102 protein-coding genes and 2 pseudogenes (2 of these 104 only partly in view) are annotated in these 114,335 nt (G+C 64.4%); 52 read left to right on the top strand and 52 right to left on the bottom strand.

Features of this window, described 5'->3' with window-relative positions:
• The 4 genes from QFZ91_RS18805 to QFZ91_RS18790 form a co-directional block, all read right to left on the bottom strand.
• Nucleotides 1–748, bottom strand: the 5' portion of a protein-coding gene (locus tag QFZ91_RS18805; RefSeq protein ID WP_429568053.1) for an ankyrin repeat domain-containing protein. Its footprint begins 68 nt before the window's first position; 748 of the gene's 816 nt are visible here — the first part of the coding sequence; the start codon lies at nt 746–748; its stop codon lies beyond the left edge, outside the window.
• Nucleotides 749–762: 14 nt separating this feature from the next.
• The gene (locus tag QFZ91_RS18800; protein ID WP_429568052.1) at nt 763–2,079 is read right to left on the bottom strand and encodes a hypothetical protein; all 1,317 of its coding nucleotides are present in this window, start codon (nt 2,077–2,079) and stop codon (nt 763–765) included.
• Between the two features lie 259 nt (nt 2,080–2,338).
• Complete coding sequence (locus QFZ91_RS18795) at nt 2,339–3,604, bottom strand: glycosyltransferase family 87 protein (RefSeq protein WP_429568051.1); 1,266 nt, start codon at nt 3,602–3,604, stop codon at nt 2,339–2,341.
• A 121-nt stretch (nt 3,605–3,725) separates the two neighbouring features.
• Nucleotides 3,726–5,108 (bottom strand): amino acid permease, encoded by a 1,383-nt coding sequence (locus QFZ91_RS18790; RefSeq protein ID WP_429568050.1) that lies wholly within the window; start codon nt 5,106–5,108, stop codon nt 3,726–3,728.
• A 262-nt stretch (nt 5,109–5,370) separates the two neighbouring features.
• Between QFZ91_RS18790 and QFZ91_RS18785 the strand changes: the two genes are divergently transcribed.
• The gene (locus QFZ91_RS18785) at nt 5,371–6,204 is read left to right on the top strand and encodes an alpha/beta fold hydrolase (protein WP_429568049.1); all 834 of its coding nucleotides are present in this window, start codon (nt 5,371–5,373) and stop codon (nt 6,202–6,204) included.
• A gap of 40 nt (nt 6,205–6,244) precedes the next feature.
• On the opposite strand, the gene QFZ91_RS18780 is transcribed toward QFZ91_RS18785, so the two are convergent.
• From QFZ91_RS18780 to QFZ91_RS18740, 9 genes are all read right to left on the bottom strand, one after another.
• On the bottom strand, nt 6,245–7,078 hold the full coding sequence (locus QFZ91_RS18780; RefSeq protein WP_176381189.1) for a M55 family metallopeptidase: 834 nt from the start codon (nt 7,076–7,078) through the stop codon (nt 6,245–6,247).
• Entirely contained in the window at nt 7,075–8,190 is a 1,116-nt protein-coding gene (locus QFZ91_RS18775; protein ID WP_429568048.1) for a P1 family peptidase, read from the bottom strand. The genes QFZ91_RS18780 and QFZ91_RS18775 overlap by 4 nt, the downstream gene beginning before the upstream one ends.
• Nucleotides 8,187–9,092: a glutathione ABC transporter permease GsiD gene (gsiD, locus tag QFZ91_RS18770; protein WP_176381187.1), complete on the bottom strand. Its 906-nt coding sequence runs from the start codon at nt 9,090–9,092 to the stop codon at nt 8,187–8,189. Before gsiD ends, QFZ91_RS18775 begins: the two co-directional genes overlap by 4 nt.
• 7 nt (nt 9,093–9,099) lie before the next feature.
• Nucleotides 9,100–10,020 carry a glutathione ABC transporter permease GsiC gene (gene gsiC / locus QFZ91_RS18765; RefSeq protein ID WP_368596531.1) on the bottom strand — a complete coding sequence of 307 codons (921 nt, stop codon included), beginning with the start codon at nt 10,018–10,020 and terminating at the stop codon, nt 9,100–9,102.
• 81 nt (nt 10,021–10,101) lie between these two features.
• On the bottom strand, nt 10,102–11,664 hold the full coding sequence (gsiB, locus tag QFZ91_RS18760; RefSeq protein WP_429568047.1) for a glutathione ABC transporter substrate-binding protein GsiB: 1,563 nt from the start codon (nt 11,662–11,664) through the stop codon (nt 10,102–10,104).
• Nucleotides 11,665–11,802: 138 nt separating this feature from the next.
• On the bottom strand, nt 11,803–13,725 hold the full coding sequence (locus tag QFZ91_RS18755) for a dipeptide ABC transporter ATP-binding protein (RefSeq protein ID WP_429568046.1): 1,923 nt from the start codon (nt 13,723–13,725) through the stop codon (nt 11,803–11,805).
• A gap of 31 nt (nt 13,726–13,756) precedes the next feature.
• On the bottom strand, nt 13,757–14,746 hold the full coding sequence (locus tag QFZ91_RS18750; protein ID WP_368613241.1) for an isoaspartyl peptidase/L-asparaginase family protein: 990 nt from the start codon (nt 14,744–14,746) through the stop codon (nt 13,757–13,759).
• Complete coding sequence (locus QFZ91_RS18745; protein WP_429568045.1) at nt 14,743–15,801, bottom strand: MurR/RpiR family transcriptional regulator; 1,059 nt, start codon at nt 15,799–15,801, stop codon at nt 14,743–14,745. The genes QFZ91_RS18750 and QFZ91_RS18745 overlap by 4 nt, the downstream gene beginning before the upstream one ends.
• A gap of 215 nt (nt 15,802–16,016) precedes the next feature.
• A complete protein-coding gene (locus QFZ91_RS18740; RefSeq protein WP_429568044.1) occupies nt 16,017–17,282 on the bottom strand; it encodes an MFS transporter in 1,266 nt (421 codons plus the stop codon).
• 94 nt (nt 17,283–17,376) lie between these two features.
• Here QFZ91_RS18740 and QFZ91_RS18735 point away from each other — a divergent pair, with 94 nt between their 5' ends.
• Nucleotides 17,377–18,087 carry a pseudouridine synthase gene (locus QFZ91_RS18735; RefSeq protein ID WP_429568043.1) on the top strand — a complete coding sequence of 237 codons (711 nt, stop codon included), beginning with the start codon at nt 17,377–17,379 and terminating at the stop codon, nt 18,085–18,087.
• A gap of 167 nt (nt 18,088–18,254) precedes the next feature.
• Nucleotides 18,255–18,443, top strand: a complete 189-nt coding sequence (locus QFZ91_RS18730; protein ID WP_429568042.1) for a hypothetical protein — start codon at nt 18,255–18,257, stop codon at nt 18,441–18,443.
• Between the two features lie 114 nt (nt 18,444–18,557).
• Here QFZ91_RS18730 and QFZ91_RS18725 read toward each other — a convergent pair whose 3' ends face one another.
• Entirely contained in the window at nt 18,558–19,589 is a 1,032-nt protein-coding gene (locus QFZ91_RS18725; protein ID WP_429568041.1) for an NAD-dependent epimerase/dehydratase family protein, read from the bottom strand.
• 94 nt (nt 19,590–19,683) lie between these two features.
• Here QFZ91_RS18725 and QFZ91_RS18720 point away from each other — a divergent pair, with 94 nt between their 5' ends.
• From QFZ91_RS18720 to QFZ91_RS18705, 4 genes are all read left to right on the top strand, one after another.
• Nucleotides 19,684–20,715, top strand: coding sequence for a CDP-6-deoxy-delta-3,4-glucoseen reductase (locus QFZ91_RS18720; protein WP_429568040.1), 1,032 nt, complete (start codon nt 19,684–19,686; stop codon nt 20,713–20,715).
• A 313-nt stretch (nt 20,716–21,028) separates the two neighbouring features.
• Nucleotides 21,029–22,213 carry an acetylornithine transaminase gene (locus QFZ91_RS18715; protein ID WP_429568039.1) on the top strand — a complete coding sequence of 395 codons (1,185 nt, stop codon included), beginning with the start codon at nt 21,029–21,031 and terminating at the stop codon, nt 22,211–22,213.
• Between the two features lie 19 nt (nt 22,214–22,232).
• Entirely contained in the window at nt 22,233–22,706 is a 474-nt protein-coding gene (locus QFZ91_RS18710; RefSeq protein WP_429568038.1) for a GNAT family acetyltransferase, read from the top strand.
• A 256-nt stretch (nt 22,707–22,962) separates the two neighbouring features.
• Entirely contained in the window at nt 22,963–23,256 is a 294-nt protein-coding gene (locus QFZ91_RS18705) for a GYD domain-containing protein (RefSeq protein ID WP_429568037.1), read from the top strand.
• Nucleotides 23,257–23,364: 108 nt separating this feature from the next.
• Here QFZ91_RS18705 and QFZ91_RS18700 read toward each other — a convergent pair whose 3' ends face one another.
• The 7 genes from QFZ91_RS18700 to QFZ91_RS18670 all read right to left on the bottom strand — a co-directional run bounded on the left by QFZ91_RS18700 (nt 23,365) and on the right by QFZ91_RS18670 (nt 30,439).
• Nucleotides 23,365–24,069 (bottom strand): ABC transporter ATP-binding protein, encoded by a 705-nt coding sequence (locus tag QFZ91_RS18700; protein ID WP_375792148.1) that lies wholly within the window; start codon nt 24,067–24,069, stop codon nt 23,365–23,367.
• A gap of 17 nt (nt 24,070–24,086) precedes the next feature.
• A complete protein-coding gene (locus QFZ91_RS18695) occupies nt 24,087–24,878 on the bottom strand; it encodes an ABC transporter ATP-binding protein (RefSeq protein WP_027198609.1) in 792 nt (263 codons plus the stop codon).
• A gap of 20 nt (nt 24,879–24,898) precedes the next feature.
• Nucleotides 24,899–26,068, bottom strand: a complete 1,170-nt coding sequence (locus QFZ91_RS18690) for an ABC transporter permease subunit (RefSeq protein WP_013094583.1) — start codon at nt 26,066–26,068, stop codon at nt 24,899–24,901.
• A 26-nt stretch (nt 26,069–26,094) separates the two neighbouring features.
• Entirely contained in the window at nt 26,095–27,045 is a 951-nt protein-coding gene (locus tag QFZ91_RS18685) for a branched-chain amino acid ABC transporter permease (RefSeq protein WP_429568036.1), read from the bottom strand.
• 228 nt (nt 27,046–27,273) lie between these two features.
• Nucleotides 27,274–28,476, bottom strand: coding sequence for a branched-chain amino acid ABC transporter substrate-binding protein (locus QFZ91_RS18680; protein WP_429568035.1), 1,203 nt, complete (start codon nt 28,474–28,476; stop codon nt 27,274–27,276).
• Between the two features lie 545 nt (nt 28,477–29,021).
• Complete coding sequence (ispH, locus tag QFZ91_RS18675; RefSeq protein ID WP_176385394.1) at nt 29,022–29,981, bottom strand: 4-hydroxy-3-methylbut-2-enyl diphosphate reductase; 960 nt, start codon at nt 29,979–29,981, stop codon at nt 29,022–29,024.
• 2 nt (nt 29,982–29,983) lie between these two features.
• Nucleotides 29,984–30,439, bottom strand: coding sequence for an FKBP-type peptidyl-prolyl cis-trans isomerase (locus tag QFZ91_RS18670; RefSeq protein WP_429568034.1), 456 nt, complete (start codon nt 30,437–30,439; stop codon nt 29,984–29,986).
• Nucleotides 30,440–30,650: 211 nt separating this feature from the next.
• On the opposite strand from QFZ91_RS18670, the gene radC reads away from it, so the two are divergent.
• The 4 genes from radC to nadB all read left to right on the top strand — a co-directional run bounded on the left by radC (nt 30,651) and on the right by nadB (nt 34,009).
• Nucleotides 30,651–31,562 (top strand): RadC family protein, encoded by a 912-nt coding sequence (gene radC / locus QFZ91_RS18665; protein ID WP_429568033.1) that lies wholly within the window; start codon nt 30,651–30,653, stop codon nt 31,560–31,562.
• A 210-nt stretch (nt 31,563–31,772) separates the two neighbouring features.
• Entirely contained in the window at nt 31,773–32,006 is a 234-nt protein-coding gene (rpmB, locus tag QFZ91_RS18660) for a 50S ribosomal protein L28 (protein WP_006050117.1), read from the top strand.
• Nucleotides 32,007–32,016: 10 nt separating this feature from the next.
• Nucleotides 32,017–32,184 carry a 50S ribosomal protein L33 gene (rpmG, locus tag QFZ91_RS18655; RefSeq protein ID WP_008919555.1) on the top strand — a complete coding sequence of 56 codons (168 nt, stop codon included), beginning with the start codon at nt 32,017–32,019 and terminating at the stop codon, nt 32,182–32,184.
• Nucleotides 32,185–32,410: 226 nt separating this feature from the next.
• Nucleotides 32,411–34,009, top strand: coding sequence for an L-aspartate oxidase (gene nadB, locus QFZ91_RS18650; RefSeq protein ID WP_429568032.1), 1,599 nt, complete (start codon nt 32,411–32,413; stop codon nt 34,007–34,009).
• Nucleotides 34,010–34,133: 124 nt separating this feature from the next.
• On the opposite strand, the gene nadC is transcribed toward nadB, so the two are convergent.
• The 6 genes from nadC to purN form a co-directional block, all read right to left on the bottom strand.
• A complete protein-coding gene (gene nadC / locus QFZ91_RS18645) occupies nt 34,134–35,057 on the bottom strand; it encodes a carboxylating nicotinate-nucleotide diphosphorylase (RefSeq protein ID WP_429568031.1) in 924 nt (307 codons plus the stop codon).
• Nucleotides 35,057–36,196 (bottom strand): quinolinate synthase NadA, encoded by a 1,140-nt coding sequence (nadA, locus tag QFZ91_RS18640; RefSeq protein WP_176110268.1) that lies wholly within the window; start codon nt 36,194–36,196, stop codon nt 35,057–35,059. The genes nadC and nadA overlap by 1 nt, the downstream gene beginning before the upstream one ends.
• A gap of 131 nt (nt 36,197–36,327) precedes the next feature.
• The gene (locus QFZ91_RS18635) at nt 36,328–37,524 is read right to left on the bottom strand and encodes a DesA family fatty acid desaturase (protein ID WP_176385386.1); all 1,197 of its coding nucleotides are present in this window, start codon (nt 37,522–37,524) and stop codon (nt 36,328–36,330) included.
• A gap of 200 nt (nt 37,525–37,724) precedes the next feature.
• Entirely contained in the window at nt 37,725–39,113 is a 1,389-nt protein-coding gene (locus QFZ91_RS18630; RefSeq protein WP_429568030.1) for a mechanosensitive ion channel family protein, read from the bottom strand.
• Nucleotides 39,114–39,184: 71 nt separating this feature from the next.
• Nucleotides 39,185–40,444, bottom strand: coding sequence for an RsmB/NOP family class I SAM-dependent RNA methyltransferase (locus QFZ91_RS18625; RefSeq protein WP_176105246.1), 1,260 nt, complete (start codon nt 40,442–40,444; stop codon nt 39,185–39,187).
• Nucleotides 40,441–41,094, bottom strand: a complete 654-nt coding sequence (gene purN, locus QFZ91_RS18620) for a phosphoribosylglycinamide formyltransferase (RefSeq protein WP_176121674.1) — start codon at nt 41,092–41,094, stop codon at nt 40,441–40,443. Before purN ends, QFZ91_RS18625 begins: the two co-directional genes overlap by 4 nt.
• Nucleotides 41,095–41,232: 138 nt before the next feature.
• Here purN and QFZ91_RS18615 point away from each other — a divergent pair, with 138 nt between their 5' ends.
• The 6 genes and pseudogenes from QFZ91_RS18615 (at nt 41,233) to dut (ending at nt 48,692) form a co-directional block, all read left to right on the top strand.
• Entirely contained in the window at nt 41,233–42,228 is a 996-nt protein-coding gene (locus tag QFZ91_RS18615) for a bifunctional riboflavin kinase/FAD synthetase (protein ID WP_429568029.1), read from the top strand.
• A gap of 164 nt (nt 42,229–42,392) precedes the next feature.
• The gene (ileS, locus tag QFZ91_RS18610) at nt 42,393–45,230 is read left to right on the top strand and encodes an isoleucine--tRNA ligase (protein WP_429568028.1); all 2,838 of its coding nucleotides are present in this window, start codon (nt 42,393–42,395) and stop codon (nt 45,228–45,230) included.
• Nucleotides 45,230–45,736 carry a signal peptidase II gene (gene lspA / locus QFZ91_RS18605; RefSeq protein ID WP_013090301.1) on the top strand — a complete coding sequence of 169 codons (507 nt, stop codon included), beginning with the start codon at nt 45,230–45,232 and terminating at the stop codon, nt 45,734–45,736. Before ileS ends, lspA begins: the two co-directional genes overlap by 1 nt.
• A gap of 127 nt (nt 45,737–45,863) precedes the next feature.
• A pseudogene (gene coaBC, locus QFZ91_RS18600) lies at nt 45,864–47,082 on the top strand (bifunctional phosphopantothenoylcysteine decarboxylase/phosphopantothenate--cysteine ligase CoaBC).
• Between the two features lie 81 nt (nt 47,083–47,163).
• The gene (locus QFZ91_RS18595; protein ID WP_429568027.1) at nt 47,164–48,180 is read left to right on the top strand and encodes an LLM class flavin-dependent oxidoreductase; all 1,017 of its coding nucleotides are present in this window, start codon (nt 47,164–47,166) and stop codon (nt 48,178–48,180) included.
• 65 nt (nt 48,181–48,245) lie between these two features.
• Nucleotides 48,246–48,692: a dUTP diphosphatase gene (dut, locus tag QFZ91_RS18590; RefSeq protein WP_429568026.1), complete on the top strand. Its 447-nt coding sequence runs from the start codon at nt 48,246–48,248 to the stop codon at nt 48,690–48,692.
• Nucleotides 48,693–48,839: 147 nt separating this feature from the next.
• Here dut and clpA read toward each other — a convergent pair whose 3' ends face one another.
• Nucleotides 48,840–51,137, bottom strand: a complete 2,298-nt coding sequence (gene clpA, locus QFZ91_RS18585; protein ID WP_176105239.1) for an ATP-dependent Clp protease ATP-binding subunit ClpA — start codon at nt 51,135–51,137, stop codon at nt 48,840–48,842.
• Nucleotides 51,134–51,448 (bottom strand): ATP-dependent Clp protease adapter ClpS, encoded by a 315-nt coding sequence (gene clpS / locus QFZ91_RS18580; RefSeq protein ID WP_008919570.1) that lies wholly within the window; start codon nt 51,446–51,448, stop codon nt 51,134–51,136. The genes clpA and clpS overlap by 4 nt, the downstream gene beginning before the upstream one ends.
• Before the next feature lie 557 nt (nt 51,449–52,005).
• Here clpS and cspD point away from each other — a divergent pair.
• Nucleotides 52,006–52,212 carry a cold shock domain-containing protein CspD gene (gene cspD, locus QFZ91_RS18575; protein WP_176105238.1) on the top strand — a complete coding sequence of 69 codons (207 nt, stop codon included), beginning with the start codon at nt 52,006–52,008 and terminating at the stop codon, nt 52,210–52,212.
• Nucleotides 52,213–52,404: 192 nt separating this feature from the next.
• Here cspD and icd read toward each other — a convergent pair whose 3' ends face one another.
• Nucleotides 52,405–53,661 carry an NADP-dependent isocitrate dehydrogenase gene (icd, locus tag QFZ91_RS18570; RefSeq protein ID WP_429568025.1) on the bottom strand — a complete coding sequence of 419 codons (1,257 nt, stop codon included), beginning with the start codon at nt 53,659–53,661 and terminating at the stop codon, nt 52,405–52,407.
• 261 nt (nt 53,662–53,922) lie between these two features.
• On the opposite strand from icd, the gene QFZ91_RS18565 reads away from it, so the two are divergent.
• From QFZ91_RS18565 to QFZ91_RS18515, 11 genes and pseudogenes are all read left to right on the top strand, one after another.
• On the top strand, nt 53,923–54,492 hold the full coding sequence (locus QFZ91_RS18565; RefSeq protein WP_176385372.1) for a pseudouridine synthase: 570 nt from the start codon (nt 53,923–53,925) through the stop codon (nt 54,490–54,492).
• A gap of 441 nt (nt 54,493–54,933) precedes the next feature.
• Complete coding sequence (locus QFZ91_RS18560) at nt 54,934–55,125, top strand: hypothetical protein (RefSeq protein ID WP_082194658.1); 192 nt, start codon at nt 54,934–54,936, stop codon at nt 55,123–55,125.
• A gap of 144 nt (nt 55,126–55,269) precedes the next feature.
• Complete coding sequence (locus QFZ91_RS18555; protein ID WP_176105234.1) at nt 55,270–55,785, top strand: DUF192 domain-containing protein; 516 nt, start codon at nt 55,270–55,272, stop codon at nt 55,783–55,785.
• Between the two features lie 334 nt (nt 55,786–56,119).
• Nucleotides 56,120–58,228, top strand: a complete 2,109-nt coding sequence (fusA, locus tag QFZ91_RS18550; RefSeq protein WP_429568024.1) for an elongation factor G — start codon at nt 56,120–56,122, stop codon at nt 58,226–58,228.
• Between the two features lie 159 nt (nt 58,229–58,387).
• A complete protein-coding gene (locus QFZ91_RS18545; RefSeq protein ID WP_429568023.1) occupies nt 58,388–58,915 on the top strand; it encodes a cupin domain-containing protein in 528 nt (175 codons plus the stop codon).
• A gap of 50 nt (nt 58,916–58,965) precedes the next feature.
• The gene (locus QFZ91_RS18540; RefSeq protein ID WP_429568022.1) at nt 58,966–60,009 is read left to right on the top strand and encodes a HoxN/HupN/NixA family nickel/cobalt transporter; all 1,044 of its coding nucleotides are present in this window, start codon (nt 58,966–58,968) and stop codon (nt 60,007–60,009) included.
• 288 nt (nt 60,010–60,297) lie between these two features.
• Entirely contained in the window at nt 60,298–61,971 is a 1,674-nt protein-coding gene (locus QFZ91_RS18535; RefSeq protein WP_429568021.1) for an ABC transporter substrate-binding protein, read from the top strand.
• A gap of 41 nt (nt 61,972–62,012) precedes the next feature.
• Nucleotides 62,013–63,041: an ABC transporter permease gene (locus QFZ91_RS18530; protein WP_429568020.1), complete on the top strand. Its 1,029-nt coding sequence runs from the start codon at nt 62,013–62,015 to the stop codon at nt 63,039–63,041.
• Nucleotides 63,038–63,952, top strand: coding sequence for an ABC transporter permease (locus QFZ91_RS18525; protein WP_429568019.1), 915 nt, complete (start codon nt 63,038–63,040; stop codon nt 63,950–63,952). The genes QFZ91_RS18530 and QFZ91_RS18525 overlap by 4 nt, the downstream gene beginning before the upstream one ends.
• Nucleotides 63,949–66,138, top strand: a complete 2,190-nt coding sequence (locus tag QFZ91_RS18520; RefSeq protein WP_429568018.1) for an ABC transporter ATP-binding protein — start codon at nt 63,949–63,951, stop codon at nt 66,136–66,138. Before QFZ91_RS18525 ends, QFZ91_RS18520 begins: the two co-directional genes overlap by 4 nt.
• Before the next feature lie 1,001 nt (nt 66,139–67,139).
• Nucleotides 67,140–67,602: pseudogene (locus QFZ91_RS18515) on the top strand (Rap1a/Tai family immunity protein).
• Between the two features lie 93 nt (nt 67,603–67,695).
• On the opposite strand, the gene QFZ91_RS18510 reads toward QFZ91_RS18515, so the two are convergent.
• Nucleotides 67,696–68,541: an aldo/keto reductase gene (locus QFZ91_RS18510; protein WP_429568017.1), complete on the bottom strand. Its 846-nt coding sequence runs from the start codon at nt 68,539–68,541 to the stop codon at nt 67,696–67,698.
• A gap of 196 nt (nt 68,542–68,737) precedes the next feature.
• Here QFZ91_RS18510 and QFZ91_RS18505 point away from each other — a divergent pair, with 196 nt between their 5' ends.
• Nucleotides 68,738–69,484, top strand: a complete 747-nt coding sequence (locus tag QFZ91_RS18505; protein WP_013090333.1) for a GntR family transcriptional regulator — start codon at nt 68,738–68,740, stop codon at nt 69,482–69,484.
• A 73-nt stretch (nt 69,485–69,557) separates the two neighbouring features.
• Here QFZ91_RS18505 and QFZ91_RS18500 read toward each other — a convergent pair whose 3' ends face one another.
• Nucleotides 69,558–70,967 (bottom strand): CoA transferase, encoded by a 1,410-nt coding sequence (locus QFZ91_RS18500; protein WP_429568016.1) that lies wholly within the window; start codon nt 70,965–70,967, stop codon nt 69,558–69,560.
• Between the two features lie 126 nt (nt 70,968–71,093).
• On the opposite strand from QFZ91_RS18500, the gene QFZ91_RS18495 reads away from it, so the two are divergent.
• Entirely contained in the window at nt 71,094–72,335 is a 1,242-nt protein-coding gene (locus QFZ91_RS18495; RefSeq protein WP_429568015.1) for a citrate/2-methylcitrate synthase, read from the top strand.
• Nucleotides 72,336–72,424: 89 nt separating this feature from the next.
• Here the strand turns inward: QFZ91_RS18495 and QFZ91_RS18490 are convergent, their stop codons facing one another.
• A complete protein-coding gene (locus QFZ91_RS18490) occupies nt 72,425–72,730 on the bottom strand; it encodes a DUF2917 domain-containing protein (RefSeq protein ID WP_429568014.1) in 306 nt (101 codons plus the stop codon).
• Nucleotides 72,731–72,913: 183 nt separating this feature from the next.
• Between QFZ91_RS18490 and QFZ91_RS18485 the strand changes: the two genes are divergently transcribed.
• From QFZ91_RS18485 to QFZ91_RS18475, 3 genes are all read left to right on the top strand, one after another.
• Nucleotides 72,914–74,332, top strand: a complete 1,419-nt coding sequence (locus QFZ91_RS18485) for a PLP-dependent aminotransferase family protein (RefSeq protein ID WP_176121691.1) — start codon at nt 72,914–72,916, stop codon at nt 74,330–74,332.
• 129 nt (nt 74,333–74,461) lie between these two features.
• Nucleotides 74,462–75,922, top strand: a complete 1,461-nt coding sequence (mdtD, locus tag QFZ91_RS18480) for a multidrug transporter subunit MdtD (protein ID WP_429568013.1) — start codon at nt 74,462–74,464, stop codon at nt 75,920–75,922.
• A gap of 320 nt (nt 75,923–76,242) precedes the next feature.
• A complete protein-coding gene (locus QFZ91_RS18475; protein ID WP_368715737.1) occupies nt 76,243–77,517 on the top strand; it encodes an EAL domain-containing protein in 1,275 nt (424 codons plus the stop codon).
• Here QFZ91_RS18475 and QFZ91_RS18470 read toward each other — a convergent pair.
• The gene (locus QFZ91_RS18470) at nt 77,473–78,528 is read right to left on the bottom strand and encodes a sigma-70 family RNA polymerase sigma factor (protein ID WP_429568012.1); all 1,056 of its coding nucleotides are present in this window, start codon (nt 78,526–78,528) and stop codon (nt 77,473–77,475) included. The two genes, QFZ91_RS18475 and QFZ91_RS18470, sit on opposite strands and share 45 nt — an antisense overlap.
• Nucleotides 78,529–78,802: 274 nt before the next feature.
• Between QFZ91_RS18470 and clpP the strand changes: the two genes are divergently transcribed.
• The gene (gene clpP / locus QFZ91_RS18465; RefSeq protein ID WP_429568660.1) at nt 78,803–79,450 is read left to right on the top strand and encodes an ATP-dependent Clp endopeptidase proteolytic subunit ClpP; all 648 of its coding nucleotides are present in this window, start codon (nt 78,803–78,805) and stop codon (nt 79,448–79,450) included.
• A gap of 164 nt (nt 79,451–79,614) precedes the next feature.
• A complete protein-coding gene (locus QFZ91_RS18460; protein ID WP_429568659.1) occupies nt 79,615–81,162 on the top strand; it encodes an NYN domain-containing protein in 1,548 nt (515 codons plus the stop codon).
• A gap of 119 nt (nt 81,163–81,281) precedes the next feature.
• Here QFZ91_RS18460 and QFZ91_RS18455 read toward each other — a convergent pair whose 3' ends face one another.
• From QFZ91_RS18455 to xseA, 3 genes are all read right to left on the bottom strand, one after another.
• Entirely contained in the window at nt 81,282–81,836 is a 555-nt protein-coding gene (locus QFZ91_RS18455) for a glycine zipper family protein (protein WP_429568011.1), read from the bottom strand.
• A 534-nt stretch (nt 81,837–82,370) separates the two neighbouring features.
• A complete protein-coding gene (gene sodB, locus QFZ91_RS18450; RefSeq protein WP_013090345.1) occupies nt 82,371–82,949 on the bottom strand; it encodes a superoxide dismutase [Fe] in 579 nt (192 codons plus the stop codon).
• A gap of 225 nt (nt 82,950–83,174) precedes the next feature.
• Nucleotides 83,175–84,554, bottom strand: a complete 1,380-nt coding sequence (xseA, locus tag QFZ91_RS18445; protein ID WP_429568010.1) for an exodeoxyribonuclease VII large subunit — start codon at nt 84,552–84,554, stop codon at nt 83,175–83,177.
• Nucleotides 84,555–85,101: 547 nt separating this feature from the next.
• Between xseA and lpxK the strand changes: the two genes are divergently transcribed.
• From lpxK to QFZ91_RS18420, 5 genes are all read left to right on the top strand, one after another.
• Nucleotides 85,102–86,118, top strand: coding sequence for a tetraacyldisaccharide 4'-kinase (lpxK, locus tag QFZ91_RS18440; RefSeq protein WP_176121697.1), 1,017 nt, complete (start codon nt 85,102–85,104; stop codon nt 86,116–86,118).
• On the top strand, nt 86,099–86,302 hold the full coding sequence (locus QFZ91_RS18435) for a Trm112 family protein (RefSeq protein WP_007180583.1): 204 nt from the start codon (nt 86,099–86,101) through the stop codon (nt 86,300–86,302). Before lpxK ends, QFZ91_RS18435 begins: the two co-directional genes overlap by 20 nt.
• A 208-nt stretch (nt 86,303–86,510) precedes the next feature.
• The gene (kdsB, locus tag QFZ91_RS18430; protein WP_429568009.1) at nt 86,511–87,305 is read left to right on the top strand and encodes a 3-deoxy-manno-octulosonate cytidylyltransferase; all 795 of its coding nucleotides are present in this window, start codon (nt 86,511–86,513) and stop codon (nt 87,303–87,305) included.
• A 210-nt stretch (nt 87,306–87,515) separates the two neighbouring features.
• A complete protein-coding gene (adk, locus tag QFZ91_RS18425) occupies nt 87,516–88,181 on the top strand; it encodes an adenylate kinase (protein WP_176121699.1) in 666 nt (221 codons plus the stop codon).
• Nucleotides 88,182–88,442: 261 nt separating this feature from the next.
• Nucleotides 88,443–89,201, top strand: coding sequence for a 3-hydroxyacyl-CoA dehydrogenase (locus QFZ91_RS18420; protein WP_429568008.1), 759 nt, complete (start codon nt 88,443–88,445; stop codon nt 89,199–89,201).
• Nucleotides 89,202–89,284: 83 nt separating this feature from the next.
• Here QFZ91_RS18420 and QFZ91_RS18415 read toward each other — a convergent pair whose 3' ends face one another.
• Complete coding sequence (locus tag QFZ91_RS18415) at nt 89,285–90,127, bottom strand: SirB1 family protein (protein WP_176110260.1); 843 nt, start codon at nt 90,125–90,127, stop codon at nt 89,285–89,287.
• A 5-nt stretch (nt 90,128–90,132) separates the two neighbouring features.
• Nucleotides 90,133–91,683 (bottom strand): murein biosynthesis integral membrane protein MurJ, encoded by a 1,551-nt coding sequence (gene murJ / locus QFZ91_RS18410; RefSeq protein WP_429568007.1) that lies wholly within the window; start codon nt 91,681–91,683, stop codon nt 90,133–90,135.
• 474 nt (nt 91,684–92,157) lie between these two features.
• Here murJ and rpsT point away from each other — a divergent pair, with 474 nt between their 5' ends.
• Nucleotides 92,158–92,436: a 30S ribosomal protein S20 gene (gene rpsT, locus QFZ91_RS18405; RefSeq protein WP_013090353.1), complete on the top strand. Its 279-nt coding sequence runs from the start codon at nt 92,158–92,160 to the stop codon at nt 92,434–92,436.
• Between the two features lie 157 nt (nt 92,437–92,593).
• Here the strand turns inward: rpsT and QFZ91_RS18400 are convergent, their stop codons facing one another.
• A complete protein-coding gene (locus QFZ91_RS18400; protein ID WP_013090354.1) occupies nt 92,594–92,941 on the bottom strand; it encodes a DUF3579 domain-containing protein in 348 nt (115 codons plus the stop codon).
• 517 nt (nt 92,942–93,458) lie between these two features.
• Between QFZ91_RS18400 and argF the strand changes: the two genes are divergently transcribed.
• Entirely contained in the window at nt 93,459–94,388 is a 930-nt protein-coding gene (gene argF / locus QFZ91_RS18395; RefSeq protein ID WP_176105207.1) for an ornithine carbamoyltransferase, read from the top strand.
• Between the two features lie 135 nt (nt 94,389–94,523).
• On the opposite strand, the gene murB is transcribed toward argF, so the two are convergent.
• Nucleotides 94,524–95,606, bottom strand: coding sequence for a UDP-N-acetylmuramate dehydrogenase (murB, locus tag QFZ91_RS18390; protein WP_429568006.1), 1,083 nt, complete (start codon nt 95,604–95,606; stop codon nt 94,524–94,526).
• A 209-nt stretch (nt 95,607–95,815) separates the two neighbouring features.
• On the opposite strand from murB, the gene QFZ91_RS18385 reads away from it, so the two are divergent.
• Nucleotides 95,816–96,301, top strand: a complete 486-nt coding sequence (locus QFZ91_RS18385; protein ID WP_018421633.1) for a YajQ family cyclic di-GMP-binding protein — start codon at nt 95,816–95,818, stop codon at nt 96,299–96,301.
• A 98-nt stretch (nt 96,302–96,399) separates the two neighbouring features.
• Here QFZ91_RS18385 and plsY read toward each other — a convergent pair whose 3' ends face one another.
• Together plsY and ybaK are read right to left on the bottom strand one after the other, a co-directional pair.
• The gene (gene plsY, locus QFZ91_RS18380) at nt 96,400–97,035 is read right to left on the bottom strand and encodes a glycerol-3-phosphate 1-O-acyltransferase PlsY (RefSeq protein ID WP_176121703.1); all 636 of its coding nucleotides are present in this window, start codon (nt 97,033–97,035) and stop codon (nt 96,400–96,402) included.
• Nucleotides 97,036–97,177: 142 nt separating this feature from the next.
• Entirely contained in the window at nt 97,178–97,669 is a 492-nt protein-coding gene (ybaK, locus tag QFZ91_RS18375) for a Cys-tRNA(Pro) deacylase (protein WP_184226397.1), read from the bottom strand.
• A gap of 137 nt (nt 97,670–97,806) precedes the next feature.
• On the opposite strand from ybaK, the gene QFZ91_RS18370 reads away from it, so the two are divergent.
• Nucleotides 97,807–99,369, top strand: a complete 1,563-nt coding sequence (locus tag QFZ91_RS18370) for a class I adenylate-forming enzyme family protein (protein WP_429568005.1) — start codon at nt 97,807–97,809, stop codon at nt 99,367–99,369.
• A gap of 33 nt (nt 99,370–99,402) precedes the next feature.
• Here the strand turns inward: QFZ91_RS18370 and xerD are convergent, their stop codons facing one another.
• From xerD to queG, 3 genes are read right to left on the bottom strand one after another with little or no spacing between them, the layout of a single operon-like run.
• Entirely contained in the window at nt 99,403–100,353 is a 951-nt protein-coding gene (xerD, locus tag QFZ91_RS18365) for a site-specific tyrosine recombinase XerD (protein ID WP_429568004.1), read from the bottom strand.
• The gene (locus tag QFZ91_RS18360) at nt 100,350–100,820 is read right to left on the bottom strand and encodes a methylated-DNA--[protein]-cysteine S-methyltransferase (protein WP_176105201.1); all 471 of its coding nucleotides are present in this window, start codon (nt 100,818–100,820) and stop codon (nt 100,350–100,352) included. Before QFZ91_RS18360 ends, xerD begins: the two co-directional genes overlap by 4 nt.
• A 52-nt stretch (nt 100,821–100,872) precedes the next feature.
• The gene (queG, locus tag QFZ91_RS18355) at nt 100,873–102,171 is read right to left on the bottom strand and encodes a tRNA epoxyqueuosine(34) reductase QueG (RefSeq protein ID WP_429568003.1); all 1,299 of its coding nucleotides are present in this window, start codon (nt 102,169–102,171) and stop codon (nt 100,873–100,875) included.
• A gap of 17 nt (nt 102,172–102,188) precedes the next feature.
• Here queG and tsaE point away from each other — a divergent pair, with 17 nt between their 5' ends.
• Both tsaE and QFZ91_RS18345 read left to right on the top strand, forming a co-directional pair.
• A complete protein-coding gene (gene tsaE, locus QFZ91_RS18350) occupies nt 102,189–102,785 on the top strand; it encodes a tRNA (adenosine(37)-N6)-threonylcarbamoyltransferase complex ATPase subunit type 1 TsaE (protein ID WP_429568002.1) in 597 nt (198 codons plus the stop codon).
• Nucleotides 102,767–104,386 (top strand): N-acetylmuramoyl-L-alanine amidase, encoded by a 1,620-nt coding sequence (locus QFZ91_RS18345; protein ID WP_429568001.1) that lies wholly within the window; start codon nt 102,767–102,769, stop codon nt 104,384–104,386. The genes tsaE and QFZ91_RS18345 overlap by 19 nt, the downstream gene beginning before the upstream one ends.
• Before the next feature lie 30 nt (nt 104,387–104,416).
• On the opposite strand, the gene QFZ91_RS18340 is transcribed toward QFZ91_RS18345, so the two are convergent.
• The 4 genes from QFZ91_RS18340 to QFZ91_RS18325 form a co-directional block, all read right to left on the bottom strand.
• The gene (locus tag QFZ91_RS18340; protein ID WP_429568000.1) at nt 104,417–105,145 is read right to left on the bottom strand and encodes an immunity 52 family protein; all 729 of its coding nucleotides are present in this window, start codon (nt 105,143–105,145) and stop codon (nt 104,417–104,419) included.
• Between the two features lie 7 nt (nt 105,146–105,152).
• The gene (locus tag QFZ91_RS18335) at nt 105,153–105,803 is read right to left on the bottom strand and encodes a Tox-REase-5 domain-containing protein (protein WP_429567999.1); all 651 of its coding nucleotides are present in this window, start codon (nt 105,801–105,803) and stop codon (nt 105,153–105,155) included.
• On the bottom strand, nt 105,803–106,090 hold the full coding sequence (locus tag QFZ91_RS18330) for a hypothetical protein (protein ID WP_429567998.1): 288 nt from the start codon (nt 106,088–106,090) through the stop codon (nt 105,803–105,805). Before QFZ91_RS18330 ends, QFZ91_RS18335 begins: the two co-directional genes overlap by 1 nt.
• Nucleotides 106,091–106,659: 569 nt before the next feature.
• Nucleotides 106,660–107,541 (bottom strand): EamA family transporter, encoded by an 882-nt coding sequence (locus QFZ91_RS18325; protein ID WP_429567997.1) that lies wholly within the window; start codon nt 107,539–107,541, stop codon nt 106,660–106,662.
• A 168-nt stretch (nt 107,542–107,709) separates the two neighbouring features.
• Here QFZ91_RS18325 and QFZ91_RS18320 point away from each other — a divergent pair, with 168 nt between their 5' ends.
• Both QFZ91_RS18320 and trxA read left to right on the top strand, forming a co-directional pair.
• A complete protein-coding gene (locus tag QFZ91_RS18320) occupies nt 107,710–108,585 on the top strand; it encodes a pirin family protein (RefSeq protein WP_429567996.1) in 876 nt (291 codons plus the stop codon).
• Nucleotides 108,586–108,674: 89 nt separating this feature from the next.
• On the top strand, nt 108,675–109,523 hold the full coding sequence (trxA, locus tag QFZ91_RS18315; RefSeq protein ID WP_429567995.1) for a thioredoxin: 849 nt from the start codon (nt 108,675–108,677) through the stop codon (nt 109,521–109,523).
• A 74-nt stretch (nt 109,524–109,597) separates the two neighbouring features.
• Here the strand turns inward: trxA and tcdA are convergent, their stop codons facing one another.
• Nucleotides 109,598–110,455, bottom strand: a complete 858-nt coding sequence (gene tcdA, locus QFZ91_RS18310; protein ID WP_176385073.1) for a tRNA cyclic N6-threonylcarbamoyladenosine(37) synthase TcdA — start codon at nt 110,453–110,455, stop codon at nt 109,598–109,600.
• 246 nt (nt 110,456–110,701) lie between these two features.
• On the opposite strand from tcdA, the gene pdxH reads away from it, so the two are divergent.
• The 3 genes from pdxH to QFZ91_RS18295 all read left to right on the top strand — a co-directional run bounded on the left by pdxH (nt 110,702) and on the right by QFZ91_RS18295 (nt 114,133).
• Complete coding sequence (gene pdxH / locus QFZ91_RS18305) at nt 110,702–111,343, top strand: pyridoxamine 5'-phosphate oxidase (RefSeq protein ID WP_429567994.1); 642 nt, start codon at nt 110,702–110,704, stop codon at nt 111,341–111,343.
• Between the two features lie 149 nt (nt 111,344–111,492).
• A complete protein-coding gene (locus tag QFZ91_RS18300; protein WP_429567993.1) occupies nt 111,493–112,707 on the top strand; it encodes a class I SAM-dependent methyltransferase in 1,215 nt (404 codons plus the stop codon).
• 82 nt (nt 112,708–112,789) lie between these two features.
• Nucleotides 112,790–114,133: a DUF72 domain-containing protein gene (locus QFZ91_RS18295; protein WP_429567992.1), complete on the top strand. Its 1,344-nt coding sequence runs from the start codon at nt 112,790–112,792 to the stop codon at nt 114,131–114,133.
• Between the two features lie 63 nt (nt 114,134–114,196).
• Here the strand turns inward: QFZ91_RS18295 and msrA are convergent, their stop codons facing one another.
• Nucleotides 114,197–114,335: the 3' end of a peptide-methionine (S)-S-oxide reductase MsrA gene (gene msrA, locus QFZ91_RS18290; RefSeq protein ID WP_176384452.1), read on the bottom strand. 401 nt of this gene lie beyond the right edge of the window; 139 of the gene's 540 nt are visible here — the last part of the coding sequence; its start codon lies off the right edge, out of view; its stop codon occupies nt 114,197–114,199.

The raw sequence follows: 114,335 nt of genomic DNA, 5'->3' as shown, positions 1-114,335 counted from the left end.
GTTCCGGAGTCTCGGGAGGCCATTTCACGCCCATCCTGATGATGCGGTCCCGGATTTGGACCAGCTTCCTGTAGGCCGGTGAATCAGGCGCGAAGGTATTAATGTCGTCCCATATCCCTAGTGGGAATGACTCGCCGTTAATGTTGTAGGTGTTGGGGTTTGCCCCATGGTCCAGCAGGTAGTCAATCTGATCTAGTGCGCGATTTGCCAGCGCTTCATACAGCACTGAATTGCGCAACGAATCGCGTCGGTTCACATCCGCGCCACGCTCCACCAGCAGCTTGAGTGAGCCAGATGTCGACTCTTTTGCAACAAAGAAAATTAATGGATCTCCCTTGTAGACCAAATTAGGATCAACGCCCCCGTCCAGCATCGCGCGCAGGAATTCCGGGTGGGATCTGTTGAGCAGGGCCCCGAGGGGGCTGCCAAAATCCGGTACGGCCTGCAAGGGATCAGCCCCGGACCTCACCACCTGCGACGCAACCGCGAGCCGATGCGGGTCGCGCTGCAATGCTTCTTGGAACGCAAAAAACAGCATCGTCATGTTCTTGCGTCCCGGCGTGTTCAGATCGGTCTTTGGTGCCAGCCGCCTGACCTGCTCCATGTCGCCTCGCTCGATGGCCTGCGCCAGTTCGAGTTGCGGGCCGCTAAAGAAATCAGTGGCGGGAAATTTTTTCATTGCATGAACCACGGGGGATAGCGCCAGTAACAGCACCGGCACGATAAGGATTCGGCTGAGTGTTTTCATCGCTTTCAGCCTCGCTATGACAGTGTTTCAAGTACGGTGATGTCCTCCGCCTTCTGCTGCTCGATGCCATCAATTGCCTGCGTGATGAAGTGCCGCGACACGGGCGAGCCGCTGCCATGCAGGGGATAGGGAGTACCGGCTGCACCTGGCAGGGGCGTCCACGTCTGTACCACGGTCAGAATGTCGCCGTTCACATGGTAGGCATTGATGTTCGATCGCGTGACCTGGCCGCCGTAGTGTTCGACCGTCTTCGGGTGCAGGCCGGCGGCGTTGAAGCTCCAGCAGTCCTTGCCGCTGGCCAAAGAAGCGGCAGAACACAGACCGCCACCTAGCGAGTGTCCGGCAATATCAATTGGTGCCTGTGTGCGGCGCATCTTCCATCCAATATCTACGGCTCGCCTGTAGTAAGGCGATGTCATATCCGCGCTCTGGTTTAAGTTGTTCGACCAGTCGCTCAGGCACGTCATTTCGGTTCCCTTGAAGGCGAGTGTCGGATTCATATCGGCACCGAAGACCGCCGCATCCGGTTCGTATAGCTGCGCCCTGAAGTTCGCGCCTTCGATTTCCAGGTCTATTGGCTTCAGGCCGTACTGCCGTAGAAATCCCCTATCCCCGCTGCGGTTCACCCACCCTTCGGGCACCGGACTGGACGGCTCGTAGACATGATCGGAGAGTCTGGCCTTCTCCACCGCGACATTGTTGCGTGCGAGCCGTTCAGCCGCCGCCCGCACGCGCCCGGACATGGCCGCATTGCCCGTCGCAATCAGCGCCTTGCGCGTCTGCCACCGCTGCGCCTTGGTCAGTGCCTGTGGTATCTCGATGTGTGGCGGTGTCGCCCTGGCTTCGCGCGCAGCGGCTAACTGGGCTTGCCAGGTGGCCGGATCATACTGGACGGACAGAATGGGTTCGCCGTCCGGATGACTGCCGGTCCTCGCTACGGGATTTCTTAACGGCGTGCTGCTGTAGGGTGACGGAAACAGGCTATTACGCGGACCTCGAATGGCAAGCAGTTTGCCCCGGCGAACCTCTTCGAGAAGAGCACCGATGACCCACCAGCCATCGGTGTCAGGGTTACGGTCCCGCACGTTATGAAAAAACAGCCAGTGACTGTCAAGGAGATTCCTGACAAGCTTTCGGTCCTCCTCCCACTTGCTGTGATTTAGTTCGGCAATCTCAAGAAATTCCCGGGTCTCCGCCCTGGCCTTCGGAAGGTCTGCAGCCTTGCCAAGGCACGCTTTATAGTGCCACTCGTCACAGATGACGTAACAGGCACCCAGTGGCCGCTGGCAGAACAGCTCCACGGAGTGCATCTCAAATACGGACAGGGACATAGGTGTGTCGTTGGCCTATCTGAAGTCGCTGCCGGGGTTGGCAGCATTCAGATAATTACCGTGCGACAGGCAGTCCGTACATGGGCGACCGCCCAAAATCTCCGCCTTCCGAAGAAATAGAAAAGCCCCCGCAAGAACATGGAGGCTCTCCGCGCCCGCAGGCTCACGAACTTTGCGTCCTGCTCCGCGAGCAGTTCTCTGATTCCCATTGCACCTTCATGCAAAGCCCTTATGAGGAGCCGCGCCACACCAGGATCGTTCATCCAGGCCAGTAAGCCCGCTCTCGCCATCCCACTTCTGGCGGTGGAAAGTACCTTGCAACGCAGAGTCCGTAAATGACGAGCGCCGCGACCGTGTACGACACAAACCGCGCCGCAAAGAACAGCAAGACCACGACGACCGCGGCCAGCAGCATCTCCAGTCTCGGACCGAGCGCCGACAACTGCACGTCGCGCACTTCGAATGCGGTGCCCAGCAGAATCAGCAACGGGATCAACGCGAGCATCATGTGGATCGGCTCGAGGATCGGATAAGCCACGAGCATCGTCATCGAGGCGAGCGCGTAGTCGATGCGGCTGTCCCGATGGCGGCGAAACACCAGATACGCGGACAGCAGGCAAGCAGCCAGCACCAGCGCATGCGAGACAATCGACAGCAACGTACCGGACATCGGCATGCCGAGCGTCGCCGATAGCGTCTGCAACGCGCCCCGCGCGGTGTTGTTCATCGGCGCGCCGCCACCGCTCATCGCCAGTGCCATGCCGTTCAGTCGCGGCATGTCCGACACGCAGTAGTGCCACAGAACGTCGAAGCCGAGCCGCGCTCCGGTAATCAGCGTCAAGGCAATCGCAACGACGCTCGCCATCACGAACGTCCGCCATTCGCGGCGCAGCAACAGCAGACCGGCGACGGCGAGAGGCGTGAGCTTGATCGCGATCGCGAAGCCGAGAAAGAGTCCAGCGGCGTAGTCTTTGCCACGCTCGATCAGCGCGAAGGTCGCAACCAGCAGGAAAAACAGCAGTTCGTTGGACTGGCCGTCGTAGGTATCTTCGACGAGCGGAAAGCTCAGCAGCGCGACCGCCACCAGCAGCAGGCTAACGCTGCGCTCCGCGCCGCGGTACGCCATCGTGACGACGAGATACAAAGCCAGCGCGAACAACACGATCGACGCACTCACCCAGACGATTTTCGCGACGAGCGGCGTCAGCAGCGCGAGCGGCGCAAACACCAGCGCGAACTGCGGCGGGTAGGCGTAGAAGATGTCGTCGCCCGTCGAGCGCGCGCCGATGCCCTGCAAGAACGCGATCAGCGCGTCGTGATCGTACAGGCGCGCCGGGTCGTGCAGCACGACGTTGAACGCGTACAGGTAGAAATTGAAATCGCCGAAGGCGTCGGGGACGTCGCCACGAAACTTCGCGACGACGTGCAGGATGCGCAGCGCGAGGCAGGCTACCGCAATCAGCAGAAGGAGCGCGGCACCCGCGCCGAAGTTCGACCTGGTCCGTACCGCGCCTGCGTTGAACATGGTGTCTCTCCGCGCCGGCTTCGTGCCGGACGACCGGACAGAGATTACCGGTTCGCAAAAATCGATCTGTGCGCTCGCCCACACGGGAGCGACCTATGTGGGGAACTTCGCCGCGTGGAGATCAGCTCGTAATCCCCACGCTAGCGGGAGTCGCCTCACGGCGCCGCTTGATCACGTAGCCGCCCCACATCAGCACGAGCCATGCCGGCACCAGCCAGACCGAGACCGACAAGCCCGGCGTCAGCGCCAGAATCACGAGGATCAGCGCCATGAACGCGAGGCAGATCCAGTTGCTGAGCGGAAACCAGAACGAGCGGAACACCAGCGTCTCGCCCGCGGCCACCATCGCCTTGCGCGACTTCAGATGCGTGAGGCTGATCAGCGCCCAGTTCAGCACCAGCGCCGCGACCACCAGCGACATCAGCAGACCGAGCGCTTCGGCCGGAATCACGTAGTTGATGATCACGCATGCGAACGTCGCGAGCGCGGACAGACCGATCGCCAGATACGGCACGCCGCGCCGGTCGACCTTCAGCAGCGCGCGCGGCGCGTTGCCCTGTTCGGCGAGACCGTACAGCATGCGGCTGTTCGCGTAGACGCCGCTGTTGTACACCGACAGCGCCGCGGTCAACACGACCACGTTCAGCACGTTGGCGGTCAGTGACGAGCCCATCTGCGAAAAGATCATCACGAACGGGCTGCCGCCCGCCGCCACCTGGTTCCACGGATACAGCGACAGCAGCACCGCGAGCGAGCAGATATAGAAAATCAGGATCCGCAGGATCACCTGATTCACGGCCTTCGGAATGCTCTTCTGCGGCTCCGCCGCCTCGGCCGCCGTAATGCCGATCAGTTCCAGGCCGCCGAACGAGAACATGATCACCGCGAGCATCATGAACAGGCCGTGAAAGCCGTGCGGGAAAAAGCCGCCGTGACTCCACAGGTTCGCGACCGTCGCCTGAGGGCCGCCGTGACCGCTGATCAGCAGATAGCCGCCGAACACGATCATGCCGATCACCGCCGCGACCTTGATGATCGCGAACCAGAACTCGGTTTCGCCGTAGGCCTTCACGTTGGCGAGATTGATCGCGTTGATGATCGCGAAGCACACCAGCGCCGACAGCCATGTCGGCACGCCCGGCCACCAGTAATGCACGTAGGTGCCGACCGCGGTCAGCTCGGCCATGCTGACGAGCACATAGAGCACCCAGTAGTTCCAGCCCGACAGGAAGCCCGGGAAATCGCCCCAGTACTTGTGTGCGAAGTGGCTGAACGAGCCGGCGACCGGCTCCTGCGCGACCATCTCGCCGAGCTGGCGCATGATCATGAACGCGATGACGCCGCCGATCGCGTAGCCGAGGATCATCGACGGACCCGCGGCCTGCAGCACGCTGGCGGAGCCGAGAAAGAGGCCGGTGCCGATCGCGCCACCCAGCGCGATCAACTGGATGTGACGATTCTTGAGCCCGCGCTTCAGGCCCTCTTGCTGCTTTGCACTATTCATTACGCCCTGCTGTGTGGGGATCGCTGCGTGTGGCCGCTGCGTGTAGAACGCTGTCGAAGGCAGCGCTGTGGCCGATTGCACGGCGGGACAGCACGCGCCCGGTCCGGCAAAACCGATAATTTTACCCGACCGATATTCCTCTGGCGTCCGTAGCCGCCCGCCTTCGTTGTGCGCCGCACTTAAGCGCGCGGATTGTGATTGTCACGGGGATGGCACGCGAGTATGTTGCCGGAGTCCACTTTTCAAGCTGGGGAGCTTCAACATGTTGCCCAAACGTCTGCTTTGCGCCGCTGTGTTGTGCTTCTGTTTCGCGGGCGTCGGTACGCCCGCGCTTGCGCAAACGGCGGCCGCCCCCGCTACCGCCAGCGCGCCGCCTGCCGCCGCGCTCGGCGGCCCGGTGCGCAACATCGTGCTCGTGCATGGCGCGTTCGTCGACGGATCGAGCTGGAACGGCGTGGTCGCGAAGCTGCAGCAAAAGGGCTATCACGTGAGCTCGGTGCAGAACCCGCTGACGTCGCTCGCCGACGACGTTGCCGCGACCCGCCGTGTGCTCGATCGCGAGAACGGCCCGGTGCTGCTGGTCGGGCATTCGTGGGGCGGCGTCGTGATCACCGAGGTCGCCGCGAATGCGCCGAACGTCGCCGGGCTCGTGTATGTCGCCGCGCTTGCGCCGCAACTGCACGAATCGGCGATGGACGTGATGAAGGCCGGCGGGCCGATGCCGGCCGGCCAGAGCATCAGCAAGGACGCGAACGGTTTTTTGTGGCTCGACCGCGCGCGCTATCACGCCGACCTCGCCGCCGACGTGCCCGAGACCGTCACCCGCGTGCTCGCCGCCGCGCAGGTACCGATCGCCGCGAGCGCATTCGACGAACCGGTCGATCAGGTCGGCTGGAAAGACAAACCATCGTGGTACGTGCTGACGACGAAAGACCGCGCGGTGTCGCCCGATATGCAGAAAATGATCGCCGGGCGCATCGGCGCGAAGGTGGTGCCGGTCGCGTCGAGCCATCTGGCGCCGGTGTCGCACGCCGGCGCGGTGGCCGAGGCAATCGATCACGCGGCGCGCGAGTTGAGCCGGCAGCAGCAGCAGTAGGCCACCGCAATAAGCTGTCAGCGGCTCGGCGTGCCGCGGCTCAGCGCAACATGAACGACATCGCCGACAGACAGTTCAGCATCCGCACCGCATGCTCGGCCGACGCCGCGCTGAAACGCAACGTCACGCCATCGACACGCGTGAGCGTCGGCCATTGGCAGAACAGATCGGCAAGCCCGCTCGTTTGCACGCGCAGTTCGCAGTCGACTGCTCGCGGCTCCCCACGCGTCGCGGCAGGCGCGCGGCCCGCTTCGATATGCTGACGGACCACGTCGCGCGCGGCAGCCCGCAGCGCCTCGCGCACGCTCGCGGGCGACTGCGTGACGCCGCTTGCCTGACCGGTCGCGGTCTTCGTGACGACGAAACGCGCGCTGGGAAAACGCGGCGCGGTTTCCTCGGCGAACACGTCGTCACCCGATAAAAGCGCGACATGGGCGCCATATTCTTCAGCGAGCGCGCCGTACAGCCCCGCTTCGCCTAGCTCCACGCCATTGAACGCGACGCGCGCGAACGCGAAGCTGTTGATCGTATGCGCGAGAATGCCGCGCGTTTGCGCCTTCGCGTGATAGCCGATCATGAAGACGAGTGCCGCGCCGTATTCGAGCCCGGCCATCATGCCGAGCGTGCGCGGCTTGCCGAGCACGACCTGCGCGCGCGGATCGAGCAGATCGGGCAGCAGGTTGCGAAAGCCGCCGTGCGAATCGTTGACCCACACGTCGGTCGCGCCGCCCGCGAACGCGCCTTCGATGGCGGCGTTGGCTTCGAGCGTCATCCAGCGTCGCGCGGCTTCGTATTCGCCGTTGCCCGCGCGCGTCTGCTCGGCATGAAACACGCCGGCGATGCCTTCGATGTCGGTGGAGATCAGGACTTTCATCGCGCGGAATTCCTCAGCATTTGGGCAAGATCGGGCACGCTGTCGCGCAGCGACAGCCGCCGATGGCCGTTGCGACCGATGACGGATTCGGCGCTCCACAACGCATCGACGATCGCCTGTTCGACGCTGTCGGCGCACGCGCGAAACAGCGGGTCCATACAATGATCGGCGACGAGCGGCGGCAGCGCGACGAAGTCCGCGCCGTGCGGCACCGTATATGCGGTCGAAAACGCCAGCGCGATATCGCCGCTGCCGTGACCGTACACCGAGCCGGTGCGCGCGAGACCGGCCGCCGCGCGCAACGACAGGCGTTTCAATTGGCGCGTGTCGAGCGGTGCATCGGTCGCGACGATCATGATGATCGAGCCTTGCTCGGGTTTGTCGGAGGTTGCGCTGGCAGCAGCATTGGCAGCATTTGCCGCCTCAGCCGCAGCCGCGCGTTCGGCCAGCACGCGGCCGAGCGGCGTGCCGTCGATCGTCAGCATCGGCAGACGGCCGAAGTTGGCCAGCACGAGCGTACCGACGGTGTAGTCACGGCCCGCCGCACTGACCACCCTTGACGCAGTGCCGATGCCGCCCTTCAGATCGAAGCACGACATGCCGCGCCCCGCGCCGACCGCACCGCTCGCGACATCGGTACTCGCGGCATCGAACGCTTCGTTGAAATGCTGTTCGGTCACGGCGAGCGCCTGAATATCGTTCAGGTAGCCGTCGTTGCATTCGAACACGAGCGGATTGACGGTCGACCATTCGCGGCCGATGCGCGGATTCGCGCGAATCGCCGCGCGGTTCTGCGCCTGCGCGACCGTGCCGACGCCGAACGTGTTGGTCAGCGCGATCGGCGTCTCCAGCGTGCCGAGCTCGTCGAGCTGCACGAGCCCGACGCTCTTGCCGAAGCCATTGATCACCGACGCGGCGGCCGGCACCTTGTCGACGAACGGATCGCCACGGTGCGGTCGGATCACGGTGACGCCGGTTTGAAACGCGCCTTCGGCAAGCGTGCAATGACCGACGCTGACGCCGTCCACGTCGGCGATCGTGCCGAGCGCTCCGGCCTGCAACGTGCCGATATGCGGCGCACGCTCAGCCGAGTGATGGTTACTCGTGCTCATGGCCGATCCAGCTTCGGATCGAGCGCATCGCGCAGACCGTCGCCGAGCAGGTTGAACGCGAGCACGGTCAGAAAAATAGCGAGGCTCGGAAACAGCGCGATATGCGGCGCGGTCACCATATCGGCTCGCGCTTCGTTGAGCATCGCGCCCCACTCGGGCGTCGGCGGCTGCGCGCCCAGGCCGAGGAACGACAGGCTCGCCGCCGTGATGATCGACGTGCCGATGCGCATCGTCAGATACACGACGACCGATGAAATCGTGCCCGGCAGAATATGCCGCACGATGATGGTCCAGTCCGACGCGCCGATGCTGCGCGCCGCTTCGATATAGGTGAGCTGTTTGAGCATCAGCGTATTGCCGCGCACGAGCCGCGCGAACGCCGGGATGCTGAAGATCGCCACCGCGCTAATCACGTTGATCATGCCGTTGCCGAGAATCGCGACCACGCCGATCGCGAGCAGAATGCCGGGAAACGCGAACAGCACATCGGCCACGCGCATCGTGATGCGATCCCACCAGCCCTCGTAGTACCCGGCAAGCAGACCGAAGAACGTGCCGATCACCGCGCCGATCGCAACGGACAGAAAGCCCGCTTCGAGCGAAATGCGCGAACCGACGAGGATGCGGCTGAAAATATCGCGGCCCAGCGAATCGACGCCGAACCAGTGCGCGGCCGACGGGCCCGCGTTCAGCGCGTCGTAGTCGAAGAAATTCTCGGGGTCGTACGGCACGATATGCGGCGCGATGATCGCGATCACGATCAAGAGCAGCACGAACACGCCGGCGGCCAGCGCGACATGCTGCTTGCGGAACTTGCGCCAGAACTCGCTCCACGGCGTGCGGATCGCGCGTTCGGCGAGCGCGGGATTGGCCGCGTTCGGCCCGGTGGCAGTGGTGCTCATGCGGGCCTCACTTGAAACGGATGGTCGGGTTGATCACCGCGTACATCACGTCGACGATCAGGTTGATGATGATGAATTCGAGCGAGAACAACAGCACCTCGGCCTGGATGATCGGATAGTCGCGCATCGACACCGCATCGATCAGCAGGCGCCCGAGGCCCGGCCAATTGAACACCACTTCGACGACGATCGAGCCGCCCAGCAGAAAGCCGAACTGCAGGCCCATCATCGTGACGACGGGAATCAGCGCGTTGCGCAGGCAGTGCTTGATGATCACGAGCCGCTCGGGTACGCCCTTCGCGCGCGCGGTGCGCACGAAGTCCTCGTGCAGCACCTCGACGAACGAGGCCCGCGTGAAGCGCGCCATCACGGCCGCGACCGCCGCGCCGAGCGTCAGCGACGGCAGCACGTAGCTGCGCCACGAACCGTCGCCGACGATCGGCAGCCAGCCGAGTTGCACCGAGAAAATTTCCATCAGCAGCATGCCGAGCGCGAACGCCGGAAACGAAATGCCCGATACCGCGAGCGTCATGCCCAGCCGATCCGGCCAGCGGTTGCGCCACACCGCCGAGGCGATGCCGATCGCCATGCCGATCACGACCGCCCACACCATGCTCGCGATCGTCAGCCACAGCGTCGGGAAGAAGCGTTCCGCGATCTCCTGGCTCACCGGCCGCTTACTGCGCGTCGAAGTACCGAAGTCGCCGTGCGCCATCCGCCAGAAGAAGCGGACGAACTGCTGCGGCATCGGCTTGTCGAGGCCGAGGTCGGCGCGCACCAGCGCGACGGTCGCTTCGTCCGCTTCGGGACCGGCGGCGAGCCGCGCCGGATCGCCCGGCAGCAGATGCACGAACAGGAACACCAGCACGGCGACGATGAAGAGCGTCGGCAGCAGGCCTAGCAGACGTTTGACGAGGAAGTTCAGCATGAAACCAGTCCGGCAAATGAGCGGCGAATGAGCGGCATACGAGGCGGGCCACGACGAAACGTGTGCCGCCTCGTCCGCTCATCACTTGATCGCGATCTCGTCGAAGTTGAACGAGCCGTCCGGCGCGACGTAAGCGCCCGACAGACGCTTGCTGCGCGCATACACGACCTTCTCCTTGACGAGGAAGATCCACGGCGCGTCGGCCCAGATGCGCTTCTGCGCGTCGGCGTACAGCGCGGCCTTCTGCGTGCGGTCGGTGGTTTCGAGCGCCTGCTTCAGATCGTTGTCCACCGCGTCGTTCTTGTAGTACGACGTGTTGACCATCTTCGGCGGCATCGAGTAGCCCGCGAGCAGCGGGCTGATCGCCCAGTCCGCCTCGCCGGTCGACGACGACCAGCCCGCGTAGTACATGCGCACCGGCGCGGTTGCCGGGTCCTGAGCGCTTTCGACCTTGGCGACGCGCTGACCCGCTTCGAGCGCCTCGACGCTCGCCTTGATGCCGACCTGCGCGAGTTGCTGCTGCACGAACTGGATCACCTTCTGCGCGGTCGAGTAGTTATACGCGGACCACAGCGTGGTTTCGAAACCGTTCGGATAGCCCGCTTCCTTCAGCAGTGCGCGCGCCTTCGCCGGATCGTATGGCCAGGGTCCGAGCTTGACCGCATAGTCGACGCCCTCCGGCACCACGCCGTCGGCCGGCGTCGCGTAACCGGCGAACGCGACCTTCGTCAGCGCTTCCTTGTTGACCGCGTAGTTCAGCGCTTCACGCACCTTCGGGTTGTCGAACGGCTTCTGGTTCATGTTCATGCTGATGTAGCGCTCGATGATCGACGGCGCCGCGATCAGATCGACCTTCGGGCTCGACTGCAGTTGCGCGGCCTGCTCGAACGGCACCTGGAACGCGAAGTCCGCTTCGCCGGTGCGCGTCAGCGCGGCGCGCGTGTTGTTGTCGACGACCGGCTTCCAGTCGATCGCGTCGATCTTCGGATAGCCCTTCTTCCAGTAGCCGCCGAACTTCTTCACGGTCAGGTCGCCGGCCGGGTCCCACTTCACGAGTTCGAACGGACCCGTGCCCACCGGATGAAACGCGATGTCCTTGCCGTACTTCTTCAGCGCGTCAGGCGAGATCATCACCGCCGACGGATGCGCGAGCACGTTGACGAATGCCGAGAACGGCGCCTTCAGCGTGACGCGCACCGTGTACGGATCGACCACTTCCGTCTTCTCGATGCGGCTGAACATGTTGTAGCGCTTCAGTTTGTTGGCCGGATCGGTCACGCGATCGAAGTTCGCTTTCACGGCGGCCGCATTGAAGTCGGTGCCGTCCTGGAACTTCACGCCATGGCGCAGCTTGATCGTATAGACGCGCGCGTCGGGGCTCGCCTCATAGCTGTCGGCCAGCACGTTGACGAGCTTCATGTCCTTGTCGAAGCCGAACAGCCCCTGGTAGAACGACTTCGCGACCGCCTGCGACAGCGTGTCGTTCGCGTCGTACGGATCGAGCGTCGTGAAGGTCGACGCGACGGCCATCACGGCCGTGGTTTCGGCGTGCGCCAGATTGCCCGCAAGCATCGCGAACACCACCGCGCCGCCGCTGACGAGCGCGCGCAAACGAAACGGAGAGGACGGGAACAGCAGGTTCATGAGATTGCTCCAGGCTGCGAGTTAACGGTGTGACAGGGTCTTTGTGGTTGGCTTTTGCTTCAGTTGGTTTGTGCTGCGGTTGCTGGTGCTGCAGTTTTGCTTCAGGTCTTTCCGCTTCAACGCGATGCGGCGCTTCGCTCAATACGCGCCGCCGACGCGATGCTGTGCGACGAAGTGATCCGGTCCCACCGCGACGAGCGGCGCGACCACCGGCTCGTCGTGCAGCGCGCGGATCGGGCTCGGAATATCGTCGGCGGCAAGCAGGCGTTTCGCGTGACGGCGCGCGGGATCGGCGACCGGCACCGCGCTCATCAGCTTCTTCGTGTACGGATGCTGCGGCGCCTCGAACACCGCGCGGCGCGGACCGATCTCGACGATCTGGCCGAGATACATCACCGCGACGCGATGACTGACGCGCTCGACCACGGCCATGTCGTGCGAAATGAACAGATATGCGACGCCGAGTTCGCGCTGCAGATCGAGCATCAGATTGACGATCTGCGCCTGCACCGAGACGTCGAGCGCGGACACCGATTCGTCGGCGATCACGACTTTCGGATTCAACGCGAGCGCGCGGGCAATCGCGATACGCTGACGCTGCCCGCCCGAAAACTCATGCGGATACCGACGCGCGGCCTCGGCCGGCAAGCCGACTTTCTCGAGCAGCCACGCGACGCGCGCCTGCGCTTCGGCACCCTGCGCGACGCCGTGCACGAGCAGCGGCTCCATGATCGAGAAGCCGACGGTCAAGCGCGGATTCAACGACGCGAACGGGTCCTGGAAAATAAACTGGATATCGCGGCGCAGCGCCTGCAACGCGGGCCCGCTCAGCGAGCTGATTTCCTTGCCAGCGAATTCGATCGAGCCGCTCTGACTTTCGACGAGCCGCAGCAGCGAGCGGCCCGTGGTCGACTTGCCGCAGCCCGACTCGCCGACCAGCGCGAGCGTCTCGCCGGGCCGCAAATCGAAGCTGACTTTTTCGACCGCATGCACGCGGCCTGTCATGCGGCCGAACAGGCCGCTGCGAACCGGAAAGCGCGTGACCAGATCGCGCACGCGCAGAATCGGCGGCGTGTCCTCGCGCACCGGCGGCTGCGCTTCTTCGGCGACGGCGGCGGCTGGCTGCACCGCGGCATCGGCGCCGTTCGCGCCGGCCTGCTCGACGGTCAGGATCGGGAAGCGCGCGGGCCGATCGGTGCCGTGCATCGAGCCGAGCCGAGGCACCGCCGCGAGCAGCGCCTTCGTGTACGGATGCGACGGCGCGGCGAACAGCGCGTCCGATGCGCCCTCCTCGACCTTCTCGCCGCGATACATCACGAGGACCCGGTCGGCCACTTCGGCGACCACGCCCATGTCGTGCGTGATGAAGATCACGCCCATGTTCATCTCGTCCTGCAAGCCGCGGATCAGTTGCAGGATTTGCGCCTGGATCGTCACGTCGAGCGCGGTGGTCGGCTCGTCGGCGATCAAGAGCGCGGGCTTGCACGACAATGCCATCGCGATCATCACGCGCTGGCGCATGCCGCCCGACAGCTGATGCGGGTAGCGCGCGGCGACGCGCCTCGCCTCCGGAATCCGCACGAGTTCGAGCAGACGCAAGGTTTCGGCGCGCGCGGCCTCGCGGCTCTTGCCCTGGTGCAGCGCGATCGCCTCGCTGATCTGGTCGCCGACCGTGAAGACCGGATTGAGCGAGGTCATCGGCTCCTGGAAGATCATCGCGATGTCGGCGCCGCGCACCGTGCGCATCGTGCCGGAAGACGTCTTCGCGAGATCGAGCACGCTGCCGTCGCGCCGCCGGAACGCGATGCTGCCGCCGGCAAGTCGCCCGCCGCCGTGCTCGATCAGCCGCATCAGCGCCAGCGACGTGACCGACTTACCCGAGCCCGATTCGCCGACGATCGCGAGCGTCTCGCCGCGCTCGACCGTAAAGGACAGATTGCACACCGCGTTGAAGGTCGAGCCGCCGCGGCGGAACGCGACCGTCAGATCCTCGACCGCGAGCACGCGCTGCGGCGGCAGGGTTTCGATGAGCGGGCTGGCGGTGTGCGAGGAAGTCGGCACGGTGATTCCTTTGCTTTGAATTCGAACGCGGTTAGCGATAGATCGCCGTCACCGGCGCTTCGCCCAACCGTGCGAAACCGCGGTACATGCCTTCGGTGTTGAACGGCAGCGTGACGTTGCCATGCACGTCGACGGCGACGAGTCCGCCGCGTCCGTCGATCTTCGGCAAGCGGTTCATCACGACGTCGTGCGCGGCCTGTTCGAGCGACACCTGGCGATAGGCCATCTGCGCGGCGACGTCGTAGGCGGCGACCATGCGCATGAACATTTCGCCGGAGCCGGTGGTCGATACCGCGCAGGTCGCGTCGTCGGCGTAGCAGCCGGCGCCGATCAGCGGCGTGTCGCCGACACGGCCCACCTGCTTGTTGGTCACGCCGCCCGTCGAGGTCGCGGCGGCGAGATGCCCGTGACGGTCGAGCGCGACCGCGCCGACGGTGCCGAACTTGCGGTTCGGATCGATCGGCTCGTGCGGCATCGGGTCGCCGTTGCCTGAAGCCGCGGACGCGAGCGTCGCGGCGTCGTGATCGAGCATCGGACGCTGCTGCTCGCGTGCGAGTTGCCATTGCCGATAGCGCGCGTCGGTATTGAAATAGCTGTTATCGACGAACTCGAGCCCCTGCGCGGCCGCGAACGCTTCCGCGCCTTCGCCGGTGAACAGCACGTGGTCGCTGCGCTCGAGCACGCGGCGCGCGGCGAGAACCGGATTGCGCACGCGCTTCACGCAGCAGATCGCGCCCGCGTCGAGCGTGCGGCCGTCCATGATCGCGGCGTCGAGCTCGTGCGTGCCGGCCGCCGTATAGACCGCCCCGTGACCCGCGTTGAAGAGCGCGCAGTCTTCAAGCAGCCGCACCGCTTCACTGACCGCGTCGAGCGCGCTTCCGCCGTCGGCGAGCACGCGCTGGCCGGCGCTCAGCACCGCGTTGAGCGCCGCGTGATATTCGGTTTCGGCGCTGGCCGACATCGACGTGCGCAGGATCGTCCCTGCCCCGCCGTGAATGGCAATGACTGCGTTGGAGTTCATCGTTTGGATCGTGGAGTGCGGTTGGTTCGGGGAGCGCGGACTGCCGGGATGGCTTTTGCTTCGGTATCCGTTGCTTTGATGCGTTTGGCCTGGCCGCCGTCGGCCTTTGCGCGAGCGGCTTTGCTCGCGGCGCGCGCCGGTTCCTGCACGGCGCCGGCCGCGCCGGACTGCGGATCGAACAGCCACGGCAGCACGAACTCGCTGACCTCGGCGGCCGCCTTGACCGAGCGTTGCGCGCGATACGCGACCGCGTCGCACAACGCCTCGATGACCGCGAGCACGGCCGAATCGGCATTCGACGCGAGACGCCGGTCGGTGCGGACATACAGCGCCAAGTCCGCGAACCGCACGAGCGGCGAGCGCGGACCGTCGGTGAGCGCAAGCACGCGCGCACCGCGTTCGGACGCCCGGCGCGCAAGCTCGATCGTGTCTTCGACATAGCGCGGAAACGCGATGCCGATCACGAGATCGCCCGCACCGGAACGCACGAGGTGCCGCGCCGCATGCGACGGCCCGCCGCTCAACGCAAGCGAATGCACGTTGTCGTGATACGGCAGCAGGCCGTGCTCCATCAGGCCCGCGAGAAACGCGCTGGCGCCGAAGCCGATCACGAATACGCGGCGCGCGGCGATGATCGCATCGACAGCGGCATCGGCGGTCGCGCGATCGATCGAGGTACGCGTTGCGTGCAGATTGTTGGCGGCCTGCTCGAGCGACGCGTCGATCAGGTCGTCACCGGCCGCGAGCGTTTCCTGCGCGCTGCGCAACCGCTCGACCGGCGCGAGCGTCGCCTCGAAGCCACGCACGAGCGCCTCGCGAAACTGCGGATAACCGTCGAAGCCAAGCGCGCGCGCAAAACGATTCGCGCTCGCCACCGACGCGCCGACCACGCTCGCGAGTTCGTCGATACGCATCGTCGCCGCGCGGAACAGATTGGCGAGCACGTACTCGCCCATGCGCTGGTGGATCGGCGTGAGCGTCGGGATCGCGGCGCTGATGCGCGCGGCAATGGCTTGCTCGGCGGGGTTCGACACAGCGGACGGGTGATGGATCATGCGTGCGGACAGGCGCGGTTGGGCTAGGTGGACTCGATGAAAACATATTTACATGAAACCCGCGACGAAAAAAATTCATTTTCATACTTTGAGGGTTTTCACCGACCAAAGCCCTTCGGACAAGGGTATCCAGCATCCCCGATATGCTGCGCCCCGATGAAAATGAATTTTCATCGGGGCGCCTGGAAGGCTTCAGCGCGCGCTTGGCGCCGCGCTCAGCACGCCGCCGCGCTCTGCTCGGGAATGTCCGTCAGCCGCGCCACCGGCGACATCACGATGATCAACGCCTGCACGAGAAACGCAAACGCCGCCGCAACCAGACACACGTCGATGCTCCAGCGCGCGCTGAGCGCAGCGCCCAGCAGCGCGCCCACCGGCCGCGCGCCATAGGTCGCCGTGCTGATCAGCGCGGACACGCGGCCGATCATTCGTTCGGGCGTGATCGCCTGACGCAGCGTGGTCGAGGCGACGACCCACAGAATCGGTCCCACGCCGAGCAGGAAGAAACTCGCGAGAGCGAGCCAGAAGGATGGCGCGACGAGCGTCGCGACCATCGCGAGCGACGCGAGCAGCCCGCACGACGGCCCGATGATCAGCAGACGGCCGAACGCCACACGCCGCGCGACCGCGGGCGCTGCGAGCGCACCGCACACCATGCCGACGCCGTAGGCGCCGAGCGTCACGCCGACCGCCGATGCATCGAGCCCGAGCCGATGCACCGCGTACGGCACATAGACCGCTTGCAGGATGAAGAAGCCGAGGTTGAAGAACACGGCGGTCAGCAGGATCGGCAGCAGCAGCGGATCACGCAGCACGAAGCGGGTGCCGTCGCGCAGCTCCAGCATGAAGTGCCGCCGCGGCGCGGCCGCGCGCGGCGGCTCGCACAATCCCGCCAGCAACGCGACCGCGAGCGCCGACAATCCCGCCGCGGCGCCATACGCCCAGCCCGCGCCGATCCAGCCGACCAGCACGCCGCCGAGTGCCGGCCCCGCCGAATACGCGACGCTGCGCGCGAGTTCGAGCCGGCCGTTCGCGCTCGCATAGGCTTCGCGCGGCACGATCGACGGCACCAGCGAAGGCGCCGCGACGTTGTAGGCAACCGTGCCCGTCGCCGCGACGAAGCCGAGCGCGGCGAGGAGCGGCAGGTTCAGCGCATGCGTGAGCACCAGCAGCAGCACGCACAGCATCGCGCAGACCCGCACGCTCTCGGCGAGCGTCATCAGCACGCGGCGCGAGCGGCGATCGGCCCAGACGCCGAGCGGCATCGACAGCAAAAGGAACGGCAGCGTCTGCGCGGTTTGCAGCAGACCGGTATCGCGCGCGTTCGCGCCGAGCGCGAACACCGCGACGAGCGGCGCGGCGGCGAGGCCGATCTGTTCGGCCGATTGCGCGCACAGGTTCGACCAGGCGAGGCGCTGGAAGGCGCGGGGCAGCCGTTGCGCGTTGGACGGCGAAGACGACGAAGACGTGGTGGCGGACATCGATGCACTCCCGAGATGTGACGTGAGGCATTCATCGTCGGCGCTTGGGGCCTGCGGGGCGCTCCGGTTCTTGCGGTGTTATTCTTCGCTCGCCATGAATCTCGAAAGCATCCTCTTTACTCAAGGTTTCGGTTCGCGCCGCCAGTGCCGCGCGCTGATCGGCGACGGCCGCGTCGGCATCGACGGCGCAATCTGCACCGATGCCGACGCCGATTTCGCCGTTGATAGCGGCGCGTTGCGCTTTAGCGTCGACGGCGTCGAGTGGCCGTATCGCGAGCACGCGTATCTGCTGCTGAACAAGCCGGTCGGCTACGAATGCTCGCGCGATCCGCAGCATCATCTGAGCGTGTTCAGCCTGCTGCCGCCGCAGTTCGCGGAGCGCGGCGTGCAGTGCGTCGGCCGCCTCGATCAGGACACCACGGGCCTCCTGCTGCTCTCCGACGACGGCAAGTTCGTGCATCAGTTCACGTCGCCGAAACGCAAGGTGCCGAAGCTCTACGTCGCGATCACGCGCCATCCGCTCGATGACGCGCAGCTCGCCGCGCTGCGCGACGGCGTACTGCTGCACGGCGAGACCAAACCGAGCGCCGCGCTCGACGCACAGGCGCGCGACACCCACACGCTCGCGCTCACCGTGCTGGAAGGCAAATACCACCAGGTCAAGCGGATGATCGCGGCCTCGGGCAACCGCTGCGAGGCGCTGCATCGCGAGCGGATCGGCGGCCTCGCGTTGCCCGCGACGCTCGCGCCAGGTGCATGGCAATGGCTCGACGAAGCGGGCCTCGCCGCGCTGCGGGCCGGGTAAACGACTAGCGCGCGGTGAGCGCCACCTAAGCCCTTGATGCGCCGAAGAAAGCCCGCGCGCATTGCGGTGCACCGCACATAGACCGCTGCGTTGCAGCATGCCGTTGCTTACATGTCGCCCTATACTCGTCTAAACAAACGACTACAAAGATTTCAAGGAGGGGCGCCATGCATATCGACGGCACGATGGCGTTTTCGCGCGCGATCATCGCGTTTATCTGTTTCGCGCTGCTGCTGGTCGGTGGATTGCTGGTCATCATGCGGCGGCGGCACCAGTACCATCCGAACCTGATCGGCGCGTTGATCGGCGGCATGCTGTGCTTCCTGTTGCTGGAAGTGCTGCCGACGCTGACCTGATGCCGGTTGGACCGCGGCTCGTTTTGCGCGGTGCATTGATGCGGTGCGGCGCAGGTGCTATTTCTGCGGGGCCAAGTGGCCTCGCGAGGCGGCATTTTGCTTCCTGTTGTTTATCTAGCCGCCGTTCCCCTTCGCTTCGCGCAAGAAATCGTCGACGCTCGGATAGCGCAGACGTACCCGTAGTTCCTCCTTCAGACGCCGATTCACAAGGCGGCGCGACTCGCGCATGAACGACAGCAGCATCGGATCGATCTGCCACTCCGCCTGCTCGCGCGTGATGCGCGGCGCTCGCGCGAGCCCGAACGCATCGGCGACCGCGTCGAAATACTCGCCCATCTTCAGCGACGAATCGTCGGACGCGTGCAGCGCACGCGCGGGGCGGCCATGCGTGGCGAGACGCACCAGGATCGCGGCGAGGTCGTCGGCGTGGATGTGATTCGTGTAGACGTCGTCGGCATCGACGAGCGCCGGGGTGCCTCTTTCGAGCCGCGCGAGCGGCAGGCGGTTGGCCGCATAGATGCCCGGAATCCGCGCGATGCTCGCGGCGACGCTGCCGTGCGCGGTCGCGCGCCGCAACTGCCGCTCGGCCGACACGCGACGTTTGGCGCGCGCATTCGCGGGCCGCATCGCGCGTGTTTCGTCGATCCACGCGCCGCCGCAATCTCCGTAGACGCCCGTCGTGCTTGCGTAAACGACCCGCACCGGTGCCCGCGAAGCGCCGGTCTGGCACACCCCGTCGGGTACAATAGCGGGTGTTTCAGCGTCCAGACTTGAAGCGCGCGCGCGGCGCAGCCGCGCGATCGGCGCGACCGACGGCCTCGCCGCGCTAGCGTTCAAGCGGCCCGCTGCACCTAGCGTCGCAAGCAGCGCGCGAGTGCGCCGGTCGTCGTCGCCGGACTTCTGCGGTGGCGCGAGATGCAGCACCGTCGGCGCGAGGCGCGCGAGCCGTTTGAGGCTGCGGCGCGCGTCGAGATCGCCGACGAGCGGCGTCACGCCCGCGGCGCGCAACTCGTCGCAGCGCGCGGCGTGGCTGGTCAATGCGAAGACATGCGCGCGCGGCCGCAACAGAGGCACGCAGCGCATGCCGACGTCGCCGCATCCTACGATCAGCACGCGCGGCCGGCGGAAATTTCGTGTCGCTTTCATGGTGGGCGCATTGTAGCGGTCACACGCAACAGGTACCGCGCGGTTGATCCGGCGGGTCCGATTTCGATTCCGTTTTTTCGATTCCGAACACTTTATGGCATTTAACGTCACGCTCCGGCAAAGCGGCCGGCAGTTTCAGGTAGAACAGGACGAACCGGTGCTCTCCGCAGCCCTGCGCCAAGGCATCGGCCTGCCGTACGGCTGCAAGAACGGCGCGTGCGGTTCGTGCAAGGGCACGGTCGTGAGCGGCGAGGTCGAACAGCGCGCGCACTCGTCGTCGGCGCTGTCGAACGACGAAAAGACCCGCGGCATGGCGCTCCTGTGCTGCGCGACCGCGTGCTCCGATCTCGAAGTCGACATCCGCGAAGTGGCCGGCGTCGGCGACGTGCAAGTCAAGAAGCTGCCGTGTCGCGTAAACGCGATCGAGCGCAAGGCCGACGATGTGATCGTCGTGAAGCTGCAACTGCCCGCGAACGAGCGCCTGCAATATCTGGCCGGCCAGTACCTCGAATTCATCCTGAAGGACGGCAAGCGCCGCAGCTATTCGATGGCGAATGCGCCGCACGTCGAAGGCCCGATCGAGCTGCACATCCGCCATATGCCCGGCGGTGCGTTCACCGATCACGTGTTCAGCACGATGAAGGAGCGCGACATCCTGCGCTTCGAAGCGCCGCTCGGCACGTTCTTCCTGCGCGAAGATTCGGACAAGCCGATCGTGCTGCTCGCATCGGGCACCGGCTTCGCGCCTCTGAAGGCGATCGTCGAGCATGCGGTGTTCAAGAACATCACGCGCCCCATGACGCTCTACTGGGGCGCGCGCCGCAAGAAAGACCTCTATCTGCTCGAACTCGCCGAGCAATGGGCGCGCGAGATTCCGAACTTCAAGTTCGTGCCGGTGCTCTCCGAGCCCGATGCGGGCGACGCATGGACGGGCCGCACGGGCTTCGTGCATCGCGCGGTGATCGAGGATCTGCCCGATCTGTCGGCCTACCAGGTGTACGCATGCGGCGCGCCGGTGATGGTCGAATCGGCGCTGCGCGACTTCACGCAGCATCACAAGCTGCCGGAAGACGAGTTCTACGCGGACTCGTTCACGAGCGCGGCCGATCTCGCGAACGCGGTCTGATTGCACGCCGGCAATTTCGCCCCGATGCAGCACCAGTGCAAATTCATGGTTTACACCGGTGCTTTTCTTATCGTATTCTTTCGCGCATGAACCGCATCCAGTCCGAACTCCGACGTCGCCGCTCGCCGCTCCCCTAGGGACGCCGCTGGCTTCGTCACGGACTCGCGCCACACTCAAACCTGGGCGCAAGCTGTTCGAATCATGAAAGCCACGGCATGCCGTGGCTTTTCTGTTTTCCGGCCGCCGTTTTTATTGGCCAAACCGTCACCGTTTCTTCACCCTGCTCTTACCCTTTTGCCTGGAGCCTGCCGTCATGAATTTCAATGAGTATCCAATCGATTCGCTGATGTACATCACGAACCGGCCCGAAATCGTTTTTACGCACGGTAAAGGCTCGTGGATTTACGACAACAACGGCAAGCGCTACCTGGATTTCATTCAGGGCTGGGCGGTCAACAGCCTCGGCCACTGCAACGACGGCATGATCGAAGCGCTGAACAGCCAGGCCAAGCTGCTGATCAACCCGTCGCCGGCGTTCTACAACGAGCCGATGGCGAAGCTCGCGGACCTGCTCACGCAGCACAGCTGCTTCGACAAGGTGTTCTTCGCGAACAGCGGCGCCGAGGCGAACGAAGGCGCGATCAAGCTCGCGCGCAAGTGGGGCAAGAAGTTCAAGGACGGCGCGTTCGAGATCATCACGTTCGACCACAGCTTCCACGGCCGCACGCTCGCGACGATGTCGGCCAGCGGCAAGCCGGGCTGGGACACGATCTACGCACCGCAGGTGCCGGGCTTCCCGAAGGCGGACCTGAACGACATCGCGTCGGTGGAAAAGCTGATCAACGCGAAGACCGTCGCGGTGATGCTCGAGCCGATCCAGGGCGAAGGCGGCGTGATTCCCGCAACCCGCGAATTCATGCAGCAACTGCGCGAGCTGACGAAAAAGCACAACATTCTGCTGATCGTCGATGAAGTGCAAAGCGGCTGCGGTCGCGCCGGCACGCTGTTCGCGTATCAGCTGTCGGGCATCGAGCCGGACATCATGACGCTCGGCAAGGGCATCGGCGGCGGCGTGCCGCTCGCGGCGCTGCTGTCGAAGGCGGAAATCGCCGTGTTCGAAGCGGGCGACCAGGGCGGCACCTACAACGGCAATCCGCTGATGACCGCGGTCGGCTACTCGGTGATCTCGCAGCTGACGGCGCCGGGCTTCCTCGAAGGCGTCCGCTCGCGCGGCGAATATCTGCGCACGAAGCTGCTCGAGCTGTCCGAGGAACGCGGCTTCAAGGGCGAGCGCGGCGAGGGTCTGCTGCGCGCGCTGCTGCTCGGCAAGGACATCGGCAACCAGATCGTCGAGAAGGCACGCGAAATGCAGCCCGACGGCGTGCTGCTGAACGCCGCGCGTCCGAACCTGCTGCGTTTCATGCCGGCGCTGAACGTGACGACCGAAGAGATCGACCAGATGCTGGCGATGCTGCGCTCAGTTCTCGACTCGCTGTAATCAGCCCCGGAGCGCACCGATGACGACGAACGCGACGCTGTCGATCCGCCGCTTCGACGCGAGCGATACCGAAGCGGTGATCGCGCTATGGCAGCAGGTGTTTCCCGAATATCGCGACGTGACGCGACCGCAGCGCAATCCGCGTCTGTCGATCGCGAACAAGCTCGCGACGCAACCGGAGCTGTTCTTCGTCGCGGTGCTCGACGGCCGCATCGTCGGCACCGTGATGGGCGGCTATGACGGACACCGCGGCTGGCTGTATTCGCTTGCGGTCGACGCATCGCTGCGACGTCATGGCATCGGCACGCGGCTCGTCGCGCACGTCGAGAGCGAGCTGACGAAGCTTGGTTGTCCGAAGCTGAACTTGCAGGTATTGACGTCGGCGTCGGCTGAAGTGCGCGCGTTCTACGATGCGCTCGGCTATCGCGCCGATGCGGTGATCAGCCTCGGCAAGCGCCTCGGCCAATACGCGGATGCAGCCCCGGCGGGTTGATTCGCGTCGTACACCTGATTAAAGACGGCCGCATGCGCTGGTTGGCGCATGCGGCCTTTTTCATGGTTCTCTCACGTGCGGCGCACATATCGGCGAATTCGGACAAATAGCAGATGGCGGGCAGACGGATTGCCTAGAATCGTTTACGCAAGAGACGACGCCGGGCTGGATGAGACGTTCGCGGCGGTTCGCGACGCTCCCCGCGGCGGCTCATGCATCCGAGTCCCAACGCGTTTGAATCCTAAGGGGAATCTTCATGGCGACTTATGTGGTGCTCCTGCAATTCACGGATCAGGGGATCCGCGCGATCAAGAACACAGCGCAGCGAGCCGGGCAGACGGCGGAGATGGCGAAAACTTTTGGCTGCGAGATGAAGCAGATCTACTGGACCTTGGGGGAATACGACATTGTCTCGGTCATCGAAGCGGCAGACGAGCAGAGCTTCCTCGCCTTCGGCTTCGCGCTCGGCTCGGCCGGCAATGTCCGCTCGCAAACACTGCGTGCGTTTACCAAAGACGAAATCAGTGCGGTTATCGGGAAACTCCCATAATTCACGCACGGGTCAGCAAGAAAAAACGCGCCGCACGATGTTGCATCGTGCGGCGCGTTGCAAGAAGGAGGTGTGCGAAAAATGGCACACGTCCAACTCTTCAGCTACTCATTCACCCAGGTAAGCGGCCCGCACCTTCGGATCGTCGAGCATCTGCTTCGCGTCGCCCGACATCGTGATAAGACCGGAGTCCATCACGTAGCCGCGATTGGCCGCCTGCAGCGCGAGCCGCGCGTTCTGCTCGACGAGCAGCACCGTCATACCTTCAGCGGAAATCGAGCGCACCACTTCGAAGATCTTCTCGACCATGATCGGCGACAGACCCATCGACGGTTCGTCGAGCAGCAGCAGTTTCGGGCGCGAGATGATCGCGCGCGCCATGGCGAGCATCTGCTGCTCGCCGCCCGACAACGTGCCCGCGTATTGCGAGGCGCGCTCCTTCAGACGCGGGAAGAAGCCGAACATGCGCTCGACGTCCGACTTGATACCGTCGGCATCGTTGCGCAGATACGCGCCCATCTGCATGTTCTCGACGATCGACATACGCGCGAAGATGCCGCGACCTTCCGGCACCATCGCGAGACCGCGCTTGAGCAGCTCGTGCGCGGGCAGGCCTTTGATCGACTGGCCCATGTACTCGATGTCGCCGGCCGCGTACGCCTTCAGGCCGGTGATCGCCTTCATCGTCGTGGTCTTGCCCGCGCCGTTCGCGCCGATCAGCGTAACGAGTTCGCCCTGCCCGACCTCGAGGTCGACACCCTTGACCGCCTGGATGCCGCCGTAGTTGACCTGCAGGCCCTTGATTTTCAACATTGCTTGCGTCGTGGACATCAGTGGACCCCCGCACCCAGATAAGCTTCGATCACCTTCGCATCCTTCTGCACGTCCTGCGGCAGACCCTGTGCGATCACCTTGCCATAGTCGAGCACCGTCATCTGGTTGCACAGGCCCATCACGAGCTTTACGTCGTGTTCGATCAGCAGAATCGTCTTGCCGTCCGCGCGGATCTTGTCGAGCAGCTTGGTCAGCTCGACCTTTTCGGTGGCGTTCATGCCGGCCGCCGGTTCGTCGAGCGCGAGCAGCTTCGGATCGGTCGCCAGCGCACGCGCGATCTCCAGACGACGCTGGTGGCCATACGACAGGTTGCGCGACGTGTAGTCCGCGTACTGCGTGATGCCGACGTAGTCGAGCAGTTCGAGCGCGCGCTCCTTGATCTCGCGCTCTTCCTGGCGTTCGGCCGGGGTCTGGAATACCGCGCCGAGCAGACCGTGTTTGGTGCGCACATGACGGCCGACCATCACGTTTTCGAGCGCGGTCATGCCGCCGAAAAGGCGAATGTTCTGGAACGTGCGCGCAATGCCCGCCTTCGCGACCTGATAGACCGCGGTCGGCGTGTAGTTCTCGCCGTCGAGCTTGAACTCGCCCGAATCCGGCGTGTACAGACCCGTGATCACGTTGAAGAAGGTCGTCTTGCCGGCGCCGTTCGGGCCGATCAGACCGTAGATTTCGCCCGCGCGGATCTGCAGGCCGACCTCGGAAAGCGCCTGCAAACCGCCGAAGCGCTTGTTGACGCCCTTCACCGACAGACGGATCGCCGCGTTGTTGCTTACGTTATCGCTCATGTCTTCTTCTCCACCGGACCTTATGCGCGCACCGGCTTCTTGCCGCTACGCTTCGCCAGTTTCGCAATCTTGTCTTCGTGCTTCGGCGCGGGCCACAGGCCTTCCGAGCGATACAGCATGATCACGACCATCGCCAGACCGTACAGCAGCTGACGGATCACTTCGGTATCGACGATTTCATGGCCGAAGATCATGTTCTGCAGCGGACCCATCGTGGAGCGCAGGAACTCGGGGAACACAGCGAGCAGCACCGCGCCGAGAATCACGCCGGGAATGTGGCCCATGCCGCCGAGCACCACACAGGCGAGCACAACGACCGATTCCCAGAACGTGAACGACTCCGGCGACACGAAGCCCTGGAACGCACCGAACATCGCGCCCGACAAGCCGCCGAACGACGCGCCCATCGCGAACGCGAGCAGCTTCACGTTGCGGGTGTTGATGCCCATCGCCTTGGCGGCAATTTCATCTTCGCGGATCGCGGCCCACGCGCGGCCGATACGCGAATGCTGCAGACGCGTACACGTCCAGATCACGAACAGCGCGCACAGCACGAACAGGTAGTAGTACAGGTACACCGCCGGGAACTGCATGCCGAACAGCGAGTGCGACTGCGCGAAGCTGAAGCCGCCGATCTGCACCGGCGCGATCCCGGTGATCCCCTTCGGACCATTGGTGATGTTCACCGGACGGTCAAGGTTGTTCATGAAAATCCGCACGATTTCCCCGAAGCCGAGGGTCACGATCGCCAGGTAGTCGCCGCGCAGACGCAGCGTCGGCGCGCCGAGCAGAATCCCGAACATCGCGGCCAGCGCCATCGCGATCGGCACGATGATCCAGATCGGCACGTTCAAACCGTGCGGCGCGAGCGCCGCGATCCACTCGAATTGCGTCGACAGGTGCGGCGAGCTCAGCAGCGCGGCCGTGTAGGCACCGATCGCGTAGAACGCGATGTAGCCCAAGTCCAGCAGGCCGGCAAAGCCCACCACCACGTTCAGGCCCAGCGCGAGCATCACGTACAGCATCGCGAAGTCGAGCACGCGGACCCAGTAGTTGCCGCCCGCCGCGCCGATGATCATCGGCGCGGCGATCACGAAGATCGTCGTAAGGATGCCGATGGTCAGCGTCTTCGTGCGGTTCTTTTCGGGGATGAGCGTTGTGGACGGCTCGATCGGTTGAATTGAGGTCATGATTGTTGACTCCTTGTGGCCCGGGATCAGGCGCGATCCGCGACACGTTCGCCGAGCAGACCCGACGGACGGAACACGAGCACGACGATCAGCACGATGAACGCGAACACGTCCTGGTAGTTACTACCGAACACGCCGCCCGTGAGGTTGCCGATATAGCCGGCGCCCAACTGCTCGATCAGGCCGAGCAGCACGCCGCCGACCATCGCGCCGCCGAGATTGCCGATACCGCCGAGCACCGCCGCGGTAAAGGCCTTCAGGCCAGGGATGAAGCCCATGTAGAAGTGCGCGTTGCCGTATTCGGACGCGATCATCACGCCGGCGAGCGCCGCGAGCGCCGAGCCGATCATGAAGGTCGCCGAAATCACGAAGTTCGGGCTCACACCCATCAGGCTCGCGACGTTCGGATTCTCGGCGATTGCGCGCATCGCGCGGCCGAGCCTGGTCTTATGCACGAGCAGCAGCAGGCCGCCCATCACGATGAACGCCACCACGATGATCACGATTTCGGTCATCGAGATCACGGCGCCGGGCGTCGTGTCGGTGGCCTTGATCACGTTGATCGGGTCAGTGGGCAACAGCTGCGGGAACGGCAGCGGATTGCGCGACCAGATCATCATCGCGAGCGTCTGCAGCAGAATCGACACACCGATCGCGGTGATCAGCGGCGCGAGACGCGGTGCGCGGCGCAACGGCCGGTAGGCCACGCGTTCGATCGTGTAGCCGACCACCGAGCAGACCGCCGCCGCGATGAGCAACGCGATGACCAGCGTCAGCACGTTGCCGAGGCCGGGGAAGTGGTTCTGCAGCACACCTATGGCGGAGAGCGCAACCATCGCGCCCACCATCAACACATCGCCGTGAGCGAAGTTGATGATGCCCAGAATGCCGTAAACCATCGTATAGCCCAGTGCGATGATGGCGTAGACACTGCCAAGCACCAGTCCATTCAGGATCTGCTGGATGAAGATATCCATTTATTGCTCCTTAGCCCGTGCGACTGGATTCGCGTTTTTCATCTGCCGGTGGGCGGTGATGCACTACGAATCTCAACGGCACTGCGGGTACTGATGTAAAAGACCGGTAAGGGTTATCCGCTGCCGGCTTGCCTTGACGACCGTGATGCGGTCGCGAGCTCCCCTTGGGCGGATGCAAAAACGGCACCGTTGGATGGTGTCGGTGCCGTCAGGCCGAACTTCCCGTCATCACATCTTTACGACGTCGAGCACTGCTTTCTTGCCGTCCTTGAAGTCGTAAAGTGTAATGGCGCCCTCTTTCAAATCACCCTTGTCGTCGAACGCGATGTGGCCGATTACCCCGTTGTAATCGGTCGAAGGCATCGCAGCCAGCACCTTGGGCGCCTCGATCGAATTAGCGCGCTTCATTGCATCGACGATCACGTACACAGCGTCATACGTGAACGGCGCGTAAATCTGCACCGGCGTGTGGAAGCGGTCCTCGTACTTCTTTTCGAAGTCCGCTCCATTGGTCATTTTCGAAAGCGCGAGTCCTGCTTCCGAACAGACCAGGTTTTGCACGGCGGTACCCGCCAGCTCACCTACCTTGTCGGTACACACACCGTCGCCGCCAAGGATTTTTGCCCTGATACCGAGCGCCGCCGCCTGCTTCGTAAACGGCCCGCCCGTCGCGTCCATGCCGCCGAACATAATCGCGTCCGGCTGAACACTCTTGATCTTCGTGAGAATGGCCCGGAAATCCGTGGCCTTGTCGTTCGTCGCCTCCCGCGCGACGATCTTCGCGCCGCTCGCCTCGGCGGTCTTCGCGAATTCGTCCGCGAGACCTTTGCCGTAGGCGGTCGCATCGTCCACGATCGCGATGCGTTTGGCGCCCAGCGCCTTCGTCGCGTAATTGGCGAGCGCCGGACCCTGCTGCGCGTCGGTCGCGACCACTCTATAAGTCGTCTTGAACCCCTGCTGCGTGTAGGCCGGATTTGTCGACGACGGCGAGATTTGCACGATGCTCGCGTCGCTATAGAGCTTCGACGCCGGAATCGAGACCCCGGAGTTCAGGTGCCCGATCACCGCGACGACGTGATCGTCCACCAGCTTCTGCGCGACGGCGGTGCCCGCTTTCGGGTCCGCCGCATCGTCCTGCGCGTCGAGTTGCAGCTGGATCTTGCGACCGTCGATCGTCAGACCCTGCGCATTGATTTCCTCGACCGCGAGGCGCGCCCCATTTTCGTTGTCCTTGCCCAGGTGCGCGATGCCGCCCGTCAACGGGGCCGCGTGACCAATCTTTACGATAGTCGCTTCGCTCGCGGCGGCGAGCGCAGCGGACGAAGCCGCCGATGCGCCCGCTGCCGCTTCGCCATCCTGTTTCTTGCCGCACGCGGTCAGCATCGCAACCGCGGCCGCGATGGACACGGCGTAAGCAAATTTGACTCGCATCAAGTAAGGTCTCCTGCGCCTTGCAAAATCCACTGTCCAGGACCTCAAGGCCTTGAGAACGCGCGCATTGTAACTCCAATTATGCGGGTGGCAATATTGTTGAACCGGTGGGGTTTTCCTGCATTGCAACCTGATATTGAAAGCAAAATCCGCGGAAAAGAGCAACCCGGTTGCGATCCGTTTGCGTGCATCAGTTGCACCGTCTCCGAACCCGATGGCACCAAGTGTTGCGGTCCCTCGGCGTGAATGCCGGCTAGGCCGGGGCTTGCGTCGGATACGTCCTTTTATCCCACGCGCGGCAAGAGCACCAATTCAGTGCATGATTAATTCGTCCTAAGCTTTTTGCCTAGGCTAAAACGGGGGCGTATCGCTCGAAAATCAATAAAACACCCGATCACAATTCCAAAACAGTTTGTGCGCGAGAGCACTGAAACGTGCGAATTCATTCGATCCGCACCTGATTTTCTCAGTGCCTCCACAGACTCGCGCCATAAAAAAAGCGCGCCCGAAGGGCGCGCTTTCCTTTCAGCGATGCTAACGGATTGTCAGGCTGGCAGACCGAGCCCGCGCGGCAGCGGAAACGCGATGTTTTCCTCGATGCCTTCTAGCGCACGCACGTTGCGCACACCCAGTTCACGCAGACGCGCGATCACTGCCTGGGCGAGCACCTCGGGCGCCGACGCACCGGCGGTCACACCGATGCGGCGCTTGCCCTCCACCCAGACCGGATCGATCTGATCGGGCGAATCGACCATGTAGGCCGGTACGCCGAGCTTCTCGGCGAGCTCGCGCAAGCGGTTCGAATTCGAGCTATTCGGACTGCCGACGACGATCACGACGTCGCACTTCGGCGCCATGAACTTCACGGCGTCCTGGCGATTCTGCGTGGCATAGCAGATGTCCTGCTTCTTCGGCTCACGGATGGACGGATACTTGGCCTTCAGCGCGCCGATGATTTCGGCGGCGTCGTCGACCGACAGCGTGGTTTGGGTGACGAACGCGATCCGCTCGGGATCGGCGAGCTGCAGCGCCTGCACGTCTTCGATGTCCTCGACCAGATGCATGCCCTCGGCCGCTTGACCCATCGTGCCTTCCACTTCCGGGTGGCCCTTGTGGCCGATCATCACGATGTCGAAACCGTCCTGGCGCATCTTGGCAACTTCGATATGCACCTTGGTCACGAGCGGACAGGTCGCGTCGTACACCCGCAGCCCGCGTGACTCCGCCTCCGAACGCACGGCTTTCGACACGCCATGCGCGCTGAAGATCACCGTGTTGCCAGCCGGCACTTCCTCCAGGTTCTCGATGAAGATCGCACCCTTCTTGCGCAGGTCTTCGACCACATAGGCGTTATGGACGATTTCGTGACGCACGTAGATCGGTGAGCCATACAGCTTGATGGCTCGCTCGACGATCTCGATCGCCCGGTCGACGCCGGCGCAGAAACCGCGTGGCTGGGCCAGCAGGATCTCCGCTTCGGCAAGAGTCGTATCCGTGATGCTCATGTTTACAAAATCCCGATGATTTTCACTTCAAACGCCAGCGCCTGGCCGGCAAGCGGGTGATTGAAATCGAACAGGGCGGACGTTTCGCCGACTTCCTTCAGCACGCCGGCGTAGCGCCCGCCGCCCGGCGCGTTGAATTCGACCAGGTCACCCGGGGAAAAATCCTCGCCGATCATGCTGTTCTCCCGCAGCGTGGCGAGGGACACGCGCTGGATCAGATCCGGATTGCGTGGGCCGAACGCCTGACCCGGCGCTAGCTGAAAGGTCGAATGGTGGCCCACCTTCAAACCCAGCAAAATATCTTCCAGCGGCGGCGCCAGTTGACCTGCACCGAGCAGCAACGTGCCCGGCTTGTCGTTGAACGTGTTGATCACTTCGGCGCCATCGGCAAGGGAAAGCCGGTAATGCAGCGTGACGTGTGAACCGGGTTTCACCTCGGAAATATCGATGATGCTCATGCAATGCTCGCTCAGTCGAAGCGCGCTGCACGCGTGCGCCGCGGGCGCAGTCGACGCGTGTGGCAAACCGTCGGGGTGCCGTGCGCAAAGCGTCTATTGTAAGCCACCTAGCGGGCGCCGGCTTGAGTCCGTCGCGCGTGAGGGTGGCACGGCAGTCCGGCGCGTTGCGCCGCGTGTGCGCCGTCAACCTTACGCGGAGGACTCTATATATATGGCTGATTTCGCCAGCACAATCGACGAAACACCTGCGGCAAAACTGCGACCGAAGGCGCGCCCACGCGCCACGGGCGGCGCGAAAGCCGCCTCCAATCGCTCCGCCAGGACCCCCTCAGATCCCGCCGACTCGGCGGTCCGCAGCCGGCGGCAACTGTTCCGGGGCAAATGGCTCCGGCGCGACATGCCGCGCGAGCGACTGATCGACCAGGGCCCCGACGTGCTGTCGGACACCGAAATGATCGCGCTCGTGCTCGGCTCCGGCCTGCCCGGTCACGACGTGTTCAGCGTCGCGCGGACGCTGCTCGATCGTTTCGGCTCACTGCGCGCGATGCTCGACGCGACTTATCAGGATTTCGATGGCATTCGCGGCATTGGCCCTGCAAAAAAGGCGCAGTTGCTCGCGATCATGGAAATGGCGCGCCGCTCCCTCGTGGACAAGATGCGCAAGCGCCCGCTGATGAATTCGCCTGAAGCGGTCGAAAGTTATCTGCGCCTTCTGATCGGCGGACAGCCGCAGGAGGTGTTCGTGTCGCTGTTTCTCGACGCGCGGCATCGGCTGATCCGCTGCGAGGAAAGCGCGCGCGGCTCGCTCACGCGGATGGCGGTGTATCCACGGGAGATCGTGCGGCGGGCGCTCGCCGCGAACGCGGCCAGCCTGATCGTTGCGCACAATCATCCGTCCGGCGCCGTCGAGCCGAGCGCGAGCGACTGCCGCCTCACGCAGACACTGCGCGACGCGCTCGCGCTCGTCGATGTGCAGCTGATCGATCATCTGGTGATCGGCGCGGACAGCGTATACTCGTTCGCCCGCGCCGGCTGGCCGGAGCTCGCACGCAAGCCTGCTGGAGCGCGGGAAGCGGAAGGGCCACCGCACGACGCCGTGCCCGGCGTCGCAAATAAGGTTTGATTTTGCGGCTTTTTTTCTGCTAGAATTCCGGTTTGCCTATTTCCAACCCCCTGTTCCGAAGCCATCAAGGCGTTCCGCAAAGGTCAGGCGGCTGTGGTAGCGAAGTGCCTCGATGCAAATTCGACGCAAGTTCGCACACTCTCAGCGCGGCTCTTTTCGGGAAACTTTCACGGCGTTCGAACTCAGAATTAGCGTATTAGGAGTGCTCTCATGGCACGCGTATGCCAAGTAACTGGGAAAGCGCCGATGAGCGGCAACAACGTTTCCCACGCGAACAACAAGACCAAGCGCCGGTTCCTGCCGAACCTGCAAAGCCGCCGTATCTGGGTGGAAAGCGAAAACCGTTGGGTGCGTCTGCGTATTTCGAACGCCGGCCTGCGCCTGATCGACAAGAACGGTATCGACGCTGTGCTCGCAGACCTGCGCGCACGCGGTGAAGCCTAAGGAGTAAATCATGGCGAAAGGCGCACGCGACAAGATCAAGCTGGAATCGACCGCAGGCACGGGTCACTTCTACACGACCACGAAGAACAAACGCAACATGCCGGAAAAGATGCTGATCAAGAAGTTTGATCCGGTCATCCGCAAGCACGTTGACTACAAGGAAACCAAGATCAAGTAATCTTGGCTCTCCAGCCTGACGAAGGCAAAAACATGAAAAGCCTCGCATCCGTGCGAGGCTTTTTTGTTTTTGGGCGGGCTTCGCGATAGCGCAGCAATGCCCGCGCAAATCGCCCTATTCCGTTCGGCCTGCTTTCGCTAGTGCGTCGTGGCGCGTATCCTTTGTCGTTTTCGCGGCGTGCGGTTCGCACGCCGTCATCGCAAAATGAAAGACGGAGATGTGGGTAATGGAATTCGATGTGGCGATTGTCGGTAGCGGTCTGGCTGGTTTGAGCGTCGCGCTCAACCTCGCGCAGACACGGCGCGTTGCTGTGATCGCCAAGCGATCGCTGACCGAGGGCGCGAGCGACTGGGCGCAAGGCGGTATCGCCGCGGTGCTGGATTCCGCGGACAGCGTCGAAAATCACGTGCGCGACACGCTGATCGCGGGTGGCGGTCTGTGCGACGAGGCTGCGACGCGCTTTATCGTCGAGCATGGGCGCGATGCGATCGAATGGCTGATCGAACAGGGCGTGCCATTCACGAAAGACGACGCCGCCGAGCTGGGCTTTCATCTGACGCGCGAAGGCGGCCATAGCCATCGCCGGATCATTCATGCGGCCGACGCGACCGGCCATGCGGTCGTCGCCACGCTCAGCGAGCAGGTGCGCCATCATCCGAACATCACGCTGTTCGAAGATCATCACGCGATCGACCTGATTACGTCCGAACGCCTCGGCCTACCCGGCCGCCGCTGCCATGGTCTGTATGCGCTCGATCTGCAAAGCGGCCGCACCGTTACGATCGAAGCGCCGCATACGGTGCTCGCGACCGGCGGCGCGGGCAAGGTGTACCTGTACACGACCAACCCCGACACCGCGACCGGCGACGGCATCGCGATGGCATGGCGCGCCGGCTGTCGCGTGGCGAACATGGAATTCATCCAGTTCCACCCGACGTGCCTGTTTCACCCGTACGCGAAGTCGTTCCTGATTTCGGAAGCAGTGCGCGGCGAAGGCGGCATTCTGAAGCTGCCCGACGGCACACGCTTCATGCCCAATCACGACGAGCGCGCGGAGCTTGCGCCGCGCGATATCGTCGCGCGGGCGATCGACTTTGAGATCAAGAAACGCGGTATCGACTGCGTGTACCTCGACATCAGCCACCAGTCGGCCGCGTTCCTGCACGAGCATTTCCCGACGATCCTCGCCCGCTGCCTCGAGTTCGGCATCGACATCACGAAAGAGCCGATTCCGGTGGTGCCGGCCGCGCATTACACGTGCGGCGGCGTCGTCACCGATCTGGCGGGGCGCACTGACCTCGCGGGTCTCTACGCGGTCGGCGAAACGTCCTGCACCGGCCTGCACGGCGCGAACCGGCTGGCCAGCAATTCGCTGCTCGAATGCCTCGTGATCGGCCGCGCCGCTGCCGAGGCGATCGAAGCGGAAGGCTTCGCCGCCGCCGTGCATGCGCCGCTGCCGGCTTGGGACGAAAGCCGCGTGTCCGATCCGGACGAGGAAGTGGTGGTCGCGCACAACTGGGACGAACTGCGCCGGCTGATGTGGAACTACGTCGGCATCGTGCGCACCGACAAACGGCTCGAGCGCGCGAAGCACCGGCTCGCGCTGTTGCGCGACGAAATCCACGAGTACTACGCGAACTTCAAGGTAAGCCGCGATCTGCTGGAGCTGCGCAATCTGGTCGACGTGGCGTCCCTGATCGTGGACGGCGCGCGCTCGCGGCGCGAAAGCCGCGGCCTGCATTTCAGTCGCGACTGGCCGGCCACATTGCCCAAGGCGCTGCCGACGGTGCTCACGCCAAAGTATGTCCGCAGGCCGAATGCCTGATGGCATCGCGCCGGAGCGTACGCTGAAACGGCGCCGCAAATAACAAGGCCATTGCCGGCAAACTCCGGCAATGGCCTTGTTCAATCGTCGTGGGCGTCGATCGATGCGCTAAGACGCGCGACGCTCAAATGATCCGCATCGAGTAGTCAGTTGCACGCACGTCCTTGGTCAGCGCACCAATCGACACGCGATCCACGCCCGTCTCCGCGATCGTGCGCACGGTCTCAAAATTGACGCCGCCGGACACCTCGAGCACCGCGCGCCCGGCCGTGACGCGAACCGCCTCGCGCATCATGGCGAACGAGAAGTTGTCGAGCAGAATCGACTCCGCCCGATGCGCGAGCGCGGTTTCCAGTTGTTCGAGCGTTTCGACTTCGATCTGGATGGGCACGCCCGCATTCAACGCGAGAGCCGCGTCCATCGCCGCACCCACTCCGCCGGCCGCCGCAATGTGGTTCTCCTTGATCAGAATGCCGTCGTACAACGCGAGTCGCTGATTGGCACCGCCGCCGACGCGCACCGCGTACTTCTGCGCGAGCCGCAAACCCGGCAGTGTCTTGCGCGTATCGAGAACGCGGGTGCTCGTGTGGGCAATCGCGTCGACATAGCGGCGGGTTGCGCTTGCCACGCCCGACAGCAGTTGCAGGAAATTCATCGCGTTACGCTCGGCGGTCAGCAGCGCCCGTACCGGCCCGCGCAGATCGCAGACCGTCGTATCGGCGCTCATGCGGTCGCCCTCGCGGTAACGCCATTGAACTTCGATGCGCGGATCGACCGCACGCATCACCGCGTCGAACCAAGGCACGCCGCATAGCACCGCTTCCTCGCGCACGATGATGCGCGCGTTGCGAACGTCATCGGCAGGCACGAGGCGGCCGGTCTGATCGCCGCTACCGATATCTTCGGCGAGCGCATCGGCGACGTTGCGCGCGAGCGCAGCGTCGAACGCCTCGCCGTACTGCGCGTAAATCTCGGCGAAAAGCGGCGATGTTGCGTTGGCCCCATCGCGCGCCACTGCCTGCTCGGGCGCCTTCTGCACCACCGTCATTACGCTGCTCCCACGTTCGAATAGAGTTGCGCGTCGCGCGCGAGATCGCCGCTCGCCTGCACGCGCTTCTTGTGACGTGCCGCGAAATCGAGCATACGGTCGATCGGCAGACGCGCCCGCTCACCGATCGCGCGATCGACGAAGATCTCGTTATGGCCGCGCTCCAGCACATCGGCCAGATTCGCGAGGCCGTTCATCGCCATCCACGGGCAATGCGCGCAGCTCTTGCAGGTCGCGCTGTTGCCGGCCGTCGGCGCGGCAATCAGTGTCTTGCCGGGCGCGGCGAGTTGCATCTTGTGCAGGATGCCGAGGTCGGTCGCGACGATGAAGTGCGTCGCGTCGAGCTTCTGCGCAGCGTCGATCAACTGCGTGGTCGAGCCGACGACGTCCGCCAGCGCGACCACGTTGGCCGGCGACTCCGGATGCACGAGCACCTTCGCGTGCGGATATTCGGCGCGCAGCAGATCGAGCTCGATGCCCTTGAATTCGTCGTGCACGAGGCATGAGCCCTGCCACATCAGCATGTCCGCGCCGGTCTTGCCCTGGATGTAGCTACCGAGATGACGGTCCGGTGCCCAGATGATCTTCTCGCCGCGCGCATGCAGATCGGCGACGATCTCCAAACCGATCGACGACGTTACCATCCAGTCCGCGCGCGCCTTCACGGCTGCGCTCGTGTTCGCGTACACGACCACCGTGCGGTCCGGGTGTGCGTCGCAGAATGCCGAGAACTCGTCGGCCGGACAGCCGAGGTCGAGCGAACAGGTCGCGTCCAGATCCGGCATGAGAATGCGCTTGTCCGGACTGAGAATTTTTGCGGTCTCACCCATGAAGCGCACGCCCGCGACCACCAGCGTCTGCGCTTCGTGATCGCGCCCGAAGCGCGCCATTTCCAGCGAATCGGCCACGCAGCCGCCGGTTTCGTCTGCGAGCTCCTGCAATTCAGCGTCGACATAATAATGCGCGACCAGCACCGCTTTCTCGCGCTTGAGCAATTCGCGGATGCGCGCCTTCAGCGCCCGCTTCTCTTCCGCGGACGGCGTCTCGGGCACCTTCGCCCACGCCTGCCCGATCCCGCAGGTCGTGCCCTGCGCCTGAGGCCGATCGAATTCGACGGTCCTGATCGCCTGCTGCTCCATCATCTCCTCTCACCTCACCTGGCCGCCGCGGCTTGCCACTCGCGCAACACGCGCGATGCGTTTCCACGGCCCAAAAACGCAAAAACCCCGCCAACGCGGGGTTTTGTGACGTCCTGAAATTTTAATAGATTTCAGGCATATCGACGCAGTCGCATCGCGAAGTCTTGCAGCGCCTTGATGCCGCTCTGCTCGGCGCGATGGCACCAGTCCTGCAATTGCGCCAGCAATTGCTCGCGCGACGCGTTGGAGCGCTCCCACATCGCCGCCAGTTCGTTGCGCATATCGATGTAGGTCTTCAGCTTCTGGCTGCTCGCGAAAATCTGCGGCAGCTGGAGCTTCTGCGGCTCATTAAGGCCCGCCTCTTCCTTGTGGAACCAGCTACGCGCACCGCGCATCACCTGATACTTCTCGCGCGCGCCGACTTCCTTCAGATGCGCGAGCTCCTGACGGTACGCGCGCTTGATCGCCTTCGCGTAACGCTCCATCACTTCGTAGCGGTTCGCGAGCACGGCCTGCAGCGTGTCCTGATCGAGCACGAGCTTGCCGGTGGTCAGGCGCGGCGTCGGCGCGATCTTCTTCACCTTGGCCAGACGAAACGCCTGCATGATGCGGATGTACATCCAGCCGATGTCGAACTCGTACCACTTGTTCGACAGCTTCGCGGACGTCGCATACGTGTGGTGATTGTTATGCAGTTCCTCGCCACCGATGATGATGCCCCACGGGAAAATGTTGGTGCTCGCATCCGACGAATTGAAGTTGCGATAGCCCCAGAAGTGCGCAAGACCGTTGACCACGCCCGCGGCCCAGAAAGGAATCCACACCATCTGCACGGCCCAGATGGTCAGACCGACGACGCCGAACAGCGCGACGTTGATCACCATCATCAGGCTCACGCCGAGGATCGGGTATTTCGTGTAGACGTTGCGCTCGAGCCAGTCATTCGGCGTACCGTGACTGAACTTGCGCATCGTTTCTTCGTTTTTTGCTTCGGTGCGATAGAGTTCGGCGCCTTCGAGCAACACCTTCCAGATGCCGCGCGTCTGCGGGCTGTGCGGATCCTCTTCGGTTTCGCACTTCGCGTGATGCTTGCGGTGAATCGCCGCCCACTGGCCGGTCAGCATGCCGGTGGTCATCCACAGCCAGAAACGGAAAAAATGGCTCGCAATCGGGTGCAGATCCAGCGCGCGGTGCGCCTGGCAGCGATGCAGATAGACGGTCACGCCGATGATCGTGATGTGCGTCACGATCAGCGTGTACACGATGAGTTGCCACCACGAGAAATGCAGCAGTCCGTGGGCAAGGAAATCAAGCAAAGAATTCAACAAGGTAAGTTACCTGCAGAACGAGAGATACGAAGCACACGCGGCGCGCGTGTCATGAAAGTGAAAGCATACAGCGGGATAGGACGATATTCTACTGGAAGCGTTCCAAGTGTTTGTAACAAATAGGGATTTTTTGTGCGCTATCAAGCCGATAGCGATTGCCTCGGCACTGGCGCATCACTTGCGACGGCCAAAAGCTCGCTCTAACGATCGCCGTTGGCGGCCCCGTCGGCGGGCCCGAGCGCTGAACCGGTCGCGGTGTCGGGCACCGCATCGGTCATTGCTGCCGGGTGCGGCATTGCGCCGCCGGCCTGACCGACGATGCGCACCTCACGTTGCGCAAGCGGAATCCTGATGCCGTGCTCGGAAAAGAGACGCCAGATGTTGCGGTTGACCGCCGAGAGCACGCCACGTGTGCCGCTCGCCGCGTCTTCGATCCAGAAGCCCAACTCGAGATTGATGCCGTCCGGGCCGAAACCGACCAGAAATGGCGTCGGCGCCGGCTCGCTCAGCACCCGCGGCACGTCGGCCGCGGCCAGGGCGAGCAGCGTCATCGCCTGCTCGACGTCGGATGTGTAGGCGATCTGCACGGGCACCCTCGCGTGGCCACGAGTCAGAAACGACGACTGGTTCTGTACGACGTCGGTGATCAATTTCTCGTTCGGAATCAGCGTTTCGATACCGTCGAGTCCGCGCACGACGGTATAGCGCGTGCGGATCTGCGTGACGCGGCCCTGCAGGCCGCCCACGTTGATCGCGTCGCCGATCCGCAACGAGCGGTCGAGCAGGATGATGAAGCCCGACACGTAGTTGCTCGCGATCTTCTGCATGCCGAAGCCGAGCCCGACGCCGAGCGCGCCCCCGAACACACCGAGCACCGTGATGTCGATGCCGACGATCGACAGGCTGATCAGGATCGCCGCGAGCACGAAGGCCGCGCGGCCGACGCGCGCGACCACCACCTTCAGATTCGCGTCGAGCGTCTTCGAGCGCATCAGGCGGTCTTCGAACGACGAGCCGAGCCACATCGCGACGATCATCGTGACCGCGACCCACAGCAGCCCAGTGATCAGCGACAGCAGCGTCATATGCGCATTGCCGACGCGGAAGCTCACGCTGTCCATCCATGCGATCACGGCGTTCTGAATGCCCAACAGCGTGAGCACCATGCCGACCCAAACGACCACCGACACGATTTTCTCGACCAGAAACAGCCACGGATGCTCGCCCCCTTCGCGGTTGAACACCCGTCGCGCGAAGAAGAACACGATGTAGATCAGCCCGATGCCGACGAGCGGCACCAGCGCCAGATCGAGCAGCGCGGTGTCCATGAACTGGCCGGCGATCGCCCGCGCGAGCCACACGAGCGCCGCGCCGATCAGCGGAAAAGCCGCTCGATCCAGACTTTCCATGCCGAAGCGCAGGCTCTCGTAGCGCGGCGCTTGCGACCGCTTGATCCGGCGGCGCAGCGTCCGCGCGAGCAGCCACGCGACGAGCAGAGTCCCGAGCAGGATCGCGACCTGCCACAGCATCACGGGCTGACCGAAGTCGCGCGCGATATCGCTGAACATGTGGGGAAAAGTCGTGTGCATGATGTCGCCGAAATCGCCGGCACGTGCGGATTCATCAGCCAATCCGCGCGCGCCGGCCTGCAGCGGGTTGCCTAGCTCTGGCGCTCCAGCACGGCGGCGAAGAAGCCGTCGGTCGCGTGGCGGTGCGGCCACAGCGACAGGTAGTCGCCCATCTCCAACTCGATGCGCTGCTCGGCGAGCACGTCGCGCACGGGCACCAGCGCGAAATCAGTGTGATCGGCGAGAAACTGCTGCACGACCGCCTCGTTTTCCGCGTCGAGAATCGAGCACGTGGCATAGACGAGCCGCCCGCCCTTCTTCACGAGGCGCGCCGCGCTCGCGAGAATCGACGCCTGCTTCGGCGCCAGCTCGGCGATCGACTCCGGCGACTGGCGCCACTTCAGATCCGGATTGCGGCGCAGCGTGCCGAGGCCGCTGCACGGCGCATCGACGAGCACGCGGTCGATCTTGCCAGCCAGACGCTTGATCTTCGCGTCGTGTTCGCTGTCGATCAGTACCGGATTCACGTTCGACAGGCCGCTCCTCGCGAGCCGTGGCTTCAGCTTCGCGAGGCGACGCTCGGAGATGTCGAACGCGTAGAGTCGGCCGGTCGAGCGCATCGCCGCGCCGAGCGCCAGCGTCTTGCCGCCCGCGCCCGCGCAGAAATCGACGATCATCTCGCCGCGCCGCGGCGCGACCAGCGAGCACAGCAGCTGGCTGCCCTCGTCCTGCACTTCGAGCCAGCCCTGCTGGAACGCGTCGAGCTTCGTCAATGCCGGCTTGCCGACCACGCGCACGCCGAGCGGCGCAAACGGCGTCGCGCCCGCCTCGATGCCGGCCTTCGACAGCGCGCCCAGCACGTCGTCGCGGCTCGCCTTGATCGGATTCGCGCGCAGATCCAGCGGCGCCGGGTAGTTCAGCGCGGCGGCCAGCTGCGCGAGTTCGGGACCCTCGAACCGCGTGCTCAAAGCCTGGCAGATCCAGTCGGGCAGATTCAGGCGAATCCGCAGCGGCAGGCTTTCCGGATCGATCTTCGACACGTGTTCGAGCCACGTCGCCTCGGCCTCGCTGACGAACGGCTTCAACGCCGAGCGTCCGACCGTTTGCATCAGGCCCAGCAGGGCCATGCGGCGCGCCGGGCTGCCGGTGCCGCTTTCGGCCAGATGCGCGAACTCCATCCGGCGGCGCAGCACGGCGAACACCGCCTCGGCGATCACACCGCGCTCGGCGTGGCCGAGCTTCGGATGCGCGCGGAAGAAGCGGCTCGTGGTGGCGTCCGCGGGGCCGTTCAGCCGCAGTACTTCGGCCAGCAGCGTTTCAGTTTGTCCAATCAGGAAACCATGCAATCTCATGCGCCCTCTCCGGCGGTGTAACCGGCAAAGAGCCATTGCGGCTCCGACGGCGTAAGCGTGACGCGCGAGCCGTCCAGAGCGAGACGCCCTTCGACGAACCAGCGCACCGCGCGTGGATAAATGATGTGCTCGGTGGCGAGCACGCGTGCGGCGAGCGTCTGTGCGGTATCGCCCGCCTCGACGGGCACGGCCGACTGCACGACGATCGGCCCGTGATCCAGCTTTGATGTGACAAAATGCACCGACGCGCCGTGGAACCGCACGCCGGCGTCGAGCGCCTGCTGGTGAGTCTTCAGGCCCGGAAAGCTCGGCAGCAGCGACGGGTGCACATTCAGCATGCGCCCGGCGTAATGGTCGACGAAGCGCTCGGTCAGCACCCGCATGAAGCCCGCGAGCACGACGAGGTCCGGCGCGATAGCGTCGATCTGCTCGGCCAGCGCCGCGTCGAAGCTGTCGCGATCCGGGAACTGGCGGTGGTCGACCACCGCCGTGGCGATGCCGTGCGACGCCGCGAACGCGAGCCCCGCGGCATCGGGACGGTTGGCAATCACGGCGGCGACCCGCGCCGGCCAGCCTTCGCTCGCGCAAGCGCGCACGATGGCTTCCATGTTGCTACCCCGCCCGGAAATCAGGATGACGAGTTTTTTCATGCGCGGATTTTATCATTCGGCAATCGCCCGACCGCGACCGCGCAGCCGTCTATTGCGCCAAGCGTTTATAATCGATTGTTTTGCGGCACCCTTCCCGCGTCCCTATTGCAATCGCAGCAACCGCTGCAACCCGCTATCGTGAGAGTCTTCCGCGGTCTTCCCAATGCCGAGAGCCGCGCGCCGTGCGCGCTGACCATCGGCAACTTCGACGGTGTCCACCGCGGCCACCAGGCTCTGCTCGCGCACGTGCGCGCGGCCGCCAACGCGCGCGGCCTGCCCGTCTGCGTGATGACCTTCGAGCCGCACCCGCGCGAGTTCTTCAACCCGGCCGGCGCGCCGCCGCGCATCGCGATGCTGCGCGACAAGCTCGAGGCGCTGCGCACCAACGGAGTCGACCGGGTCGTCGTCGAGCACTTCAATCACACGTTCGCGAGCCAGTCGCCAGATGCGTTCGTCGAGCGGATCATCGTCAACGGCTTGCACGCGCGCTGGATCATGATCGGCGACGACTTCCGCTACGGCGCGAAGCGGGCCGGCGATTTCGCGTCGCTGCGCGAAGCCGGCAAGCATTACGGCTTCGAGGTCGAACAGATGGCGACGGTCGCCGATCCGTCGGGCGCGCGCATCTCGAGCTCGGGCGTGCGCGCGGCGCTGGTCGCGGGCGACCTCGACTCGGCGCGCGCCGCGCTCGGCCGCGACTATCTGATCAGCGGCCACGTTACGCATGGCATGAAGCTCGGCCGCGATCTCGGCTTTCCGACGCTTAATCTGCCGATCACGCACAAGCGTCCGGCTCTGGCCGGCATCTTCGTCGTGCAGGTGCACGGCATCGCCGAGCACCCGCTGCCGGGCGTCGCGAGCCTCGGCCTGCGCCCCACCGTCGACGATTCCGGCCGCGTGCTGCTGGAAGTGCACCTGCTCGATTGGCACGGCGACGCGTATGGCAAACTCGTGCGCGTCGAATTTCTGAAGAAGCTGCGCGACGAGGAGAAGTTCATCGACCTCGAAACGCTGACCGCCGCGATCGCGCGCGACGTCGCCAATGCGCGCGCATGGTTCGCCGCGGTCGGTGCCGGCACGCCGGGCAGCCGTTCCACCGGTTTCGCCACCTCGGCCACCGACCGAATTAGATAACCGCCGCGGTTCGGGCCGGCGCGCCGCGCCGCACGAACCGTCGCCGCGCATCGAAGGGCATCCGGGCTTCACGCGGAGCCGCCTGCCGGGCGCGCCCCGCTCCTCGCGCAGCGCGCAATCCGCGCGCCGCTACGCATAGAAACGAATTCACCGCCACCCACATCATGAGCAACAAGAAAGCCGATTCGAAACCGCAGTCCCGCTACCCGGTCAACCTGCTCGACACGCCGTTTCCGATGCGCGGCGACTTGCCCAAGCGCGAGCCGCAATGGGTCAAGGACTGGCAGGAACGCAAGGTGTACGACAAGATCCGCGCCGCCTCCAAGGGCCGCACGAAGTTCATCCTGCACGACGGGCCGCCGTATGCGAACGGCGACATCCACCTCGGCCACGCGGTGAACAAGATCCTGAAAGACATGATCGTCAAGGCGCGCAATCTCGCGGGCTTCGACGCGGTCTACGTGCCGGGCTGGGACTGCCACGGCATGCCGATCGAAATCCAGATCGAAAAGCAGTTCGGCAAGTCGCTGCCGGCGGCCGAAGTGATGCAGAAGGCGCGCGCCTACGCGACCGAGCAGATCGAGAAGCAGAAGGCCGGCTTCCGCCGCCTCGGCGTGCTCGGCGACTGGGACAATCCGTACAAGACGATGAACTTCGCGAACGAAGCCGGCGAAATCCGCGCGCTCGCGAAAATCATGGAAAAGGGCTACGTGTTCCGCGGCCTGAAGCCGGTCAACTGGTGTTTCGACTGCGGCTCGGCGCTCGCTGAAGCGGAAGTCGAGTACAAGGACAAGACCGATCCGACCATCGACGTGCTATTCAGCTTCGCCGAACCGGAGAAGACCGCGCAGGCGTTCGGCCTTGCCGCGCTGCCGCGCAACGAAGGCGGCATCGTGATCTGGACCACCACGCCGTGGACCATTCCCGCCAACCAGGCGCTGAACCTGCACCCGGAAATCGTCTACGCGCTCGTCGACACGCCGCGCGGCCTGCTGATCCTCGCCGAGGAACGCGTCGAGGCCTGCCTGAAGCTGTACGGCCTCGAAGGCACGGTCGTCGCGACGACGCCGGGCGAAAAGCTCGTGAACCTGCGCTTCAACCATCCGCTCGCGTCCGCGCATCCGGGCTACAAGCGCACCGCGCCGGTCTATCTCGGCGACTACGTGACGACCGAAACCGGCACCGGCATCGTGCACTCGTCGCCCGCGTACGGCGTGGAAGACTTCGTGTCGTGCAAGTCGCACGGCATGGCCGACTCGGACATCATCAACCCGGTGATGGGCGACGGCCGCTACATCGAATCGCTCGCACTGTTCGGCGGCCTGTCGATCTGGGCGGCGAATCCGCAGATCGTCGAGGCGCTGCAAGGCGCCGGCGCGCTGCTGCGCACCGAAAAGTACACGCACAGCTACATGCACTGCTGGCGCCACAAGACGCCGATCATCTACCGCGCCACTTCGCAGTGGTTCGCCGGCATGGACGTGAAGCCGAACGACGGCGACAAGACGCTGCGCGAGACCGCGCTCGAAGGCATCGAGAACACGGCGTTCTATCCGTCGTGGGGCAAGCAGCGCCTCTTCAGCATGATCGCGAACCGCCCGGACTGGACGCTGTCGCGCCAGCGCCAGTGGGGCGTGCCGATGGCGTTCTTCGTGCACAAGGAAACCGGCGAGCTGCATCCGCGCACGCTGGAGTTGCTCGAACAGGTCGCGCAGCGTGTCGAGAGGGAAGGCATCGAGGCATGGCAGACGCTCGATCCGCGTGAGCTGATCGGCGACGACGCCAACCTGTACGAAAAGAACCGCGACACGCTCGACGTGTGGTTCGACTCGGGCACCACGCACTGGCACGTGCTGCGCGGCTCGCACAAGGACGAGCTGCAGTTCCCGGCCGACCTGTACCTCGAAGGCTCGGACCAGCATCGCGGCTGGTTCCATTCGTCGCTGTTGACCGCCTCGATGCTCGATGGCCGCCCGCCCTACAACGCGCTGCTCACCCACGGCTTCACCGTCGACGGCGAAGGCCGCAAGATGAGCAAGTCGCTCGGCAACGGCATCGATCCGCATGAAGTCGCGAACCGCCTCGGCGCGGAAATCATCCGCCTGTGGATCGCGTCGACCGACTACTCGGGCGAACTCGCGATCTCCGAGGAAATCCTGAAGCGCGTCACGGAAGGCTATCGCCGTATCCGCAATACGCTGCGCTTCCTGCTCGCGAACCTGTCGGACTTCGACTTCGCGCAGCATGCGCGTCCGGTCGAAGACTGGCTCGAGATCGACCGTTACGCGGTGGCGCTGTCGGCGAACCTGCAGAACGACATCCTCTCGCACTACGAGAAGTACGACTTCCACCCGGTCGTCGCCAAGCTGCAGACGTTCTGCTCGGAAGACCTGGGCGGCTTCTACCTCGACGTGCTGAAGGACCGCCTGTACACGACCGCGGCGGATTCGGTCGCGCGCCGCTCGGCGCAGACCGCGCTCTATCACATCGCACACGGCCTGCTGCGCGTGATGGCGCCGTTCCTGTCGTTTACCGCGGAAGAAGCGTGGAAGGTGTTCCAGCCGGACAGCGAAACGATCTTCACCGAGACTTACCACGCGTACCCGGCCGTGCCGGACGCGGGCGCGCTGCTCGACAAGTGGACCCTGCTGCGCGCGGTCCGCGGCGACGTGACCAAGGCGCTCGAAGAGGCGCGGGTCGCGAACCTGATCGGCTCGTCGCTCCAGGCGGAAGTCGAAATCCGCGCGAGCGGCGCGCGTTACGACGCGCTCGCGAGCCTCGGCGACGACCTGAAGTTCGTACTGATCACGTCGGCGGCAACCGTCGTCAAGGTCGATAGCGAAGCGGACGAAGGTGTCGAAGTGATCGCCTCGAAGTACCTGAAGTGCGAACGCTGCTGGCACTATCGCGCGGACGTCGGCGCGAATGCCGAGCATCCGTCGCTGTGCGGCCGCTGCTTCAGCAATCTGTTCGGCAGTGGCGAAACGAGGAGCGCGGCATAATGGCGAGAACCATGTCGAAAACGTCCACCGCGAGCGGCTCGCTCGCACCCTGGCTCGGCATCGCGCTGATCGTCATCCTGTTCGACCAGCTGACGAAAATCGCGGTGCGCAAAGTGTTCGCCTACGGTGTGCCGCACGAAGTTACGCCGTTCTTCAACCTGATTCTCGTGTTCAACCGCGGCGCCGCGTTCAGCTTCCTGGCGATGGCGGGCGGCTGGCAGCGCTGGGCGTTCACCGCGCTCGGCGTGGTCGCGGCGCTCGTGATCTGCTACCTGCTCAAGCGGCATAGCGGGCAGAAAATGTTCTGCACGGCGCTCGCGCTGATTCTCGGCGGCGCGCTCGGCAATGTGATCGACCGGCTCGCGTACGGCCACGTGATCGACTTCCTCGACTTCCACGTGGGCGGCTGGCACTGGCCGGCGTTCAATCTCGCCGACAGCGCGATCACGATCGGTGCGATCCTGCTCGTGATCGACGAGTTGCGGCGGGTACGCGGCACACGCTAACGTCGCCGACGTGAGGCACGGCCGCGGTTGCGAGAGCCGCGCCTCACGTCCGGTTTGAAACGCGCGGCGACGGCGACGGGCAACGCCCTCGCGCCGCCTCGCGATCACGCTTTGTCGGAGGCTTTCGTTGGCAACCGCTGAACTCGCAGGCAAACACCTCGTCCTCGGCATGACGGGCGGCATCGCCTGCTACAAGATCGCCGAACTCACGCGTCTGCTGACCAAGGCAGGCGCGACCGTGCAGGTCGTCATGACCGATGCGGCCACGCAGTTCATCACCCCCATCACGATGCAGGCGCTGTCGGGCCGGCCGGTCTACACGAGCCAGTGGGACGCTCGCGTGCCGAACAACATGGCGCACATTGATCTGTCGCGCGAAGCCGATGCGATCGTGATCGCGCCGGCGTCGACCGACTTCCTCGCCAAGCTCGCGCACGGCATGGCCGACGATCTGCTGTCGACTCTGTGCATCGCGCGCGACTGCCCGCTGCTCGTCGTGCCGGCGATGAACCGGCAGATGTGGCAAAACCCGGCCACGCAACGCAACGTCGCGCAATTGCGCGCGGACGGCGTCGAAGTGCTCGGCCCCGATTCGGGCCCGCAGGCCTGCGGGGAGATCGGCGATGGCCGCATGCTCGAAGCGGCCGCGACCTACGAGGCGATCGCGTCGTTCTTCGCGCCGAAGATCCTGTCCGGCCGCCGTGTGCTCTTGACCGCCGGGCCGACCTTCGAACCGCTCGACCCGGTGCGGCGGCATCACCAATCGCTCGAGCGGCAAGATGGGCTTCGCGCTCGCGCGCGCCGCGCAGCAGGCCGGCGCCGACGTGCATCTGGTGGCTGGTCCGGTCGCGCTGGAAACGCCGTGGGGCGTATTGCGCGAGGACGTGCAGACCGCGCAGCAGATGCACGACGCGGTGATGCGCGCGGTCGCCCAAGCGGACATCTTTATCGGCGTCGCGGCGGTGGCCGACTGGCGCGTCGACCACGTCAGCGATCAGAAGATCAAGAAGACCGCCGAGCGCACGCTGCCGAGCTTTTCATTCGTCGAAAATCCGGACATCCTCGCGGCGGTCGCCCGGCTGCCGAAGCCGCCTTTCGCGGTCGGCTTCGCCGCCGAAAGCGACAATCTCGAAGTCCACGGCGAGGAAAAGCGCGCGCGCAAGAACGTGCCGCTGCTGATCGGCAATCTGGGGCCGCAAACGTTCGGGCTCGACGACAATGAAGTGGTTCTGTTCGAAGCAGGCCGCGCGACGAAGCTGCCACGCGCCGACAAGCAGACGCTGGCGCGCGCGCTGATCGCGGAAATCGCGAAGCGTGTGCCGGCTGGCATCAGTCCGGTTGGCTGAACGAGCGAGCGGCGGTGGGCCCCTGTGGCTCTCCCGCCTTTGCCCGGCTAGCCGACCGGAACCATCTGGAGCACTACTGCCATGACGCTACTCTCCGTGCTCGATCAAACACCGGTGATCGCCGGCCATTCGGTTGCGGACGCGATCGCCGCGACCATCGAACTCGCGCAGCTCGCCGACGACCTCGGCTACACGCGCTATTGGTGCGCCGAGCACCACGGCCTGCGGGGCGTGTCGAACCCATGCCCTGAAGTGATGCTGGCGCGCCTCGGCAGCGTGACCAAACGCATTCGCATCGGCTCGGGCGGCATCATGCTGCCGTACTACAGCCCGTTCAAAGTCGCCGAGCAGTTCATGATGCTCGAGGCGCTATTTCCGAACCGCGTCGATCTCGGCGTCGGACGCGCGCCGGGCGGCGACATGCGCACCGCGCAGGCGGTCGCGGCCGGCGCTTACAATCGCGGCGAGATTTTTCCGCAGCAGGTCGCCGAGCTGCTCGGCCTCATGCACGGCGCGCTGCCCGACGATCATCTCGCGCAGGGTGTGCTGCTGCAGCCGCAAGTCGATACGCGCCCGCAACTGTGGGTGCTCGGCTCGAGCGAATTCGGCGGTCTGCTCGCGGCGCAGCTCGGCATCCGCTTCTCGTTCGCGCATTTCATCAACGCGCATTTCGGCAAGCAAGTCGCGCTGGCGTATCGCCAGCGCTTCCAGCCTGGCAACGAGGCGTCGCAGCCGTATCTGGCGGCCGCGGTCTTCGTGATCTGCGCGGATACCGAGCAGGAAGCCGCGGACCTCGAAAAAGCCGTCGATCTACGTCGCGTGCAGATGGCGTATGGTCTGAACGAACCGATTCCGTCGATCGAGCAAGGCATCGCGCAGGAATATGGCGAGCGCGAACAGCTCGTGATCGATCGCGAAAAACCACGCAGCATCATCGGCACGCCTGAGCGCGTGACCGAGCGGCTTACGGAGTTGCGGCAGCAGTTCCAGGCCGACGAGCTGATGGTGCTGACCGTCGCGGGCAGCTATCGCGCGCGTTTGCGCTCCTACGAACTGCTCGCTGACGCATTTCAGCTCGGCTCGAACCAGGCGGCTTGATCTCAGAGGTTTTGCCAGTCAGCCGTGTGCCCCTTCACCAAACCCACCCCCACTATCGAACCTGAATGAAACTCGACCTGAAGATTCTCGATCAGCGCATGCGCGAACAGCTCCCCGCTTACGCGACGACCGGTAGCGCCGGCCTCGATCTGCGCGCCTGCCTCGACGAACCGCTGACGCTGAAACCCGGCGAAACCGCGCTGGTGCCGACCGGACTCGCGATCCACGTCGGCGACCCCGGCTATGCGGCGCTGATTCTGCCGCGCTCGGGTCTGGGCCACAAGCATGGGATCGTGCTCGGCAATCTGGTCGGCCTGATCGATTCCGACTACCAGGGCCAACTGATGATTTCGACGTGGAATCGCGGCGAGACGACGTTCGTGCTGAACCCGATGGAACGCCTCGCGCAACTGGTGATCGTGCCGGTCGTGCAGGCCAGGTTCAACATCGTCGAGGACTTCGAGGAAAGCGCGCGCGGCGCGGGCGGGTTTGGCAGCACCGGCAAGCATTGATCGATTGCTGCGACGCGGCGGCTGCGGCGTTCAGCGCGCGCGCCGCGAGCAGAAGATCAGAGCATAAAAAAACGGCGCGGGATAAAAACCCGCGCCGTTCTGTTTTTGGCGTCTGGCCAGCTTGACTCAGTGCCGGCCTGACTGACATCACTCGACTTCCACCGCCTCAGGATTCGGATTACGCGGCGCCGGATGCTCGTCGAAGGTCAACTGCACCTTGTCGTCCGCATCGACGTCGACCGTCACGCGGCCGCCGTTCATCAGCTTGCCGAACAGCAGCTCGTCGGCGAGCGCGCGACGGATCGTGTCCTGGATCAGGCGCTGCATTGGCCGCGCGCCCATCAACGGATCGAAACCGTGCTTCGCCAGATGCTTGCGCAGCGCATCGGTGAACAGCGCATCGACCTTCTTCTCGTGCAGCTGATCTTCCAGCTGCATCAGGAACTTGTCGACCACGCGCATGATGATTTCCTCATCGAGCGCACGGAAGCTGATCGTCGCGTCCAGACGGTTGCGGAACTCCGGCGTGAACATGCGCTTGATGTCGACCATCTCGTCGCCCGCCTCGCGGCGATTCGTGAAGCCGATCACTGCCTTGCCCATCGCCTCGGCGCCCGCGTTCGTCGTCATGATGATGATGACGTTGCGGAAGTCCGCCTTGCGGCCGTTGTTGTCCGTCAGCGTGCCGTGGTCCATCACCTGCAGCAGCACGTTGAAGATATCCGGGTGCGCCTTCTCGATTTCGTCGAGCAGCAGCACGCAGTGCGGCTTCTTCGTGATCGCCTCGGTCAGCAGGCCGCCCTGGTCGAAACCGACGTAGCCCGGCGGCGCGCCGATCAGCCGGCTCACCGCGTGACGCTCCATGTACTCCGACATGTCGAAGCGGATCAGCTCGATGCCGAGCGTGAACGCGAGCTGCTTCGCGACCTCGGTCTTGCCGACACCGGTCGGACCGGAGAACAGGAACGCGCCGATCGGCTTGTCGAGCTTGCCGAGGCCCGCTCGCGCCATCTTGATCGCCGCCGACAGCGCGTCGATGGCCGGGTCCTGGCCGAACACGACGCTCTTCAGGTCGCGGTCGAGCGTCTGCAGCTTGCTGCGATCGTCCTGCGACACGCTTTGCGCCGGCACGCGCGCGATCTTCGAGATGATTTCCTCGATCTCATTCTTGCCGATGGTCTTCTTCTGCTTCGACTTCGGCAGAATGCGCTGCGCCGCGCCCGCTTCGTCGATCACGTCGATCGCCTTGTCCGGCAAATGACGATCGGTGATGAAGCGCGCCGACAGCTCAGCCGCCGCCGACAGCGCACCCGACGAATACTTGACGCCGTGGTGCTCCTCGAAACGCGACTTCAGTCCGCGCAGGATCGCCACCGTCTGCTCGACGGTCGGCTCGGTCACGTCGACCTTCTGGAAACGACGCGACAGCGCCGCGTCCTTTTCGAAGATGCCGCGATATTCGGTGAAGGTGGTCGCGCCGATGCACTTCAGCGTGCCCGACGAGAGCGCCGGCTTCAGCAGGTTCGACGCATCCAGCGTGCCGCCGGACGCGGCGCCCGCGCCGATCAGCGTATGAATTTCGTCGATGAACAGAATCGCGTGCGGACGCTCCTTCAGTTCCTTCAGCACCGTCTTCAGACGCTGCTCGAAGTCGCCGCGGTACTTGGTGCCAGCGAGCAACGCGCCCATGTCGAGCGAATACACCTGGGCATCCGCGAGGATATCCGGCACTTCGCCGCGCGTGATGCGCCATGCGAGCCCTTCGGCGATCGCGGTCTTGCCGACACCGGCCTCACCGACCAGCAGCGGATTGTTCTTGCGCCGGCGGCACAGCACCTGCACCACACGCTCGACTTCCGACTCGCGCCCGATCAGCGGATCGATGCGGCCGTCCTTCGCCATCTGGTTCAGGTTCTGCGTGAACTGGGCGAGCGGCGTTTCCTTCTGCGCGGCGGCTTCGTCGGACTCGGCATTCGCGTCGCTCGCTTTCGCGGCGTCCGAACTGCTCGTCTTGGCGATGCCGTGCGAGATGAAATTGACCACGTCCAGACGCGTGACGCCCTGCTGCTGCAGGTAGTACACCGCGTGCGAATCCTTCTCGCCGAAGATCGCGACCAGCACGTTCGCGCCGGTCACTTCCTTCTTGCCGTTCGAGGTGGACTGCACATGCATGATCGCGCGCTGGATCACACGCTGGAAACCGAGCGTGGGCTGCGTGTCGACGTCGTCCGTGCCCGGCACGGTCGGCGTGTTGTCATGAATGAAGTTGCGCAGGTTCTGACGCAGATCCTCGATATTGGCCGCGCATGCGCGCAGTACCTCTGCCGCCGTCGGGTTATCCAACAGCGCGAGCAAAAGATGTTCGACCGTTATGAACTCGTGCCGTGCCTGGCGCGCTTCCATGAACGCCATATGCAGGCTGACTTCCAGTTCCTGGGCAATCATGCTTCCTCCATCACACACTGCAGCGGATGCCCGGCCTGCCGTGCGTGGGTAACGACTTGCTCGACTTTGGTCGACGCGATGTCCCGCGTATAGACCCCACAAACTCCCCTGCCCTCGCGATGCACCTTCAACATGACCTGCGTTGCGGTTTCACGATCCTTATTGAAATATTCCTGCACGATCATCACGACAAATTCCATCGGCGTGAAGTCGTCATTCAGCAGCACCACCTTGTACATGGACGGCGGCTTGAGTTTCTGCTCCTGCCGTTCCAGTACGGTGCCGTCCTGCTTGTCCGGGATAATCGCCATACACCCATTCTAAACAACTAGGACAGGCCCGCAATCCTGTCAAAACCCGGCCGCCCGGCCGATGAGCCCGTTCGCTGCCGCCCGGCGGTCACGACTCTGTCATGATCGGCCCGGCCTCTCGCGTGTTCGACGGGCCGATTGCGGTGCCGGCCCCCATCCTGTCATGCACGGTGCGTGCTGCACCGCGGTCGGATCGAGTATCGCACAACCTGCCGGTACAGGCTGCGAGCGCTCGCCGCGCTGGGCGTCGGCGCCGCGGGCACAGTCAGCATGTGAGTCGATTATGCGACTTTTCAAGCCACGCCGCTTGCGCCACCGCACATACGGAAGCGGTAAAAACCCTGGAAAGCGGCCTGTTTGCAACGCGACAACGACGTCTCAAAATTTTCTTGACACTCGAATAAAGAGCCCCAACAATCAAGCTGGCACTTTTTTCACTAAGCCATAATTTCGAAAAAATGCCGATGGTGAGCTTGTGAGGAGGGGACGACTGCCTCGCGCAGTCGTGGCTTTTCGAGGGCTCGTGGTAGTGACATGAGTTACAGGGGAAGTTGGAAATGGCAACTGGTACGGTCAAATGGTTCAACGACGCCAAAGGTTTCGGATTCATCACGCCTGATGAGGGTGGCGAGGATCTGTTTGCACACTTCTCGGCCATCCAGATGAACGGGTTCAAAACCCTGAAGGAAGGTCAGAAGGTCACCTTCGAGGTTGTGCAAGGCCCGAAAGGCAAACAGGCATCGAACATTCAGACTCCTGCCTGAGGCGGCTCTGCGGCGGTTCGTTATCCGTCCTTTTTGAAACCCGGCTTCGTGCCGGGTTTCTTTTTTGCGGTGGCTTTCTGTTGCAGCGGATTTTCCCGTCGGAAAATCGCGCGAAAATCCCGGGTATAAAAATACCCCGGCCGTTTGCTGGCGCCGGGGTTTTTATGCAAACTGGATAATCCGGCGCATCAATTACATATTTTCGATCATCACTTGGCCAAATGCGGAACACGACACCTGGGTCGCGCCTTCCATCAGACGGGCAAAATCGTAAGTCACGCGCTTTTGCAGGATCGATTTTTCCATCGAGCTGATTATCCGATCCGCCGCCTCGAACCAGCCCAGGTGGCGCAGCATCATTTCCGCCGACAGGATTTCCGAGCCGGGATTCACGTAGTCCTTGCCCGCGTATTTCGGCGCCGTGCCATGAGTCGCCTCGAACATCGCAACCGAATCCGACATATTCGCGCCCGGCGCGATACCGATGCCGCCAACCTGCGCGGCGAGCGCGTCGGAGATGTAGTCGCCGTTCAGGTTCAGCGTGGCGATCACGTCGTATTCGGCCGGGCGCAGCAGGATCTGCTGCAGGAACGCGTCGGCGATCACGTCCTTCACGACGACGTCGCCGCCGGTCTTCGGATTCCTGACTTTCATCCACGGACCGTCGTCGATCAGTTCCGCGTTGAACTCTTTCTGCGCGAGCGCGTAGCCGTAGTCGCGAAACGCGCCTTCGGTGTACTTCATGATGTTGCCCTTGTGCACCAGCGTCACCGAGCGGCGTTCATTGTCGATCGCATACTGGATCGCCTTGCGCACCAGACGTTCGGTCCCTTCGCGCGACACCGGCTTGATGCCGATGCCCGACGAATCCGGGAAGCGGATCTTCTTCACGCCCATTTCTTCGCGCAGGAACCTGATGATCTTCTTCGCCTGTTCGGATTCGGCCGGCCATTCGATGCCGGCGTAAATGTCTTCCGAGTTCTCGCGGAAGATCACCATGTTGGTCTTCTCGGGCTCACGCACCGGCGACGGCACGCCCTTGAAATACTGCACCGGACGCAGGCACACGTAGAGGTCCAGTTCCTGGCGCAACGCGACGTTCAGCGAGCGGATGCCGCCGCCGACCGGCGTGGTGAGCGGCCCCTTGATCGATACGATGTATTCCTTGACCGCCTGCAGCGTTTCGTCCGGCAGCCATACGTCGGGGCCGTACACCCGGGTCGCCTTCTCGCCCGCGTAGATTTCCATCCAGTGGATTTTCTTCTTGCCGCCGTACGCCTTTTCGACCGCCGCATCGACGACCTTGAGCATGACCGGCGTGATGTCCACACCGGTACCGTCGCCTTCGATGTACGGGATGATCGGCTCGTTAGAAACGTTGAGCGAGAAGTCGGCGTTGACGGTGATCTTATCGCCACTTGCCGGAACCTTGATGTGCTGATACGGCATGATCGGACTCCAGTGAAAGCCGTGCAAAAGCTGATGGGAGACTGCGAAAGAGATACGCTCGCCACGCAATGCCGAACCGCCGCGAGCGGCCTGGCCGCTATTCTAGCCCACGCCCCAGGCACGTCGCGGCCGCCGCGGGCTCCGTGTTTTCCAACATCGACGACCCCTCAACCGCACCACGCTCCTCTATAAGATACAAGAATCCGCCTGCCGATTTATGCATTATCATCGCGCCGTACCGCTCTGCCGTCTTGCTCTCCTATGCGCCTTCTCGCCCTCAACAAGCCATTCGGCACCATCTGTCAATTTTCGCCACATGAGACGCGCGCGTCGCTTGCAGACTGGGTCAAGGTACCGGGTGTCTATCCGGCCGGCCGCCTCGACTCGGATAGCGAAGGCCTGCTGCTGCTCACCGACGACGGCGCGCTGCAGGCGCGCATTGCGGAGCCGCGTCACAAGCTCGTCAAACGCTATTGGGCGCAAGTCGAAGGCGCGGTCGACGACGCCGCGTTGAAACGGCTCGCACGCGGCGTCGATCTCGGCGATTACGTGACACGCCCATGTCAGGCGAGCTATGTCGAACCGTCTGGCTCGCTATGGACGCGCACGCCGCCGATCCGCTATCGCGCTGCGATCCCGACCACTTGGATCGAACTGTCGATCACAGAAGGCAAGAACCGTCAGGTGCGTCGTATGACCGCCGCGGTCGGTTTTCCGACGCTGCGTCTCGTGCGCGTCGGCATCGGTGCGCTTGACATTTTTTCACTCGGACTACAACCCGGTGAGAGCATCGAGTTGCGAGCGAACGCGCCGTGGGATGGCGTCGCCTGAACGCGAATCAGCCTGCACGTGCTCACTGGAAACACGTTTCACGGCCGTGACAATCAACGCTAACTCGTTGTAGCAGCACACAAAACAATGCGTGAAACGCAAGCCCCAAATGCGTGAAACAAATGAGCTCGCGCGAGCCTGCGTGATGCAGTTCGATCGTGTGTGAGGACGACAAAAATTTCCGCGCAATTCACGTCAACCGCCGTACAAGTCCACGCGTTATTCGACGCAGATGCCGCCGAAGCTATCCGGCATTCAGCCTTAAAGACCTTTGCATAAGCCGTTTTTGCGCGGCGAGTACGAAAGTCCGAACGCTAGCAGACGCGTCGAAAAATTTTGTTCGATGCGGCTGTCAACCGAAAGGTGGATGGCACGTTTACCGTCATGACTCTACATTTGCCGGGTCATTTGGTTAATTAACTCAAGCTGAGGATTCACAAAATGAACAAACTGATCGCCGCTCTGGTCGCTGGCCTCTTCGCAACGGCAGCATTCGCACAAGCATCGGCACCGGAAGCAGCTTCGGCAGCTCCGGCAGCAGCAGCCTCGTCGGCAAAGAAGACCACCAAGCACGCTCACAAGAAGTCGCACAAGAAGGCAGCTGCTGCTGCAGCTTCGGCAGCTTCGGAGTAAGTTGCTTGTAAAAACGCAGTAAAGAACTAGCTTCATTGCCGTTCTTACGGCGTTGTAAGGCAGATCACCGCAAGGCGATCTGCCTTTTTGTTTTTGACACGCTCGCGTAACATGCGCGGGTCGATTTCAGCAAGGAGTCTTGTCGTGCGATTTTCCATCCGCTCGTCGGTGGCGCGTTTCGCCGTTGCCGTTGCACTGCCGCTCGCGGCGCTGTCGTTCGCCGCTACCACGGCTCCCGCCCTGGCGCAGCAGATGCCGCCGGGCGCCAAGCAGCCGGGCGAGTTTCCGCGGGTCAAGCTGACCGCTGGTATGTTCGTGATCGACGCGGCCGTCGCCGCCAACGACGCGGATCGCGAACAGGGCTTGATGTATCGCACGAAGCTCGGGCCGAACGAAGGCATGCTGTTCGTGTTCAACGAGAACGCGGGCCACTGCTTCTGGATGAAGAACACGCTGATTCCGCTGTCGATCGCGTTCATACGCGCCGACGGCACGATCACCGATATCGACGAGATGCAGGCCGAGACCACCAACAACCACTGCCCGACGCACAACGGCGTGTTCGCGCTGGAAATGCCCAAGGGTTGGTTCACGGCCAAGGGCATCAAGCCGGGCATGCAGATCCAGGGCTTGCCGCCGGTGCCGGGCATCACGCAGTAAAGCCTCTCACCGCCGGGCTGCACCCCTGCGCGGCGCCCCGCAGATGGCCACCCGGGCGTCTCCGTAAGCTGCCACTGGCCAGCCCGGCCGTCCCGCCCTGCTTTCCCGCAAAAACCCGGCGCCTCAACCCGAGGCGCCGGGTTTTTTTCCGCCCGCACAGCCCCGCGCGGCCAGCCTTCGCGCCGGCTGGCAGGATTCATGCAAAAGACCAATCGAAGCGCTATCCTTGTAATCTCGATTTGGTAACGCCACATAAAGCACCACCCAGATTCCCCGGGCGGCTGACGCGGTCGCCCGGCATGCGTTTCAGGCGCGCCATTACAAGGAGATTCACGTGCCCCGCAAGACTCCAATCGAGCGCTACCGGAATATCGGCATCAGCGCTCACATCGATGCCGGCAAAACCACCACCACCGAACGGATCCTGTTCTACACCGGCGTGACCCACAAGATCGGCGAGGTTCACGACGGTGCGGCGACGATGGACTGGATGGAACAGGAGCAGGAGCGCGGCATCACGATAACGTCGGCGGCCACGACCGCGTTCTGGAAAGGCATGGCCGGCAACTACCCCGAGCATCGGATCAACATCATCGACACCCCCGGGCACGTCGACTTCACGATCGAAGTCGAGCGCTCGATGCGCGTGCTCGACGGCGCGTGCATGGTGTACGACTCGGTCGGCGGCGTGCAGCCGCAATCGGAAACCGTGTGGCGCCAGGCGAACAAGTACAAGGTGCCGCGCATTGCGTTCGTCAACAAGATGGATCGCGTCGGCGCGGACTTCTTCCGCGTGCAGCGGCAGATCGGCGAACGCCTGAAGGGCGTCGCCGTGCCGATCCAGATTCCGATCGGCGCGGAAGAGCACTTCCAGGGCGTGGTCGACCTCGTCAAGATGAAGGCGATCTACTGGGACGACGCGAGCCAGGGCATCAAGTTCGAGTATCGCGACATTCCGGCTGAACTTGCCGCAACCGCGAAGGAATGGCACGACAAGATGGTCGAGGCCGCGGCCGAGGCGAACGAGACGCTGCTCGAAAAGTACCTGGGCGGCGAGCATCACCTGACCGAAGAAGAAATCAAGCAGGGCATTCGCGCGCGCACGATCGCCAATGAGATCGTGCCGATGCTGTGCGGCAGCGCGTTCAAGAACAAGGGCGTGCAGGCGATGCTCGACGCGGTGATCGACTATCTGCCGTCGCCGGTCGACGTGCCCGCGATCACCGGCCACGACGAGCACGACAAGGAGATCGAGCGTCATCCGAACGACGACGATCCGTTCTCGGCGCTCGCCTTCAAGATCATGACCGACCCGTTCGTCGGCCAGTTGATCTTCTTCCGCGTGTACTCGGGCGTCGTCAATTCTGGCGACACGGTCTACAACGCGGCCAAGGAAAAGAAGGAGCGCCTCGGCCGCATCCTGCAGATGCATGCGAACGAGCGCAAGGAAATCAAGGAGGTCTACGCGGGCGACATCGCCGCGGCCGTCGGCCTGAAGGAAGCGACTACCGGCGACACGCTGTGCGATCCGAATCATGTGATTATCCTCGAAAGGATGATCTTCCCGGACCCGGTGATCTCGCAGGCCGTCGAGCCGAAGACCAAGGCCGATCAGGAAAAGATGGGCATCGCGCTGAACCGTCTCGCGCAGGAGGACCCGTCGTTCCGCGTACAAACCGATGAGGAATCGGGACAGACGATCATTTCCGGCATGGGCGAACTGCACCTGGAAATTCTGGTCGACCGGATGAAGCGCGAGTTCGGCGTCGAAGCAACTGTGGGCAAACCGCAGGTCGCGTATCGCGAAACGGTGCGTAACAAGGTCGAGGACGTCGAAGGCAAATTCGTCAAGCAGTCGGGCGGCCGCGGCCAGTACGGCCACGCGGTGATCGCGCTCGAACCTTCCGAACAGGGCAAGGGCTACGAGTTCGTCGACGCGATCAAGGGCGGCGTGATCCCGCGCGAATTCATCCCGGCGGTCGACAAGGGCATCCAGGAAACGCTGAAAGCGGGCGTGCTGGCGGGCTATCCGGTCGTCGACGTGAAGGTCACGCTGACCTTCGGTTCGTACCACGACGTCGACTCGAACGAAAACGCGTTCCGCATGGCTGGCTCGATGGCGTTCAAGGAAGCGATGCGCAAGGCGAAGCCCATACTGCTCGAACCGATGATGGCCGTCGAGGTGGAAACACCCGAGGACTTCATGGGCAACGTGATGGGCGACCTGTCGAGCCGGCGCGGCATGGTGCAAGGCATGGAAGACATCGCGGGCGGCGGCGGCAAGCTGGTGCGTGCGGAGGTGCCGCTCGCCGAGATGTTCGGCTACTCGACGTCGCTGCGCTCGGCCACTCAGGGCCGCGCGACTTATACGATGGAGTTCAAGCATTACGCCGAAACGCCGAGCAACGTCGCCGAGGCCGTGATCAACGCGAAGAAGCAATGACGCTGACGCGGCGCCGCAGAGTGTCTTGAGTCGAAGCCCGCTCCTTGTGAGCGGGCTTTTTTTCGTGGCGCCCTTGCCATCGTCACGCCACGCAGCCGTTTTTTGAACGTGCCAGAATGTCGAACAGGTACGCGGCACGCAAGCCAAGGAGGAGACGCGATGAGCCAGGATCACGAACATCCGCATTACCGGGCCGAGCACGAGACCGCCGAAACCGGCGGGCAGATCGACTGGCGCGAGCACGGCGTGAAGGTCATCCGCGGCGATCAGCTCGATACCAACACCGCGCAAACGCCGGGCATGAACCGCGCGGCTGCGATCAACGCGGCGCGCGTCGGCGCGCAGAAGATCTGGGCCGGCACCGTGACGATCCATCCGAACGCGAAGACCGGCGCGCATCATCACGGCGCGCTCGAAAGCGTGATCTACGTGGTGCGCGGCCAGGCGCGCATGCGCTGGGGCAAGCATCTGGAATTCACCGCCGAGGCCGGGCCCGGCGACTTCATCTTCGTGCCGCCCTACGTGCCGCATCAGGAGATCAACGCGAGCACCGACGAGCCGCTCGAATGCGTGCTCGTACGCAGCGACAACGAAGCGGTCGTCGTCAATCTGAACATCGATGCTGTCGAGCAGCCGGAAACGGTCTACTGGGTCGATCCGATCCACAAGCATCCGCACGATCACTGAGTCGCTCATTTGCCTGCTCATTCACCTGCTGACTGATCCGCCCGCGCCACATGACGCCAACCGCTTCGCTGCGCCGTCGCCTCGTCACGCTCTACGCGGCGCTGATCGCCGCCAACCTCGGCACTTGGCTGTGGGCGCTGATCGCGTTTCGCCACTACCCGCTGCTGCTCGGCACCGCGCTGCTCGCGTATGGCTTCGGTCTGCGTCATGCGGTCGACGCCGACCACATCGCGGCGATCGACGCGGTCACGCGCAAGCTGATGCAAACGGGCAAGCGGCCGCTCGGCATCGGGCTCGCATTTTCGCTCGGACACTCGACCATCGTGGTCGCGGCGACGATCGGCATCGCGTGGACCACGCATTCGCTGCACGGGCGCTTCGAGAGCCTCAAGGAACTCGGCGGCACGCTCGGCACGCTGGTTTCGGCGACGTTCCTGCTGGTGCTCGCGGCGGTCAATCTCGTGATCCTGCGCGATGTGTGGCGTCGTTACCGGCACGCGCAACACGATGGCGCCGTGGCGACCGCGTTAACTGACTCGCTCGCCCCAGCCGGACTGCTGTCGCGTGCGTTACGGCCGCTGTTCCGGCTGGTGACCCAAAGCTGGCACATGTACCTGGTCGGCGTGCTGTTCGGGCTCGGCTTCGATACCGCGACGGAGATCGGCCTGCTCGCGATCGCCGCGTCGCAGGCGAGCACCGGTCTGCCGCTCTACTCGATCCTCGTGTTCCCCGCGCTCTTCACGGCCGGCATGACGCTCGTCGATTCGACCGATAACGTGCTGATGGTGCACGCATACGGCTGGGCGATGGATGACCCGAAGCGCAAGCTCTACTACAACGCGAGCATCACGTTCGTGTCGGCGGTGGTCGCGATCGTGATCGGCGGCATCGAGGCGTTGGGACTACTGTCGGACCGCTTCGGCTGGAGCGGCGGCGTGCTGGATGCGATCGCCCGCATCAACGATCACTTTGGCGCGCTCGGCTATGCGATCGTCGCGGCCTTCATGGCGTGCTGGATCGGCTCGGTGCTGTTTCATCGCTGGAGACGGCCAACCGTGGCGACAGGCGCGGCAACAAGCGCGGCGCCCAAATGACTCGTTCCGGTATAACTCACTCGACCCATGCGAGGCGATCGGTAGGGATTCCAGCGCGATGCCGTCATTCTGTCCGCTACGGCGGGCACCGCTCGCAAGCATGCATCGCGCAAGCGTTGCGACGACGACACACCGCGCGCCGTTTATCGCCCGATCGGCTGGCGCGGTGCGCCGCCGGCGCGCCAGAGCCGCGAGCAATCGCTTACACTGAGACGGCTTTTCTCGCGCTGTCGCGCCGCTCGCGCGACGCTTCGGAACCGGCAACAGAACGGACTGGACACGCCATCGATGAAAACGCCAGCGGACCGACTTCTCGCATCTGACGCACTAAACACAGCCCGCCTCACCGCCGACGCCTACGGCAACCACGCCCTCGACGAATTCCTCGCCGGCCGCATCACGCGCCGCGAACTGCTGCGCTACGCTAGCGTGATCGGTCTTTCAGTCGCGGGCGGCGGCTTGCTCGGCGCGCCGCGAGCGAGGGCGCAAGGTGCGCCGGCCCCGTCGAACCAGACGATCCGCGTCGCGCATCTGACGCCGGCGGGCGCCGTCGATCCGCTGACGGTCACCGACGCCGCGAGCCTCGCGCTGCTAAACCAGACCGGCGAATTCCTGATCGACGACGACGGCGAGAAGCTGATGCTCAAACCCGCGCTCGCGCTGTCGTGGAAGCCGAACGACAAGGGCGACGTGTGGACGTTCAAGCTGCGCCCCAACGTGAAATTCCACGACGGCCAGAGCTTCGGCGCGAAAGACGTGGTCGCCACCTTCGACCGTCTCGCCGATCCCGCGAGCGGCTCGGCCGCGTTGTCGGTATTGAAAGGCGTGCTGTCGAAAGGCGGTGCGAAGGTCGTCGACGAACACACGGTCGAGTTTCATCTCGACGCGCCGATCGGCAATTTCCCCTACTACGTTTCCTCGGATAATTACAACGCGGTGATCCTGCCCGCGAACTTCGCGGGCAACTACGAAAAGAGCTTCATCGGCACCGGCCCGTTCAAACTCGAAAAGTATCAGCCGAAGGTCGGCGCGTCGTTCGTGCGCAATCCCGACTACTGGGGCGACAAAGCGTTACCGCAACGGGTACAGTTTTCGTTCTATGCGGACGAACAGGCGCAACTGCTCGCGCTGCAAGGCCACCAGGCCGACGTGATGGGCACCTTCACCGTGCAGGGCGGCGCGGCCATTCTGAACAATCCGGACTACAAGGCAGTGGGCGTGAAGTCGAGCGCGCATCGGCAGATCCATATGCGCAACGACAGCCCGCTCTTCAAGGACAAACGCGTGCGCCAGGCGCTCGCGTTGTCGCTCGATCGCGACGTGCTCGTGCGTGGTCTCTTCAAGGGTCGCGCGCAACTCGGCAACGACAGCCCGTTCGCGCCGGTGTTTCCGTCGTCGGACGCGGGCGTGCCGCAACGCAAGATCGATGTCGCGAAGGCGAAGCAACTGCTCGCGCAAGCCGGCGTGCCGAACGGTTTCGATGTCACGCTGACTACCGAAAAATACATGGAGATCCCCGACCTCGCGGTCGTCGTGCAGAACGCCGCGAAGGCGATCGGCGTGCGCATCAACCTGAAGGTCGAGAGCCAGTCGCTGTACTACGGCGCGGGCACGCCGGGCAAATCCGACTGGCTCGACTCGCCGCTCGGCTTCACCGACTACGGTCATCGCGGCGTGCCGAACGTGTTCCTCAACGCGACGCTCACGAGCAACGGCACGTGGAATGCTGCGCACTTCAAGAATCCGCAATACGATCAACTGGTCGCGCAGTTCGTCGCGGCGATCGACCTCGCCACGCAGAAGAAACTCTCCGGACAGATCCAGACGCTGCTGCTCGACGAAACGCCGCTGATCATCCCGTTCTTCTACGATCAGCTGATCGCGATGCGCAAGGGCGTGAACGGCGTGCGCTTCACCGCGCTCGCGCAGCTGTATTTCGATCGCGCGACGCTGAGCGCGTAAGTACCGCGCTGCTCAACGCACCTTTCGCAGGAGAACTCACGATGTCGGCTCCGGCGCCCTCTCCCGCCTCGAACGCATCGCGTTTACCGCGTGCGACGAACGGCAACGCACGCCGCGTCGCGCGTTTTCTGGCGACGCGCGTGGGTCTGTCGCTGATCACGCTGTGGCTGCTGTCGCTGATCGTGTTCGCGGGCGGCCAGTTGCTGCCCGGCGATATCGGCCGCGCGGTGCTCGGGCCGCTCGCCGATGCGCGCGCGGTCGCCGCGCTCAATCATCAGCTCGGCGCCGACCGGCCGCTGCTCACGCAATACATCGACTGGATCACGCATTTCGTGCGCGGCAACATGGGGCTGTCGTACGCGTATCGCGAACCGGTCGGGCCGTTCATCGCCGATGCGCTAGCGCATTCGGCGAAGCTCGGCCTCTTCGCGTTCATCGTCGTCGTGCCGCTCGGGATTGCGGGCGGCGTGTGGTCTGCGATGCATGCGGGACGCTGGCTCGATCGCACGATCAGCATTGCCGGTTTGTCGGCGACCGTGGTGCCGGAGTTCGTGTCGTCGATCGTGCTGATCCTCGTGTTCGGCGTGTGGCTGCGCTGGCTGCCGATCGAGGCCTCGTTTCCGCCCGATGCAAGCGTGCTCGACCAGCTGCGGCATCTGGTGCTGCCGGTGCTGCCGCTCGTCTTCGTATTCTTCGGCTATATCGCGCGGATGGCGCGCGCGGGCACCGTCGAAGCGCTCGACGCCGACTACACGCGCACCGCGATCCTCAAGGGCCTGCCGCGCCACGTCGTGATCTGGCGGCACGTGCTGCGCAACGCGCTGCTGCCGACGATCACCGTCGCCGCCACCCAGCTCGGCTACATGATCGGCGGACTCGTGGTGGTCGAAACGCTGTTCCGCTACCAGGGGATCGGCTCGCTGATCTACAACGCCGCCAAGGCGAAGGACTTTCCGATGCTCGAAGCGGGCGTGCTGACGATCGGCGTCGTCTATACGCTCGCGAATCTGGTCGCCGATGCGCTGCACGTGCTGCTCAATCCGCGGCTGCGGGTGAGGACCGCGGAATGAATCCGAGCGTGCCGCCGGCTCCTTCGACGCCACCAGCGCCGCCCACGCCGGGCGCACCGGGCTCCACGCCGCGCGCGCCCGCCGAGCCACGCTTCCCGCGCCTCCTGCTGCTTCTGAGTTCGCCGACCTTCATCGTGGGTGCGCTGATCGTCGCGTGGTGGATCGTCTGCGCGATCGCCGGGCCCTGGTTCGTGCATCTCGATCCGTACGCGTCCGATCCGCTCAATTCGCTCACACCGCCCGATCGCACGCACTGGTTCGGCACCGATCAGCTCGGCCGCGACGTATTCTCACGCGTGATCGTCGGCGCGCGCGACATCCTGACCATCGCGCCGCTCGCGACGCTGCTCGGCACCGCGGCGGGCACCGCGCTCGGCCTGCTGGTCGGCTACTTCGACGGGTGGGTCGACGACGTGATCGGCCGCGTGATCGACGCGGTGCTCGCGCTGCCGCTCGTGATCATCGCGCTGCTCGCGCTCGCCGCGGTCGGCGCATCGAATCTCACGGTGATTCTCGTGATCGGCCTCACCTTCACGCCGATCACCGCGCGCACCGTGCGCGCCGCCGTATTCGCCGAGCGCCATCTCGACTACGTGGCCGCCGCGCAGCTGCGCGGCGAGCGCGCCCCGTACATCATGTTCGTGGAGATCCTGCCCAACGTGCTGCCGCCGATCGTCGTCGAGGCGACGGTGCGGCTCGGCTATGCGATCTTCGCGGTCGCGACGCTGTCGTTTCTCGGCTTCGGCATCCAGCCGCCGTCGGCCGACTGGGGGCTCGCGCTGTCCGAGTCGTACACGCTGATGGCGGGCGGCGCGTGGTGGACCGTCGTGTTCGCGGCGGGCGCGATCGCGTCGCTGGTGGTCGGCGTCAATCTGATCGCCGACAGCGTGCAGGGAGTGCTCGACCGATGAACGGCGCGCCGCCCTCCTCGTTCGCCACGTTCGACGTGTCGAAGAGCGATCGCACCGATGCGCTGACCGTGGTCGGCCTGACGGTCACCTACCGGATCCGCGGACGCGATCGCGAAGTGCTGCAAGACGTGTCGTTTCGCGTGCGGCGCGGCGAGGCGTATGGGCTCGTCGGCGAATCGGGCTGCGGCAAGTCGACCGTCGCAATGGCGACGCTGCGCTACCTGCCACGCAACGGCAAGGTGAAGGCCGGCAAAATCGTGATCGCCGGCGCGGACGTGCAGAAGCTCGGCGCCGATGCGCTGCGCAGCATGCGGGCGACGACCGTCTCGATGGTCTATCAGGACCCTGGGCGCGCGCTGAACCCGTCGCTGACGATTGCCCGCCAGATATCCGAAGCATTCGAGGCGGCCGGCGTCGCACGCGACGAAGCGTTGCATCGCACGCTCGAGATGTTGCAGCGCGTGCGTATCGCGGCGCCCGAGCGCGTGATGGACAGCTATCCTCATCAACTGTCGGGGGGCATGCAGCAGCGCGTCGTGATCGCGATGGCGCTCGCGTCGAACCCCGCTCTGCTGATTCTCGACGAACCGACCACCGGCCTCGACGCGACCGTCGAAGCGGAAGTGCTCGACCTCGTCGCGCAGTTGCGCGAGGAGCTCGGCACCGCGGTGCTGTTCATCAGCCACAACCTCGCGGTGATCGGCCGCATGTGCGAACGCATCGGCGTGCTGTACGCGGGCAAGCTGGTCGAGGAAGGCGCGACCCAGGACGTGTTCGCGCGGCCGCGTCATCCGTACACGGTCGGATTGCTGCGCTGCCTGCCGAGCGCCGGACGCAGCAAGGACCGCGAGCGGCTCGATACGATCGCGGGCGGCCTGCCGCTGCCGGGCTCGGTCACGCAGGGCTGCATCTATGCGCAACGCTGCCGTCTCGCCGACGAACGCTGCCGCCGCGACGCGCCGCCGCCCTATCGGCTCGGCGCTCCGCATGGGGATCAGATGGCGCGCTGCCACTATCACGAGCGCGCGATCGAGTTGCCGCGGGCGGCATCGAGCGAGGAGCCGGTGGCGGCCGCATCATCCAACGCGGCGGCGCGCGCGTCTTCTGCGCCGGTCTTGCGCGCTCGCAACCTGTCGAAAACATTCCACGTATCCGGTGCGCCGTTGCGCGCGGTCGACGACGTGTCGCTCGAACTCGCGAGCGGCGAGACGCTCGGCCTCGTCGGCGAGTCGGGCAGCGGCAAGACGACGCTCGCGCGGCTGATGCTCGGCCTGCTCGCACCCGATGCCGGCGGCCTGCTCGAACTCGACGGCGCACCGCTCGCCGCGCGCGTCACGCGACGCAGCGACGAGCAGCTGAAGTCGCTGCAGATCGTGTTCCAGAATCCGGACTCGGCGCTCAATCGCGCGCATTCGGTCAAGCGGCTGATCGGTCGTGCACTCGCGCGCTTCACCGCGCTGCGCGGACCCCAGATCGACGAAAGGCTCGGCACGCTGACGGACGCCGTGCGGCTGCCCGAGCGCTATCTCGACGCACGTTCGCGCCAGCTATCGGGTGGGCTCAAGCAGCGCGTCGCGATTGCGCGCGCGTTTGCGGGCGAACCACGCGTCGTGGTTTGCGATGAGCCGACTTCGTCGCTCGACGTGTCGGTGCAGGCCGCGATCCTGAATCTGCTCGCCGATCTGCAGCGCGAACGCGGCGTCAGCTACGTGTTCATCTCGCACGATCTGCACGTGGTGCGCTACGTGTCGGATCGCATCGCGGTGCTCTATCTCGGCCGGCTCCTCGAAATCGGCCCGGCGGCGGCCGTGTTCGATGGACCGCAGCATCCCTATACCGAGGCGCTGTTGTCCGCCGTGCCGACGCTGCCGGGCGACGGCGCGTCCGGCGAGGAACATCGACGTGCGCGCATCCATCTGACGGGCGAGTTGCCCGGGCCCGGCGCGATGCCGTCGGGCTGCGTGTTTCACACGCGCTGTCCGCGCAAGCTCGGCGCGATCTGCGAGCAGCAGGACCCGCCGTTCCTCAACGCCGGCGGCGCCGCCGACTCGCCTTCCGCGCACCGGATTCGCTGCCATATTCCGGTCGCCACGCTGCGCGAGCTGCAATGCGAGCAGCGCGACGACGACGCGGGCAACCCGACGAACGGCGCCGATTCCGACGACGCGTCGGAAAACGCCAGCTAGCGTCGACTCGGCTCTCATCGACGTCGCGTGACGCGGCGTCACCCAGCACAGCGCCCCCTTGACGAATCCCGCGTCAGAACACGCTTTTGTGTCCGCGCGTTTCATCGTCGCAACGTTTTCAGGCGTTTTTCCGGCGAGCGCATCGTATATCCCGGGATCGCCCGCGTCGCTTCAAGGCTCTGCGACGCGTGGCATGGATATCGCTAAATTTGCGGCCAGAGATTCGAAGCCAAACCGGGCGTGCAACGCCGCGCACATCCGCACGACGAGCGTCACCACGCGATGACGCGGTATCAAGCGATCAGCACGGCAGCGACGCGCGGCCAACTTCGACACGACGGACTCGGGGTTCGACAAGACCCGCGTGCATAGGTCGGTCGCCGCTGTGGCAGCTGGAGACGCGCGATGAAAACCAGAAAGTTAGTTGGGGGCGGCAGTAGCGGCGGTGGCGGTGCTGGTGGCGGAAGCAGCGGCGGCAGCGGGAGCGGCGGCTGCGGTTGCGGAGGCTCCAGCGGTGGTCCGGGTGGTGGCTTCCGTGGTGGCTTTGGTGGTGGCTTTGGCGGTGGCTTCGGTGGCGGGTTCGGCGGAGGCTTTGGCGGAGGCTTCGGCGGCGGTCACGGAGGCAAGGTGGCGGCAGCGGCGGCAGTGGCAACGGCGGCGGGAACGGGCACCAGGCGTCGCCCGTTGCCCCGGGTAGGGGGCCCCCGCGCCCTACCGCCGGCGACATGTCCCGGCATACTGTCCGCTATCCGCTGGCAACGGCGGTGGCGTCCCGATCCCCCGGTCGGGCGTCACCGCCGCAGGCCGGTCGGAGCGGCCCGCCCGCCTGCGGCGCGCGCTGACGAAATGGCCCGGAGAGTGCGCGAGCCGCGCCTCGCATCGTCGCGCGAACCGCACCGCGAGCGGCGGGAACACAGCCTCCCCTGCGCGTGAGTGTCATGGAACCAATCCGAGACGACCGCCTCATATCAAATTCATCGTTCGATATGAGGGCCCACAACATGCATAGAAGTGTCCCCCCCTCCGCGACCCGCACGGCAGCCGCCGTGCTGATGGCTACCGCTCTGGGCCTCGCATCGCTCGCCAATGCGCAAACTCCCGCGCAGCCAATGGCGCAAACCCTGTCGCAAGCGGCGCCACCGGTCGATCCGAGCTTCTCCGCCTACTCGCTCGTACAGAGCTGCAAACAGCGCCACGACAACGTCGCGCAAGGGCAATGCGTCAGCGCGATCCGCGGCATCATCCACGGTTATCAATACGGCGTGCTGTTCCTCGCTCAACGCGCCACCTTCCCCGCCAACGAAACCCAGCGCGTGTCGCTATGTCTGTCCGACGTGCCGGTGTCGTCGGATCGTCGACGACTTCCTCGCCGATGCCGCTCAGGTACCGGACGACGCACTGCAGCACACCCCCGCCGAAGTCGCCGTGCTCGGCTCCGTGCATCAGCACCACCCCTGCACCTGAGCGCCGCGTCAGCGCGCGCGGCGTCATCCGCGCCCACCTCGCTCAGAGCCTCGCGCGCCGCCGCTCCGCAACGGACGGCGGCCGCGCCGGCGCCTACAACATCTCCAGCGCACGCTTGCCGCGCGGCGGCTTGAAGTACGCGTCGAGCGCGGCGAGTTCGCCGGCTTCCAGCACCAGTTGCGACGCGCGATAGTTGTCACGCACATGCTCGACCCGCGCCGCCTTCGGAATCGCGCACACATTGGGCTTGCCCAGCACCCACGCGAGCGCCACCTGAAACACGGAGACGCCGCGCGCGTCGGCAATGTCGTCGAGCGGCGAGCGTTTCGGCAGCCGCGCATGATCGACCGGGCTGTATGCCATCGCCGGCGTGCCGCGCGCGGCGAGCCATGGCAGCAGATCGAACTCCGGCCCGCGCCGCGCCACGTTGTACAGAATCTGGTTGGTCGCGCATGCGTCGCCGCCTGGCGTCGCGACGAGTTCTTCCATGTCGTCGATATCGAAGTTGCTCACGCCCCAGTGACGGATCTTGCCCGCGTGCCGCAGCGCCTCGAAGCCCTCGACGGTGTCCGCGAGCGGCACCGAGCCACGCCAGTGCAGCAGATACAAATCCAGCCGGTCCGTCTTCAGACGCTTCAGGCTCTGCTCACACGCGGCGATCACGCCGCGCCGGCTGGCGTTGTGCGGATACACCTTGCTGACCAGAAACACCTTGTCGCGCAAACCGGCGAGCGCTTCGCCGAGCAGCGACTCGGTCGCGCCGTCGCCGTACATTTCGGCGGTGTCGATCAGCGTCATGCCGAGTTCGATGCCGCAGCGCAGCGCATCGATTTCCGCCGCGCGTCGTGCTTGCCGCTCGCCCGTCTCCCACGTGCCCTGCCCCAGCGCCGGAATGCGCTCGCCGCCCGGCAAGCTCACGCTTACGATTTCGCTCGTCATGCTGACTCCTTCGAAAGTGGCTCGATCCGGATGCGATGCAATTGCGCGCGGCCTCACCGCGCAACGCACGCTGCGAAAAACCTGGAGATGAGTTTAGCGGCTCCGCGGCCTCACGACGGCGCGCCAGGCAAAAGCCCGCTATAACGGGGCGCGCCGATGTTTTAAAATTGCCGCTTGCCCATCTTGCGTGAGCCCCATGACCTCTGCCTCGGAAGACCGCTGGCGCGACCTGCGCCCGGACCCGGAAAACGACACGCCGCTCTATCTGCAACTTGCCCGCAAGCTCGGCAGCGCGATCCACGAAAACCGCTGGAACGCCGGTGAGGCGCTCCCCTCCGAGCGGGTGCTGTCGGAGGCGCTCGGCGTATCGCGCATCACCTCGCGTAAGGCGATCGCGCTGCTCGTCGAGCAGGGTTTGATTCGCCGCACCCAGGGCGCGGGCAGCTTCATCACGCCGCGCTATGAAGATCCGTTGTCGCGCCTGTCGAGCTTCAGCGAAATGCTGCGGCGGCGCGGCTTCACACCGAGTTCGAAGTGGCTGTCGCGGGAGATCTCGCCGGCCAATCGCGACGAGGTGATCCAGTTGGGGCTGTCGCCGGCCGCCGCGGTCACACGGCTGCGGCGGCTGAGACTCGCCGACGGCATCGTGATGGCGGTCGAGAATTCGACGTTCCCGGCCGCGGTGATTCCCGATCCGCAAGCAATCGGCGACTCGCTGTACACGTACCTGGAGAACCGCGGATTGACGATCGTGCGCGCGCTGCAGCACTTTCGCGCGGTGAACGCGAGCGACGAGATCGCGCAGCAGATGAGCATCGCGCCGAACGAGGCGTTGCTGTTGATCACGCGCGTGGGCTATACGGCGGATCAGCGCGCGATCGAGTTGACGGATACATACTGCCGCAACGATTACTACGACTTCGTGGCGGAGTTGAGGAAGTAGGCTGCGGCTCGGTGAATGGTCCCGCAGCCGGGCGCGCCGCGCTTCAAACTCCAACGCGGCGCACGCTACCCTGTTACGTCCACCGGGCTTCGTGCGCGCCGATGCGCGCCGGCGGCAGCGCATAAAACGCCGGCGTCTGTTCCAGTTCTTCGGCGGGCTGAACGCCCAGCACGCACCCAAACTCCGATTGCACGCTCGCGACGCAATCGCGCACATCGTCGAGCGACATCTCGGGCGCCTGCTGTCCATCGGCCAGCAGCCCGAACGACTGCAGCCAGCGCCCGGTCTGCGCAAGCGACACCTTCACATGCCAGCTGCCACCCTCGCGTGCCCGCCGCGCGAGCGCGACCATCGCGCCGAACGCGGCCAGATAGCCGGTCGCGTGATCGAGCGCCTGACACGGCAGATGCCGTGGCTCGGCCGAACCCGCCGCCGCGCGCTCCGTCCACGCGATGCCGCTCGCCGACTGCACCAGACTATCGAAGCCGCGTCGCTGCGCCCACGGCCCCGTGTACCCGTACGCGCAAACCGACACATAGACGATCCCAGGCCGCAGGCGCGCCAGCTCGGCCGGCCCGAAGCCGCGCGCCGCGAGCGCGCCCGGACGATAGGCCTGCAGGAACACGTCGGCATCGCGCGCGAGTCCGCGCAACGTGTCGCAGCCAGCGGCGTCGCGCAGATCGACGAGCGCCGAACGCTTGCCGCGGCCGTTGTCGATCACGAGCGGCGCGATGTTCGGCAGATGCGGCCCGTTGATCGTCATCACGTCCGCGCCATGATGCGCGAGCGCGCGGCCGGCCACCGGTCCGGCGATGATCCGCGACAGATCCAGCACCCGCACGCACGCGAGCGGACGGTCGATGCCGGGCGCGGCGTCGGCGTCGGCGTGGCGCGGCGGCTCGGCCGGCGCATCGCCGATGCGCTCGATCTCGAACAGCGGCAAGCGCGCGATTGCTTTGGCCTGCTCGAGCGCGGCCCATTCGTCGGGCGTGCGAATCAAGGCGGCGCATAGGCCCGCGTCGGCGAGCGTTTGATCGAGCGTCGCGCCCTCCCAGCCGCGAATCGCGGCCGCCACCGACTCCCGGCCGTTGTCGCAGCCGAGCACGTCGAGCACGCCCTTCAAGTGATGCGCGAAATTCGTGTGCAGCTGGATCCAGCGGCCGTCGCCGGTTTCGTAGAAGCCAGTGACCGGATCGCGCAGCGCGGGCGGCGGCCCATCGTCGATCCGCAGATAGCGTTCGCTGCGAAACGCCGCCAGCGCGCGATGCATCTGCACCGACACCCGTTGCCTGTGTCCGCTGCGCGGGTGCCAGTATTCGGCGGCCGCGAGGCCCGTCGCCGCGATGGTCGACGACGCGAGGCTGCCGACGCGATAGACCGAAGGCAAGCCGGGGTCCGCGCCGGCAAGCGACACGGCGTGCAGCGCGACCGGATCGCAGCCGGCGAGGGTCCAGATGTGCTTGAGGGCGAGTTCGGGTGTCATGGCATCGGGCGCGTTGGCCGCGCGCACAGGAAGCAGGTGCACCGAGTCTAAATTTGCGCGTTGCTGCAATCAATCTTGATTATGATAATCAACATATATTGATTTCTTCGGTTTTCACTCGCTTTCATGTCAGCCCCGATTTATCTGACCGCCGCCGAAGCGGCCGCGACGCTCGGCGTCAGCTTGCCGACGCTGTACGCGTACGTGAGCCGCGGCATGCTCGGCTCGTCGCCGGATGCGCAAGGCAGGCATCGACTCTACGATGCCGCCGAGGTGCGCCGCCTTGCGCGTCGCAAGGCGGACGGCAAGCGAGCGGGCAAGGTCGCGCAGAAGGTGCTCGACTGGGGCGTGCCGGTGCTCGAATCGTCGATCACGCTGGTCGCGGACGGTCGGCTGCTGTATCGCGGGCACGATGCGATCGAGCTTGCACGCAGTGCGTCACTCGAAGACGTCGCGGCGCTGCTGTGGCAATGCAGCGCGCGGCGCATCGCCGATGCGCCCGCCGTGCCGCTCGCCCCCGCGCAATGGGCCGCGTGGCTCAAGCTGTGGAGTGACAGCACGCCGCTCGATCGCGCGCTCGTGCTGCTGCCGGCCGCCGCCGCGCAGATGCCGCGCGTGTGGGCGCTCGGCCGCGACGCCCAGCTGGACACCGCGTGCGCCGTGATGCGGCTGCTGGCCGCCGCGATGCTGCCGGCGGCGCCGTCGAACGAACCGCTGCATCGGCAGATCGCGACGGCCTGGCGGGTGCGCAGCCGGCCGCAAAGCGGGCTGCTGCGCGCGGCGCTGGTCGCCTGCGCGGATCACGAGCTGAACGCGTCCACGTTCACGGTCCGCTGCATCACGTCGACGGGCACGCACTTGTTCGGCGCGGTCGCGGGAGGCCTCGCGGCGCTCTCCGGGCCGCGTCACGGCGGCGAAACCGTGCGCATTGCGGCCCTGCTCGATGAAGCGTCGCGCTCGCCCGATCTGGACCGCTATCTGGCGAACCGCCTCGCGCGGCACGAGCACGGCGCGCAAGGTCCGGTGCTGTCGGGCTTCGGTCATCCGCTGTACCCGGACGGCGATCCGCGCGCGCGGTTGTTGCTGACGATGCTCGCCGACTGCGCGCCGGCCCGCTCGCCGCTCAACGAGGTGCTGCACCTTGCACGTGCGGTGCGCGACACGACCGGCGCCGAGCCGACCGTGGATTTCGCGCTTGCGGCGCTCGAGCGCGTGCTCGGCTTGCCGACCGGCGCCGCGTTCACGCTCTTTGCGCTCGGGCGGGTGGTCGGCTGGATCGCGCACGCGATGGAGCAAACGCGCGATGGCAGGTTGATCCGGCCGCGAGCGCGGTATATCGGGGAGTATCAGGCGGGAGAGGCTGCTTAGGGGCTGCTTAGGGGCTGCTTAGGGGCTGCTAAGGTCTGCTTAGGCGCTACGTCGGACCTGCACAGCGGCGGCTCGCCGTTCGCCCCGCATCAGACCACGCCCGGTCGACGCGCCAGCCAGGCCGGGATCGGCCAGCCGAGTAGCAGCGTCGGCAGCTTGCGTTGCGAGCCGCTCGCCAGCGCGAAACGCGCCCCCTCCCGCCCTGCGCTGATCCATGCCACCGATCCGCGCGCCAACTCGATCGACTGCCCTGCCCCGAGCCAGTGATCTTCATGCTCGCCCTCGACGGTCAGCCAGACCTTGCCGCTGATCATCTTGAAAATCGACGGGCGCGCAACGCGCCAGGCCGTGACGGGTTCGCCAAGTTCCAGTTCGAAAACTCGCACTTCTCGCATCGCCGTTCTCCTCGAAGAACTTTCTGTTGTACCGATTATTGGCGTGCGATGATCGGAAACCCATGCACAGTTCCGAACACTTTCATCGGAACTGTTCAGTCAAAAAACCGAACAGTTGGCATGGCTCGCCCGACGCAGGTCACGAGCTTGCGCGCTCGCGGGCCGGCGACAAAAGGCAAGCGTATGAAACTCGAAATCCAGCTCGATCGGGACAACGGCGTACCGCTTACCGAGCAGATCGTCACGGGCGTTTCGGCGTGGATCCGTTCGCGCAATGCGCATCCTGGCTCGAAGCTGCCGTCGATCCGCCAGTTCGCGGCCGACTTCGGCGTGAGCCGCTTCCCGGTGATCGAGGCATACGACCGGCTGGTGTCGCTCGGCTATGTCGACTCGCGCCACGGCTCCGGCTTTTACGTCGCCGATCGCCAGCCGACGGACATGCGTTGCCAGGGCACGTCGGACCCGCGCCGCGCCGATGTCGAGTCGGACCATTTGCTTGAGCAATTCAACTTTCCGGGCGAGACGCTGAAGCTCAGCACCGGCTTCATTCCCGAAAGCTGGCGCGACATCGATGGCATTGCGCAGGCGATTCGCCACGTGTCGCGAACCGATCCGGCGAGCATGGTCGAATACGCGACGCCGCTCGGCAATCCCGTCTTGCGCGAACAGTTGCGCGGCCGTATTGGCCAATTGGGCATCCAGGCGGACGCGTCGCAGATTCTGATCACCAATGGCGCGAGCCAGGCGTTCGATCTGCTCGTGCGCTACATGCTGAAGCCCGGCGACACGATCTTTGTCGAGGACCCCGGTTACTACAACCTGTACGGCCTGTTGCGACTGCACGGCATGAAGCTGATCGGCATTCCGCGCACCGGCAGCGGTCCCGACCTCGATGCGATGCAGGCGCAACTGAAGCTGCACCGGCCCAGATTGCTGCTCATCAACACCGTGTTCCACAATCCGACCGGCACCACGGTCGCACCGCAGGTCGCGTTCCGTTTGCTGCAACTGGCGCGTGAGCATGGCTTCCAGATTATCGAGGACGATATCTACGCGGATTTTCAGACCGAGCTCACCGATCGCCTCGCGACCCTCGACCAACTCGAACAGGTGATCTACATCGGCGGACTGTCGAAGACTCTGTCGTCGTCGTTACGGATCGGCTGCGTGGTCGCGAGTCACGCGATCATCAAGGATCTGGTCGATATCAAGATGCTGACGAGCATCGGCGGCTCGCGGTTTGCCGAAGCGGTGGCGGTGTCGATGCTGGAGCGCGGCGCATATCGCAAATATCTGGAGCGACTGCGCCGCCAGATGCGCGGCGCGCTCGGCTCGACCGTCCAGACACTCGAAGATTCCGGCTGGGAGATTTTCGAAGAACCAGCGGGCGGCAAGTTCGTGTGGGCGCGCGTGCCCCATGTCGCGGACGCCGAGCGGCTCGTTGAATGCGGTGTGCCGCTCGGTGTGACGGTGCTGCCTGGACAACACTTCAGGCCGAATCGGGAGGCGAGCCCGTGGATCAGGATTCATGTGGCGTTTGGCAACGAGCCACGGGCGCAGGCGTTTTTTCAGGCGGCGGCGCAGTTGCCGGCCGATGTGTGAAGACGGCGCAGAGCGCCGCCGAGACGCAGCGCCGACACCTGCGCAAGACTGCGCCGCTCGCTGCGCCGGGACTCGCTTTTCCCTAGAATAGCGAGTCCCAGCCCGACCGAGCGCGCCCAGCCGCTTCATATGTCTACGACGCCGACTCCGCCCGCCCTCGCTCCAAACCTCCCCTCTGGCCCGTCGCCCCGCGCACTGACGGTGATGCTGTGGCTGGTCGCCACCGGCTTCTTCATGCAGACGCTCGATTCGACGATCGTCAACACCGCACTCCCCGCGATGGCGACAAGCCTCGGCGAGCTGCCGCTGCGCATGCAATCGGTGGTGATCGCCTACTCGCTGACAATGGCGGTGATGATCCCCGTGTCCGGCTGGCTCGCCGACAGACTCTGCACGCGGCGCGTGTTCTTCAGTGCGATCCTCGTGTTCGCGGTGGGCTCGCTGCTGTGCGCGAACGCGCGCACGCTGAACCAACTGGTGCTCTTCCGCATTCTGCAAGGCGTGGGCGGCGCGATGCTGCTGCCGGTTGGGCGGCTCGCGGTGCTGCGTACCTTTCCGGCGGAGCGCTATCTGCCGGCGTTGGCCTTCGTGGCGATCCCGGGCCTGATCGGACCATTGATCGGACCGACGCTCGGCGGCTGGCTCGTCAAAATCGCGTCGTGGCACTGGATCTTTCTGATCAACGTGCCGGTAGGCATCGTGGGCTGCATTGCCACGTTTATTTTCATGCCGGATAGCCGCAACGAACACACTGGCAAATTCGACCTCGGCGGCTACCTGCTGCTGGTGGTGGGCATGGTGGCGCTTTCGTTCGCGCTCGATGGCCGCACCGAGTTCGGCATTCAACATGCGACGGTGCTGGTGCTGCTGATTCTGAGCATGGCGTGCTTCGTTGCCTATGGTCTGCACGCGGTGCGCGAGCCCGAGCCGATCTTTCCGCTCGATCTGTTCAAGATTCACACGTTCAGCGTTGGGCTGCTCGGCAATCTGTTCGCGCGGATCGGCAGCGGCTCGATGCCCTACCTGATTCCTCTGCTGTTGCAGGTGAGCCTCGGCTATAGCGCATTCGAAGCCGGGCTGATGATGCTGCCCGTGGCGGCCGCGGGCATGGCAACGAAGCGTCTCGTGACGAGGCTCATTCTGAAGTACAGCTACCGGCGCGTGCTAATGGCGAACACGATTCTGGTGGGTCTGATGATGGCGAGTTTCGCGCTCACGAGCACGAATCAGCCGCTGTGGCTGCGGCTCTTGCAACTGGCGATCTTTGGCGGCGTGAACTCGATGCAGTTCACCGCGATGAACACGTTGACACTGAAGGACCTGGGCACTGGCGGCGCGAGCAGCGGCAATAGCCTGTTTTCGCTCGTGCAGATGCTTTCGATGAGTCTCGGCGTGACCGTGGCCGGTGCGTTGCTGACGACCTTTACCGGCATCATGCAGCGTGTGACCGCCGCGAATTCGCTGCCGGCGTTTCATGCAACGTTCCTGTGTGTCGGCGTCATTACCGCATGTTCGTCATGGATCTTTGCGCAGTTGTCGCCGGAGATCCGCACGCCAGCGACGAAGACCGATCCTTCAGAGCGAACCTGAAAACCGCGCGCGCCAGGACGACGCATCCTCGCGCGCTCACAAACCGATTTCGTGGCATCGCTCCGCGCGGCCCGCACGCAGCATCCTTGAACAGCGTCAGCGACCCGCAACAGGGCGCGTGCCGCACCAGCGAAGTGCGTGTCGTCGCCTTCGTAGCGGCGCGGGCGCGGCACGTTTTCCTCGGAGCATTGCTGGTGGGCGCTCGAGCATTGTTGGTACACGCGCATAGTTCTTGCTCGACTATCCTGTAAACTCTTAGTCTGCGCGTGCGAACTCCTGCCGAGCCCCGCAAGCGCCGCCGTTTCCACACGACCGACATGATGAGCATGATCGAACTCGAACATCCCGGCTTCCAGCCACCACGCCCGATGGCCGGCGACGAAGGCTCCCGCCGTACCGTTCTGTATGGCGGCTACACCGTTTTCAGCGTGTTTCAACCGGTCTTCTCGGTCTCGCACCGGCGCGCGATCGGGTATCACGCGTCGCTGCGCGTGCACGACGAGCATGAGCAGCAAGTGCCCTCGCACGAAGTCTTTACGCAGGCCGCGCGACGCGGCGACCTGCTCGAACTCGGACGGCTGGCCGAATCGCTGCACCTCGGCAACTTCAACGCGTTCGACAGCCACGACGAATGGCTCTTCCTCAGCCTGCATCCGGCCGCGCTGATGGACACCAGCTACGGCGACGCGCTGCTTGCCAGCCTGAAGACGCTCGGCCTGCCGCCGCAACGCGTGGTGCTCGAAGTATCCGAACAGGCCGGCGGCGAAACCACGCGCTTCGCCGAAATCGTCGATTCGCTGCGAAAGTCCGGTTTTCTGATCGCGCTCGACGGCTTTGGTGCCAAGCATTCGAACATCGACCGCGTGTGGAATCTGCGGCCGGACATCGTGACGCTCGACCGCTGCATCCTCGCGCAAGCGAGTGAACACTCGCACATCGAACGCGTGTTGCCGGGCCTCGTCTCCCTGTTGCACGAGTCCGGGCAACTGGTGCTGATGGGCGGTCTGAGCACCGAGCGCGACGCGCTGATCGCGCTCGAATGCAATGTGGACTTCGTCCAGGGCGCATTTTTCGCGGGCCCGAGCGTCGAACCCGTCAAGCCGCAGGTTGCCGCTGGCCTGATGGATTCGCTTTCCGCTTCGCTGCGCGAACGCGTTGCCGCTCGGGAGAAAGCGCAATCCGCGCGGCTCGCGCCGTATGTCACTGCGCTCGAGGCTGCCGCAGCTCAGTTGATTGCCGGGGAATCGATCACGCAGGCGACCGCACCTCTGCTCGCGCTGGGAGAAACGGCGCGCTGCTTTGTCCTGGACGGATCGGGCCGGCAGATCGGCGACAACGTGCTGCCGCCGGGCCGCACATCGCAACGCGCAAAGCGCTTCAGCCCGCTGCTGCATTCCGAAGGCGCCAGTTGGGAGCGCCGCCCGTACTTCATTCAGGCGATGCGTCAACCGGGGCGGGTTCATCTAACACCGCCGTATCTGTCGATCAACGAAGCGCATCTGTGCGTCACGGCCTCGATTGCCGCCCATAACTCGCATGGTACGCAGGTGCTATGCGTGGACATCAACTGGGAAGTCGCGGCTCACCGCAACTGACACCTGCGGATGGCCCTTGATGCGGGCAAGCAGTTCCTTGACCGCCTCACGGCCCAGCATTCGGTTGGCCGCCCGCAAATGCGCGGCGCTGGCCACGATGCGCAGCGAGACGATTCTCGCCGAAAGGTCCGTTGCGCCGTCCGTCACCACGTCGATTAGCCCGACGATATCGCCGTCGCAGAACAGTGCGATACACACGGCACCCGCCATCGACACCACCTCGGTATAGCTCGCCTGTTGCGCGAGCGATGTAACCACAGCGATCCACTTCGGACCTGAGTCCGGTTCGCGGGCGCACTGCGCTTCGGCTCCAGGTGTTGGCCCTTGTGCCCGAAGGGCCAGGTTGGCCGCAGGGAATGGAGTGGGCGTAGCGTACAAAGGTACGTCGCTGATCAGTTGCGGCGCGTCGTTGAAAAGCTGCAGCAAGCCCGCCCGGTCTTGCGCTTCGAGCGCCGCGCGCAATCGCTCGACGATTCGCCCATGCACCGCTGGATCGGGCCGCTCCAACGGCGCGCCCGCCCGTTTCAGACGCTCCTTGGCGCGATGAACCATTTGCCGGCATGAGGCCGGTGTGCGCTCGAGAATCGACGCGATTTCGGCATAACCGCACTCGAACGCTTCATGCAGGACGAACGCCGCGCGTTCGTCTGGCTTCAGATGTTCGAGCAGCAACATCACGCCATATGACATATCGGCCGCGCGCAATGCCAACTCCTCCGCCGATGGTGCGACCTCGTCGAGCCACGGCTCCGGCAACCACCCGCAAGCCTGCGACGCGCGCTCGCGCTGCGCGTGCCGCAGACGGTCGATCGCCGTGCGGGTGGTGAGCGTGGTGAGCCACGCGACCGGCGTTTGCACCGCCTGCGTATCGGCCAGATGCCATTTGAGCCAGACGTCCTGCACCACGTCTTCGGCCTCCGCACGACTGCCAAGCATCCGATATGCGAGCGCCAGCAGACGGGCGCGCGCGGCCTCGAAACTGGATGCCTTGTCGATTCCCTGTTCCGTCATGCGTAGACCTCCCGATGTTGCGTCGTGAAAAAGCGGCTGTACACCAGTGGCATGGGTCAGGCGCGCGTCATGTTCGGTATTCCTGAGCTTGACGCATGGGCAACGGGTGATGTGACAGCTCGGCGCAAAAAAATTTCTGTCACAACTCGGGCCGCTGCTTCGTCAAATGAGCAAGAACCGGCGCATGTCACGCGGCGGCTGCCCCGAGGCCGCCTGCGCATCCCCGCCTGCGCATCCCCGAATGCCCGTGCCATCCATCCTGAACGAGGAACCCATGCCTTCCAGTTACCCATCTGTCTCCGCCCTGGGCCTCGTGCCCACGGTGATCGAACAATCCGGCCGGGGCGAGCGCGCCTATGACATCTATTCCCGCCTGCTGCGCGAGCGCATCGTGTTTCTTGTCGGGCCCGTGAACGAGCAGTCAGCCAGTCTGATCGTCGCACAATTGCTGTTTCTCGAATCGGAGAACCCCGACAAGGATATTTCTTTTTACATCAACTCGCCCGGCGGCTCGGTGTATGACGGCCTCGCGATTTACGACACCATGCAGTTCATCAAGCCGGAGGTCTCGACCTTGTGCACGGGCTTTGCTGCGAGCATGGGCACTTTTCTGCTCACCGCGGGCCAACGCGGCAAACGGTATGCGCTACCCAATGCCCGCATCATGATTCACCAGCCTTCCGGCGGTGGTCAGGGCACCGCGGCGGACATCGAAATTCAGGCGAAGGAGGTGCTGTATGTGCGAGCGCGTCTCAATACGATGATGGCCGAGCGCACTGGACGCAGCATCGAAGATATCGCGCGCGACACCGACCGCGACAACTTCATGTCGGCGCTCGAAGCGAGGGAATACGGATTGATCGATGACGTGCTGGAAGCTCGCGCGACGTGGAACAACGCAGGTCGTCGCGACACCCTGTAACGGAACTGACATGGAGCCGCTTGCTGGGCCGCCAGACAAACCGCTTGCTGCAAATTACCATCCACCTATCGGTGCGAGCGCACCACAAAAGCTGCTCACCTTCGCTGGAATCGCTATCATGTCGCGATTCGTCGACTTCGACGACCGCTTCAATGGAGATACACATGGCGTCATCCAACGAAAACGTCAGCATGGCGCTGTTCTGCGACTTCGAGAATGTCGCGCTTGGCGTGCGCGACGCGAAATACGACAAGTTCGATATCAAGCTTGTGCTCGAGCGCCTGCTGCTGAAGGGCAGCATTGTCGTCAAGAAGGCGTATTGTGACTGGGATCGCTACAAGAGTTTCAAAGGGGCCATGCACGAGGCCAATTTCGAGTTGATCGAAATTCCGCATGTGCGCCAATCGGGCAAGAATTCCGCCGACATTCGGCTCGTCGTCGATGCGCTCGATCTCTGTTATACGAAATCGCACGTCAATACGTTCGTCATCATCAGTGGTGATTCGGATTTTTCGCCGCTCGTGTCGAAGCTGCGCGAGAACGCCAAACAGGTCATCGGCGTCGGTGTGCAGCAGTCCACCTCGGATTTGCTGATTGCGAACTGCGACGAGTTCTTCTTTTACGACGATCTCGTACGCGAAAGTCAGCGCGCAGTCGCGAGGCGCGAATCGTCGCGCCAGCAGCAGAGCGCGCAGCAGGCAGCCAAACGTGCGGCTGACGAAGAGAAAGCCCCGCCGAAGGAAGATCTGGAGAAGCGTCGCAGCAAGGCCGTTGAAATTGCGGTGCAGACGTTCGACGCACTCGCTTCCGAACGTGGCGACAGCGGCAAGATCTGGGCGTCCGTGCTGAAGAACGCGATCAAACGGCGCAAACCGGATTTCAATGAAACGTATTACGGGTTTCGCGCTTTCGGTAATCTGCTGGAAGAGGCGCAGGCGCGCGGGCTGCTCGAATTCGGCCGCGATGAAAAATCAGGCGCGTACGTTTATCGAAGCACGGCTGTGAACGTCGCGAGCGAAGCGGCCAGTGAAACTATCGGCGAAACCGCGGCAGAGTCTGCCGAAACGGGGTCGGCTGAGTCGGCGTCGGCTGAACAGGCGGCCGAACATTCGTATCAAGCGCAGGCGGCGCAAGCGGCCGCGTCCGAGCCGGGCGGCAAGCACAAGTCGCGTCGCAAGGACCGCGGCAACCGCAAGGCGGGGCGAGGTCAGGAGGCCGCGCACGGCAAGCGCGGTCACCACGAAACGACTGATGAAGAACCTGCGGCTGGCGCTCCGGCTCTCACCGAACAGGCGCAGCCCGCCGAGCAGCTCCAGCGGCAGGAGCCGCGTGAACACGCGCCGCTCCCAGATGAGTTCGTCGTTAAACCGATAGCTGAAGAGACCGAAGCTCGCGCTGTAAAAGCGGCAGCGGATACTGCCGCTGAACAGGTCGTCTTCGGTCAAGAAATCGAGCAGACCGCCGACAGCGACCAACTCGCACAGCGTGAAAGCGCCAAAAAGCGCGCATCCCGCAAAACCGCCGCGAAGAAAGTGAAGAAAAGTACGCCGCGCACCATCGAGGAAGTCCCCGAGATCGCGGCGCCGGCGGAGGCCCCTGCTCCAGCAGTCGATTCGGAAGAAGGATCTGAGGCCGCCAGGAAGGCCGCCCGTAAAACGGCGTCTCGCAGCCGTCGTCCGCGCAAAGCGGCGTCGACGGACAGCACGGAGTAAGCAGCGGCGCGGATTTGACGATCGTCGCTACAAGCTACCACCCAACCGGGCTACGCAACGAAACCCGGTACCGGCCGACAATGCAAGACGACCAAGCCGGCCGGCCCCACTATCACCGCTCAGTAAGCCGGATAAGGCGCATACATGACGGGCGGAGGCGGTGCGTAGTAGTACGGACGGGGCGCGACATACACCGGCTGCGTCGAATAGTAAGGCTGCGGCTGAGCGATCGTCTCGCCCTTCGATGTCATGCACTGGGCGTAGGCGGTGTCATAGCGTGCCTGCATGCCGGCCGCCGAGTACTGGGCGCCATTCGCACCGTTCGCGCCGCCGATCAGCAGGCCGCTGCCCGCCCCGATCGCCGCGCCCGCGCCGGCGTTGCCCGCCGCGGCGCCGAGCAGCGCGCCGACCGCCGCGCCGCCGAGCGTGCCGAGCGCCGCGCTGTTCACGCTGTTCGTGGTGGCAGCCTGCGCAGCGCCGGACGGATTCGTCGTTTGATTCGCGTAGTCGCGGCACGCGTAGTCGTTCTGTTGGAACTGGCTGAGCGGCTCGCCGGCGCGCGGCATCGCGGCTATGCTCGGGCCGCTCGGTGGCGCCACTGCGCAACCGCCTAACGCGAGCGCGATGACTGCGGCGGGAATCGCCAGACTGATCGTTTTATTGCTGGGAATCATGGTGGTGCATTTCGGAGGATTGGAATTCAAACGTTAGGCTAATCGCAAAATTCCGTGGTTACGGCTCAGTTACAGAAAGTTTTTGCGCGACCGGCTGGCCTCGACCCGGCTGCGCGTCGTCGCGGGATTGGGTACGTTATATCAAGTGATGCTTGTAAATGCGCGGGCAATCAATTCACAACGAACGCCGCCCACACTCGCGTCAAACGATCCCCGCCGCCCAAGCCAATCGATCGCGCGTTGGCCGCCTCAATCAACCGGCTCATTGTCGCCGCCGCAGCGGCTTGCATTGCCTGCGGCGCGCCCGCCCCCGCCAGCTCCGCGAAGCCGACGGGCGGCGGCCGAGGTCCACTTAGCGCCCCGCGAAACCGCAGTTACCAACTGTGACAAACTTCTTTCAGAAGCGACCCCTCTCGTTCCGATCGCCTCAGAAAAGGAAAAGCCCTCGCGATGGAGGGCTTTCGTCTCTAGCCACCATCTTCAATCGCGACCGCAAGGATCACGACATCAGACGACGAGCTGCAACCGGTAATCTCAAGCGAAGTTCTTCGCCGCGAAGTCCCAGTTGACGATGTTCCAGTACGCTTCGACGAACTTCGGACGCGCATTGCGATAGTCGATGTAGTAAGCGTGCTCCCAGACGTCGATCGTCAGCAGAGCCTTGGCGTCGGTGGTGAGCGGCGTGGCGGCGTTGCTCGTCGACACGAGGTCGAGCGAACCATCGGCCTTCTTCACGAGCCATGCCCAGCCCGAGCCGAATGTGCCGACCGCGGTCTTCGCAAACTCTTCCTTGAACTTGTCGAACGAACCCCACTTCGCGTTGATCGCGTCAGCGAGCGCGCCGGTCGGTGCGCCGCCACCTTGCGGCGACAGGCTGTTCCAAAAGAACGTGTGATTCCACACCTGAGCCGAATTGTTGAAGATACCGCCCGACGACTTCTTGACGATCTCTTCCAGTGACAGGTTCTCGAACTCCGTGCCCTTGATCAGATTGTTCAGGTTGGTCACATAGGTCTGGTGATGCTTGCCATAGTGAAACTCGAGCGTCTCTTCCGACATGTGCGGAGCGAGCGCGTTTTTCGCAAACGGCAGCGGCGGGAGCGTATGTTCCATGGTGCTTTCCTTCTCTAAATCTGTTGTGGGGAGTCTGCGGATGACGCTATCGAGCACTCGATTGTAGGCGAGTTGGAATAACCCCGCAAACGACCGGCCTTTATGTCCGGCATGTCGAACACGCCGTGCGCAAGGCCCTTGGGAAGGGTGCGCATGGCGCGTGCCCGGGTCGTCGGCAGGCAGGACATGACAGCAGATGGGCGCCACGCGCCCACCGGCAAAACGTCAGAAGCCCTCGGTCAGACGCGCCTGCACGTCGGCGAGCGCGACGTCGGCCGAGCCTTCGGCGAGATGCATCGTCAAACGACGTCCGGGTTTCAGCGACGATGGCGTGCGAATCGCCCGACCGCTTTGCGCGTCGAGCACGGCCGCATAACCGCGCTCGAGCGTGCGCTGTGGACTCAGCACTTCTAGTCGCGCGAGGAGCATGTCGATACGCGCGACCTGACGTTCATGCTGGCGCGACAGCGCTGCATTCAGGCGCTGCGCCAGCATGTCGACGCGCGTGCGCTCGGCTGCGAGATCCGGACGCCAGCGTTGCCAGCGCATCTGCAGCAGCGAGAAGCGCGCTCGAGCGTCCCGCACCGGCCGCGCGCCCGCCGACGCGAGCCGCACGCGCAATTGCTGCAAATGCGTACGCTGCCGCGCGAGCCGCTCGGCCGGCGACACTAGCCGGCGCGCCAGCCAGTCGAGCTGCTGCGCGCGCCGCTCCATCATGCGGCCGAACGCGCGCGCAAGCGTCGCGTGCCGATGATCGAGTTCGCGCAACAGCAAGACGCGCTGCGGACTCACGAGTTCGGCGGCACCGGTTGGCGTCGGCGCACGTACGTCGGCGGCGAAATCGGCAATCGTGAAATCGGTCTCGTGGCCGACGCCGCTCACCACCGGTATCACGCTTTCCGCAATCGCGCGCGCGAGCACTTCTTCGTTGAAGGCCCACAGATCTTCGATTGAGCCGCCGCCGCGACACACGATCAGCACGTCGACCTCGCGGCGGGCGCCAGCCGTCTCGACCATCGCCGCCAGTTTCGCGCTGACACCCGAACCCTGCACCGGCGCCGGATAAACGATCACCGGAATATGCGGCGCGCGGCGCGACAGCGTCGTCAGCACGTCGCGCAATGCGGCCGCCTGCAACGATGTGACGATACCGATCGCGCGAGGATGCGTCGGCAGTGCGCGTTTGCGCTCGGCGGCGAACAACCCTTCGGCTTCGAGTTGCGCCTTTAACCGCAGGAACGCTTCGTACAGACGCCCCTGACCGGTGCGGCGCACCGCTTCGACATTCAGTTGCAATTCACCGCGCGGTTCGTACATCGTCACGAGGGCGCGCACTTCGATGCGATCGCCTTCGCGCGGCATGAATTCGGCGTACTGCGCGCGACCGCGGAACATCACACAGCGCATCTGCGCCTGCGCGTCCTTGATCGAGAAATACCAGTGACCACTCGCAGCGCGCGTGAAGTTCGACACTTCGCCCGCGACCCATACGAGTGGAAACGAGCGTTCGAGCATCGTGCCGATCGCGCGATTGAGCGCGGAAACGGGAACGACGACCTCACCGCCTGGTGTGGCCGCCGAAGCAAAAGGATTTTCGGGGTTCATGCGAGGAATAAATAGCGCTGGCCGGACAGACGATAGACCGAGCGACGAGCGGAGTCCAGCCGGAATCGCAGGATTGTTAAAAGTGTCCACATGGCGGGAACCGCCTGACGAATTCCGCCAGAACGCCCGCCAACGCCAATAGATTCCTGGCAGACCCTTGATTTATATGGCGTTTGCATCTCAATAGAGGGCGAGCACTTCGATCCAAAGCGCACGGAATGGCCCTCCCGGACGATCGGATGGCAGGTTCTCCACAAAGTTATCCACAGACTGTGGCCGACCGCACATAGCATAGACCAGCGTCCATCAAACCCTGCGCGACTTGCCGGCCGGGACGCCCGCGCGCTAGAGTTGCGGGTTCGACGGCATGCCGATCGCGCAGTGAGCCAGGGAGCTTGCTGGCCCGAGGCCAATCAGCACGAGCCCTTTCGCCGCGCGGTTTGCACCTCATTTTTCGACCGTATTCGCATTCGATTGCCCGGAGAACCGCGTTGAAGTTGACCCCGCGTAGTGCGCACGGCACGCAGTCCTTGCCCGCAACCCGCCCATGAGCGAACTCAGCGACCGTCTCGCAGCGCGCCTCGCGCGCGAATGGCAGCAACGCGGCCCGCTCGCGTGGGCGTTGACGCCGCTCGCCTGCGTGTTCGGCGCGGTCGCGGCCGCGCGCCGCGCCGCGTTTTCGCAAGGCTGGCTGAAGTCGGTGCGCGTCGGCGTGCCGGTGGTGGTGGTCGGCAACGTGACGGTTGGGGGCACCGGCAAGACGCCGACCGTCATCGCGCTCGTCGAAGCGTTGCGCACCGCGGGCTTCACGCCTGGCATCGTGTCGCGCGGCTACGGCGCCCGCGTGAGCACGCCGACCCAGGTCACGCCCGGTTCTTCGGCGCGCGTCGGCGGGGACGAACCGTTGCTGATCGCGCGCCGCACCGGCGCACCCGTATGGGTCTGTCCCGATCGCGTCGCCGCCGCGCAGGCGCTGTGCGCTGCCCATCGCGATGTCGACGTGATCGTCAGCGACGACGGCTTGCAGCACTATCGCCTCGCGCGCGACGTCGAACTCGTCGTGTTCGATCACCGGCTCGGCGGCAACGGCTTCCTGCTGCCGGCCGGGCCACTGCGCGAGCCGTTGTCGCGCCGCCGCGACGCGACGCTGATCAATGATCCGTACGCGCGCACGCTGCCCGCGTGGCCGAACACGTTCGCACTGCAGCTCGCGCCCGCCGACGCGTGGCATCTCGACAATCCCGCGCTGCGCCGCCCGCTCGCGCAATTCGCCGGTCAACGTGTGCTGGCCGCGGCCGGCATCGGCGCGCCGGAACGCTTCTTCGCGACAGTGCGCGCGGCCGGCATCGCGCCCACGACGCGCGCACTGCCCGATCACTACGCGTTCGAGCGCAATCCGTTCACCGACGTCGACGCCGACGCGATCCTGATTACCGAAAAGGATGCGGTAAAATTGGGGGCCTGGCACGACGCGCGCATCTGGGTAGTCCCGGTCGAAGCCGCGCTTGATCACCGCCTCACTGCATTAGTTGTGGAGAAAGTCCGTGGACGCTCGCCTGCTTGAAATCCTCGTTTGCCCGATCTGCAAGGGCCCGCTCAGCTACGACCGCGCCGCGCAGGAACTGATCTGCAACGCGGACAAGCTCGCCTATCCGATCCGCGACGGCATTCCCGTGATGCTCGTCGACGAAGCGCGGCAGACCGTCGAAGGCACGCCGGTCGATCTGAATCCCGGCTCGGTCGCCTGACCCCCGCGCGGCGCTGCATCGAGGCGCCGCGTCGCCTCGCTCGCGGGCGGGTCAAGGGGCAAAGGTTCGTCAACGCCAACGCCCGCCCCCTACGTGCTCCAAGATCGATCCGTAGCCGTTTTTGCCGCTCCGGCTTATGTCCGACTCTGCGTGCGCGTCGCGCGCGCAGCCTTTTGCTCCGGCCTGAGTGCCGCCCGTTCTTGATCTGATGATCCACACCACCCCTCATCCGTTTATCGCCGTCGTGCCGGCCCGTCTGGCGTCTACGCGTCTGCCCAACAAGCCGCTAGCGGACATCGGCGGCAAACCGATGGTCGTGCGCGTCGCGGAGCGCGCGCGCGAATCCGGCGCGCAGCAGGTGCTGGTCGCGTCGGACGCGCAGGAAGTGCTCGACGCGGCGCACGACCACGGCTTCGACGCGGTTCTCACGCGCGCCGACCATCCGTCGGGCACCGACCGTCTCGCTGAAGTGGCGACGCGCTTCGGCTGGAGCGACGACACAATCATCGTCAACGTGCAGGGCGACGAGCCGCTGATCGACCCGGCGCTGGTGCGCGGCGTTGCCGCGCATCTGGCCACGACGAGCGACTGCGCGATCGCGACGGCGGCCCATCTGATCACCGATCCCACCGAAATCTTCAATCCGAACGTCGTCAAGGTCGTGCCCGATGCGCGCGGCGTCGCGCTGTATTTCTCGCGCGCGCCGATCCCGTGGGCGCGCGACGCATGGCAGCCGCACTGGCCCAACGTCGCGTCGATGCCGACGCCGCCCGCGCCCGCCGCCGTGTACCGGCACATCGGCCTGTACGCGTATCGCGCGAAATTCCTGCGCACGTACCCGGGTCTCGCGATCTCGCCGATCGAGCAGGTCGAAGCGCTCGAACAGCTGCGCGCGATGTGGCATGGCGAGCGCATCGCGGTCCTCCTCACGCATGACGTGCCGTTGCCGGGCGTCGATACCCCCGCCGATCTCGCGCGCGTACGGGCTTTATTCGGGTCTTGAGCGCCGGAAGCCGTGGCATAATCGAACGGTTATGCGCGCCTCCCAGCGCAGGCGACACTCGGGTTATCCCGGTCGCGCCGTGCGGTTCTTGCAGCGCCGTCATTTCGACGTGCAGCGCGAGCTAGCCAACGGTAGCCGATGCGGAGCCTGCGAGAATCGCCGGGAAGCCTGCTGCGTAAACAAAGAATTCACATAGATCTGGAGATATCCATGCGTTTGATCCTGTTGGGTGCACCGGGTGCTGGCAAAGGCACTCAGGCCAACTTCATCAAGGAAAAGTTCGGCATCCCGCAAATTTCGACCGGCGACATGCTGCGCGCGGCCGTCAAGGCTGGCACGCCGCTCGGCCTCGAAGCAAAGCGCTTCATGGACGCCGGCGAGCTGGTCACGGATGAGTTGATCATCAACCTCGTGAAGGAACGTCTGCAGCAGCCGGACTGCGCGAACGGCTATCTGTTCGACGGCTTCCCGCGCACCATTCCGCAAGCCGAAGCAATGAAGCAGGCCGGTGTCGCGATCGACTACGTGCTCGAGATCGACGTGCCGTTCGACGAGATCATCGTGCGCATGAGCGGCCGCCGCTCGCACCCCGCGTCGGGCCGCACGTATCACGTGACGTTCAACCCGCCGAAGGTCGAAGGCATCGACGACGTGACTGGCGAGCCGCTGATCCAGCGCGACGACGACAAGGAAGAAACGGTCAAGAAGCGTCTGGAAGTGTACGAATCGCAAACCAAGCCGCTGATCGAGTACTACAACAGCTGGGCGAAGAACGGCGATGCGTCGAGCTCGGTGAAAGCGCCCCAATATCGCCGCATTTCGGGCCTCGGCAGCGTCGATGAAATTCGCGCCCGTGCGTTCGATGCGCTGAAGTAAGTTGGATTGATCTAAACATTTCCGCTGTTTGCGTTCGGCCAAAGCCCGCCCACATTGGGCGGGTTTTTTATTGGCTCAGCGCGCCAACCGCAACGGCAAGCGCTGTGTGCGGAGTGTCCAGCAGAACCGGTTGGTCTTCCCTAGCGCTCGCATGTCCGCGCCCCACGTCGCTTTCCGCAGCGCAGCACAGCCGCTACAATCGATCGTCGAAAAAATGCTTCGATCCAGACTGCACTGAACAACCGTAGCGAAGGAGAAGACATGGAAATTCGTGACAACGTGTTCCTGATCACCGGCGGTGCATCAGGGCTCGGCGCTGCCACCGCGCGCCTGCTGGTCGAGAACGGCGGCAAGGTCGTGCTCGCCGACCTGAATCTGGACGCGGGCGAGGCGCTCGCCAAGGAGCTCGGCGGCGTATTCGTCAAATGCGACGTGAGCCGGGAAGAGGACGCGCAACAAGCCGTCGATGCCGCGACGAAGCTCGGCGTGCTGCGCGGCCTCGTCAACTGCGCGGGCGTCGCGCCGGCCGCGAAGACCGTCGGCAAGGATGGCCCCCATTCGCTCGATCTGTTCACGCGCACGATCTCGATCAACCTGATCGGCACGTTCAACATGATCCGGCTCGCCGCCGCGCAGATGTCGAAGAACGAACCGAACGCCAACGGCGAGCGCGGCGTGATCATCAACACCGCATCGGTCGCGGCGTTCGACGGCCAGATCGGCCAGGCGGCCTACTCCGCGTCGAAGAGTGGCGTGGTCGGCATGACGTTGCCGATCGCGCGCGACCTGTCGCGCAACGCGATCCGCGTGATGACGATCGCCCCCGGCATCTTCGAAACGCCGATGCTGCTCGGCATGCCGCAGGAAGTGCAGGACGCGCTCGGCGCGATGGTGCCGTTCCCCCCGCGCCTGGGCAAACCGGCCGAATACGCGATGCTCGCCAAGCAGATCTTCGACAATCCGATGCTGAACGGCGAGGTGATTCGGCTGGACGGCGCGATCCGTATGCAGCCGAAGTGAGGAGCGCCTGGCGATAAAAAACGCCTGTACATGTACGACATGTGCAGGCGTTTGACTTCTATGCAGCGTGAAAGCTCGCGGCGCTATTCACCACCATCGTGCCGCGTGCGCTGCCGCAATTCATGCAGCTGCGACTCGACCACGGTGGCGTCTTCCGCATCGGGGCGATCCCCGAGGTAGCTTTCGAGGTCCTCGAGCGCGGGCCGCAGATAGTCGAGCCGCGCATACGCGAAACCGCGATCGCGCACTTCCTCGATATTGTCCGGCAGCAGAATGACGAGCCGCTGTTGCACCGCGAGCAGTCGTTGCCAACGCTCGGTTTGCAGATAGATCGCCTTCAGGTTGCGCAGCATCCGCGCGACGATCTCGCGACGCGTGGCCGGTTGCAGCAGCATGCGCAGCGCCCGGCCGACCGAATCCCCAGCCGACGCGACGTACGGTTCGAGCATCTCGACCATCTGCGCTTCGGACAGCGAATGACCGGTGGTCGGATCAAGCATCACGTCGCCGTCGGGCGTCGTCACGCGCAGCAGGAAGTGACCCGGAAACGACACCCCGCGCACCGGAACGCCGAATTGCTCGGCCATCTCCAGATAGAGCACCGCAAGTGAAATCGGGATGCCGCGGCGACGTTTGAGTACGACGTTCAGATGACTGTTGTCGGGGTCGTAGTAATCGTTCAGATTGCTCGCGAAACCGAGTTCACGGAAAAAGAACCGATTGAGGATGCCAACCTTCTGACGGATGTCGGCGTCGTCTGGCATGCGGCGGCGCAGCCGCAGCACCAGCTCGTCGATCTCGGCGAGCACCGACTGCAGATCGAGGTCAGGATAGGCGTCCTGCGCCAGCGAGAGCGCCGTCTCGGTCAGCGGCAGGCTCTCGTCTTCGGCGACGAGCGTACTGAAATAATCGAGAACCCGCGACATGGTGATCACTTCACTCGCCTTTTGAAATACGCGTACTTGAAGCCCATCAGCCAAAGCATACCGAAATATAGCGCAGCGAACAGCACGAGACACGCACCGAGCAACACCATCCGGCTGACCGGCTGGGTATGCATGCCGACCCAGTCGAAGCTGATCGCAAGCCAGCGCATCACGCCGGCGAGCACGAGGCACGCGCCGAGCAACTGCACGAAAAACTTGAGCCAGCCGCTCGACGGCGTATAGATGCCGCGTTTGCGCAGACCGATGAACAGCAGCAACGCATTCACGCAAGCGCCGAGCCCGACGCTCAGCGTGAGACCCGCATGCGCGAACAGCGGCACGAACGCGTAGTTGCACAGCTGCGTGACGACCAGCACGCCGATGCCGATCTTCACCGGCGTCTTGATGTCCTGCTTCGCGTAGAAGCCCGGCGCGAGGATCTTGATCAGGATCAGGCCGACCAGGCCGACGCCGTAAGCGGCGAGCGCGCGGCTCACCATCACGACCGCGGTGCCGTCGAACTTGCCGTAGTTGAACAGCACTGCTGTCAGCGGCTGGGCGAAAAAGAACAGCGCGATCGCGCTTGGTGCGGCGAGCAGGAACGTCACGCGCAGCCCCCAGTCGAGCAGCGACGAATACTCGTGCGAATCGGCATCGACATGCGCCTTCGACAGGCTCGGCAGCAGGATCGTGCCCAGCGCGACGCCGAGCAGTGCGGTCGGAAACTCCATCAGCCGGTCGGCGTAGTTGATCCACGACACCGCGCCGGGGCCGATGTGCGACGCGATGTTGGTGTTGATGATCAGGCTGATCTGCGCGACCGACACCGCGAACATCGCCGGCACCATCTTCGCGAGCACCCGTTTTACGCCGCGATGCGCGAGCGCGTGCAGCGGGTTCAGGCCGATGCGCGGCACCATGTCGATCTTCTTGAGGCCCGGCAGTTGCACCGCGAATTGCAGCACGCCGCCGATGATCACCGCCCACGCGAGCGCATAGACCGGCGTTTGCAGGCGCGGCGCGAGAAACAGCGCAGAGACGATGAACGAAACGTTCAACAGTACCGGCGCGAATGCGGGCAACGAAAAGTTCCGGTACGTATTCAGCACGCCCGACGCCAGTGACGTCAGCGAAATGAAAATGATGTACGGGAACATGATGCGCGTCATCGTGACCGCGAGCTGGTATGCGTGGCCCTCGCGCGCAAGGCCCGAAGCGACGACGAACACGACGCCCGACGCGCCGACCACGCCGATCACCGATAGCACGGCGAGCGCCCACGCGAGCACGGTCGAGGTCGCGTCGACGAGCGCCTTGGTGGCGTCGTGGCCTTGCTGGTTCTTGAACTCGGCGAGGATCGGCACGAAGGCCTGCGAGAACGCGCCTTCCGCGGAAATGCGGCGCAGCAGGTTCGGAATGCGAAAGGCGACGTAGAAAGCGTCGGTGTATTGACTGGCGCCGAACGCACGGGCGATCAGGGTTTCACGGGCCAGTCCGGTCACGCGCGACAGCAGCGTGAAGCCGCTGACCGTCAGCAGGGCTCGGAATAGATTCATGGGGCGCTTATTATACGGGTCCCGCTAATGCGGGCGACGAGCCGGAACGCGATTCGGACCGATTTGCAGCACGGACGTTCGCCGCAATCGGCTGGAAAGTGCGATTTTTGTATTTTCAGCGGCTTTCCGTGCTGCGCCAGCACTTCAGCGTCAACATGACGCCACTCCCGTCACTGCGACGCCGTCGCGCGTTTCCCGTTGTCACGTGCCTGATTTTGTTGCTATAATCGTCGGTTTCGAAGCTTGCTCAGTTTTCGCACGGTCTTCGGACGGGATTCTCAGGTTGGCACAGCGCCGCCTGTCAATACATCCGGAAGCCTGGAAACACGGGCCCGCCTTCGCGTAGTTCGATCGATTTTTTCGACACTTTTGCGCCCTTGGGCAATCGCTTCCAAGGGTTCGGATCGAGAAGCAGCACCTCGCCTCATCGTTGAAGGCCGGGTACTGGAAACAGGAACAGGATAAGGAACCGTCATGGCTAACTCCGCACAAGCACGCAAGCGCGCCCGCCAGGCCGCGAAGGCAAACTCGCACAACTCGGCACTGCGCTCGAAGTTCCGCACGGCTATCAAGGCTGTCCGCAAGGCAATCGACGCAGGCGACCAGGCTAAGGCCGCCGAAATCTTCAAGGCATCGTCGAAGACCATCGACATCATCGCCGACAAGAACATCATTCACAAAAACAAGGCAGCTCGCCACAAGAGCCGCCTCGCTGCAGCCATCAAGGGTCTGCAAGCGCCCGCAGCGCAGTAATTCCAGTCGGCCCGCTTCGGCGGGCTACCTCCTGTTTCCGCTGCACAAGAAGCCCGCTTTGGCGGGCTTTTTTGTTTTGGCCGGATGACCAGCCACAAAAAAACCCGCTGCTTGCGGGTTTTTGTTTTTTTGCTTTTGCCGATCCGGCCAGCTTGCGTCAGATCGCATGCCGTTTGGCTTGCGGCGCAGGCGCATGCTCGAGTTCCAGTTCGCATGCCTCGGTGACGAGGAGGTCGTTGTCTTTCGCGAAGTTCAGAACGAAATCGAAGGCCATTGGCTCGATGTCGCGCAGCCGCGAATCGAGAATCACGCATTTGAGATCGCCGATCATGGTCGGCCGCACGTACAGCGAGTACTGCATATAGGCGTTCGGCCCCTTCCTCACGCCGGGCCCGAACGACGACATGACGCCCGCGAGCCGCTCCGACCAGTCGCTCGGCCGAAATCTTTTTCCGGTCGACGTAATGCCCTGAATGAAATATTCGATTGGAGCTGCTTCGGCCATGTAGAAATACCTGTGTGACTGCCCAGCGGAATGACGATCAACCGGCGACACCGGTTGCACGCTCGAATTCACCGCAAGCGGCATGCACGGCAAGCGCTTGAAGCCACCTGCGACGTGCGTGGGACCTTAGCGCTAACGCAACAATGACGAGCCGCACCACGAGAACCGCTGCGGCGAACCGGCTGAACCGCTCTGGCGCCTGTCATGACGGCCACGCCGTGACAGACTTTCCGCGCCGCGCCAGCCGCGTTTCTTGATGCGAAACGCCGGCCTGCTGGGCTATGGGATAACCCTTAAATTATAGCGCAGCGGGCCCTTTTCCGCAGCGCACACAAGCACCGTCCGATGACCCCGCGCAGCCCAACACGACGCCTTCTACCAGCTTTCCAATCGCTTTCACGGCCTTCCAGCCGACTCGTCAAACAGGGCGAAATCCTTTATGCTGGATTGAGTTACCACCAAACCCACGGCGGCACAGTCCGGCAACCCTGCCGGGTGAGACCGCCGTATTTGTTTCATGACCGCCAAGAAAATTCGCCACTACCTGCAGTTCAAGGACTTCTCGCTGGAAGACTACGAGTACGTGCTCGAACGCGCGCGCATCCTGAAACGCAAATTCAAGAACTACGAGACCTATCACCCGCTGCACGACCGCACGCTGGCGATGATCTTCGAAAAGAATTCGACGCGCACGCGCCTGTCGTTCGAAGCCGGCATCTTCCAGCTGGGCGGCCACGCGGTGTTCATGAGCACGCGCGACACGCAGCTTGGCCGCGGCGAGCCGATCGAAGACGCCGCCCAGGTCATCTCGCGCATGGTGGACATCATCATGATCCGCACGTTCGGCCAGGACATCATCCAGCGCTTCGCCGAAAATTCGCGCGTGCCCGTGATCAACGGGCTCACGAACGAGTATCACCCGTGCCAGGTGCTCGCGGACATCTTCACGTACTTCGAGCATCGCGGTCCGATCCGCGACAAAACGGTCGCGTGGGTCGGCGACGCGAACAACATGCTGTACACATGGATCGAAGCCGCACAGATCCTCGGCTTCAAACTGCGCCTATCCACGCCGCCCGGCTACAAGCTCGACCGTGCGCTCGTCTCGGCGGAAAGCGCGCCGTTTTACGAGGAGTTCGACGACCCCAACGAAGCCTGCGCGGGCGCCGATCTCGTCACCACCGACGTGTGGACCAGCATGGGCTTCGAGGCCGAAAACGAAGCGCGCAAGAAGGCCTTCGCCGACTGGTGCGTGGACGCCGACATGATGGCGCGCGCGAATCCCGACGCGCTCTTCATGCACTGCCTGCCCGCGCATCGCGGCGAGGAAGTCAGCGCGGAAGTGATCGACGGGCCGCAGAGCGTCGTGTGGGATGAAGCGGAAAACCGTCTGCACGTGCAGAAAGCGTTGATGGAATACCTGCTGCTCGGCAAGCTCAATCATTGAGCGAGGCGTTCGCCCAGGCACCAGCCGGGACCGCGTTACAAAAAAGGCGCCGGGAGGAAACTCCCGGCGCCTTTGTGCATTCGTCGACGGTGAAGCTCAGCGCGGCCAGTCAGCGCGAAAAGAGCGCGCTTCCGCTCATAGGCAAACCGGCTCCGCCTCCAGCTCCACGCCAAATTGCTCGAACACTTCGTGCTGGATCGCCCGCGCCAGCGCCAGCACTTCCGTGCCGCTCGCGCCACCGCGATTGACCAGCACCAGCGCCTGGCGTTCATGCACGGCCGCCGCGCCCATCGCGCGGCCCTTCCAGCCGCATCGGTCGATCAGCCAGCCGGCCGCCAGCTTGACCCGCCCGTCCGCCTGCGGATACGACACGATTTCCGGTTCGCGGCGCTTCAGCGCCTCGAACTGCGCGGCATCTATCACCGGATTCTTGAAGAAGCTCCCCGCGTTGCCCAGTTCGAGCGGATCGGGCAGCTTCGCCCGCCGCACGGCGACGACCGCATCGAAAATCGCCTGCGCGGTCGGCTGCGGGGCCGCACCATCGGCTTTCCCTTGGCTCGCCGCAGGACCCCGCGCCGCCAGCTCGCGCGCGAGATCCGCGTAGCCCGCGCGCGGCTGCCATGCCTTCGGCAAACGAAACGTCACCGACGTGATCACGAAGCGCCCGCGCCCTTCCCGCTTGAAGAAGCTGTCACGATAGCCGAACCGGCACGCATTGGCGTCGAGTTCGACTGCGCTGCCGGTCGCGAGCTCGATCGCCCGCAGCGACGCGAAGCGTTCGCACATTTCGAGCCCGTACGCGCCGATGTTCTGAATCGGCGCCGCGCCGACCGTGCCCGGTATCAGCGCGAGATTCTCGAGGCCGGGCATGCCCTGCGCCAACGTCCACGCGACGAACTCGTGCCACGGCTCGCCGGCGGCCGCCTCGACATACCACGCATGCTGATCCTCGCGCACCACGCGGCGGCCGCGCAGCGCCACCAGCAGCACGAGCCCGGCGAAGTCGCCGCTCAGCACGACGTTGCTGCCGCCACCGAGCACGAGGCGCGGCAGGCCCGCGACGCGCGGATCGCGCACCGCGGTGGGCAACTGCTCCTCGCGCTCGATCAGGCAGGCGAACTGCGCGCGCACGTCGAAGCCGAACGTGTTGTGGGCCTTCAGCGAATAGCCGACCAGGAGAGACGCGACGACGGGAGCGGCAAGAGCGGATTGGGGCATCGGAATGGCAGCAGGGCGACAACGGGAAGCGACAGGAAACAGCGAAAAACGACCAATGACGAGCCTGACGACACGAGCGGCGCCGCGCGGCGGCCTTGGGCAAAAGAGAGCGGCGTCGGTAAAATGACGTCCGGTCCGTGATTATAGCGAGTGCCTCGCGCGCAGCCGACCGGCCGCGTCGCGCACTGCCGCACTATTGGGAGAAAGTAATGCCATCGTTTGACGTCGTCTGCGAAGCGAACATGATCGAGGTCAAGAACGCGATCGAGCAGTCCAACAAGGAAATTTCGACGCGTTTCGACTTCAAGGGGTCCGACGCGCGCGTCGAGCACAAGGAAAACGAAATCACCGCGTATGCCGACGACGACTTCAAGCTCGGCCAGGTGAAGGACGTGCTGCTGTCGAAAATGGCCAAGCGCAACGTCGACGTGCGGTTCCTCGACTACGGCAAGATCGAGAAGATCGGCGGCGACAAGGTCAAGCAGGTCATCAAGATCAAGAAGGGCGTGTCGGGCGATCTGTCGAAGAAAATCGTGCGTCTGGTGAAGGACAGCAAGATCAAGGTGCAGGCGAGCATTCAGGGCGATGCGGTGCGCATCACCGGTGCGAAGCGCGACGATCTGCAAAGCGTGATCGCGATGCTGCGCAAGGACGTGACCGACACGCCGCTCGACTTCAACAACTTCCGCGACTAAGCGGCACGGCGCGCGAGGCTTGCAACGCAACGCGCCGCGCCGCGCGCAAAGTCTTCGAGCCGCTTCACCTCAGGCCGGGCGACGCGGCTCAGCCCACTTCAAAGATCGTTGCCCGCCGCCGGGCTGGCGGCCTTCTTCTTGTCGCCGATACGGCTCTCCTGCCCCTTCATCAGCTTCGCGATATTGCCGCGATGGCGCCACACGAGCAGCAGGCTCATCGCCAGAACCGCGAGCGCAACGATGCGCGGCCCGAACAGAAATACGTAGAAAAGCGGCGCGAACAGCGCCGAGCACAGCGCCGCCAGCGACGAATAGCGCGTGAAGAACGCGACGATGATCCAGGTCAGCAAGGTCGCGACGCCGAGTGTCGGGTTGATCGCGAGCAGTACGCCCGCGGCGGTCGCGACACCCTTGCCGCCCTTGAAGCGGAAGAAGATCGGATACAGATGGCCGAGAAACACCGCGAGCGACGCAATCGCGATCGAGCGCTCGTCGAGCCCGTAGCGCGCGCCGAAATTCACGACCAGCCACACCGGCAGCCAGCCCTTGAAGGCGTCGCCGATCAGCGTCAGAATCGCGGCCTTCTTGCTGCCGCTGCGCAGCACGTTGGTGGCGCCCGGGTTGCCCGAGCCGTACGAGCGCGGGTCGTCGAGACCCATCGCGGCGCTCACGATCACGGCAAACGACAACGAACCGATCAGATAGGCAACGACAGCGACGATCAGGTTTTGCATCTAGGACTCTTATAAGGATCGCGGTCTGACATTCGATACCCCAACCGCAACAGGGTACGCCCGTCGAAACAAGGCGGCGCACATTTTACCGAAGGCGTCCACGCGAAAAACATTCAGGCAAACGTCAACTGGCGCGTCGGCGTCAGTCCACGCTCGCGCACTGCACCGGCTTCGCCGCAAGCAGATCCGTGAGGACCTTCGGCTCGATGCTGACGAGAAAGCCGCGCCGCCCTCCGTTCAGCCAGATTTTGTCCATCTCGAGAATGGTCGACTCGACATACACCGGCATCTGCTTGCGCGTGCCGAACGGCGAGGTGCCGCCGATCAGATAACCCGAGTGCCGGTTCGCGACTTCGGGCTTGCACGGCTCGACGCGCTTCGCGCCGATTTGCCGCGCGAGGTTCTTGGTGCTGACGGTGCGATCGCCGTGCATCAGCACGATCAACGGCTTCGCGTGCTCGTCTTCCATCACCAGCGTCTTCACGACATGATGCTCGTCGACGCCGAGCTGGCGCGCCGATTCCGCGGTGCCGCCATGCTCGACGTAGTCGTAAGGATGCTCGCCGAACGTGACGCCGTGACGGCGCAGCAGCTGCGTGGCGGGGGTTTCGGACACGTGTCTGGATTTGCTCATCGGCGCATTGTAATGGCGAGATTGCACAACGGCTATTTGCCGAACCGGCAATTGTGCGGGCTCGACGCTTGTGGCACGATCGTTCGAAATGATGCCGGCATGGTGCGAGATAGTGCGCGCAGAGCCAGGAGACAGCGTTGAACCAGGCTTCATCCATCCGTTCCACGATCGACATCCCCGCGCTGCTCGCCGCGCTGCCCGCCCGCATCAGCGACATTCCCGCGCTCGCCGCCGCACGCGATCCGCGGCATGTCGCGCTGATCGAAGACGCGCGCCGCCTAACCAATGCGCAACTGCTAGAGGCCGTCGATGCCGCCGCCGCGCTGCTGCGCGAATGGGGCGTGCGCGGCGGCGATCGCGTGATGATCGTCGCGGAGAACAGCATCGCGCAGGTCGTGCTGCTGTTCGCGACCGCCAGGCTCGATGCGTGGGCGCTGGTGTCGAACGCGCGCCTCTCGGCGGCCGAACTCGATTCGATCCGCGCGCACGCGCAACCGCGCGTCGTCGCGTATGCGGTCGAAAGCTCGCCCGACGCGTGCCAGCATGCTGAGCGTCATAGAGCGACACCGGCACCCACGCTGTCACCGGACATCGGCGCATGGTCGTATGCGTTGGACGGCAGCGTGCGGGCCGAAGCCGTCGAAGCCGCCAGCGACAGCCAATGCGCGGCACTGATCTACACGACCGGCACCACCGGCGCACCGAAGGGCGTGATGCTGTCGCATCGCAATCTGCTGTACATCGCGGCCGTGTCGAGCCGGCTGCGCCAGGTCGGGCCCGACGACGTCGTCTATGCGGTGCTGCCGATCTCGCATGTGTACGGCTTCGCGTCGGTATGCCTCGGCAGCCTGCATGCGGGCGCGGCATTGCGGCTCGCGCCGCGCTTCGTGCCGGAAGCGGTGCGCCGCGCCCTCGCCGACGAGCAGGTGTCGATCTTCCAGGGCGTGCCGGCGATGCACGCGAAGCTGCTCGAACATCTGCACACGCACGGCCACGCATGGTCCGCGCCGCGGCTGCGCTTCACGTACTCGGGCGGCTCTCCGCTCGACGCCGCGTTGAAGGCGCAGGCCGAAGCCGTGTACGGTCTGCCACTGCACAACGGCTACGGCATGACCGAAAGCAGCCCGACCGTATCTCAGACGATGGTCGACGCACCGCGCGCCGATTGCTCGGTCGGCGAAGTCATTCCGGGCGTCGAAGTGAAGTTCGTCGGACTCGACGGCGCCGAAGCCTCGCCGGGCGAGATTGGCGAACTGTGGGTGCGCGGCCCGAACGTGATGCTCGGCTACTATCGCAATCCCGAGCAGACCCGCGCGACCGTCACCGAGGATGGCTGGCTGAAGACCGGCGACCTCGCGCGCCGCGATGCGGACGGCGCCTTGCATATAGTCGGGCGCAGCAAGGAGCTGATCATCCGTTCGGGCTTCAACGTGTATCCGGCCGAGGTCGAGCACGTGCTGAACGCGCATCCGCAGGTCGTGCAGTCGGCGGTGATCGGACGCGCGGTCGAGGGCAATGAGGAGGTGATCGCGTTCGTCGAGCTGATTGCCGGCGCGACGGTCGCGCCCGCGGAGTTGATCGCGTGGTGCGGCGAGCGGCTCGCGCCGTACAAGCGGCCGGCCGAGGTGAAGGTGCTCGCGGCGCTGCCGGCCGCATCGACCGGCAAGATTCTCAAGCACCGGTTGCGCGAGCTGGTGTGAAGCGAGCGCAGGCCCGCGCGCTTCACGTCGTGCTCAGCCGCGCGGATGATGCTGCGCATGGAGCGATTTCAGACGCTCTCGCGCGACGTGCGTATAAATCTGCGTCGTCGAAATATCGGTGTGGCCGAGCAGCAATTGCACGACGCGCAGATCGGCACCGTGATTGAGCAGGTGCGTCGCGAACGCATGCCGCAACGTATGCGGCGACAACGGCGCATGCACACCCGCCGCCTGCGCGTGTCGCTTGATGATGTTCCAGAACTGCTGGCGCGTCATGCCTTCGGCGCGTGCCGTCACGAATAGCGCGTCGGCCGCGCGCGGACCGAGCAGCGCCGGGCGCGCCTCGCGAAGATAGCGCTCGATCCACGCGTGCGCCTCTTCGCCGAACGGCACCAGCCGCTCCTTCGAGCCCTTGCCGGTGACACGCACGACGCCTTCGTTGAGTCCCACCTCGACGGTCTTCAGCGTGACCAGTTCGGTCACGCGCAATCCGCTCGCGTACATCAGCTCGAGCATCGTGCGATCGCGCAAGCCGAGCGGCGTATCGAGGTCGGGCGCGCCGAGCAGCGCTTCGACCTGCGCTTCGCTCAACGTCGACGGAAAACGCGGCGGCTGCTTCGCCGAGCGGAGGCGCACCGTAGGATCGGCCGCCGCGCGATGCTCGCGCACCGCCCAAGCGTAATAGCGGCGAAACACCGACAGACGGCGGTTCGCCGAGGTCGCCTTGTCCTTTTGCCGCGCCGCGCTGTAGGCGCGCAGGTCGGCTTCGCTCGCGGTGTCGAGCGAAGCATTGCGCGTGTGCGCGAGCCATTCGCAGAACAGCCGCAAGTCGCGGCGATACGCGTCGAGCGTGTTGCGCGACAGGCCGTGTTCGAGCCACAGCGCGTCGCAAAAGGCGTCGATCGATGCGGAGCTGGTCAGCAGCAGCGGCGATACGGCGGCTGTGTCTTCGACGTTTTGAGCGGTATCGGGGCTCGTGCTCATGCGTACGGCACGCCTTCATGCGCGAGCAGCCAGCGCTTCACGTCGCGAAAGAAGCCGTCGCCGCCGTCGTGCGCGAAGCCGCCGATGCCGCTCGCACTCACCACGCGGTGACACGGAATCACGATCGGAAAGAAATTCGCGCCGCACGCCTGGCCGACCGCGCGTGGCACGCTGCCGAGCTGCTTCGCGAGTTGTCCGTAAGTCAGCACGACACCCGGCGGGATGTCGCAGATCGCCTGCCACACGCGCCGCTGGAACGCGGTGCCGCACTCGGCGAGCGGCAGCTCGAACTTCGCCGACGCGCTCTCGAAGTAACGCTCGATCTGTTCGGCCGCCTCGCGTGCGAGCGGCGTCTCTGGCGCGACGTTGCGCGTCGAATCGGGCAGATAGACGATTTCGCGCACCGCCTCGCCTTCGAGCCGGATGCCGACCTTGCCGAACGGCGCATCGATCACTGCGTTGAACATGATTGCCTGCTCCTCTAGCGTGCCGGATTGCCGGCACCGAATTGCCACGACTTTACGCCGCTTCCAGCGCCCACTCCACATGCTCGCGCACGAGCGCCGACGGATCGTCGGCTCGCTGCTTCAACGCCCGCACGATCGCATCGCGCGCGTCGGCCTCGAGAGCTCCGGGCGCGGCGCGCAACGCGTTGCCCATGCCGACCGCGAGATTGCGCAGCCAGCACTCGTAGCCGATGCGGCGAATCGCGCTGCCCTGCATGCGCGTATCGAACTCCTGCGCGCTCCACGCGAACAGTTCGACCAGCGACGCGCGATCGAGCCCGTGCCGCACGTCGAAATCGGCGACTGGCGCGGCCTGCGCGAACTTGTTCCACGGACACACGAGCTGGCAATCATCACAGCCATACACCCGATTGCCGATCAGCGGCCGCAGCTCGCGCGGAATACTGCCCTTCAGCTCGATCGTCAGATACGAGATGCAGCGCCGCGCGTCGACCTTGTACGGCGCGACGATCGCGCCGGTGGGACAGGCGCCGATGCAGCGCGCGCAGCTGCCGCAATGCGAGCCCGGCGTTTCGGGCGCGGCCTCGGGCGAGGTTTCGGCGTCGGTCGGCAGCGGGATATCGACGTAGATCTCGCCGAGGAAGAACAGCGAGCCGGCGTCGCGTTGCAGAAGCAAGGTGTGCTTGCCGCGCCAGCCGATGCCGGCCTTCTGCGCGAGCTCGACTTCGAGCACCGGTGCCGAATCGGTGAACACGCGATAGCCGAACGGCCCAGTCGCCGCTTCGATCCAGTCGGCCAGTTGTTGCAAGCGCTGACGCATCACCTTGTGATAGTCGCGGCCGCGCGCATAGATCGACACGACCGCCGTCGACGGGTCCGCGAGCCGCGCGTGCTCGGCCGCGCGCCAGTCGCGCGCGCGTGACGGGGGTGGACTTACGTCTTGCGGCATGCTTTCAGGCGCGCGTTCATGCGCCCCTTCATACGTCTCTTCAGCCGCCTCTGCTTCCAGCGTCCGCGCAGGCAAATAGGCGATGCGCACGGTGATCACGCGTCGCGTGCCGGCCACAAGCTCGGCGGGCCTCGCGCGTTTCATGCCGTGTTTGGCCATATAATCCATCTCGCCGTGGCAACCCGCTTCGAGCCACGCTGCAAGCGGCGCTTCGGCGGCCGACAGATCGGTATCGCTAATGCCGATCGCCCCGAAACCGAGTTCACGGCCCCACGTCTTGATGTCGAGCGCGAGCGCACGAAGCGCCGCCTCATCGAGACGGGACGTTGCATCAGAAGCTCGCACGGCATCATCGGCCGATGCGGGCGTGCAGGAAACAGGGGACTTCGGACTTCGGTTCATCACGCCATTTTACGAGAATGCCCGTCAATCCCGATCACGCGACCCTACCGTCCGCTCCGGTGCTGCTCGAACGCTCTTTCGCGCTCGCGGACGAGGCCGCCACGCAGACGTTCGGCGCGCGCTTCGCACAGGCGATCGAAAGCGTACGCGCGGCCTCGCAGCAGGCACGGTCAGCACACCCCGGCGCCGTAAGCGACCTCGCGTTCCACGGCCTGCAAGTCCAGCTCGTCGGCGATCTCGGCGCCGGCAAAACCACGCTCGTGCGCGCGACCTTGCGCGGCCTCGGCCACACCGGCCGCGTGCGCAGTCCGACCTACACGCTCGTCGAACCGTATGTGCTCGCACGGCCCGCTGGGGAACTCGCGCTCTATCACTTCGATCTGTACAGATTCTCCGATCCGGCCGAATGGGCCGACGCGGGCTTTCGCGAATATTTCGATAGCGGCGCGGTCTGCCTCGTCGAGTGGCCGCAACGCGCGGGACCGCTGCTCGGTGTGCCGGATCTCGTCTTCTCGCTCGGGCTCGTCGGCAACATGGACGCAAACGCGGACGCACGTACACTCGTCGCACGCGCTTATAGCGAATCAGGAAAGGCATGTCTCGAAAGATGTTAATCAAACCGTTCCATTCGATCGAATCGGCAGCCGGCGCAACGCATAACTGGCGGCGCCGGCAGATCCTGCGCGCGGGCGCGTCGACGCTGGTGCTCGGCCTCGTCGCGCCGCGCCTCGCGTTTGCGAGCTCGGTGCTCGGCGTGCGCGTGTGGCCCGCGCGCGACTACACGCGCGTGACGATCGAATCCGATCAGCCGCTGCAGAACACGCAGCAACTGCTGCAGGGACCGGACCGGCTCGTCGTCGATCTGAACGGCCTCGATCTCGATCAGGCGCTCAAGGAACTGGTGTCGAAGATCACGCCGAACGATCCGCAGATTTCGTCGGTGCGGGTCGGGCAGTATCAGCCGCACGTGGTGCGAATGGTGTTCGACCTGAAGGGCTCGGTGAAGCCGCAGGTGTTCGCGCTGCCGCCAGTCGGCGCGTACAAGTACCGGCTCGTGTTCGACCTGTATCCGGCAGTCGCGCCCGATCCGCTGATGGACCTGCTCGCGCAGTCCGAGCGCAAGCAGCAGGCGCTCAACGAAGAAAACGGCGCGCCGCCCGCGACGCTTTCCGGCCCCGGCACGCCGCCGCCCGTCGACAACAGCGAGGCGTTCTTCGAGCATTACGCGCAGAACGGTGGCGCGGGTAGTGGTGCTGGCAATGGCGGCGCGGGCGTACCGCGTCCGCCCGCGCGTGGCACGCCGGCGCCGTCCGCACCCGCCATTGCCGGCAGGCAGCCCACACCCTCTGCGCCGTCCGCGCTGCCCAGCGTGATCGCCCGCAACAAGGGTGGCAGCGCCAACGGCAACGGCACCGCACGCGACCTCGACAGCAACAACGACAACCTCGGCGACAACGGCGATACCTACGCATTCACCACGCCGAAGTCGGGCCGCAGCAACACCGTGCGACTGCTCACCGTCGCGATTGATCCGGGTCATGGCGGCGAGGACCCGGGCGCGATCGGCGGCTCAGGCACCTACGAGAAGCACGTCGCGCTCGACATCGCGAAGAAGCTGCGCGCGAAGATCGACGCGCAGCCGAACATGCGCGCGATGATGACGCGCGACGCCGACTTCTTCGTGCCGTTGAACGTGCGCGTGCAGAAGGCGCGGCGCGTCGGCGCGGACCTGTTCGTGTCGATCCACGCGGACGCGTTCACGACGCCCGAGGCGAAGGGCTCGTCCGTTTTCGCGCTGTCGGAGCACGGCGCGTCGAGCGCGGCCGCGCGCTGGATGGCGAACAAGGAAAACTCGTCGGACCTGATCGGCGGCATCAACATCAAATCCGACGACGCCACCGTAAACCGAGCGCTATTCGACATGTCGACCACCGCGCAGATTCGCGACTCGATGCGCTACGGCAACTTCGTGCTCAAGGAGATCGGCGACATCAACAAGCTGCACAAGGGCTCGGTCGAGCAGGCCGGCTTCGCGGTGCTGAAGGCGCCGGACATTCCGTCGATCCTTGTCGAAACCGCGTTCATCAGCAATCCGGATGAAGAGCGGCGCCTGAACGACGACGCATATCGCGACAAGATGGCCAACGCGATTCTGACCGGCATCAAGCGCTATTTCGCGGCGAATCCGCCGCTCGCGAAGAGCCGCATGACGTGATGTCGGCAGCGACTGGATGCACGTCAAAGCTCAGAGGTCAACGAATCGTGGCAACAAATCCTGGTCTGCGAGACGAATTTCGATATCGTTAGCCGCCTTGACGTGATCGCGGTTGTTCACGTCGAAGACCTCGTCCGTCACGCTGACAATGATCGTGCCTTGCTGCTTGTCTTCGCGCTTGACAGGGATCAGGGCGCGCGCTTCTGGCACTTGGGCGGCTGTGAGAGCGTGCGGAAGGTAAAGCATCCAGCTTACGCTTGGACGGTCTTCGAACACTTGCTTTCCCTGATATTTCCTCGGTCCAAACGTTAGGTTCGAAGGCGCATATGTCTCAACGACTTTTCCCACGACTTCCGCTGCCGATTTATAGTTTCCCAGCCTCGATGCAATGACATTCATTTCATTGACTGTCAATTCAAAACTATTGGGAAATACGGTGCTGTCAATGCAAAATTCAATTGATCCGCCCCACCCTTTTTGCGAATCCCCATTCCATATTCCGATGAATTTCGCATCCTCAATATCGTCAGAGTTTCTTCTACGTAATTCATCAATTGCATCCTTTTGGACCGCGGCCCCATTGAATACTGGAAATTGGTGAGCGTCGGCTATGCTGCTTCCGCCTAGAAACCAATTTCCTCCCAATTTCACATCCTTTGTCGCCAGAAGGTCAATTATCGGTCGCAAACGTCGAAGGTGAAACTCGAAGTCTGACTTGGGCAGATTGGCGCTATCGCGATGCTGTGAATTTAAGTACATAAACTCCTCACGGCTGGTAAACAGAGGGGACGCCTGCGCGACTAAGCGTATCCATCAAATACGCTCTCGCTTCGGGTGTTTGAAAGTACCACATCAATTTGGTTGGCGGGTTTTGCTTGACAACGCGGCCTTGCTTGAATATCTGGTTTTTTGTGGTGGTGAATCCATCAAAGCTATATTTCGGATCGCCGTTTTCATCAAAGAATATTTCCAGCAATTGGTCGTAGTTTCCCTTTGCTTCCTGCAATAGGCACTGTGCTTCGACAAACCCATCAAAGAGAATCAGTTTGGGTTCGCCGGCAGGTTGCCACATCCATTCCATATTCCAGCCTTGATTTGTCTCGCGGCCTTTTCCGTCCGTCACAATCCCATATTGGAATCTGGTAATACGGGCCTGGTAGCGTCGCGGCTCCGGGTTCATGCTGTGGTTCTTTTGCACCATAGCACCCTTGTCTGGTGGGCACTTGCACGGCCTCTCACGTTCGCGGGACCTGTCGCGCGACAGTTCGCCCCATCCGCCATCCACACTCGTACCCGTGCCGCTGCTGCCCGCAGGACCAGCAGACGGTGCGGCGCTGGGGACCGGAACAGGCATAGGCGTTGCCTGCGCCATTGCGTTTGCTGCGCGTGCGAGCGTCGCCGGGAATGGAATAGCCATCAACGTTTCTCCTTCATTTCCTGTTGTCTTTTTCGCGTTGCCTGCATCAACATTTCAAATCGCTGTTCAGCCGGAACGCCGGGTTTGTGCAGCCATGCCATGACCTCCGGAATCCAGTAAGACCTCGGCGTCGTTGCTTCCACATACAGGAAATCGACTATCGGCCCGTCATGTGTAAAGCGGAGCATCTTCGTTTGCACAAAGGCCGCATTAAGCCGGTCGCGCAAGGTCGGATCATTGGCCAGCGCGGGATAATCGCGCACGATATGACCATGGAGAAAGTCCACCTAGTTGCGATCTTCATAGCCTTTCGGAACACCCGACGAATTAACCATCTAAAATGCGACACAGTCAACGACTTTAAATTGAGATAAAACCGCTTTGACAGATATTCGCAGTTGCTCTGCCTATCTTATTTTCAGCTGCATTTCTCCAACATCACCGTCCAACAAAAAAGCGGCATTGAGCCGTTTGCCGTCCAATTAAGGTCTCTTTTGAGAACGCGAACGGTATAGCGAAACGGTCTGGATTTGACGATCCGAGCGCAGGTGTGCCCGGGCCGTTTCTCATTGGGAAGGTGCTTGAACCGCGCTCGCAAGCGCCTGAGCAACGCGGGCAGTTTGCCGTACGAGCGCGACACGTCCGCCTAGGCCATTTCGTACTGAATGGTATGCAACGCGCGGATGAAGCTCAGTGCTTCGGATGCGTGCCTGGCGTGCGGGTAGCCGACGCCGCCGTCCCGTTTACAACTGCTTTGCGCCAAAAAACGAAATGCCGTTCAGTCGCTTGACCGAACGGCATTAGGCCTCACGGCCGTTTTTCTATTCACGCGGGCAACGCGTGGCGCAACGGTTGCTCAGCGCGCCGGCATCAAGCGTTGCACGACCCAGTCACCGAACACGTTGACCGCGAGCCCCGCCATCACGAGCAATGCGCCCGCCACCTGCATCGCCGACAGTTCCTCGCCGAGCAGCAACGACGCCGACGCAAGCCCGACGATCGGCACCAGCAACGAGAACGGCGCGACCTGGCTCGCCGGATAGCGCGACAGCAGACGGCTCCACAAGCCATAGCCGACCAACGTCGCGATAAACGCCAGATAGACGATCGCGAAGATCGACAGCGCGCTGATACCGGTCAGCGCGGCGGCGATCTCGCGCGGTCCCTCGAACACGAACGACGCGGCGAAAAACGGCAGCGGCGGAATCAGGCTGCCCCACACGACGAGTCCGACCAGATCGACCTTGCCGACCTTCTTCGTGACGATATTGCCGAGCGCCCACATGCACGCGGCGCATAGCGTCAGCACGAACCCGACGAGCGACATCGTGTGGCCGCCTTGCAGGCCGATCACCGCGAGCCCCGCCGCGGCGATCAGCAGACCCGCGACGTTCGGCAAACGGAAGCGTTCGTGCAGAAACAGCGCCGCGAAAATCAGCGTGAAAAACGCCTGCGCCTGCAGCACCAGCGACGCGAGCCCCGCCGGCATGCCGACGTACATCGCCGAGAACAGGAACGCGAATTGCCCGAACGAAATGGTCGCGCCGTAGGCGAACAGCCACCGCCACGGCATCTGCGGCCGCTTGACGAAAAACACCGCCGGCACCGCGGCGAGCGCAAAGCGCAGCGCGCCGAGCAGCATCGGCGGCACGCCATGCAGGCCGACCTTGATCACGACGAAATTGACGCCCCACGCGACCACGACGATCAACGCGAGCAGCAAGTCCCTGGGCGACATCCAGGTCTCCAATGAAATGGTTCGATCCGGCAGTGTAGCCGAGGCTGCGATCCCGGTTCATTGCGCCGGCTGATGGCGAGCGTGCACCGTTGCCGTCGGCCGCGCGCGACGCGCAGTAGAATCGTCCATTCGAGCTTTCTTCTTTCCACTTTCCCGTCGAGTCTGCCCATGACTTCCTCGATCAAAGCCGTCCTGACACCGCACCTACGCGACATCGGCAATCTGGCCGTGCGACGCGTGCTGCCGGCGATGGCGGCGCGCCTCGTAGGCCCGTTCATCTTCTTCGACCACATGGGCCCGGCGACCCTCGAACCCGGCACCGGCCTCGACGTGCGCCCGCATCCGCATATCGGCCTCGCGACCGTCACCTATCTGTTCGACGGCGCGATCATGCATCGCGACAGCATCGGCTCCGAGCAGAAGATCGTCCCCGGCGACGTCAACTGGATGACGGCCGGACGCGGCATCGTCCATTCGGAGCGCACGCCGGCCGAAGACCGCGCGCGCGGCCAGCGAATTCACGGCATCCAGACCTGGGTCGCACTGCCGCTCGCCGATGAAGACGCCGAGCCGTCGTTCGCGCATCATGCGGCGGCGACCTTGCCGGTCGTCGAGCGCAATGGCGTGACGCTGCGCGTGATCGCGGGCACCGCGTTCGGCGCGGTGTCGCCGGTCGCGACGTTCTCGGGCACGCTGTACGTCGCCGCCGACTTCACGCCGGGCAGCGCGTTCGCGCTCGAACCGGAGCACGAGGAGCGCGGCGTATATCTGGTGGAAGGCGATCTGGAGATCGACGGCGCCACGCTCGAAGTCGGCCAGATGGCCGTGCTCGCGCTGGACGAAACCGTGACGCTCGCGAGCACCCACGGCGCGCGCGTGATGCTGCTCGGCGGCGAGAAGCTCGACGGCGAGCGCTTCATCGAATGGAATTTCGTCGCGAGCTCGCGCGAGAAGATCGAAGCCGCGAAGCTCGCATGGACGAATCAGGAAATGGGCCACGTGCCCGGCGAAACCGAATGGATTCCGCTGCCGCAGCGCAAGTAACGGCGCCGGCGCCGCATGCGCAGGACCGCATTGAAATCGCGCGATTCGGCCCCAGCTAGCCACAAACCGTTTCTATCGACGAGGACGCAATGGACACCACTCTGGCCACTTTCGAACAGGACGTCATCAAGGCGTCGATGCTGGCCCCCGTGCTGGTCGATTTCTGGGCGCCGTGGTGCGGCCCCTGCGAGAGTCTCGGCCCGATGCTCGAAAAGCTCGAAGCCGAAGCCGCCGGTAAATGGAAGCTCGTGAAGGTCAACGTCGACGAGAACCACGAGCTGGCCGCGCACTTCCAGGTGCGCAGCATTCCGCACGTGATCGCGTTCGCCGACGGCCAGGCCGTCGATCAGTTCATCGGCGTGCTGACGGAAGGACAGCTGCGCGAGTTCCTCGACCGACTCGTGCCGCAGGGCGCGCCGGGAGCGCGCATCGAAGCGCAGACCGCGCTCGCCGAAGGCCGCCGCGACGACGCCTACGACCTGCTTCAAGCGGCGCTCGCGTACGACCCGGGGTTCGACGACGCGCGCATGGACCGCATCGAGTTGCTGCTCGAAGACAACCGCATCGACGAGGCGCGCAACGAAGTCGATCTGCTGTCGCCGAAAACCACGCAAGGCATCGACGCGCGTTTCAACGCGATCAAAACCAGGCTCGACGCGGTGGACGCCGCCGCGGATCTGCCGCCCACCGATGCGCTCGAAGCGCGCGTCGCGGGCAATCCCGACGATCTCGAAGCGCGCTTCGATCTCGCGAATGCGTTTATCGCGCGGCACAAATATGCGCAGGCGCTCGAACATCTGCTCGCGATCGTGCAGCGCGACCGCGCATTCCGCGACGATGTCGGCCGCAAGACGATGTTGTCGGTGTTCGATCTGGCCGCGCATCAGCCGGAGCTGGTGGCGCAGTGGCGACGCAAGCTGAGCGCGTCGTTGAATTGATCGTTTGAGATGTTTTGCCCGATGGCGGCCAGGGTCAGAGCGGTTGGAACCGCCGCCCAGGCTGCCACCTAAACCTAAACCGTCGCCTTCTTCGCCAGCTCCCGCAACACGTACGCCGCAGCCGCAAAACCAAAGCTCGCGGTCACGCATACGCTGGACCCAAACCCCGCGCAGTTCAAGCCGACCGGCCCCGTATGTCCGGGCGACGTGCTCACGTGCTCGGCTTCTTCATCGATGTCGCAGACGGCCGCTTCCGGATAGATCAGCGGCTCGTCGGAATACACGGCGCTCACCTTGAACTTCGCTTTCGGCCCGCGCGGAAAGCCGTGCTGCTTGCGCAACTGCCCGCGCACCTTCGACAGCAGCGGGTCCTGAATCGTCAGCGCCAGATCGTCGATGCGGATACGCGTCGGGTCGAGCTGACCGCCCGCACCGCCGACCGTGATCAGCGGCTGCTTGCGCTCGACGCACCACGCGATCAGCGCGGTCTTCGTGCGCACGCTGTCGATCGCGTCGATCACATAGTCGAAGCCGCCGCCGAGCGTCGCCGCGAAATTGTCCGGCTCGACGAAGTCTTCGATCAGACGCACGTCGCAGTACGGATTGATCGCCTTGATGCGCTCGGCCATCGCTTCGACTTTCGGTTTTCCGTAGTTGCCGTCGAGCGCGTGAATCTGCCGGTTAGTGTTGCTTTCCGCGACGTTGTCGAGATCGATCAGCGTCAGCGCGCCGAGCGCGCTGCGGGCAAGCGCCTCCGCGACCCACGACCCCACCCCGCCGATGCCGATCACCGCGACGTGCGCCCCCTCGAACGCGGCGAGCGCGGGCGCGCCATACAGACGGGCGATGCCGCCGAATCGGCGGGCGCGGTCGGCGGTTTCGTTCGCGTCGAGGCTGGTAGTAAGATCGGATTGCGCGGTGGTGCTGGACATGATGGCAGGGCTCGAAAACACAGGCGGAACGTAACAGGCGGCGCATTGGCAATTCGCTTTGGCCAATCAGGCGTGCAGCCCGTATTTTGCCTGAACACGTGAAAGCAGCCGCGCAGGACCCCGAGCAGCGACCCAACGTTGCAGGCTTGGCGCTCGCAGCATGCGGCCGCCATACGTTGACCCGCTCGCGCGCAAAAACCTGGCGCCTTAGCTATACTTGGCCCACTGTAGCGTTCGCATAAGAACATGATCTCACTCGCCGAGCTTCGAAAAAACTACTCGCTGGGCTCACTGGACGTTGCCGACGTCAACCACGATCCGTTCCGTCAATTCGACACGTGGTTCCAGCAGGCCATCGACGCCAAGCTGCCCGAGCCGAACGCGATGACGCTTGCCACGGTCGACGCGCGCGGCCGGCCTTCGGCACGCATCGTGCTCATCAAGGGGGTCGACGAGCGTGGTTTCGTGTTCTTCACCAACTACGAGAGCCGAAAGGGCCGCGAACTGAGCGCGAACCCCTACGCGAGCCTGCTGTTTCACTGGATCGAACTCGAACGCCAGGTGCGCATCGAGGGCCGCGTCGTCAAAACGAGCGAGACAGAAAGTGACGCGTATTTCGCATCGCGTCCGCTCGGCTCGCGGATCGGCGCATGGGCATCGAATCAGAGTCAGGTAATTGAAAGCCGTTCGCAGCTCGAAGTACGCGAACGCGAAATCAGCCTGCAATACGGCGAAAATCCTCCGCGTCCGCCGCACTGGGGTGGCTACCGTCTGGTGCCCGACGCGATCGAATTCTGGCAGGGGCGGCCATCGCGGCTGCACGATCGGCTGCTTTTCACGCGCGCGGATGAAGGCGCCAACTGGCTGATCGCACGCCTGCAACCCTGACCGGACGATGATGGGACGAATGACGCCGGCCGTGCCGCCATCGTAGCGGCGCGCGTCGGCGGGATTGCGTTGCGCGGCCCGCGGAATGCGCCGCGCCCTATCGCGATCCACATAGCTTTGCTTTAAATCAACGAACACGGAGAGATCACATGTTCTGGGAGAAAAAGCTGGCGCAGTGGGTTGAAGATGTCAAAACCTCAGCTAACCTGCCCGCACGCCTCGTGCTGTGGGACGGTCAGCAACATGACTTCGGGCAGTTCGCCGCGCCCCAGGTCACGCTACACGTGAAGAGCGCAACCGCGCTGCCCTATCTGCTCGAACCGAGCCTCGACAATCTTGGCGAAGCCTATGTCAAAGGCAAAATCGACATCGAGGGCAAGCTGTCGGACATCATCAATATCGGCTATCAGCTCGCACGCAGTACCGTGACGAGCGCCGGCAAGCTCGCGCGCGTGCGGCGCTACTTCAATCATTCGAAGACGTCGGATAAGAAAGCCATTCAGTATCACTACGACGTGTCGAACGAGTTCTACAAGCTGTGGCTCGACGAAAACATGGTCTACTCGTGCGCGTACTTCGAGACCGGCACCGAAGACCTCGCAACGGCGCAGCTGAAGAAAATCGATCACATTCTGACCAAAATCCAGTTGCAGCCCGGCCAGCGTCTGCTCGACATCGGCTGCGGCTGGGGTGCGCTCGTGCTGCGCGCCGCGCAGAAGTTCGGCGCCAAGTGCGTCGGCGTCACGCTGTCACAGAACCAGTTCGATCTCGCCACCGCGCGCGTCAAAGCAGCGGGCCTCGAGAACCAGATCGAAATCCGCCTGCAGGACTATCGCGACATCCCGGGGCAGTTCGACCGCATCACGAGCGTCGGCATGTTCGAGCACGTCGGCCGCAAGAACCTGCCCGGCTATTTCCAGAAGATGCACGATCTGCTCGCCGACGACGGCATCGCGATGAACCACGGCATCACGTCGAGCGACGCCGATAGCGGCGAAACCGCGCTCGGCGGCGGCGAGTTCATCGACCGCTACGTGTTCCCGGACGGCGAGCTGCCGCATATCAGCCTCGCGCTCGAATCGATGCAGCGCGGCGGACTCGAGCCGATTGACGTCGAAAGCCTGCGCCGTCACTATGCGCACACGCTCGATATCTGGGCGGAAAATTTCGAAGCCCACGCGGATCAGGCGCGCAAGCTCGTCGACGACGAAAAATTCCGCATCTGGCGCGTGTATCTGGCTGGCTGCGCGTATGCGTTCGAAAACGACGACGTGTCGATCTTCCAGGTGGTGTGCCGCAAAGCCGGCCGCAGCGCGAAAACCCTGCCGTGGTCGCGCCGCTACATGTACGAAAAACCGCTGTGACCGTGCTGTGACCGGTTACGCCGCGGCGGCGTGCATGAAGCGCGCCGCCGCGCATTTCTGATCAACAGCAGGCCGGACATTGATGGACCAGAGCGGGACGAGTGACGTTGAAGAGCCGTTGAACGGCAAGGACGGCAGCGCGGACGATGCGGCGCACGACGCCGCGCAGCAGTTCGATCTGTTCGGGATGCAGGTGGAGGCTGCAGTAGAAGCGCCGGCCGTATCAACGAACGAGGCCGACTCCATCGCAAGCGCTGCCGCGCAGCCAGAGCGCAAGCGTGCGCCGAAGCCCGCAAATTCCAACGCTGCCGCGTCGCTGTTCGAAGACGACGCCCCGCCCGACAGCCCCGCTGCTGAACCAGACTCCGCACCCGCCCCCACCGACGCCCCGAAGAGACGCCGCGGCCGCGACGTGCTCGCCGCGCCGCCCTCGCCCGAACTGCTCGCGCTCGCGGCGCAATTGCCGCCGCAGATCCACCTCGGCACGTCCACATGGTCGTTCCCGGGCTGGAGCGGCATCGTCTACGGCGACGACTACAGCAACAGCAAACTGTCGCGCGAGGGCTTGAGCGCGTACGGCGCGCATCCGCTGCTGAAGGCGGTCAGCATCGACCGCTCGTTCTACCAGGCGCTGACGGTCACCGAATACCTGCGCTACGCGCAGCAGGTGCCCGAGAACTTCCGCTTCATCGTCAAGGCGCCGATGACGATCACCGACGCCACCGTGCGCGCCGAGCGCGGCGAGCCGGTGTCGCTGAACCCGTGCTTTCTGAACGCGCAGATGGCGATCGACGATTTCGTCACGCCTTGTGTCGAAGGCCTCGGTGCAAAGGCCGGCGCGCTGGTGTTCCAGTTCTCGCCGCTGCCGGATCAGATGCTCGCGCAGCCGGCGGAGCTCATCGAGCGTCTGGGAGAGTTTTTCGGCGCGCTGCCGAGGCTGCCCGACGGCAGTTGCTACGCGGTCGAGATTCGCGACGCGAGTCTGCTCACGCCACGCTTCATCCGGATGCTGAAGACGGCGGGCGTGCGCTACTGCGTCGGCATTCATGCGCGGATGCCCGATCCGCTGCGTCAGGCCGCGGCGCTCGCACTGCTCGACGGCGAGCCGGCCGGTCCGTTGATCGTGCGCTGGAGCCTGCACGGCGGCTTCAAATACGACCAGGCGAAGGCGAAGTACGAGCCGTTCAACCGGCTCGTCGACGAAGATCCGGCGACGCGCGCGTCGCTCGCAGAGCTGGCCGCGCGCTACGCGCTGGCCGGTCAGCCGGTTGTGATCGCGGTCAACAAGGCGGAGGGATCGGCGCCGCTCAGCTGCGTGAAGCTGGCCGAAGAGATTATCGAAGCCTGCGTGCGTGTCAGCCAGGAACGCGGGAATGATGGCGCCGGCGTTGATGACGCGCGGTCGCAAGCACAGGAACCGCTGTGACGAACAGCAGCGGGCGGCCTTGAGTATCCGCCCACTGCCGACTCCGATCCTCGCGCTGCGCCGTTAGCGCGCCTTGATCCGATGCGCGAACTTCTGGCGGAACTTCGCGACCTTCGGCGCGACCACGAACGAGCAGTAGCCCTGATTCGGGTGCTGCGCGAAATAGTTTTGGTGATAAGCCTCGGCGGGCCAGTAGTTGTCG

The sequence above is a fragment of the Paraburkholderia sp. JPY419 genome, assembly GCF_050435705.1.
GTDB lineage: Bacteria > Pseudomonadota > Gammaproteobacteria > Burkholderiales > Burkholderiaceae > Paraburkholderia > Paraburkholderia youngii.
Note: the sequence above shows the minus strand (reverse complement) of the source record. Positions and strands in the feature narration are given on the sequence as shown.

Coding starts and splice junctions, on each gene's coding strand:
- QFZ91_RS18800 (WP_429568052.1), bottom strand. CDS start 2,079: ATGTCCCTGTCCGTATTTGAGATGCACTCCGTGGAGCTGTTCTGCCAG.
- QFZ91_RS18795 (WP_429568051.1), bottom strand. CDS start 3,604: ATGTTCAACGCAGGCGCGGTACGGACCAGGTCGAACTTCGGCGCGGGT.
- QFZ91_RS18790 (WP_429568050.1), bottom strand. CDS start 5,108: ATGAATAGTGCAAAGCAGCAAGAGGGCCTGAAGCGCGGGCTCAAGAAT.
- QFZ91_RS18785 (WP_429568049.1), top strand. CDS start 5,371: ATGTTGCCCAAACGTCTGCTTTGCGCCGCTGTGTTGTGCTTCTGTTTC.
- QFZ91_RS18780 (WP_176381189.1), bottom strand. CDS start 7,078: ATGAAAGTCCTGATCTCCACCGACATCGAAGGCATCGCCGGCGTGTTT.
- QFZ91_RS18775 (WP_429568048.1), bottom strand. CDS start 8,190: ATGAGCACGAGTAACCATCACTCGGCTGAGCGTGCGCCGCATATCGGC.
- gsiD (WP_176381187.1), bottom strand. CDS start 9,092: ATGAGCACCACTGCCACCGGGCCGAACGCGGCCAATCCCGCGCTCGCC.
- gsiC (WP_368596531.1), bottom strand. CDS start 10,020: ATGCTGAACTTCCTCGTCAAACGTCTGCTAGGCCTGCTGCCGACGCTC.
- gsiB (WP_429568047.1), bottom strand. CDS start 11,664: ATGAACCTGCTGTTCCCGTCCTCTCCGTTTCGTTTGCGCGCGCTCGTC.
- QFZ91_RS18750 (WP_368613241.1), bottom strand. CDS start 14,746: ATGAACTCCAACGCAGTCATTGCCATTCACGGCGGGGCAGGGACGATC.
- QFZ91_RS18745 (WP_429568045.1), bottom strand. CDS start 15,801: ATGATCCATCACCCGTCCGCTGTGTCGAACCCCGCCGAGCAAGCCATT.
- QFZ91_RS18740 (WP_429568044.1), bottom strand. CDS start 17,282: ATGTCCGCCACCACGTCTTCGTCGTCTTCGCCGTCCAACGCGCAACGG.
- QFZ91_RS18735 (WP_429568043.1), top strand. CDS start 17,377: ATGAATCTCGAAAGCATCCTCTTTACTCAAGGTTTCGGTTCGCGCCGC.
- QFZ91_RS18730 (WP_429568042.1), top strand. CDS start 18,255: ATGCATATCGACGGCACGATGGCGTTTTCGCGCGCGATCATCGCGTTT.
- QFZ91_RS18725 (WP_429568041.1), bottom strand. CDS start 19,589: ATGAAAGCGACACGAAATTTCCGCCGGCCGCGCGTGCTGATCGTAGGA.
- QFZ91_RS18720 (WP_429568040.1), top strand. CDS start 19,684: ATGGCATTTAACGTCACGCTCCGGCAAAGCGGCCGGCAGTTTCAGGTA.
- QFZ91_RS18715 (WP_429568039.1), top strand. CDS start 21,029: ATGAATTTCAATGAGTATCCAATCGATTCGCTGATGTACATCACGAAC.
- QFZ91_RS18710 (WP_429568038.1), top strand. CDS start 22,233: ATGACGACGAACGCGACGCTGTCGATCCGCCGCTTCGACGCGAGCGAT.
- QFZ91_RS18705 (WP_429568037.1), top strand. CDS start 22,963: ATGGCGACTTATGTGGTGCTCCTGCAATTCACGGATCAGGGGATCCGC.
- QFZ91_RS18700 (WP_375792148.1), bottom strand. CDS start 24,069: ATGTTGAAAATCAAGGGCCTGCAGGTCAACTACGGCGGCATCCAGGCG.
- QFZ91_RS18695 (WP_027198609.1), bottom strand. CDS start 24,878: ATGAGCGATAACGTAAGCAACAACGCGGCGATCCGTCTGTCGGTGAAG.
- QFZ91_RS18690 (WP_013094583.1), bottom strand. CDS start 26,068: ATGACCTCAATTCAACCGATCGAGCCGTCCACAACGCTCATCCCCGAA.
- QFZ91_RS18685 (WP_429568036.1), bottom strand. CDS start 27,045: ATGGATATCTTCATCCAGCAGATCCTGAATGGACTGGTGCTTGGCAGT.
- QFZ91_RS18680 (WP_429568035.1), bottom strand. CDS start 28,476: ATGCGAGTCAAATTTGCTTACGCCGTGTCCATCGCGGCCGCGGTTGCG.
- ispH (WP_176385394.1), bottom strand. CDS start 29,981: ATGAGCATCACGGATACGACTCTTGCCGAAGCGGAGATCCTGCTGGCC.
- QFZ91_RS18670 (WP_429568034.1), bottom strand. CDS start 30,439: ATGAGCATCATCGATATTTCCGAGGTGAAACCCGGTTCACACGTCACG.
- radC (WP_429568033.1), top strand. CDS start 30,651: ATGGCTGATTTCGCCAGCACAATCGACGAAACACCTGCGGCAAAACTG.
- rpmB (WP_006050117.1), top strand. CDS start 31,773: ATGGCACGCGTATGCCAAGTAACTGGGAAAGCGCCGATGAGCGGCAAC.
- rpmG (WP_008919555.1), top strand. CDS start 32,017: ATGGCGAAAGGCGCACGCGACAAGATCAAGCTGGAATCGACCGCAGGC.
- nadB (WP_429568032.1), top strand. CDS start 32,411: ATGGAATTCGATGTGGCGATTGTCGGTAGCGGTCTGGCTGGTTTGAGC.
- nadC (WP_429568031.1), bottom strand. CDS start 35,057: ATGACGGTGGTGCAGAAGGCGCCCGAGCAGGCAGTGGCGCGCGATGGG.
- nadA (WP_176110268.1), bottom strand. CDS start 36,196: ATGGAGCAGCAGGCGATCAGGACCGTCGAATTCGATCGGCCTCAGGCG.
- QFZ91_RS18630 (WP_429568030.1), bottom strand. CDS start 39,113: ATGCACACGACTTTTCCCCACATGTTCAGCGATATCGCGCGCGACTTC.
- QFZ91_RS18625 (WP_176105246.1), bottom strand. CDS start 40,444: ATGAGATTGCATGGTTTCCTGATTGGACAAACTGAAACGCTGCTGGCC.
- purN (WP_176121674.1), bottom strand. CDS start 41,094: ATGAAAAAACTCGTCATCCTGATTTCCGGGCGGGGTAGCAACATGGAA.
- ileS (WP_429568028.1), top strand. CDS start 42,393: ATGAGCAACAAGAAAGCCGATTCGAAACCGCAGTCCCGCTACCCGGTC.
- lspA (WP_013090301.1), top strand. CDS start 45,230: ATGGCGAGAACCATGTCGAAAACGTCCACCGCGAGCGGCTCGCTCGCA.
- QFZ91_RS18595 (WP_429568027.1), top strand. CDS start 47,164: ATGACGCTACTCTCCGTGCTCGATCAAACACCGGTGATCGCCGGCCAT.
- dut (WP_429568026.1), top strand. CDS start 48,246: ATGAAACTCGACCTGAAGATTCTCGATCAGCGCATGCGCGAACAGCTC.
- clpA (WP_176105239.1), bottom strand. CDS start 51,137: ATGATTGCCCAGGAACTGGAAGTCAGCCTGCATATGGCGTTCATGGAA.
- clpS (WP_008919570.1), bottom strand. CDS start 51,448: ATGGCGATTATCCCGGACAAGCAGGACGGCACCGTACTGGAACGGCAG.
- cspD (WP_176105238.1), top strand. CDS start 52,006: ATGGCAACTGGTACGGTCAAATGGTTCAACGACGCCAAAGGTTTCGGA.
- icd (WP_429568025.1), bottom strand. CDS start 53,661: ATGCCGTATCAGCACATCAAGGTTCCGGCAAGTGGCGATAAGATCACC.
- QFZ91_RS18565 (WP_176385372.1), top strand. CDS start 53,923: ATGCGCCTTCTCGCCCTCAACAAGCCATTCGGCACCATCTGTCAATTT.
- QFZ91_RS18560 (WP_082194658.1), top strand. CDS start 54,934: ATGAACAAACTGATCGCCGCTCTGGTCGCTGGCCTCTTCGCAACGGCA.
- QFZ91_RS18545 (WP_429568023.1), top strand. CDS start 58,388: ATGAGCCAGGATCACGAACATCCGCATTACCGGGCCGAGCACGAGACC.
- QFZ91_RS18540 (WP_429568022.1), top strand. CDS start 58,966: ATGACGCCAACCGCTTCGCTGCGCCGTCGCCTCGTCACGCTCTACGCG.
- QFZ91_RS18535 (WP_429568021.1), top strand. CDS start 60,298: ATGAAAACGCCAGCGGACCGACTTCTCGCATCTGACGCACTAAACACA.
- QFZ91_RS18530 (WP_429568020.1), top strand. CDS start 62,013: ATGTCGGCTCCGGCGCCCTCTCCCGCCTCGAACGCATCGCGTTTACCG.
- QFZ91_RS18525 (WP_429568019.1), top strand. CDS start 63,038: ATGAATCCGAGCGTGCCGCCGGCTCCTTCGACGCCACCAGCGCCGCCC.
- QFZ91_RS18520 (WP_429568018.1), top strand. CDS start 63,949: ATGAACGGCGCGCCGCCCTCCTCGTTCGCCACGTTCGACGTGTCGAAG.
- QFZ91_RS18510 (WP_429568017.1), bottom strand. CDS start 68,541: ATGACGAGCGAAATCGTAAGCGTGAGCTTGCCGGGCGGCGAGCGCATT.
- QFZ91_RS18505 (WP_013090333.1), top strand. CDS start 68,738: ATGACCTCTGCCTCGGAAGACCGCTGGCGCGACCTGCGCCCGGACCCG.
- QFZ91_RS18500 (WP_429568016.1), bottom strand. CDS start 70,967: ATGACACCCGAACTCGCCCTCAAGCACATCTGGACCCTCGCCGGCTGC.
- QFZ91_RS18495 (WP_429568015.1), top strand. CDS start 71,094: ATGTCAGCCCCGATTTATCTGACCGCCGCCGAAGCGGCCGCGACGCTC.
- QFZ91_RS18490 (WP_429568014.1), bottom strand. CDS start 72,730: ATGCGAGAAGTGCGAGTTTTCGAACTGGAACTTGGCGAACCCGTCACG.
- QFZ91_RS18485 (WP_176121691.1), top strand. CDS start 72,914: ATGAAACTCGAAATCCAGCTCGATCGGGACAACGGCGTACCGCTTACC.
- mdtD (WP_429568013.1), top strand. CDS start 74,462: ATGTCTACGACGCCGACTCCGCCCGCCCTCGCTCCAAACCTCCCCTCT.
- QFZ91_RS18475 (WP_368715737.1), top strand. CDS start 76,243: ATGAGCATGATCGAACTCGAACATCCCGGCTTCCAGCCACCACGCCCG.
- QFZ91_RS18470 (WP_429568012.1), bottom strand. CDS start 78,528: ATGACGGAACAGGGAATCGACAAGGCATCCAGTTTCGAGGCCGCGCGC.
- clpP (WP_429568660.1), top strand. CDS start 78,803: ATGCCTTCCAGTTACCCATCTGTCTCCGCCCTGGGCCTCGTGCCCACG.
- QFZ91_RS18460 (WP_429568659.1), top strand. CDS start 79,615: ATGGCGTCATCCAACGAAAACGTCAGCATGGCGCTGTTCTGCGACTTC.
- QFZ91_RS18455 (WP_429568011.1), bottom strand. CDS start 81,836: ATGATTCCCAGCAATAAAACGATCAGTCTGGCGATTCCCGCCGCAGTC.
- sodB (WP_013090345.1), bottom strand. CDS start 82,949: ATGGAACATACGCTCCCGCCGCTGCCGTTTGCGAAAAACGCGCTCGCT.
- xseA (WP_429568010.1), bottom strand. CDS start 84,554: ATGAACCCCGAAAATCCTTTTGCTTCGGCGGCCACACCAGGCGGTGAG.
- lpxK (WP_176121697.1), top strand. CDS start 85,102: ATGAGCGAACTCAGCGACCGTCTCGCAGCGCGCCTCGCGCGCGAATGG.
- kdsB (WP_429568009.1), top strand. CDS start 86,511: ATGATCCACACCACCCCTCATCCGTTTATCGCCGTCGTGCCGGCCCGT.
- adk (WP_176121699.1), top strand. CDS start 87,516: ATGCGTTTGATCCTGTTGGGTGCACCGGGTGCTGGCAAAGGCACTCAG.
- QFZ91_RS18420 (WP_429568008.1), top strand. CDS start 88,443: ATGGAAATTCGTGACAACGTGTTCCTGATCACCGGCGGTGCATCAGGG.
- QFZ91_RS18415 (WP_176110260.1), bottom strand. CDS start 90,127: ATGTCGCGGGTTCTCGATTATTTCAGTACGCTCGTCGCCGAAGACGAG.
- murJ (WP_429568007.1), bottom strand. CDS start 91,683: ATGAATCTATTCCGAGCCCTGCTGACGGTCAGCGGCTTCACGCTGCTG.
- rpsT (WP_013090353.1), top strand. CDS start 92,158: ATGGCTAACTCCGCACAAGCACGCAAGCGCGCCCGCCAGGCCGCGAAG.
- QFZ91_RS18400 (WP_013090354.1), bottom strand. CDS start 92,941: ATGGCCGAAGCAGCTCCAATCGAATATTTCATTCAGGGCATTACGTCG.
- argF (WP_176105207.1), top strand. CDS start 93,459: ATGACCGCCAAGAAAATTCGCCACTACCTGCAGTTCAAGGACTTCTCG.
- murB (WP_429568006.1), bottom strand. CDS start 95,606: ATGCCCCAATCCGCTCTTGCCGCTCCCGTCGTCGCGTCTCTCCTGGTC.
- QFZ91_RS18385 (WP_018421633.1), top strand. CDS start 95,816: ATGCCATCGTTTGACGTCGTCTGCGAAGCGAACATGATCGAGGTCAAG.
- plsY (WP_176121703.1), bottom strand. CDS start 97,035: ATGCAAAACCTGATCGTCGCTGTCGTTGCCTATCTGATCGGTTCGTTG.
- ybaK (WP_184226397.1), bottom strand. CDS start 97,669: ATGAGCAAATCCAGACACGTGTCCGAAACCCCCGCCACGCAGCTGCTG.
- xerD (WP_429568004.1), bottom strand. CDS start 100,353: ATGAGCACGAGCCCCGATACCGCTCAAAACGTCGAAGACACAGCCGCC.
- QFZ91_RS18360 (WP_176105201.1), bottom strand. CDS start 100,820: ATGTTCAACGCAGTGATCGATGCGCCGTTCGGCAAGGTCGGCATCCGG.
- queG (WP_429568003.1), bottom strand. CDS start 102,171: ATGAACCGAAGTCCGAAGTCCCCTGTTTCCTGCACGCCCGCATCGGCC.
- tsaE (WP_429568002.1), top strand. CDS start 102,189: ATGCCCGTCAATCCCGATCACGCGACCCTACCGTCCGCTCCGGTGCTG.
- QFZ91_RS18345 (WP_429568001.1), top strand. CDS start 102,767: ATGTCTCGAAAGATGTTAATCAAACCGTTCCATTCGATCGAATCGGCA.
- QFZ91_RS18340 (WP_429568000.1), bottom strand. CDS start 105,145: ATGTACTTAAATTCACAGCATCGCGATAGCGCCAATCTGCCCAAGTCA.
- QFZ91_RS18335 (WP_429567999.1), bottom strand. CDS start 105,803: ATGGCTATTCCATTCCCGGCGACGCTCGCACGCGCAGCAAACGCAATG.
- QFZ91_RS18325 (WP_429567997.1), bottom strand. CDS start 107,541: ATGTCGCCCAGGGACTTGCTGCTCGCGTTGATCGTCGTGGTCGCGTGG.
- QFZ91_RS18320 (WP_429567996.1), top strand. CDS start 107,710: ATGACTTCCTCGATCAAAGCCGTCCTGACACCGCACCTACGCGACATC.
- trxA (WP_429567995.1), top strand. CDS start 108,675: ATGGACACCACTCTGGCCACTTTCGAACAGGACGTCATCAAGGCGTCG.
- tcdA (WP_176385073.1), bottom strand. CDS start 110,455: ATGTCCAGCACCACCGCGCAATCCGATCTTACTACCAGCCTCGACGCG.
- pdxH (WP_429567994.1), top strand. CDS start 110,702: ATGATCTCACTCGCCGAGCTTCGAAAAAACTACTCGCTGGGCTCACTG.
- QFZ91_RS18300 (WP_429567993.1), top strand. CDS start 111,493: ATGTTCTGGGAGAAAAAGCTGGCGCAGTGGGTTGAAGATGTCAAAACC.
- QFZ91_RS18295 (WP_429567992.1), top strand. CDS start 112,790: ATGGACCAGAGCGGGACGAGTGACGTTGAAGAGCCGTTGAACGGCAAG.